This is a genomic window from Corallibacter sp. (assembly GCF_048381695.1).
GTDB lineage: Bacteria > Bacteroidota > Bacteroidia > Flavobacteriales > Flavobacteriaceae > Corallibacter > Corallibacter vietnamensis.
Window position 1 is genome coordinate 57,672 of the sequence record NZ_JBLXHI010000005.1, and the last position, 115,343, is coordinate 173,014.

The following is a 115,343-nucleotide window of genomic DNA, read 5'->3' on the forward strand; positions in this document are numbered from 1 at the left end:
TTGGCTTTTTTGCTTGAGAAAAGGCTAAAGTTGTTAAAAAAAGTAGTAATAAAGTGATTTGTTTTTTCATTATTGTAATATTTTAAAATCCAGAAGTTAAAGACCTAACTAAACCTTCTTTTTCAAGACGTTTTCTTAATAAATCAGTTTGTACGGTAACAATGATACCTATTTTATATTCTCTTCGACTTACCTTTAGGCGGTCGCCAGGAGCAATACTACCATCAGTAGCAGATGTTACATATTTTAAATATTCTCCACCATCTGCGAAAAAGGCATCAAAAAAGGCTTCGTGCTCTTGGGCTTTTTCATAATCTGAAACTAGAGGATTTAATGTTGTACAACCTTGTCCGCCGCCAGAAATTCCTTTAAAAACAATTCCATGAACAGCGTTTTTCATACCTCTAGAAATGGCATGTTTTGGGTTTTTTGAGTAAGACCAAACTTTGATTAGTTTAGCTCCTTTTTTTGCAATGCCTTGACATTCTATATCATATCTCCAAATTTTGGTGTCTTCATTAGCTTTGTTTTTTTTCCATTGAGCTTGTGTGTTTAAACTAAAAGCTAAAAAGCCTATTAGATAAATACAGTGTTTTAATTTTTGTTTCATAGTTTATTTATTTTAGTTTATTTGTCTAATTAGCATGCCTTGAAAGTACTTATTTTTTGGGCCTTTAAATGTTGTGTATTCAAATTCAGATGGGTTTTGATTTTCTTCAGATGCCATAAATCTATTATCCCAAATATGTTTTTTTTCAACTTTAATTATGCCCATTCTTTTATATTCAGTCTTTCCTTCTTTGTTTATAACTTGTTCTAGAACTTCATATTTATCACCTTTTTCAATGCCTTCTTTTAATCCTATTTTTGCAGCTAAAGGATCTCCACTTAAAAGAGGTGTTTTTGTTCTAAATACTTCATAGGATCTTTGAAGCTTTGCTATGACAGCATCAGAAGCTTTTACTGTAGCAACAGATATTAAATCATCATCAGATTTAGTTGTATATTTTGTACTTTGAAGATCAGCCCAAGCCGTTTCTTTACCTATGTATTCTAATTCAAAAGCATCAGACTCATCAAAAGCTTTAACTTTTTCTAAATCAATATTTGAGTCTTCTGTCCAGAAATTGTTATAGAAAATAGAAGCAACTTCATCATTCCAAACAAGTCTATATAGGTAAGAGTCTGTTTTTATAACATATCCTTTTCCAAGAACATCAACACCTTCGGCTGCAACATCAGCTACAAGGCTAACATCTCCGTATCCTGTAGCAGATGCTAAACTAGATACCGCAGTTAATAATCCATTAGCTTTTTTAGCAACTTCTTCTTTGTTTGTATATTTAAAGTTATTTATAACAACAAAAGTGTTTTTTATTAATTCTTCACCAGCGTCAGCAAGCAGTGCAGTTCCTCTTTCAGAATTTCTTGCTATATGAACATCTAAATCTGTAGCATTATAATTGCCGCGTTCGGATATTAAGTTCATATCAAACCCTCCTTTTTCTGACCTGTTAAACCATTTTGAAATTATTAGTTTAGCAACATAATTAGTGTTTAATGAGTCTGTTATAGCTGTTTGAATTTGTTCTTTAAACTCTTTTCTGCTTAATGAATCTTTTTCAATTTTTAAGATTGTTCTTTTTTCTAAATTGTGATTGTTAAACTTGTCTGGGATAGGATAATTGATAAATGCATTTTGAATAGTTGCTCCATGTGATTGACTAATGTCAGACATCATAAGAGTGTATAGAGAGCTTCTTCTATAAATCAAATCTTCGGTGTCAGTGTCGTCAGTTTGAGAAAAACAAATAAAGGATGAGCAAATAGCAAATGCTAGTAACATAAATTGTTTCATAAGATAATAATAGTTTTAGTTGGTTTTATTTAAACAATGATTTTCAATCTCTGTGTAAATATTATCCTTGTGGTATAAGGCTAATCTTATGCTAAAAATTTATGTAGGGAATTCCCAAATGTAAAAAAAATATGTAAATATTTATAAATTAATTACTGTTTCACTCTAAAACTGCCAGTTTTCTCATCAAAAGCGATCATGTCTTTTGGAAACAATTCATTAAAAACACCTTTTGAAATTAAGTTACAAGGCGTGTCAGAAATTACTTGTGAATGTGTCATTACAATCATTTTGTCACACAGTTGAATGGCTAAATCAATTTCGTGAGAAGAAAACAAAATGGTTTTGTTGGTGTCTTTTGCCAAGGTTTTTAAAAGCTTTAAAATGTAGGCTTTGTGGTACATGTCTAGATGGGTTGTAGGTTCATCTAGAATAATTAAATGTGTGTCTTGAGCTAATGCTCGTGCAATCATGACTTTTTGTAGTTGGCCATCACTTAACTCAAAGCACTTTTTGTCTTTTAATTGTTGAATATTGGTTTGTAATAACGCTTTTTCAATAATAGAGATATCGTTTTCTGAAAGATTACCAACCCAATTGGTGTAAGGTTGCCTGCCTAAAGCAACAAGTTCAAAAACGGTTAAGTTTTTTGATGCAGGTTGTTCGGTGAGTACCACGCTCAAGCTTTTGGAAAGCTCTAAATGTGAGGAATTTTCAAGTAATTTATCAATAATAAAAACAGAGCCATCAATTGGTGGTTGTACTTTAGTAAGTGTTCGTAACAATGTAGATTTTCCAATGCCATTAGCACCAACCAAACCGACCAATTCACCTTGTTGTAGCGCAATGTTTACATCATCAGCAACAACGGTTTGACGTTTTTTCTGCGTGTAACCTATTGTTAGACTTTCTGTTTTTAGTATAGTATGTGATTCTGTTTTTGGCACAAATATTTTGTTTTGTCATTCTGCGCTACGACGCAGAATCTTTTTTTTTTGGATTCCGCATCAATTACGGAATGATAGTCTTGGTTCTTTTATCTTGATTCTTACTTCTCATTTAAAACAACATTTTACGTTTGCGTACCAATAACCAAATCACTACAGGCGCACCAATTAATGAAGTTATGGCATTAATAGGTAAAGTGTAATCGCTTGTAGGCAATTGCGCAATACTATCACAAATAAGCATGACTATGGCACCAAACAAAAACACAGCAGGTAATAACACTTTGTGGTTGGCTGTTGTAAAAACTTGACGAACCATATGCGGAATTGCTAATCCTATAAAAGCAATTGGTCCAGCAAAAGCCGTAATAGTTCCAGCTAATAAACTTGTTGCAATTATAATGATAAACCGACTTTGATTAATGTTCAACCCAAGGCTTTTAGCGTAATTTTCGCCCAATAAAAGTGTATTTAAAGCTTTGATTGAGATGATACTCATAAATAATCCTAGGAGATAAATGCAGAAGAAAATAAACAACTCGTTCCAAGATAGGTTTCCTAAACTACCAAATCCCCAAAAAATGTATTGCTGTAGTTGTTCGGCAGAACTAAAGTAGGAGAGTACACTGACAACCGCAGAAGTAATGCTACCAAACATTAACCCAATGATTAAAATAGCCATAGTATCTCTCACTTTTAAAGACACAGCCAAAACAGACAGTAACACTAAAAAACTACCTAAACTAGCCGCAATAACTACGCTCCATTTTGAAAGTAAAAGTGTAGCAAGACTGCCACCAAAAATTCCTGCACCAAGAATTATAATAGCGACTCCTAAACTAGCTCCAGAGCTAATACCTAACACAAATGGACCAGCCAATGGGTTTCTAAACAAGGTTTGCATTAATAATCCGGAAATGCCCAATCCAGAACCTACTAAAACCGCTGTAAATGCTTTTGGTAATCTGAAGTTGTGAATAATGTAATGCCAAGAATCGTTGTCTATGGATGTAAATAAACTTTTAAATACGGATGTTACAGGAATAGATACCGAACCTAGGCTGATATTGCCTAAAAAGCATACCAATAACGTTACAATTAGAATTGTAAACAGCATTTTGTATTTAGGTTGATTAGGCAATTATTTCAAAGGTTTAAAAAAATGAGTTTCGTATTCTGGTAATAATTCTGGGTGACACACTTTTATAATGTCTTTTAAAACCAAGTCAGGTCTTGCAGTGCCTTCTTCATAATAGGTAACGCCACCAGTTGCTCCTGTAACATTTACAAATGAATATACTGTTTTGTTTTTAAAAGCATCAAATTCGGTGTAGTGTTCGTTAGCGTTTTTTAAAGCTTCTAATGAATTATAATACGACGGACTTAACCAAATATCTGCCGATTTCCCTTTGGTAAAAACAGCTTCAAAACTTAATGCTAAACTGCCTTCACCAGCAACGTCTTGCCAAAGGTAATTTACGTTAGCGTCTTTTAAAAGTTGTGCTTCAGGACTTGTACCACTAGGTAAATACCAAACATCTTTATGAAGCGCACCACTTAAAACAGTTGGTGTGTTTTTAACCTTTGAAGCCAATGTTTTTGCATTATTATACGCTTTTTCAATACTGTTGAAAATAGAATCAGCTTCAGCAGTTTTGTTGTAAAGAGCTCCAAAAAATTTAATCCATTCGGCTTTTGCAAGTGGTGATTTTTCAACCCAATCGCCATTGTACATGACTGGAATACCAGATTTTTTAATGGTTTCAAAGGTTTTATTATTGCCATCAATACCAAAACCTACAACAACTTCAGGTTGTAACTCTAGCAAAACTTCGGTGTTGATACCTTCATTCTTTCCTAATTCTCTAATGCTTTCAGCATTTATTAAAGCTCTGGTTTTTTCAGATGAAATATAATCGGTTCCAGGAAAACCAACCAAGGTTTCTTCTACACCCAACAATTCTAAAGCAGGAATATGTGTTGTAGATGTCACGACTATTTTTTCAACAGGAGTTGCAATAATACCATCGTATTCATCACTATTTAAAGTAATTGTAGCAAGATTTTCTCTTGGAATTAAAGCATATTTAAACGATTTTTCAGCTTTTGGCCAAGGATTGTTTATGGTTAAAATTTTAAAATTTTCGTTATGTGTTATAGAAAAACCATTGGCATAACTAAATTCTGATTTTACAACGTCTTGTTTAACTTCAGTAGGTAGTTTTTTTTCGTTTTTACAAGCTATAAAACTTATAAGTAAAGCAAGTGTAAGTAGTTTTCTCACGGTGGTTAAATTTTTCATTCAAAAGTAATATTATTTAATCTTATTGATAAAACATTAAACAATAATGTTTAGTTTTGCATCGAATTTTGGTTCGAGATTGTTTTTCGATTTCGATTAAAAGGGAATCTGGTGCGAGTCTTATTTTTCAAGTCCAGAACTGTTCCCGCAACTGTAAGCATATGACCCAGCTAGAATGGGTTACTCTTAAAAAAAGAAGAGTTGCTGTGTACTTCAAACCACTGGTGTAAACTGGGAAGGTAAAACAGCAAAATGTAAGTCAGGAGACCTGCCAATTTTCTTAATTAAACAGTAAAGCTTTCGGGAAAAAGGCTTTTAGGTTATGAGGCAATTTGCATTTTATATTTTAGTTTTAATCAGTAGCTCAATTTGGTCACAAACAAAGCTAGATTCTTTGCAGCAGCTTGAAGAAGTTGTGGTAAAAGCAGATGTGTATTTAAAAACATTTTCTAATACACAAACGGTTAGTGTACTTAAAGATAGTGTTATATCAAGAAGCACATCATCTTTAACTAATTTGCTCAACTACAATTCAGGTGTTTATTTTAAAGAAAATGGTTTAGGAATGGTGTCTTCGCCGTCGTTTCGAGGAACAACAGCACAACAAACGGCAGTAACTTGGAATGGTGTAAATATCAATTCACAGTTTAATGGACAAACAGATTTTAATACGATTAATATTAGAAATTTTGATGATGTAACCGTGCGTAGTGGCGGCGGTAGTGCACTTTATGGAAGTGGAGCTATAGGTGGTTCAATACATCTTAATAATCAGCTTAAATTTAATACAGGCTTTAAAAATACAATCTACTCAAATTATGGTAGTTTTAATTCTTGGGATGTAGGATATAAGTCTCGTTTTTCAACAAATAGGTTTAGTGTAGACATTGCATTAAGTAGAGCACAATCTGATAACGATTATGAGTATGTAGATAGTGAAAAAGAAAACCTAAATGGAGCGTTTTATAACCAAAGTTTATCTGCCATTTTTGCTTATAAATTGAATTCAAAAAACATATTGAAACTATATAGTTACTTATATGATGGCGAACGTCATTTTTCACTAATATTTTCAACAGAAACACCAACCAAATATCAAGATGTAAACTCAAGAACTATGTTAGAGTGGTTAGGAAACTACGGTAGATTTACATCAACTTTAAAAATAGCTTACTTAACAGAAACATATAAGTACTTTCCTAACATAAAAAAAGACTTACATACGTTTGGAGAAGCCAAAACTTTATTAGGTAAGTATAGTTTAGATTATAAATTATTCAATAATGCTTCTCTACAAAGTGTTATTGATGTGACTCACACAACAGGAGAAGGTTCAAGTATTGGAAAAACAAATAGAACCATATCAGGATTTAGTTTGTTATTTAAGCAACAATTAAAAAATTTCCTATATGAAGCTACGTTAAGACAAGAGGTTACAAATAATTACGAAAGTCCGTTGTTGTATAGTTTAGGACTTAAATACAACCTAGGTAAACATTATTCAATATCAATAAATGGTTCTAAAAACTTCAGAATACCTACGTATAATGATTTGTATTGGGAAGGCAGCGGAAACACTGATTTAAAACCAGAAACGTCTTATCAAGTAGAATTAGGTCAAGAGCTGTCGTTTAAAAACATCAGTTTAAAAGCAACAGGTTTTTACAACGATATTACAGATATGATTCGCTGGTTACCATCGGGAAACTTATGGCAACCTATAAACACAGACCATGTAGTAACATACGGGTTGGAATCACAGCTTGATATTAATGTTAGGCTTCAGTCTCATAAACTATCATTGGGAGGTAATTATACCTATACAATATCTAAAAACCAAGATACCGATAAACAACTTATTTATGTTCCTGAACATAAGGCTTCTACGATGTTTAATTATCAATATAAACGTGTTTCACTTTATTATCAAGCGTTATTTGTTGGTGACGTTTTTACATTGTCAGATAATAATCCTAAATATATCATTGACGCATACACGGTTTCTAATGTTGGATTTGAGTATGCTTTTAGAAAAGAACAGCAGTATGTTTTAGGAGTTCAAGCCAAAAATATTTTTAACGAAGACTACCAAAGCGTAGCCAATAGGTTTATGCCAGGTATTCATTATAATTTTTATTTAAACTTTAATTTTTAGACTATGAAAAACCTATTAAAATTTTTAACTTTTAGCTTGTTACTAGCTTTATTAACAACGTCTTGTAGCAGTGATGATGATTTAGTTATCCCACCTGTATCATTGGGCGATTATGCAAATGGAATAATTGTAAGTGCAGAAGGAGGTCCTGCTTCAATATCATATATTTCTAATGATTTTTCTGTTATCGAAAACAATGTTTATGAAAATGTTAACGGTGAAGCGCCTGGAGTTTATTTACAGTCTATAGGTTTTAACAATAATGAGGCATACATTGTTTCAGATAATGTTAATGTTATTAATGTTGTTAATCGTTACACGTTTGAAAACGAAGGTGTTATTACAACGGGTTTACAAACTCCAAGATATATAGATTTTGTAAACGGTAAAGGCTATGTGAGTAATTGGGGAGATGGTAGTGATAATAGTGATGATTTTATTGCTGTGATAGATTTAGCAACAAATACAGTTGAAACAACCATTCCAATAGGAGAAGGACCAGAGCGTGTTTTGGTGCATGACGGAAATGTTTATGTATCTCACAAAGGTGGTTGGGGAAATAATAATATAGTTTCTGTTATAGATGTTTCTACCAATGCCGTTACAACAATTACTGTAGGTGATGTGCCTGATGAGTTGTTCATTAATAGTGAAGGAGAACTTGTTGTGTTAAGTGAAGGAAAAGCTGCATGGACTGGAGATGAAACTCAAGCATCAATAACTAAAATTGATTTAGCAACAAATACAGTTTCAGAAACCTTAACTTTTGCTAGCGGTTCACACCCAAGTCAAATGGTTTTTGATAATGGGAATATTTATTACATATTAAACAATGAAGTTTTTGAAATGTCAGAAACAACAACTACGTTGCCAACAGCCGCAATAATAGACCTAGGAAGCGCAAATGCGTATGGTTTAGCTGTGAATAATGGTAATGTATATGTAACAGATGCCAAAGACTTTGCATCAGCAGGAGATTTATTGATTTACGATTTAAGTACTGAAGATTTAATAAATACTTTTGAAGTAGGTGTTAATGCTTCAAAAGTTTATTTTAACTAATCATACTTCTTATTGATTTATATATTACAAAAACCACTCTAAATCCAGAGTGGTTTTTTTGCGCTATATTTTAAGTAAGTGTTAAATTTTAAGAAATATTTTAAAGCATGTGTTATTTTTCAACGATTTTATTTGTTGTTCAACGATTACTATGTTTGTTTTATAACAAAAAATTAAGAATTATAATATATTGATGGCTTCAATTAGCTAATTGAAAAAAATACTATTATCAATTTAAACTATTAATCAATGAAAAAAATTACTTTATTACTTGTAATGTTTATTGCTATTACAATGACTGGTTTTGCCCAGTTAGTGGTAGACGATACATGTTCAACTTCTTTTGAAGATATTAGTGCTACTGGGACAGATTTAAGTCTATCAGATGATGGAGAAGCAAATATTACAATCCCTTTTACTTTTAAATTAGATGGCGTGTCATCATCTGACTTAAGAGTAGGTAATAATGGGGGAGTATTGTTTAATGCTACTTCGGGAGATGTAGGTGTGGGTTCAACACCAACGTTACCAGGTTTTTATCCTCTTTCAGATGATATTGATTCTGATTACGGAGGAGTATTTTGGGAAGTTTTAGGAACAGCACCTAATAGAAGACTTGTAGTGTTGTGGAATGACAGACCTCATTATAGTAACTCTGAATCAGGAGCTACTTTTGAATTAATTCTTTACGAGACAACCAATGTAGTTACATTTTTATATCAAGATTTGGATTTTGGTTCAGGAAACATTAATAACGATGGTGTTTCAGCTGGAGTTAGAGTAGTTGGTGCTAATGCAATATATAATTATTCAACTGATACATCTTTAGCAGGTATATCTTGTATTAATTTTACTCCTCCACCTTGTACTTCAGCAGTAATAGATAGTGAAACTATAGTGCCAAATTGTGGCAGTTCAGAATATAGTATTGATTTAGTGGTTTCAGATGCAGGAGATGCAGGTACTGTAATAAATGATGGTACTACAGATTTTCCAGTTGTAGCAGGAACTGTAACAGTAGGTCCTTATGCCGTAGGAACATCGGTAACATTAAATGTAGTTCACACGGATAGTGCATGTGACTACTCTTTAGGAGATTTTGAATATACAGAGTGTCCAACATTAGTAAATTGCGGTACTCCAGTTAATACAACATATTGCTATACAGCAAGTGATAACACAGAGTTTACTTACCAAAGTTCAGATGGTTCTTCATTATATGTTGAGTTTAACGCAGGTGAGGTAGAAAACACCTGGGATGAGTTAATAGTTTTAGATTCTGATGGAACTACAGAACTTTATAATGGTTATGGAGCTTCAGGAGATTTAACAGGTTTAACTTTCACATCTTCAGGAGATACTATTACAGTAAAAATACAAGCAGATGGTTCTGGTCAATGCGATACAAGTGGTTACACATCATGGGATTTTGATGTAACGTGTCTTAACTGTGCACCAGCAGTTGCTTCAGCTGTTACAGTTGAAGATTGTGTGAATTCAGAGTTTTCTATTAATGTAACGGTAAGTGATTTAGGTGATGCGACAACCATAACAGATGGTACAACACCACAAGCTGTAGAAGCAACAATGACTTTTGGCCCATATGCTTTTGGGACAGAAGTTACATTAGATGTCGTGCATACAGATGTTGTTTGTGATTTTGAATTAGGCACTTACAATGTAGGTGGTTGCCCTCCAATTAATGATATTCCAAATGGAGCTATTACATTAACACTTGATGAAGGGACTGATTGTGGAGCTAATGCTATTACAGGCGTATCAAATGCGTTTACTACAGATTCTGGTGAAGCTGCTCCAGCATGTGGTAGTTATGGTACAGCTTCAGATAGAGGTGATTTATGGTACGCTTTTGTAGCTCAAAACGCAACGGTTACTTTAAATACTGATAACTATAGTGTAGTAACTTCTGTAGCAGGAGCTTATTATTCTGGTACTGTTGGTGCATTAGTAGAAGAAGGATGTACAGAGTTTGCTTCAGGTTGGCCTTGGGAATTATCTGGTTTAACAGTAGGAGAGACATATTACTTAAGAGTTTGGGATTACGGTAATGATCAAACAGGTACTTTTGATTTATGCGGATATTATTTAAGTTGCACGCAAGCAGAAGCAACGGCATCAGTTACTGATGACTGTGGGGCTTATACATTTACTATAGATGTTGATGTGACAAGTGCTGGTGATATAGTATCTGTAAATGATGGTACTACATCTCATGCTGTAGTAGCAGGCGTTAATACATTGCCTGTAACTTATAATTTTGGTGATACAATCACATTAACTGCTGAACATTCAGATTCAACTTGTGATTTTGAAATAGGATCTTATAGTAGTTCTTGCCCACCGCCACCACCAGCTTGTGGAGATAATTTCTATGATTCAGGAGCAATTAGTTCAGATTACTCTGATGATGAGAATATTACGACAACAATCTGTCCTGATGTACCAGGAGATGCTGTTAATGTTACGTTTACATTTTTTAGTACAGAAAATAGTGGTAGTTCAGGTTGTTATGATGGCTTAACTATTTATAATGGTGCTGATACGTCTGCTCCTACAATAAACCCTACTACAGGTACTATTTGGTGTTGGGATAGAGATGATACTACGCCTTCAGGTACTGGTGACTTACAAGGTATGACTATATCATCTACAGATGCATCTGGTTGTTTAACGTTTGTTTTCACTTCTGACAGTGGTGTTACTAGAGAAGGTTGGGAAGCAACTGTAGGTTGTTCTCCATTAAGCCTTGATGATTTTGGTCTAACAGGGTTTACTTATTTCCCAAATCCAGTAAATAACACACTATCTTTAAGAGGTGTTAAAGAGATACAAAATGTGGCTGTTTATAACATGTTAGGTCAGGAAGTATTACGTACTGCTCCTAATGCTATTGATCATGATTTAGATATGTCTGGATTGCAAACTGGTGCTTACTTTGTAAAAGTATCTATTGGTAATTCAACTAAAACTGTTCGAATAATTAAGAACTAGTATTAGAATTATATATTAAATTAAAAGCCGCTCAAGTATGAGCGGCTTTTTTTATTAGTATTAAAAATGTTTTTATTTATTTATATGCATGTCTTTAGAAAAAGGAGTAAGGTCGTTGCTGTCTCCTACAAAATTAAGAGGTTCTATATTTGATGCATTGTTAGTAGATCTGCTAGAGTCTTCAATGTGTTGTAATGCTGTGGCTAATAGTGGTTCGTTAATATCTCCTAATACGCCAAGGTTATTGTAATTTTCGGCTTGTAAAATATCTGGGGTTAAACCTTGACTATAGTCTGTAACACCTAATGAGTTTAAAGATTTTAATACCAAAGGTTGCATTGCGTAGCTATGCGTTTGTTTTGCGTTTTGTTTTCTAAAATCAGGAGCGTCATAAAGCGTAATTGATGCTTGAAATTTGCCAGTTGTTGTTGTGCCAATTTGAACCACATCCAAGTAAGGTCTTAAACAATTTATGACAAGCTCACTTGCAGAAGCTGAACCTCTTGTAGTTAAAACATAAACCCTGTTTAAGTTTAAAATGTTTAAAGGGATACCATCATCATTGTTTGTAAACCTATTGATTAATGATTCAGGCTCTAATAAAGCTTGTATATCGCTATTCCATTCTTCTGTACTAAATATTTCACCAGTATTATTAGCAATCATGCTTGATAGTAGAATTGCAGAGTTTACAGAACCTCCAGGATTATATCTAAAGTCTAAAACTAGTTCTTGTACATTGTTTGCTAAAAAATTACCAAATACACTATTAAGTTGTGTGTCATAAGGCGCTGTAAACCCATTATACATTAGGTATCCTACATTTTTTCCTGCGACTTCAAAAATATCTGTTTTAAAAATAGGGTTTTCAGTATAAGGAGCCTTTGTAAGTGCTATAGATTGATTTGTTGGTAATACAGTGTCATCATTTGTTTCAGGTGTATTATTGTCATTGTAGGTAGCCAAATTTATGGAGTAACTATTTGCTGATAGCAACAAACTCCAGTTGTTTACAGTTAATTGAGAACCATTTATAGCATTAAAAATATCTCCACGTTGTATGCCATTTGCTTCAGCGCTAGTTCCGGGTAATACATATCTTACATAGCCATAAACATTGGTGTCAGTATCATTAAACCTAAACAAACCAAACTCCATACCATTATTAAGTGTTGTGCCGTTTAACTGTTGTTCTAGTGTATTGTAATTACTGGTAATCCAACTAAATCTATCTATGCTTTGTGGTTGATAAATTAAACTTTCAAACAGGTTTTCTGGAGAATAAAAACCATTCAAATACAGGTTGTATTCAACATCAGAATTAAACCTATTGTTTGCTAGATCAGGCACTTCATCTTTATATAAGTAGTAAGCGTTTAAGCCACGCCAAACAAAATCATTTAACTCTATTGAAGAAGCAGGATTGTCATCCATATCTTCAAAACAGCTAGTAAACGTTAATAATAGAGTTGAAGTAAGTACTAATAATTTAATTGTTTTCATAGTGATAATTAATTCATTTTCAGAATAAAAATAGTTACTTTATCTTATAATAAAAATTTTGTGTAACAAAATATATAGTTATTCGTCGTAATAGTAAATAGCCTTAAAAGGGCTTTTATAAACCAAACCAAAAGTATGAATCAGGCAGAATTTTTAAATATTGTGATGCCTTTTAAAGATAAAGTTTTCCGTTTAGCAAAACGCTTATTAGTATCTAGAGAAGAAGCTGAAGATGCTACTCAAGAGATTTTACTAAAGCTTTGGAATAACAAAACAAAAATAGAAAGTTATAAAAATGTAGAAGCTTTTTCTATGACCATGACCAAAAATTTTTGTTTAGATAAATTAAAATCAAAACAGGCTCAAAACCTAAAAATTGTTCATAATAACTATACAGATTCTAATGTATCGTTACAAAAGCAAGTTGAGTTAAACGATAGTGTTAATTGGGTTGCAAAAATAATTGAAGACTTGCCAGAACAACAAAAAATGGTTATTCAGTTACGAGATATTGAGCAGTATGATTATGATGAAATAGGAAAAATGCTTGATATGAACCAGACAGCGGTAAGAGTCGCATTATCAAGAGCAAGAAAAGCAATAAGAGAAAAATTAACTAATACACATAATTATGGTATTAAATAATATAGAAAAATTACTAGAAAAATACGAAAATGGTGAAACCACCTTAAAAGAAGAGCAGCAGTTAAAAAACTATTTTTCGCAAGAGACTGTAGCGCCACATTTAGAGATGTACAAGCCTATGTTTGCTTATTTTTTAGTAAATGAAAAAGAGCAGTTTACCAAAGACGTACCATTAAAAAAGTCATTAAAATTTAATTATAAATGGATTTCTGTCGCAGCTGTAGTTGTTCTTTTATTTGGGTTTTATTTTAACTCATCATTATTTCAAGATGATGATTTAGGAACTTATGATGACCCAATGTTAGCCTATAACGAAGTGGTGAAATCTTTAGAGTTAATTTCATCAAACTTTAATAAAGGCGCAAACAAAATCAATTATTTAGAAGAAGTTCAAAAAGGTGTGTCTAATGTTGAATACCTTAATGAAATGAACAAAAAAGCTAGTTTAATTTTTAAAACAGAGTAACTATGAAAACTTTAATAAATTTAAAACCAAATACAATGAAAAAGAATGTATTATTATTTTTAATGGCAATAGTATTATTTCCATTAAGCTCACAAGCACAGGATATTTTTTCTAAATACAGTGAAAACCCTGAAGTAACCTACGTATCTATTAAGCCAAAAATGTTCCAGATGTTAGCAAAAATGGATATCAATACCGATGATCCAGAGACACAAGAATATATAAAAATGGTAAATAGTATTACAAGTTTTAAGGTAGTATCTACAGGAAATAAAGCAATCTCTGAAGACGTTTCTAATTGGGTAAAAGGTAAAAAAAGCTCTTTAGAAGAACTTATGGAAGTTAAAGACGATGGAGTTAATATGACTTTTTATGTAAAGGAAGGACGCGATTCTGATCATGTAAGTGAATTGTTAATGTTTGTTGATGGTCTTGGTGCATTAACTAAAGACGCTGACATTAATGTTAACGGAAAAAAGCGTGAGTTTGAAACGGTTGTAGTATCTTTAACAGGAGATATAGATTTAAATCAAATCTCAAAGCTTACACAAAAAATGAATATTCCAGGAGGAGAGCACCTAGAAGATAAAAAGAAAAAATAAACACACAACACATGAGTACATTCATGAAATATATTGCTTGTATACTAATTATGGCTGTATTATTTAGCTGTAATAGTAAAGAAACACTACAAACATACTTTGTAGATCATCAAGAAACACCAAACTTTACAACGGTAGATATACCAACAACTTTTGTGAATTTTGATGACGTAAACTTAACACCAGAACAAGAAGAAGCATACAAATCTGTAGAACGTTTAAACTTTTTAGGATATAAAATCTCTGAAAACAATTTAGATACTTATAACCAAGAAAAACAAAAGGTAAAAAATATTCTAAATGATGAAAAGTATGTCGAATTGATGGAGTTTAGTTTAAACGGAGGAAGTGTTTCTATCAAGTCTTTAGGCGAAGAAAATGTTGATGAGTTTGTCGTTTTTGGTAGCTCTACACAGCAAGGTTTTGGAGTTGTAAGAGTTTTGGGTAATGATATGAGCCCAGAAAAAATGATGGCACTATTTCAAGCTATTCAATCAGCGAATATTGATGACGAGCAATTAAAAAGTGTGTTAGATTTTTTTAAATAATTAAAAGTCTATAAATAACTATAAAAAAACGCTTACTAATCAGTAAGCGTTTTTTTATTTATTACAAGTTATTTTTGTCTTTACGTTTTTTTGAGTGATTTAAAATAACCTCTCTAACGACATTAAAAATTATAATAAGGAATAACGTAAGTAAAGCAATCAGAATTGCATAGTTATCTAATAAGCCTGTAATCCCTGTTATTATAAAGCCTAATATAACAATGGCACATAATATTAAAGATTGCTTATCTGTAAACATAACGTATTAAATTCCTGTGTAATTTTCTGGTGTAATGGCTTTTAATTCATTTTTAATATCATCAGAAACCTCTAATGTATCAATAAAATTTGAAATAGACGTCTGTGTAATACGCTCATTTGTTCTAGTTAAACCTTTTAAAGCTTCATAAGGATTTGGGTAAGCTTCTCTACGGAGTATTGTTTGTATCGCTTCTGCTACAACAGCCCAGTTATTTTCCAAATCATCAGCAAATTTTTGTTGATTTAAAAGTAGCTTGTTTAATCCTTTTAATGTGCTTTTAAAACCTATGATTGTATGAGCAAAAGGAACGCCTACATTACGTAAAACAGTACTGTCTGTTAAATCACGTTGTAAACGAGAAATAGGAAGCTTTGCAGCAAGGTGTTCAAATATAGCGTTAGCAATACCTAAATTTCCTTCAGAGTTTTCAAAATCTATAGGGTTTACTTTGTGTGGCATAGCGCTACTACCAACTTCACCAGCTTTTATTTTTTGTTTGAAATAATCCATTGAAACATACGTCCAAATATCTCGATCTAAATCTATGATGATGGTATTTATGCGTTTTAAAGCATCAAATAAAGCCGCCATGTGGTCGTAATGCTCAATTTGAGTTGTCGGAAACGAGTGCTGTAAACCTAGTTTTTCTTGTACAAACTTGGTTCCAAAAGTTTTCCAATCTATAGCGGGATAAGCCACTTTGTGAGCATTGTAATTTCCTGTTGCACCACCAAATTTTGCTGCGCTTGGTATATCATTTAGTAAGTTAAATTGCTCTTCAAGACGAACAACAAATACCTCTATTTCTTTTCCTAATCTTGTAGGAGATGCTGGTTGTCCGTGAGTTCTTGCCAGCATTGATACGTCTTTCCATTCTATAGCTAAACTTTTTAACTCATTAAGTACTTTAAAATATTCAGGAACATAAACATCATTCATAGCTTCCTTAATACTTAAAGGAATGGCAGTATTGTTAATGTCTTGTGAGGTTAATCCAAAATGAATAAACTCCTTATATTTTGAAATATCTAAAGCATCAAATTGCTCTTTTATAAAGTATTCAACAGCTTTAACATCATGGTTTGTAACACTTTCAATAGTCTTTATTTTAAGAGCATCTTCTGATGAGAAATCTCTGTAAATAGCTCTTAAGTTATCAAATAAGTTGGTGTTAAAATCAGCCAGTTGTGGTAACGGAATTTCACAAAGGGCAATAAAATATTCAATTTCAACTTGAACACGATATTTTATTAAGGCTTCTTCAGAGAAGAAAGGCGCTAGTGATTCTACTTTATTTCGGTATCTACCATCAATTGGAGATATAGCGTTTAGTGGTGATAATGACATGTTTGTGTTGTTTTTTAAGAAGTGGCAAAGATACTCTTTTTCACTGTAAGAGAGAAAAAATGGTAGTTGAAGTTTTGGTTATAAGTTGCTAGTGCTTTTTTATTTTGTGTAAAATTTGTTTTGCTCGTGCTTTAAAGCCCGAACTTTGCATTTGAAAATCACGTTCTAGTATTAAAACCAATTCTGGATGAATCCAATCATAATCTTGCCCAAGTAAATACAATGAATTCATTGAGTAGGCTTTTGGAGCAATTTTCTCATCATTAATCATATAATCAAAACAAACCTCAATAATACGTTCTTTATGTGTTGGTGTTAATGCTTGTTGAATGTCGTTTTCCGTTTTAGAATAGTAAGCTTTAGTAATATATTCACAAACCTTGGCAACAGGACGTACTGCAGGATCAAGATGTACTTTATGCATGTGTTCAGTAAAATAATCTAAATGAGGAATTATAGCTTCTAGGTTTTCACCACACATAAACTCAAATACCCAAGCAGCTCTACAAGAGATTTTGTCATCTACTTGAAATAAAATATGAAGCAATTTAGGGACTAAATCTGGATTATTTAAGACTAAATTTGCATAATATAAACGCTTTTCACGCGAATGATTTACATAATTTAATTCTTCGTAAAGTTGTTCTGTAGTCAAGGATTTTTATATTTTTAGGTACTAAATTTAATCAAAAATGAAGGTTGTAAAAAAAATATTGTTAGGATTATTGTTGGTGTTTCTTGTGGCACAATTTTTTAGACCTGAAAAAAATCAAGGAGATATAACGTCTATTGATGAGTTTCTGGCTGATACAAATCCGCCAGAGCATGTAAAAGTAATTTTGAAAGAGAGTTGTTTTGATTGTCATAGTAATGTAACACGTTACCCTTGGTACAGTCAAATAACACCAGTAAATTATTGGATGGCAGACCATGTAAACCATGGTAAAAGAGAGTTTAATGTGGCAAATTGGGATGGAAACTCTGTAAAACGAAAAGACCATAAGTTTGAAGAATTAATTGAAGAGGTTAAGAATAGAAAAATGCCTTTAGAGTCTTACACTTGGGCGCATGCTAGCGCAAAACTTTCTGATAAACAAATAAAAGCTATTGTAGATTGGGCAGAGCAAGTACGTTTTAAATATAGCTTAATGCCCAAACCAGAATAATTTTTATGCAAAAAAGACTACTTATTATTGGGTTTGTATGGCCTGAACCTAAAAGTTCTGCAGCTGGAAGTCGTATGATGCAATTGATAGCGTTATTTCTATCACAACATTATAAGATTACTTTTGCTACAGCCACGTCAAAAACTGATAACGCTTATGACTTAAAATCTTTAGGAATAAACGAAGTAACTATACAACTTAACAGTTCTAGTTTTGATGATTTTATAAGCGAATTACAGCCAGATATTGTTTTGTTTGATAGGTTTTTAGCTGAAGAACAGTTTGGTTGGCGTGTTTCAGAAATTTGCCCTAAAGCATTACGAATACTAGATACAGAAGATTTACACGGTCTACGAAAGGGCAGAGGGCAAGCCTTAAAAGCTCAAGACACTTTTGATAAAACTTATTTGTTTAATGACACCTCAAAACGTGAAATTGCTAGCATATACCGATGTGATATAAGCTTGATAATTTCTGAAGCAGAAATGCAAATCCTAAAAAAAGACTTTAAAGTTGATGAGCGTTTGTTGCATTACTTGCCTTTTATGTTGAATGAAGTAACGTTAACAGCTGCTAAAAAGCTTCCTTTATTTGAAAAACGACAACATTTTATAACTATTGGTAATTTTTTGCATGAGCCCAACTACAAAGCGGTTTTATATCTAAAACAAACCGTTTGGCCATTAATAAAAAAGCAATTACCTAAAGCCCAATTGCATATTTATGGTGCTTATGCTAGTCAAAAAGTGAATCAATTACATAATGAAAAAGAAGGTTTTTTAATACAAGGATTTGCTGATGATGTAAACCAAGTTATGCAAATGTCTAAAATATGTTTGGCACCATTACAATTTGGTGCGGGATTAAAAGGAAAACTTGTAGATGCTATGCAAAATGGAACGCCTTGTATGATGAGTACTATTGCTGCCGAAGGTATGTTTGGTGAATTAAAACCTAACGGCTTTATAGCAGATGATCCTCAAGAATTTGCTAGTAAATCAGTGCAGTTATATCAGGATGAAACATTGTGGGTAGAAAAACAACAACAAGGCTTTAAAATAATAAACAAACGTTTTGATAAAGAACTTCATGAAAAAGCATTTGTTGAAGTTGTAGAGAAATTGATACAAACATTAGATACGCATAGAATGAATAATTTCACCGGACAAATGTTACAGCATCAAACCATGCAGAGTACGAAGTATATGAGTAAATGGATAGAAGCGAAGAATAAGTAGTTTACATTCGTTTATAAGCCGCATCAAAAACAAACATATCATCTATTTGATGTAAATGATGTATACGTTCTAAACCTTTTCTAAAGTTAGGTTCTACTGTAATTATTGTTTCCTCTTTGTAATCGTTTATTGTGAGTGTTTTTATCTCGTTAATATTTAATGCTCTACCATAAATACCGTGCGTGTTACTTTGTGATGGTCTGTAAACTTTACCGTTGTTTGTATATGTAGTTCCAGCATTTCTAGCAACACGTGCATCAATAATTACAGGATTTAATCTGTGACTTTCTATTTTGTTTAATTCAGGAGAATCAACTTTGTAAATATAAAGTTCAGAATCGGCTTCACTTTCTGGAGCAGTTTGCTTGTTTAAAAACAACCACATTTGACTTGAAGTATCAGTGTGAAAGAAAGCATCTACAATGCGTTCGCCTTCAAAAGCAGTTTTGTGTAATTCCCATTTGTGAGGAAATTCAATGCATTTAAAAATCTCTAAACGTTTATTTTCGCTTGTTTCAGGCATCATAAATAATTGATTATTATACTCAAAAACATAAGGGAACGATAAGTGATAATCTAAATCTAAAACATCAACAACATTGGTAATGACTTTGTTTTCTACTTTTCCACACGATATTTTACCCAATTTGGTTTTGTATGAATAGTTTTCAAAAAACACATAGGTTGTATCGTTTTGTTTATGGAAAAATGGATCTGCCCAAAATTCTCCTTTAGGCAATTTTGCTGGTTTTATTCTAAAAAGCGTGCTGTGCATAAATTGACCTTTGCCAATAAATAAAGTCCAACAGCAAATACGTTTGCCAAATTTTTCAGACACTTTTTGTAAAACTTTTTTCAAAAACGTACTGTAAAAATGCCAAATATATTTTAGAGCAATTAGTGGTTTGGGAGCAACATATAGCTCATTGTAATACACCAATGATTTCGTAGGATTATATGTACCTTGTTTAAGAAGCCTCAAGTTTTTAAGAAGTAAATTAACCGAGTTTTCGGTAAGCATCATATTGGTTTTTGCAAAAGCCCAATGTTTGCTGTAATATGCTTTATCAATAACAAGACCGCCATCAAGTTCAGGCGTTAGTTGCTGAAGCGTAACACCAACCACAGGCTGTTTTAATGCGATTTCCCAAAATCCAGCAGGACCGCCTCTGTTTATAGCATTATCACCATGATGAAATGACCAAATGCCATAAGTTGCCGCATTTAGAATATCTCCTCTTATAATATTAAATTCAAATCGGAGTATGACATCTAGGTTATAAGCTTTTACTTTAGAAGCTTCGTCGTCGCTAAAAATATCTAGAAAGCCCTTTCTTTTTGGAAATAAATCTATTGTTTCAATTTGCTCTAAATAGGAAGTTATTTCAGGTTTGTTGACAGATGTTGGTCTCTTGTAGAAAAAAGTCTGTTCAATGTTCATCTGCGTATAAAATAAAAATTTACCAAAAAGGTTTTTACGTTTTAGCAAATTTGAAATTTTAGAAATTTTAGACTCCGAAACATCTTGCTGATGCCTTCCATCTTTCATTAATAAAACAATCTCAAAATCTGGGTTGTTTTTAAGATGTTCAATAATTCGTAATTCCCAGTTAAAAAGGCTGTTAGTGTCTCTGGTTAAAATTCCTATACGCATTGTCTGTTTTTTAGAAACGATACTAAAATATTCATTTAAAAGGTAACATGGTTTAAGAATAAGTTGAACGGTCGTTTTTTTAGGTGTTATTACAAATCAGATTCTCAATTTGATTAATAGGAAATAAACCATCAAATATGTACCTTTAAAAAGATTCGATTTAACTGTAAATTATCTGTATGAAAATCAATGTTTATAAACTCGTTTACGCTACTTTTTTCATAAGTCTATTATCTTATTCCTCTTTTGCACAAGTTAGTTCTCAACAAGTAGATTCTATTGTAAACTATGCAATGAGTAAATTTAATGTTGCTGGTTGTGCAGTTGCAGTAGTAAAAGATGGTAAAATTTTACATGAAAAAGGTTATGGTGTAAAATCTATTGTTACAAAAGAGCCTGTAAATGAACATACCAATTTTGCAATAGCATCAAACAGTAAGGCTTTTACAACAGCTGCTTTAGCTATGCTGGTAGAAGAAGGAAAATTATCTTGGGAAGATAAAGTGAAAACTCATATTCCAGAGTTCACAATGTATGATGATTACGTAGAAGAAAATTTCAACATAGTAGATTTAGTAACACATAGAAGTGGTTTAGGTTTAGGCGCTGGAGATCTAATGTTTTTTCCGCAAGGTTCAGATTTTACAATAGATGATTTACTGTCTAGTTTTCAGCATTTAAAGCAAACATCAGCATTTCGAACAAAATGGGATTATGATAACTTACTTTATTTAGTGGCAGGCGAACTCATAGCGCGTTTAAGTGGTATGACATGGGAAGCTTATGTTGAATCTAAAATATTTAAACCATTAGGTATGGAGCATTCTTTTGGTTCTTTTTCTAGAATAAAAGATATGGATAATTTATCAGCTTCTCACTCTAACGAAACAGGCGAAATAAAAGTGATTCCAACATTTGAAGAAATGATTAATGGTGCCGCAGGTGGTATTTTTTCTAGCGTAAATGATATGAGTACTTGGATGCTTTTACAGCTTAACCAAGGAAAATATGGCGATGGCTTAAAAAAAGAACTTTTTACAAAAGTAAATCACAATAAAATGTGGACTATTCAAACCGTTATGCCAACAACCAATAATCCGCGTTATAACACACATTTTTCTGGATATGGTTTAGGTTGGTTTTTGTCTGATATAAAAGGAAACATGCTTGTTGAGCATACAGGCGGCTTGCCAGGAATGCTTTCAAGAGTATTAATGATTCCTGATTTAGATTTAGGTATTGTTGTACTTACTAATACTAGTAATGATGGCGCAGGATTGTTTTCTTCTGTAACTCAAACCATCATGGATATGTATTTAGAATTAGAAGATTTTAAATGGATAGATAAATATGCGGCCTATTTGGCTTCACAACAAAGTGGGGCAGATGCCGTTGTAGACAAAGTTTGGGAAACCGTAGTAAATAATAATCAAGATGCGGTAAAGAAAGATAAATATTTAGGCGTTTATGAAGATGTTTGGTTTGGAAAAATAGAAGTGTTTATGAAAGGCAAACAACTTTGGATAAAATCACATAGATCGCCGCTCCTTAACGGACCTTTACAATATTATAAAGATGAAACATTTGCTATAAAATGGGAATATCAAGATATGAATGCCGATGCTTTTGCAATGTTTACATTAGGTGAAAATGGAAAAGCTAATGGTTTTACTATGAAAGGTATTTCGCCAAATATTGATTTTAGTTTAGACTTTCAAGATTTAAATCTAAAACGCGTAGATTAATTATAAAAACGTATCAACAACCTTTTTAACACCAATAGTAGCTGTTTCAGGAACAACAACAATGTTTTTATTACTGCTCATAGCTGGTTTAGGATCTATAAAATATGTCGGTGTGTTTTCTGGCACATAATGCATTAAGCTAGCTGCAGGATATACTTGCATACTAGTTCCTATAATCATTAAAATATCAGCGGTTTCACAAATATCTATGGCCTTTTCTATCATAGGAACAGCTTCACCAAACCAAACGATGTGCGGGCGCATTTGGTAGCCTTGTTTGCAAACATCACCAAGAACTAAATCTGTTTTCCAGTCCGTAATATCGTGTTCGTTGTATGTGCTTCTGGCTTTTAATAATTCGCCATGTAAATGTACAATGTTAGTGCTTCCTGCACGCTCATGTAAATCATCAACATTTTGGGTTATAATAGTAACTTTGTATTGTTGTTCAAGTTTTGCTAAATCTATATGAGCTTGGTTAGGTGTTACCTCAAAAAGTTGTCTGCGGCGTTGATTATAAAAATTTAAAACCAATTCAGGATTTTTAGAAAACCCTTGTGGTGATGCTACTTCCATAACATCATGACCTTCCCATAAACCATCCGCATCACGAAATGTCTTAATGCCGCTTTCAGCACTCATTCCTGCGCCTGTTAATACAACTATATGCTTCATAGTACGAAATTACTATTTTTAAATTTATATTTGAAGCATGATAGATTTGAAACTTTTAGAACATTTAGAAACCTACCTTACAGATAATAGAAGAACACGCTTTAATAAGGTTCTGTCTCAACGTACAAAACATTTTACTGTTGCTACTGAAGATGTGTATCAATTGCATAATACAAGCGCTGTAATACGCAGTTGTGATGTTTTTGGAATTCAAGAAGTAAATATTGTTGAGGAGCAAAACACAAAAAAGATTGACCGCGAAATAGCAATGGGAGCTCAAAAATGGGTTGATTTAAACAGATATCATTCTGTAAAGGATTGCATACATGATTTAAAACAAAAAGGTTATCAAATTGTAGCCACTACGCCGCATACTAATGATTGTGTATTGCATGAATTTGATGTTACTAAAAAATCATGTTTTTTCTTTGGAAGAGAGACAGAAGGTTTATCTCAAGAAGTTTTAGATGCAGCTGACTGTTATTTAAAAATTCCGATGTCGGGATTTACTGAAAGTTTAAATATATCAGTGTCTGCGGCTATTATTTTACAGCATGTAACTACAAAATTAAAACAAACAACTATTGATTGGCAATTAACAGAAGAAGAACGTTTAGCTAAACAACTAGATTGGATAAAGAATACAATAAAAAGCTACGATGAAATTGTTGATAGATTTTACAAAACAAAATAAGTATAAAACTAAAAAAAGCGAAAGATAAACTTTCGCTTTTTTTATTATAATCTTCCTGAACGTCTACTTCGGCTTAATACTTTATACTCTTCATAGCATTCACTTATAGCATCAAGTATCTGTAAATCGTTAGCGGTTTTTATAAATCCTTTAGAGTAGTTACATTGCCTAACTATTTCGTCTAAATCTACACGTTCTACTTGTAATAAAGCTGTAAGCATTTCTCTATCAAAACGATTAGCTAAAATATTTCTAATTTCATCATCTTGCTTCATTTTCTTGAGCTTACGCATTTCGTTAGGCTGTTTTCCAAACATACTATGTAAAAAATCTGCTGGGTTAAAAACAGCACCTAACACTTTTGTAATAGCGTTTGATGATTTTCCAGCTTCATAGCCTGTAGAAGGTAATCCCGAAATGCTGTAACGATAATTATTGTTGATAGGCACTTGTTTGATGTCTACTTCAAGATATCCTGTAAGTTTAAACTCATTAACAACAACTTCTTCTAGAGCTAATGCCAACTCTGTTAATTCTATAGTAGATTCTCCGTACTTTATCCAGTCATTAGTAACTCTTACTCTTATAGATTTAAATCCTAAATAAGAGAAATGTAACGTATCATTTACTTTAGCAGATAGCTCAAACTTTCCTCTAGAATTTGTTGCGGTTCCTTTTACTTGGTTTAGATTTACAATATTAACGCTTTCCATAGGAACGCCGCCAGATGCATTTACAACAACACCTTGAACAGTTGTGTCGTCATCTTGGCCATAAGTTACTACGGTTGCAAAAATAAAAGTAAAAAGGAGCAATAATTTTTTCATCAAGCTTAAGGATTGAAAAGTAAAAGTAGTAAACAAACTACCAACTCTTTAATCTATTAAAGAATTTGACTTAAAATTAACAAAAAAAATTATCTTCTAGAGCGTCTTGGTCTTGAAGCACCAAAATTACTTCCTGATGATTCAGAGCGTTTAGGCTTTGATGAACTATCAGAACGTCTTTTGTTGCCTTTACTAGAGCGTCTGTCATTTCTTGGTTTGTCGTTACGTTTGCGGTTTCCACCACCACCATCACGACGTCTTTTACGGCGACTTGTTCCACGACCTTTGTCTTCGGAAATTTCAACGTTTACAAATCGACCATTGTGCTTAAAGTCTGTGAAAAAAGCCAATACTTTTTCTTGTAAACCTTTCTCGGTATTAAAAAACGAGAAACTATCTTTTACATCAACTTTAAAAACATCATCACGACCTAATTCTAAAATCTCTTTTAAGAAATCTTTTAAGCTCATCCAGTCGTAACCATCTTTTTTACCAACGTTTATAAAATAACGTGTTGAGTTACCATCATTACTGCTATCGCGTTCACTGCTTTTTTGAGCTGAAATATTAAGATCACTTGCTTTTTGATAATAGTTAAAGAATCGAGTAAACTCTACCGAAAAGAATTTTTTAATCAATTCGTCTTTTGTAGTATCTTCAAATAATTCATTAATATTATCTAAATACTTATCAATCTCGTGATTAATTTCAGTGTTGTGAACTTTATTGGCAAGTGACATAAGTTGCACTTCACATATTTCCATACCACTAGGTATGTCTTTTTTCTCAAAGTTCTTTTTTATAATACGCTCAATGCTTTTTATTTTACGTAATTCACTTTTAGAAACAATAACCATAGAAACTCCTGTTTTACCAGCACGTCCTGTACGTCCGCTTCGGTGTGTGTAAGTTTCTGTTTCGTCAGGTAATTGGTAGTTTATAACGTGAGTAATATCATCAACATCAATACCACGTGCAGCAACATCAGTAGCTACAAGCATTTGTATTTGCTTGTTTCTAAATGATTTCATAACTAAATCACGTTGGTTTTGGCTTAAATCACCATGTAAAGCACCAGCGCTATAACCATCTTCAATAAGTTTTTCAGCGACTTTTTGAGTATCACGTTTGGTTCTACAAAAAACAACAGAGAAAATATCTGGATTGGTATCTGCAAGGCGTTTTAGTGCTTGGTAACGGTCTCTAGAATTTACTAAATAATACTCATGAGAAACTTGGTCACTACCTACGTTTTTACTTCCTACTGTTATTTCAATAGGATTGTGCATGAATTTTTTTGCAATGGTTGCTACTTCTTTAGGCATAGTAGCAGAAAAAAGCCAAGTGCTTTTATCTTGTGGTGTATGTGATAATATGTCTGTGATATCCTCATAAAATCCCATGTTTAGCATTTCATCAGCTTCATCTAAAACAGAATACTCAATTTTTGAAATGTCAACCATGTTACGGCTTATCATATCTTTCATACGACCAGGCGTTGCTACAATAATTTGCGCGCCTTTTTTAACCTCTCTTGCTTGTTCTGAAATACTTGCGCCACCATAAATAGCAACAACATTTAATCCTTTACAGTATTTACCATAAAGTTTTAATTCGTTAGCTATTTGTAAGCAAAGTTCTCGGGTAGGAGAAAGGATTAGACCTTGAGTTGTTCTGCTATCTACATTAATTTTTTGTAACATAGGAAAACCAAAAGCAGCTGTTTTACCAGTTCCTGTTTGCGCTAGAGCAACTAAATCGTCTTCTTGTTGTAATAAAATAGGGATTGCTTGTGCTTGTACATCACTTGGGGTTTCAAATCCCATGTCGTTAATAGCATGCAATAGGTCGTCATTAAGACCTAAATCTTGAAATGTGTTCATTCGTTTTATGTAAGTATTCGATTATATTATGTAGTGTTACATAAGAAGCGAATCGACATACTTAACCTGAAACTTCTTGGTAACACATCCTCACCTTGAGGAATTTACAACGCACTATTTTGCGTTTCAAGCTGCAAAGATACACTTTTATTTGGGAAGTGATTTTTTTTGCTTAAAAAAGCTAATAAGTTGATTTTTTTTTAATAAAAATTCTACTGATGATAAGCTGCATTATGAGCTAATGCGTTACCACAGCTACTGCAATTTCCAGCGCTGCCAGATCCGCCACTACAGCCGTTGTTACATATATAATGCCAAAGCCCAGCAGCGTTTTGTCCTGATGATGTGTTTGCTGGCTCAGCAAAAGGACTTGATGGTGTATTTGCTGGTGTTGCATTTTGATTGTTGTGATACGCTTGGTTATGCATTAAGATACTTCCGCAAACAGAACACATTCCTGCTGCATCAGATCCGCCATTACATCCATTGTTGCAGGTGTAATGATATACAATGTTTTTGTTTTTTGTGCTATTAGCCGGTTTTGCCTTGTTTGTCGTTGTTGGCACTGTTGTTTTTGTGTTCTCTTCTTGCGGAGAAGCCGTTTTAGCGTCGTCCTTGCATGAATAAAAACTTGTTAAACAAAGGCATAATATTATAAGAATTTTAAAATTTTTCATGATGCTAATTTTTGTGAGCAGAAATATAACACTTATTTTTTCAACTTACGTTTTTAAAAGATGATTAGTAATTATTTAAAAAATCAACCAATTTAGAAACTGCTTTTCCGCGATGTCCAATACGGTTTTTTTCTTCTAAAGTGATTTCAGCAAAAGTTTGTATGTAGTCTTCTGCTTTGAAAATAGGATCATAACCAAAACCTTGACTGCCTGATTTGGTTTGTGTGATAGATCCTTTACAAATGCCAGTAAAAGTTTCTAGTTTGCCATTAAGGTGTAGCGCAATAACAGTTTTAAATTGTGCGCTTCTATCATTTTTGTTTTCTAAATGGTGAAGTAGTTTATCCATGTTGTCATTTGCGTCACGTTGAGGTCCAGCATAGCGAGCTGAAAACACGCCAGGTTCTCCATTTAAAGCGTTTACTTCAAGACCTGTGTCGTCAGCAAAACAATCATAACCATAATTAGTTTTTACATACTCGGCTTTTTGTATGGCATTACCTTCAATAGTATTTTGAGTTTCAGGGATATCTTCATTACAACCTATGTCTTTAAGGCTTAAAAGGGTGATTGTTTCAGGAATTAACTTTTGAACTTCTTTAAGTTTGTTGAGGTTGTTAGTAGCGAAAACTAGTTGCATTTTGTTGTAATTAATGTATTTTTAGCGTTTAACAAAATTAGTTTAAATGATATTTAAAACGGGCAGATGTTCTATAAAAGTTATTAAAAGTCGTTGGGTTTTATTGGTGTTTCTTTTTTTAGTAGTTCATGCTCAAAGCCAAACACTAGAGTCTAGAGATTCTTTAAGTCTTCTTCAAAAAATTGACAGAACGTTTATAGATCGTGATTTGTCAAATTACTCACTGCGTGTTTTTACAAATTATAAAGCCAAGGTTTTTAAAATAAAAGATGATAATTCTAAATCTAGATATGTGCCAAATAATAGATATGGTATAGGTTTAGGGTTTGCTAATAGTAAAATGTTAATTGATTTAGCTTTTAACATTAAAAGCAAAAAAAACAATGCAACTAGGCGTTTTGACTTGCAAGGAACCACCATATTAGGAAAACATAATTATGTTAATTTTTACATTCAGTCTTATAAAGGTTTTTTAGTGAAAAATGATTTTGGAGCGCCAACAGTTTTTAGTCCTGATGTAAAATCATTAACAATAGGTTTTAATTACTTATATACCTTATCAGAAATAGAGTTTTCTTATGCGCTATTAAAAGCGGGGTTAGCCAAAAAAAATAAAACGGTATATTTTACTGGAGGTTTAGGTACATTTGCAGTGTTTGATTACTTTTCATCTGATGGTAATGTCATACCAGAAAGTAATTATGGGTTTTACAACAGTCAAGCTCAAATAAAACGTTACAATAGTGCTGCTATAGGTGTTTTAGGAGGGCTTTTGGGTGTGTTTATTTTGCCTAAAAACATTGTGCTTTCTTGTAATGTAATGCCAGGTATTGCTTTAATGAACAAAAAAGTGGAGCTACAGCACGATAGTTATAGACCGTCAAATCCTATGTTATATAAGTTTGATTTTTCATTGGCAGTTAATTATAATATAGATAGGTTTTATGTAAATGTATCTTACGGAAACGGTGTTTACTCTACAGATTTAGACTTTGATAACCGCTACCTTTTTAATTTGTCTAATGCAAAACTAGCAGTTGGTTATAGACTGAAAGTGAAAAAATAGTGTGAGTCTTACCAATATTTTTTTTGTTAATTGATGATTAAAATCAGCTTTTAAATACCCTTTTTTCGTTATCTTTATAAGACAAGATTATAGAACTTAAAACTTTAATGTTATGACAGTAAAAATAAGATACGTAAATATGGATTCTAGTGATGCTTTATCACAATATACCAATGATAAATTAGAGAAACTAGCTGATAAGTATGAGTGGTTGATAAACTGTGATGTAGCATTCAAAATAGACAATAACCAAAAAGAACAGGGAAAAATTTGTAATATGGAATTGAGTTTGCCAGGCCCTAGAATTTTTGCGACTTCAAATGAGAAAAATTTTGAAATGGCTGTTAAAGAAACAATCAGTGATTTAGACAAACAGCTTAAAAAACGAAAGCATACTTTTTCAGTAAAATAATATCATCTATGATGATAAGGCTCATTGCGTAAAATAGTAAAACCTCTATATAGTTGTTCTATTATAAATAAGCGAATCATCTGATGAGAAAATGTCATTTTAGATAGTGATATTTTTCCTTGAGACTTATTGTAAACATCCTCTGAAAACCCATAAGGACCGCCAATAACAAACACTAATTGTTTAATGCCGGAATTCATGTGTTTTTGGAGGTGGTTTGCAAAAGCAACAGAGTCATATTGCTTGCCATTTTCATCAAGTAAAATAAGTGTGTCAGTAGCGTTTAGTTTGCTTAAAATAAGCTCGCCTTCTTTTTGTTTTTGTTGAGCTTCGCTTAAGTTTTTAGAATTTTTAATATCAGGGATAATTTCAAATTCAAACTTTATATAAAAACCCAATCGCTTTTGGTAATCATCAATTAATGATTGCAATTGTTTATTATCGGTTTTACCTATGGCAAGTAGTTTTATAGTCATGCTTCAAATGTACAATTTACTTTTAATTTTTTGAGAGGCATTCTATATTCAAAAATCTATTCCTATTTTTACATTAAATATTTATGTTATGATAAGTCAAGAACAATTTGATACCGAAATAGAATTAATAATTACGAACGCTATTAGGGAAGATGTAGGAGATGGTGATCACAGTTCACTAGCTTGTATCCCTGCTGACGCTATAGGTAAAGCTAAACTTTTAGTAAAAGATAATGGAATAATAGCGGGTGTTGAGTTTGCAAAAAAAGTGTTTAAATATGTTGACAAGCAACTTAAAATAAAAACCTTTATAAATGATGGGCATAGTGTAAAGAACGGTGACATTGTATTTTATGTTGAAGGACCATCACAATCTATTTTAAAAGCAGAGCGACTGGTACTTAATGCTATGCAACGTATGAGTGCAATTGCAACAAAAACACGCAAGTTTGTAGATCTTTTAGAAGGTACAGATACTAAAATTTTAGATACAAGAAAAACAACACCAGGTATTCGTGCTTTAGAAAAATGGGCTGTGAAAATTGGTGGAGGCGAAAATCACAGATTTGCATTGTATGATATGATTATGTTAAAAGATAATCATATAGATTTTGCAGGAGGCGTAACAAAAGCAATAGAGAAAACAAAGCAATATTTACAAGACACAAACCGAGACCTAAAAATTATTGTTGAAGCAAGAAACCTTGATGAAATTCAAGAAATATTAAATACAGATGGTGTTTACCGTATTTTAATAGACAATTTTAATTTTGAAGATACTAGAAAAGCGGTAAAGCTGATAGGTGATAAATGTCTAACAGAATCTTCAGGAGGTATTAATGAAAAAACAATTAGACAATATGCAGAATGCGGCGTAGATTTTATTTCTTCAGGAGCATTAACACACTCTGTTTATAATATGGATTTAAGCTTAAAAGCAGTTTAAATATGTCTAAACCCATAGAAGATAAACTTGATAAAATTCCTGTAATAAACCTGTTGGTTAAGTTTTTAAAAAAAATTAAACTTCCAGCATTAGAGGGTTTATCATTATATGATCTTCTTGAGCTTTATATAACAGGCGTTATTAAAGGTGCGTTAACTACTAGGGCAAGTGCTATTGCTTTTAGTTTTTTTACAGCTATTTTTCCTTTTTTGTTGTTTGTTCTTATTGTTATTCCGTATATCCCAATAGATGATTTTAAAATTAAATTTTTAGAATTTCTAAATTCATTTTTACCACCAAGTACTTCCGAGTTTTTCTTTACTAATATTTTTGAAAATATTGATAACACACAACGTGGTGGTTTATTATCGTCAGTTTTAATAGTATCTATTGCATTAATGGCTAATGGAATAAGTGCTATTTTTTCAGGATTTGAGAATTCTTATCACGAGCAGCTTACACGCAGTATTGTGCGTCAGTATTTATATGCTTTGGGCGTTGCACTAATTTTAGCATTCTTATCAATATTAACGGTTTTGGTTTTTGGGTATTTTCAAATTTATGTTATTGATAACTTACAAACTCATGGCTATGTTAATGAAACAAGTTCACAAACGTGGGTTATGTTAGCTAAATATGGTTTTTTTGTGCTCATGGTATATCTGGCAACAGCAACCTTGTATTACTTTGGCACAAAAGAAGGTAGAGAGTCAAAATTCTTTTCTGTAGGTGCTTTATTTACCACCTTGTTAATAATTTTAACTTCATATTTATTTGGTATTTATATAGAAAATTTCTCAAAATATAATGAGCTTTATGGCTCTATTGGCGCTTTATTAATCTTGCTTTTCTATCTTTGGCTTAACTCAAACATTCTGCTTTTAGGTTATGAGTTAAATGCGTCATTAAATCGTTTAAAGAAAAGCTTTTAAAGTATGTCACACTTTATAGATGTTATTTTACCAATTCCTCTGGAAAAGCTTTTTACGTATCGTATTTCTAAAGCTGAATCAGAATTTCTTAAAGCAGGAATGCGCGTCTCTGTACCTTTCGGAAAGAGTAAAATTTACACAGCAATAGTATGTCGTATTCATGAGCAAGAGCCTGTTATTTATGAAGCAAAAGATATTCACCAAATTTTAGATGATACGCCTTTAGTAACGAAACATCAGCTAACACATTGGCAATGGATTTCTAAATATTATATGTGTACAGTAGGCGAAGTAATGCGTGCTGCATTGCCAAGTGCTTTTATTTTAGAGAGTGAAACTATAATTAGTAAAAACACGTCTACAGTTATAAGTGATGAAGATTTAAAAGATGATGAATTTTTGGTTTATGAAGCATTGCATCATCAATCATCATTAAAAATACACGACATAGCCAGTATTTTAGATAAAAAAAATGTGCTACCTGTAATAAAACGGCTTTTAGAAAAAGAAGCAATTTCTATTCAGGAAGAAGTATATGAAAAATACAAGCCTAAACTAGTACGTTATGTAAAGCTGCATGCAAATCATGCATCTCAAGAAAACCTTCAGGTGTTGTTGGATGAATTGCGTAGAGCACATAAACAACGAGAAGTCGTAATGACGCTATTTTCTATGTCAGCAAAAACCAAAAAACCTGTAAAGGTTTCGGAGTTAACAGAAGAAAGCCAAGCATCATCAGCAATTGTAAAAACACTTATTGATAAAGGTATTTTAGAAGCGTATTATATTCAGCATGATCGTGTTGAGTATTCAGGAGGAGATGATAAAGTGTCAAAAGCATTAAGTAAACCTCAAGATGTAGCCTTAAGTGAGATAAAAGAATCATTCAAAGCACATGATGTTACATTACTTCATGGTGTTACTTCATCTGGCAAAACCGAAATTTATGTAAAACTAATAGAGGATGTGTTAGCAAGCGGAAAGCAAGTACTGTATTTAGTACCAGAAATAGCCTTAACAACCCAATTAGTTAACAGACTACAAGATTACTTTAGTGAAAAAGTAGCGGTGTTTCATTCTAAATACTCAACGCATGAGCGTGTTGAGGTTTGGCATAATATTTTTCAGAATACTACAAAAGCCCAAGTGGTTTTAGGCGCAAGATCATCTATTTTATTGCCTTTTCAAGATTTAGGATTGGTTATTATAGATGAAGAACATGAAACATCATATAAGCAATTTGATCCAGCACCACGTTATCATGCACGCGATGCCGCTATTATTTTAGCTAATATATTTAAAGTCAAAACCCTTTTAGGGTCTGCAACACCAAGTTTAGAAAGCTATTACAATGCAAAACAAGGAAAGTATGGCTTGGTAGAACTAGCAACACGCTATAATAATGTAATGATGCCAGATATAGAGCTAGTTGATATTAAGGATAAGCATAAACGTAAGCGAATGAAAGGTCATTTTAGTGACCGATTAATAGCAGAGATGACAGAAACATTAGAAGAAGGTCAGCAAATTATTTTATTTCAAAATAGACGTGGGTTTTCTCCTATTATAGAATGTCACACATGTGGTCACTCACCACAATGTCCCAATTGTGATGTTAGTTTAACTTACCATCAATACCGTGATCAATTACGATGTCATTATTGTGGCTACAATACAGTAATGCTTAAAAAATGTGATGCCTGTGGAGGCAACGATTTAGATACTAAAGGTTTTGGTACCGAGCAAGTAGAGAAGGAGGTGAGCGCTTTGTTTCCGGAACATAAAGTTGCTAGAATGGATTTAGATACTACACGAGGCAAATATGGATACGAAAAAATTATAACCGCATTTGAGCAGCAAGAAATAGACATTTTGGTAGGAACTCAAATGTTAACCAAAGGATTAGATTTTAGGCATGTAAAGTTAGTAGGGATTATGAATGCTGATAATATGCTTAATTTTCCTGACTTTAGAGCGCATGAGCGTAGTTTTCAATTAATGATGCAGGTATCTGGACGTGCAGGTAGAACAGATACTAGAGGAAAAGTTTTAATACAAACATACAATCCGCATCACCAAATTTTACAGCAAGTGTCTACTAATAATTTTGCTGAAATGTTTAAAGAACAAATGGATGAGCGTCATAATTTTAAATATCCGCCTGTTTATAGGTTGATTAAAATTACCATAAAGCATAAGGATTATAACCGTGTAAATGTGGGAGCTGCATGGTTTGCTAAATCATTAAGGCAAGTATTTGATGATTTAGTTTTAGGTCCAGAATTTCCTCCTGTAGCACGAATTCGAAATCAGTACCATAAGCACATATTAGTAAAAATGAAACCAAAGCAATCTATAGTAAAAACAAAAGAAGCTATTGATAAAATAAACAATAGCTTCTCTAGTATAAAAGATTTTCGTGCGTTACGCGTAATTATAAATGTAGATAATTATTAAATGTTATTTAAAGCATCTACAAGTTGTGTCTTTTTATTTCTACTTAAAGGAATTTCGTAAGAACCAACTTCTACGTTTTTACTGTTAAATCTGTCAATTTTATCTAGATTAACAATATAAGATTTGTGAATTCTTAAAAACTTACCTTCAGGTAATTCGGCTTCAAAAGCTTTCATAGTAGATAATACAACAAGGCTTGTTTCTTCAGTAACAAGTTTTACATAATCACCAAGAGCTTCAATCCACTTAATGTCCTTAATATATACTTTACGTTTTTTAAGATTACTTTTTACAAAAATGTGTTCACCTTCAGTTTCGTTAAAGTCTAATTTAAGTTTGTGTTGTTCTACGGCTTTGTCAACAGCTGTATTAAAACGTTCTTTTGTAATAGGCTTGTGCAAATAATCAGTAGCATCATAGTTAAATGCTTTAAAGGCGTATTCAGTTTTTCCGGTTACAAAAATAATTTGAGGCTTGTTGTTTAAAACATCTAACAATTCAAATCCATTAAGAACAGGCATTTCAATATCTAAAAAGATTAAATCTACTTTATGAGTATTTAAGCCATTTTTAGTCTCTAATGCACTGTTATACTCAGCTATTAAGTTAAGAGAAGGATGGTTTTCAATTAACTTGACAATTGAAAGACGTTGTATCGCTGAGTCGTCTACTACTACACAGTTTAATGTCATAACATTTCATTATTTCGGTTAAGATATCGACAATAGTACGAAATTTTCGGATAAAAACCAAAAAACATCGGCAAAACGTTGTTTTTAACATTTCTTTAACAGTATTTATCTTTAAAAGAAGAATGTTGTAATATAGTTGTGAAATATAAATAAAATAATTATTTTTGCAGCCATTTTTAACAATAAAAAAGATTTTTTATGAATCATTATGAAACTGTTTTCATCTTAAATCCCGTTTTATCTGAAACACAGATAAAGGAAACAGTAAAGAAATACGAAGATTTTCTTGTTTCTAAAGGAGCGAAGATGATAGCCAAAGAAGATTGGGGCTTAAAAAAATTAGCTTACCCAATTCAAAACAAGAAAAGTGGTTTCTATCACTTATTTGAGTACACTGTAGATGGAGAAGTAATTACTCCTCTAGAAGTAGAGTTTAGACGTGACGAGCGTTTTATGCGTTACTTGACTGTAAAGCTTGACAAGCATGCAATTGCTTGGGCAGAGAAAAGAAGAGAAAGAAACAAACAAAAAGCGTAATTATGTCATCTATAGAACAACAAGCAAAAGGAAAGAAAGACGGAGAAATTAGATATTTAACTCCGCTTAATATTGAAACAAACAAGACAAAAAAGTATTGTCGTTTCAAGAAATCTGGAATCAAGTATGTTGATTATAAAGATCCAGACTTCTTATTAAAGTTTGTAAACGAGCAAGGTAAAATTTTACCACGTCGTTTAACAGGAACTTCTTTAAAATACCAAAGAAAAGTATCTGTAGCTGTAAAAAGAGCACGTCATTTAGCATTAATGCCTTACGTAGCAGATTTATTAAAATAACATAATACTATAACAATGGAACTTATATTAAAACAAGACGTTGAGAATTTAGGATTTAAAGACGATATTGTAACAGTTAAGAACGGTTATGGTAGAAACTTTTTAATTCCTCAAGGACAAGCGATTTTAGCAACTGTTTCAGCAAAGAAAGTTTTAGCTGAAAACTTAAAGCAACGCGCTTTTAAAGAAAAGAAAGTAATTGACGAAGCAAACAAAACTGCTGAAGCAATTAAAGCTTTAGATATTAAAATTCAAGCAAAAGCAACTGAAGGTGCATCTGCAGGAGATAAATTATTTGGTTCTGTAACTAAATTAGATCTTGTAGAAGCTTTTGAAAAAGAAGGTCACACTATTGACAAGAAATTCATAAACATCACTGGTGGTAACATTAAGCGTTTAGGACAGTACAATGCTGTTATACGTTTACACAGAGAAGTAACTTTTGAATTACCATTCGAGGTTATTGCTCAAGCTTAAGCAATTTACATTATACTAAAAGCCTCAACCTTGTTGAGGCTTTTTTTTTAACGTAATTTCTATAATCATAGTAAATAAATTTTCATGAAGTATTCAAGACTTACCAAAGAACAATTTGAAGAGTTACATAAAGAATTTATAAACTTTCTAGCAACACAATCTATAACAGCCGACGAATGGGAAGATATTAAAACCAATAAACCAGAGGTTGCAGAGCAAGAACTAGACGTTTTTAGTGATTTGGTTTGGGAAGGCGTATTAAGTAAAGTAACTTATATAGAGCATATTTCACCACAACAAATGCATTTGTTTAACTTGAATGACTCTCACATGCACGTTATTGCCGTAAAACTTAATACACCAATAGACTTAACAACAAGAGAAGGTTTTGATTGGTTACGAGAAAATTTAATGGATGAAAATGTAGAGTTTTTACAAGCAAAAAAAGACTACTCTGAAGACAAACATGCCGACAAGTTTAAGCTTATTCAGCAAGGTGGAGTCATTACAAAAGGCGACTTATACGAGTATCTTAACAAGCTTATAAACTAATAAACTTATTCCTGAATAGGCAAACGCCTATTTTCAAATTAAAACCATTATTTTTGTTTTATCATATCAAGAAACATCAAAGTTGGTATGTATATTTAATAATATAAAAAGAGATTTTCACTTACGTGAAAAATTACTATGGCACAAAAACCAAGCATCCCTAAAGGTACTAGAGATTTTAATCCAGAACAAGTAGCAAAACGAAACTATATTTTTAATACCATTCAAACACAATTTGAACGTTTTGGATTTCAACCCATTGAGACACCAAGTTTTGAAAATTCTGACACCTTAATGGGAAAATATGGTGATGAAGGTGATCGTTTGATTTTCAAAATATTGAATTCAGGAGATTTTTTAAATAAAGTAAATGATACGCTTTATGCAGAAAAAGATTCTGGAAAAATAACACCTAAAATATCTGAAAAAGCACTTCGTTATGACTTAACCGTACCTTTTGCAAGATATGTGGTACAGCATCAAAACGAGATAGAGTTTCCGTTTAAACGCTATCAAATGCAACCTGTTTGGCGTGCCGACAGACCACAAAAAGGACGTTTCAGAGAGTTTTATCAATGTGATGCAGATGTTGTAGGTTCTACGTCGTTGTGGCAAGAAGTTGAGTTTGTACAGTTGTATGATGCCGTATTTACTGCTTTAAAGCTAGATGGAGTTACTATTAAAATTAACAACAGAAAAATTCTTTCAGGTATTGCTGAAGTTATTGGAGCAAGTGATAAGCTTATAGATTTTACTGTAGCGCTTGATAAGCTTGATAAGATAGGTGAGGAAAAAGTAAAAGAAGAAATGTTGAGCAAAGGTATTCCGCAAACAGGAATAGATGCATTACAACCTTTATTTTCGTTAAGTGGTGATTTTGCAACACAAATTAATCAGCTTAAAACTATATTAAGTACATCTGATGAAGGAAAAAAAGGTATTGAAGAATTAGAATTTATTGATGCTGCAATTTCTGAATTAGGATTAAGTACAGCCAAACTACAGTTAGATGTTACATTAGCACGCGGACTGAATTATTATACAGGAGCAATTTTTGAAGTATCAGCACCTGAAGGAGTAGCCATGGGATCTATTGGTGGTGGTGGTCGTTATGACGATTTAACAGGTATATTTGGTTTAAAGAATGTAAGTGGTGTTGGTATTAGTTTTGGTCTAGACAGAATATATTTAGTTCTAGAAGAATTAAATTTATTTCCAGAAACTGTTACTAAAAATATCGATGTACTCTTTATTAATTTTGGAGATAAAGAAGCTTTATTTAGCATGAAAGCTATTAAAGAGTTGCGAGCAAATAACATAAACGCAGAACTTTATCCTGATGCAGCAAAAATGAAAAAACAGATGAATCACGCTAATAAGCGTAATATTCTTTATGTTGTTATAGTAGGAGAGAAGGAGATAGAAAGCAATACGTATACATTAAAGCACATGGTTTCTGGTGAACAATCATCAGTAACGCTCACACAATTAGTATCTCAATTATCATAAAAAAGCAAAAAAGCCTGAAAGTAAGTTTCAGGCTTTTTTAATATAAATACTTTAGTCAGGATTATTTTACCAATACTTTTTTAGTGATTGTCGTATTATCATCATTTGTTTTAAGATGTAAAATGTATGTTCCTGTACTAATTTGATTTGTTTTAAGTTCTAAATGATTTGCTGTTTCTAAATCATCAAAAGTATAGATAGATTGTCCTAAAATATTGAATACTTCAACAGATTTTAAATCTACTAATTTAGGGTTTTGAATAACAATACTTTCTTTACTGTTTGCATAGAAAACTTGTAGTGTATCTGCAATTTCATTTTCATCAACACTTAATAGATTGTCATCATGAAATGTAATCTCAAAACGATCTAAATATTCTCCAGCTAAAAGGAAAATTTCATAGTTGCTTTCTCTTAAATCGTGATAAATATTTAACTCTTTATCGTGTGCATAAATATTTAAATCATTAGGAACGTTTTCTAAAATATCAATTGTGATATTGTTCATTCCGTCAGTACTAGTATGTATTTCCAGAGGAAGAATTGTTGCTTGGTTTATTTCATTGATACCTTGTACGGTGTATTTTTTATCTTCAATTAGCCAAGCCATATCGTCTATTTGATACTCTTTATCATCAGTTATTTCTGCATCAAATCCCCAGTCTTCACCAGCAGTGGCTCTATCATCAACTGTAACCAATAACTGTCTGTGAATGGTGTTTACAGAGTTGAAACCAATGCGCAGTTTCATTCTTTCATCAACAATTTCTGTACTGTTCTCTGTGGTAGATGCTGAATTGCTGTTTCTCATAAATACAGAGGCAGCAGTTCCTTCTTTTTGAAATACACGTTGACCGTTATTGAAGTTTATGGTTCCAGAGTTATCACTTGTTACAAAGAACCCTTGTCCAACTGGGATATAACGTCCAGGTGTTTTTGTTCCGGTTCCTACTTGTGCTACATCAGGATCTGGTGTGCCATAAGCTGCGGCAGGTACGCCACCAGAGAAATTGTAAGTTCCGTAACCGCCTTGATATTCAGCAGTAACATGAGAACCGCCGCCCCAATGTTCCCAGAAATATAATGTTCCGCTTATAGATGGGTCTATTTCAGGATAAGTTCCTGAACCTGATGGGTCTGTATAATCTAACCTAGCACCATTATCAATTATAAATTGTTCGGCATCTATGGCAGAAGCATAAGGGTTTCCAACAAGGTAATCGTTACCAGCGTTTATTGTTAGGTTAACATCTCCGTTGTTAGGTTTTCCGTCAAACACGTAGTTTTGCTCTAATGACACTGTTCCGCCAGTATCAGCAACACCTTTCATAGTAAATCCTTCTCCTGCTAAAATAGTACCAGTATTTCTAACGTGTTGCCAAGAAGAATAGTCACCACTTGGTAAATTTCCAAACTTCCAAATCCAATAATGAGCAATACTCAAGCTTGGTGATGTGGCACCATTATAACCACTAACAAACGTGATGTTTGAAGGTGTAGCAGGTGTTGTTCCGTCTTTTAATATATTGTTATTTAGTGAGTAACTGTAGTTGTTTGACGCAGATGTTCCTGTACCAACAGGAGAAGACCAATAGTTGTAAGTATAAAAATCTTGTGTTCCTTGTTGGTCTTTTTCTAGGCTACCAGAAGTTCCTACGACTAAATCACTATCTAAAGTTTGAATAAGTTGAGATTCTCCTTCTAAATCTATTTTACCATCTAGATTAAGGTAATGAGAAATTGTAACACCATAACCGTTTTCGGTTGCATTGTCTCCATCTACTGTTAGTTCATTACTGTCAACAAATAAAGCTAGTAGGTTTCTGTTTCCAGCATTTCCTGTAGCAAGCCCGCTATTATCCATAGTAATATTATGGTTGGTTTCAACAATATTCCAGTCTACTGTTATTGTGTTGTCTACAATAGAGTTTGCACCTGGTTTAGTTTGCATGTTTCCATTTTCCCAAGTAGCATCTGCATCCCATGAACCACCACTAGCGGCAGAAATATAAGGTAATGGCGCAGTTTGTTTATCAACAGTTTTTAAGTTTCTTAAAGCACCTTGATGACCGTTACCTGATTCATCTTTTGTGTTTGTGTAGGTATAGATAGACATAGGATAATATCCTGCTAAATCACTCCAAGGTAAAGTTGCAATGTCATTTTTGGTAGGTGTGATACTCCTAGTTTCAAAGTAGGAACCGCTAACAAAACTTGAATTTTCTTCAATTTCTTGATTCATGATATAATGAAGTTGATCTAATGTTAAAGCAGTATTCCATACACGAACCTCATCAATATTTCCGTGGAAAAATGCTTGAGGTGTGTTTTTATCAGCAGCAGCTATATAAAAAGATTGGTTTGTGTCTTCAGGAGCAGATAAGTTAGCCTCGTTGTCTAATATTCCATCAATATACAAGAAAGCTCGCGTACCGTTATAAATAACAGCTAATTGATGCCATTGATTTTTTGGAATTGTTGTATTAGAAGTTATTGATTGCATGCTTCCAGAAGCTCTTTTCCAAGATACTTGGAATTTTCCGGTACTTGTTATTTTAAAGTCGTATCCTTCTGTATATGCTGCATTTCTTTTAGAAAGAATAGAGGTGTTGTTTGAATTAGTGTTTGCGTTTACCCATGCCGAAATTGTAAATCCTGTAGGGTTTAAGTCTAATGCATCTTCCATGTCTACGTAATCTGTAGAGCCATTGAAGTAAATAGATCTTATAAACTCACGTTCAGGAGCCCAGCCAAATGTAATATATTCAGTGCCATCAAAATCATAGTCTGCATATAAATAGCCTCCAGATTCTGTCATTACTCTATAATCTGCAGAAGGATCAAAAATTCCATTTTGAGATATAAACATTAAATATTTACCATCAGGAGGGTTAGCTGTTCTTACTGCACTCACAGGAATGGAAACCTCAACTTTTGGGATATCGCCACCATGTTCTTTTACTTTCCAAATACGTGGAATAGCAGTAAAGGTAACAATTGTTTGTAATGAAGGATCTCCTATATTGGCACTCATATCAACATTAACAACAGTTGGTTCACCGTTAATGTCAGCATTATTATTTCCCCACATTAAAAACTCTCTGTCATTTAATGTTGTTGTATTTGCTATATTTTCTTTGTTTGTATTGTATGTGTCGGTGAGTGCCATGGTTAAGAATCCGCTTGTTGGTCCTAATCCATCAGCTTCGTCATTTTGACTTCTAGATTGTCGTTGATCTAATAAGGAGGCATCATCACGTCCTATACCAGCAACATCATAGTTGTGGCCTACATTATCACTTGTATCCCAAATTATAGATCCTTGAGAATCAATATAGTCTACGTCATTTAATCTGTGGTCTGCTAATCCGCTTGATGCATCTTGAAGTGTAACTCCGTATTTTACAGCTAAATAGCTTTGTATTTTTTGTTGGTTAATAGCAGAGTTTGGCGATGTATATGAAATGATTTCGGTTATCATTCCATTCATTTGAGATGTTGTTCTTCCTGTAATACCACTTCGTCCTGTACCTATAAGAAATTGTAAATTATTAAATTCATTAAAGTTTAGGTTAGTGCCGTTACCAGCTTGACCAGTAGTGTTATCAATACGTTTACCGTTTTTATAAATTTCTGACAAAGTACCTGAAGCGTTGGTTTTAACATTAACTATTATAGGGTGATTTCTATAAGTAGTACTTGTTGAAGTAAAAGCTCTACCATAAGACGTGTCATTAGGTCCTGCATTTGAAGCATTAGGGAAAGAACTTATGTTATGCGCTAATACTTCATTGCTGTAACGAGCTGTAGAACTTCCCATTGCTAAACCAGTTGCATCTTCGTGATAAGCTTCGTCAGAGAATCTTCCACCAATTACAAATTCTCTACCAGGAGAATAGCTTCCGGTATTGGTGTCTACTTCATCATCACTTCTAAATACAGCAAAATAATCTTGAGCAAAGTATCCGCCTTTACCATTCATGTATTCTATATTATCATGGTCAAAGTCTGCTACAGGATTATAATTCATGTTTCTATTTATGTTATCCCTGTATGTTGGTGCTAGTGTGTTTGAAGCGTAAGCATCTTCTTTATCTAATGATGTATCGTAAGCTTGATCTTCCCAATTAGTTAATTTGCTACCATCTGTAACAGAAATACCCGTATTGGTTTTTAGCCATAACCTTAAGTTTCCTGTCAGGTTAGCAGGAGCAACTGTTGCACCTGATAATGCTGTGATAGGATTAGCTTCAATTAATACGTTATCAAAGGCAACACCATCTTGATTTGTGCTATTGTCAGATCTAAATTGCACTCTAAACCTTACATTAGATACATTAGAAAATGTTCCGTTAGGTAGTGTTATAGAAGATCTTTCAAATTGGCTATGAGGATTAAAGGCAGGATCTGCTGAATGTCCGTCTCCGCTCCATCCATCAGAACTTAATGCACTAACATTACCACCATACCATTTTGTTCCGCTACCACTTGAGCCTAAAAGAACAAAAGGGTTACCATTAACAGAATACAATATTCGCATTCCGTCTGTATTACTTTGCGTATTATATTTAATGTCAATACTTAATTTAAGATCTTTTAATCCTGTAAAATTTAATACGGGACTTTGAACAACAATATTAGTATTGTTACTATAGTTATTGTAGTTTGTATTTCTCCAGAAAGAACCTTCTCCCATTTCATTTGCTGTTCCAAAGCCATTAGTCCATACCCATGAATCATTGGTACTTGTTGTGTTTGTCCAGCCTCCATTATTAGAATCAAAATTTTCATAGTATGCCGTATACATAGGTGGTAAAGGATTGGCATTACCTTGTACTGTAAATGTATATGGGTTTTCGTTACTATCATTATTTGCAATTTGTATTACAGATGTTACTGTACCAGAGGTGCTAGGAGCATATTGTACAGAAAAGTTAGAGGAAGCTCCACTTGCAATTGTAGCTGATGGTGTAGATGTTATAATAAAATTACTATTACTACTTGTAATTGTGCCAATATTTAAGGTTGAACTTCCTAAATTTTGAATTGTAAATGTATGGGTTCTTGTAGCGCCTTCATTTATAGTTCCAAAATCAGTGTCATCTGTTGTTGTTGGTGTCGTGTCACTATTGTTTATAGTGTTACCATTTCCAACCAAATTAATTTCAGGTTGTGGTGAACCTCCAGAAATATTAATGGTATAATCTTCAACTTCACCGAAACTAAAAGAACCACAAGAAGAATCTGGCTCTGTGCTGTATCTCATACTAACCCTCATTCTTGTATTTCCGGTGATAGCAGTTCCAGGCACTGTAAATGTTCCTGATACAGATGTGTTATTTGTGGCTGCTCTGGAATAAACTTCTTCTCCTGCATCAGCAAAATCACCATCATTATTATAATCAATCCAAACTCGGTATCCTTCATCAAAAACAGTTCCAGTCCAGAAAGGAGTTATAGTAATGGTGTAATTATTACCTCGAGTTAATGTGGTTGATATAGCAGTGAAGTTAGAGTATCCTGTACTAGTCGTACCTGCTCCAGAACTATTATTAATAGTATTGAGCTGAACTCTACCTATATACTCATCGCTTGTATTATCGCCGTTTGATGCGCAATATTGTGAAAATGTATAATTTGAAATAAAAAGCACAAAAAGTACGATTATGCGCTTACATACTGAAATTGTAATATTTTTCATAAGCAGATTAATTTAGTTTTGGGACTAATTAATTGATTAATAATTAGACAAATATAAATAAAAACATCTGTGAAATGCAAAAAAAATCGATGAAATGTAATATAACTTTTAAATTGTTGTTTTTTAGGTGTTTAAAGGCTGAAAAACTGCTTTTTCAGCCTTATTTGTTTACAACTCTTATTTTTTTATAATTCTCTTTATAATATGAGATTGTGTAGTATTCTCGGTCACTTTTATAAAATAAGTGCCGCTAGATAATGAGCTTAAATTTGTTACCAAAATCTCATTGTTTATAGGCGATTGATTTTCTAAACTTAATACAGACCGGCCGCTAATGTCATATACATTTATTCCAACACTTGTATTTATGTTATTTAATTTTACTTGTATCGTATTATTAAAAGGATTTGGATATACTGAAATATCACTTTCACTAAAAGTACTTGTGTTTAATGTAGAATCTATAATATCTACAGTGTAATCTTCAACTTCACCATAATTAAATGTTTCGCAAGGATCATCTGCTGTGTTTCCTGTACCTCCAAAATATTTCATTATTACACGCATTCTAGTTGTTCCAGTGCTAGCTGTAGGTATATTTGGTACATTAAATGTCGAACTTACAGGGTTGTTTTGGGAAGCTCCGCTTTCAAATATTTTTTCTGAATTTTCAAACGTGCCATTTTGATTAAAATCGATCCAAACTGACACTGCTTCGTTATATAAGTCTCCTGTCCAATATTTTGATACACTAATTGTATTTCCTGTAGAATTTAAATCTAATGTAAAAACAGTACTTGTTAAATCAGAATACCCTGAACTTGTTGATGATTCTGTATTGCTAGTGGTTCCGTTTATGGTTACAGCACTAATATACTCTTCACCTATGTCATCTCCTTCAGCATCACAATAGTTCACTGCGGTTGTGGCAAATTGTTCTGAACTAGAATATGAAGAAAAACTACTGCTACAATGTGTACGTACTTGGTATTCATAAATTGTTTCAGGTGATAAGTTTATTAGGTCGTTATCAGGGCTGCTTAAGTTTGTAACTTCTGTCCAAGTTGATGTACCTGCAACTCTATATCGTAATGTATAGGTTGCTGAAGGAACATTATCCCAGCTTACTGTAGCAGAATTTGCAGTAATACTTGTAGCCATTAATCCTGTAGGAACTGTTGTTTCACAAGGAATTTGAATGCCTATTATTTTAAATTCATCAAAAGTAAACCCTTCAAAATTCATGTTTGCATAACGGTCTTGTCTGTTGCTGCCGTCTGTTCTAAACTCAAATCTTAAGTAAACAGTGTTTTCTTCAAAAAGAAAGCTGTTGTTTGATGCATCAATAACATATTCTTCCATATTCCATCTGCCTTGAGTGTCACCATCATAAAGAGGCTCTCCGTCTGGTTGAAAATCATTATTAGTTGATGATTTTCCTGAATATGTGTTATTAGCGTCTGGAGCTCCTGGCTTTGTAAGCTTACCACAAAGTGGCGTCCAGTTTGTGCCATCTGTAGATCCTTCTAGTTGTACATAATCAAAACTACGCTCTAAATCCCATTTAGCATAAAATTGAATAACAGAACTAGGTAGTCCGCTTAAGTCTACAGAACCATTCATTTGAATTCTTTTTGTTGAACTGTTGCTGTAAGAACCTCCATTTGTTGATGTTATAGCAGTGCCAGAATAAGCGTTTGAAGTGCTATACCATGTTCCTGTGGTTTGACTCCAGTTAGACAATGCGTCTCCATTAAATAAAACGGTTGGTGTGTAATGTTTTACAATATTAGCTTCGTATAAAACATTGTCAGAAGCATAGTCATTTGTTAGTACAACTTTAAATTCTATTTTATCATTTGTTTGAATACTAGGGCTTAATGTGTAGTTAATGGCCACATCATTTTGTTGTAATACAGTCATACCAGAAAGCACAACAGGAGCTCCTACAGACTGTATGTTTGAAGAAACAGGCGTAACGGTAACAGTGAAATTACTTGCTGTTTGTCCTAAATTTTCAACAGCAAATTTTAAATCACCTGATAGGTTAGCAATATTACTTTGGTTAAAGTCATGAAGCTTGGCATATTTACCACTAAAGTATGCAGCCATAAAATTCATGCGCATTGCATTTTTAGCGATATGAACATATTGTGATGGCTGTGGCCAAAAGCCGCCATAGGTTCCACCTATTCCTTGAGAAGATAATCCGTTTTCAGGAGTCCATGATAATGTGTTTTTACCAGATCCTGTTCCGCTAGGCGTGCCATTTGCACTTGTACCAGCAGGACCACCTTGCATCCAGTCGTTCATATTACCACTATTTAGGTAGCTAATATAGGTACTTGGTCCATGAGCAAATCTATTATAATAAGTCATATCATAATTGTACTTTGAGTATTCATCTGCTCTAGCATTAGCTTGATCTATTCCGGCATAGGCATGTAACGCAGCATTTTTATATGAATGATGATTTAATGCAAGTTTAAAATCATGTTCTAAAAAGAAATCACGCATAATTTGTGTTTCATTTTCAGAGAAAGGTCCAGTTCCCATATATGTATCGCTACAAGAATTTGTAGAGGATCCTCCGTTACCCCAATAATATGCTGAATTTCTATTTAAATCTATACCTTCTAAATATGTAGAACAAGATCCTGAAGCAGAAGAGTTTCTGTTTTTACGTTGTCCGCCACCACCATTAGGAGAGGCATTTTGGTTATGTACAAATCCATCAGGATTAAAAACAGGGATGAAATATAAAGCTTGATTGTTTACCAAATTTCTAATTGCAGGATCAGAATCATAATTCTCTAATAAATACCACATAAAGAATAACTGATTCATTACAGTTGCAGCTTCACGTGAGTGAATTAGTGATTGATATAAGGTTTCAGGCTCTCCTGGTTCATCAATTTCAGGGTTATCAGAAATACGAACCATCCAAACGGTTCTGTTTTCATAGGTTTTTTGGTTTGATGGAGAGGCATTAGCTCTAGTTGATATTAAATTAGGATACTGGGTTTTCATAGCATCTAATTCATCTAAAATCATATCATAGGTTAAGCAACCTCCAAAATGATTACTCTCTGATGGGTAGTTTATAGCATCATTAATACTCCAGTTGTTTGGAATATTCCAGTCTATTTCATCACAACCATCATGTTGACCAACGTTATTTAATATTTCGTCTACACTATACGAACGCAACATGGTTTGCTGTTCTTGTTTCATTTGTTGCAATTCTAAACTAGCTTGCGGAAGATTGGCTATAGCGCGTTGGCTATAAAATTGTTCCATATTCTCTATAAGGATATTATAGCTAATATCATTTTCATCTAGTTTTATTAATTGATGTTCGTTAAGTTCTATTTCTAATGAGTTGTTTTTAAAAACAGCTCCACATGTTAAGTCTATACCTTCAATATCTAAAATATGAATTACAGAAGGGTTTGTGTTTGAGATGCTTACTTTTTTGTAAACTTCTTGAGAAAAAGACATTTGTAGTGCTAGCAATGTTATTACAAAAAGAAGAGTATTTTTTTTCATCATGTTTTGTTTTAATGAATTTGAATGGTGCTAATATAGAATAAAATTTTTTAAAAAATCCATAAAGTGTAAAAAAAATCCGATGAAATGCAATTTTGTACGATTTTACTACATTTTATCGGACTTTTCAGTTGTAAAAAAATTATGATTATGGCCTAATAATTACCTTGCTTGAGCTTTTATTTTGATTATGAATACTCACAATTAGGTAAGTTTCTGATATATTGTAAAGTGGAATTTTTATTTCTTGAGTAGGAGACACTGGTATAGTTTTTATTTTCTGTCCATTAATGTTATTCAGTGTTATTGAATTAAAATTCTCTTTTGTTTTAATATAAAGTTGCTTTGAGTTTAAGATGTAATTTATTGAAGCGTCACTAAATGTGTTTTCATTTATAGATAAAGCAGCACCATTTTGATTTGTTTTATCTTCAAAGGCAATATAAAATTGATCAAGATATGTCCCTGATGACAGAAGCGCTTCAAAATTTGTGTCTTGAAGACGTGTTGATGTATTATTTACTGAATCATATATATAAACATCTATTTCTGATTGAAAATTCTCAAGACTGTTTAAAGAGATTTGTATTTCACCAGAGTTGGTTAAAAACATGCCTAAAGGATATTGCTTTGTTTCATTAAAGGCACCAACACCTTGTATAACAAAACGCTCATCTTCAATCATCCAATTTAAGTCATCTGGAAAGTCATCAATATTACGCCCATCATAGCCATAGTCAAATCCATCTGTGGCCGAACCATCTTGAGTAAATGCTAATAGCAAATGTCTTACATACCCATTTGGCATTGTAAAATCAATACGTACACGTTGAATTGCGTTATTGGTAATGGTTTCTTGAGTATTTGCCGCTAGAGTAGGTTGTGTAAATGGCAAAATTAAAGCTAATGCCATGATCCATAAGTAGGTAGTTTTATTCATTTTGATTTGGGTTTAAATGAATGTTTTGTTTGTTTGGGTGTGGCAATATAAAAAAAATGTTTAAAAAAATCTACGAAATGCAAAAAAAATCGCTGAAATGCATTTTTTGAAATTGTTTTAAAACAAAAAAGCTCCCAATTTTATTGAGAGCTTTAATACTATGATTTTTAATAAAGATTAATATTTAACAATAATTTTCTTGTTTATTGTAGCCTGATTATTGGTTTGCACTTTAATAATATAATTCCCTTCTGATATGTACTCAACAGGAAGTTTACATTCATTAGAAATAGGTGCATTACTTGCATTCCATGATTTAACAGTCTGTCCTAAAATATTAATTAAATATACCTGTTTTACAGTCATTGTATTTGGTACCTTAATGTATATTTCATTAGAGCTATTTAAGTAATTTACAATAGTATTGGTAATACTAGTTTCTGTTACATGCAATGTTTGATCTTCTTCAAACGTGATAAAATACCTGTTTTCGTAATTTCCAGCATCAAGGTTTATGCTGTAATCTATAGTGTTTAATAAGGTATAAGTTCCTAGAAGAGCATCATGTAAATACACGGTAATGGTTTCATCAAAGTTTTCAAGGTCAACCAGCGATACCTCAATGTTTCCATTATTAGCTAAATCAATAGCTAGCGGATATCTTTTTTCAGAATCAAAACTGCCAACACCTTGGGTTACGTATTTTTTGTTTTCTATGACAAAAGACATATCGTTTGGAACAAAATCTGCGTTTTCGGCATCATATCCATAATCAAAATCATCAGATGCAGCATTATCAGGTGTAAATGCTAATAGAAGCGGTCTTGTAGCGCCTTCAGGAGTTTTAAATTGCAAACGTACACGCTGAATATCATCAGTAATTTCATCGGTCTCATTTCTTTGTTGTATTACAGGAGCGTTTTTAAAGAACTCTGAATTTCCAGAAGTTTCTTTCACAAAAGCACGTTGAGTATTTTTAAACCTAACTGTGTTAGTGACTTGGTCTCCTAAATTGGCAGAGGTTACAAAGAAACCTTGTGCTACAGGAACAAAGCGTTTTGGCGTGGTAGCACTGGCATCACCAACACCATTTATCTCCGGAGGAGAAACAGCAGGATTTCCTCCTGATAGGTTGTATGTTGCATAACCACCTTGATAGTCTACTGTAAGATGCGTATTATTTGTTGATGATTGTTTCCAGAAATATAAAGTTCCGTCAATACTGCCAGTTGTTCCAGCATTTCCTCCTGGAATATTATCTCTAATAAATGTCTGGGCATCAATAGCTGAAGGATATGGGTTTCCAACCAGTGTTTGGTGGTTTAGAGTTGCCGAGGCAGATACACTAGTTTCAATATCAGCATTGTTAGGAAGTCCTCTAAAGGTGTAGTTTTGAGTTGCTGTTGCAGTACCACTACCTTTCATAGTAAACCCTAAAGCGGCATCAAAAGATCCGTTTTGTCCTTTATAAATCCAATCAGAATAAGCATTTTCAGCGCCTTCCGCAAATGCGTAAATCCATCGGTTACTTATTGTTAAAGGAGATGAAGACCCATTATAACCACCTGTCCATAATGCTTGTGTATTACTGTCGTATAGTATGTCTCCAACTGTATACGTGCGTGCGCCACTTATACCAGCAGAGCTCACAGGACTTCCCCAGTAATTATAGTTAAATACATTGTTAGTACCTTGTTGATCACGCTCTATATATCCGGTAGCAGAATAATCAACCATACTACCGTTTGGTTGTAGTAATTGTGATTCGTCAACTAAATCTAAAACACCATCAATTTTAAGATATTTAGTAACATCCAAGCGTTGATTATTAGTAATTGAATAACGATTTGTATCTACTAATAATCCTAAAACAGTTGTCGCTCTGTTACCAGAAGTAACATCGTGCTGAACTCGCACAATGTTCCAGTTTATTGGGTTTCCATTGATACCATTTGAATTTGGTATTGACTGTACATTGCCATTTAACCATGTATTAGCATTGTTCCATATACCATTTTGGTTTGATATATATGGTAACGGTGCTGTTTCATCTTGTAACGTTGTCATATTAACTAAATTACCTAATGTTGACGTAGCACTGTTATCTGCTAAATTTCCAGCAGTAATGTCAATACCTTGATTCATTTGGTAGTAAGCTGTTAAATTAGTCCATGCTAATCCTGAAATATCTAATCCTAAAACAGTACCTCTTACAGAAGTTCCGTTTGCTTCTATCTCCTGATTCATCATTTCTCTAATTTGAGCTGTTGTTAGTGCAATATTCCAAACTCGAATTTCATCTAGCCAACCATTAAAGTGATTTGTTGGTATATCATTAATTTGATGCATAGCGCCTAATAACATAGCGTATGAGTTTGATGTTGGATTTGGTCCAAGTCTTGTATTCATATCGATACCATCAACATAAAGTTTGTAGTTACTACCGTCAAATGTTACAGCGATATGATGCCATCTGTTTGATGTTATACCATTTGCGGAAATGGATGTACCATTTGCATGAAATGATATGGTATTGTTTACTAATCTTAAATCGTATCCAGTTGATAAATTATTGGCATCTCTTTTAGAGAAAATAGTTTGTATTTGCCCGTTTATTGAATGAGGTTTAATCCAAGATTCAAAACTAAAAGATCCAGATACGTCATGGTTATTTCCAAAGCTAACATAGTCATCAACTCCATCAAAATCTATATAATTACCACAATTTGGAAAAGATACAGAAAAAGAATCGCTATTATCGGCACATGGTGAAGCGTTGTCTATAGTCCAAGTAATGGTGTAATCAATACCACTTTCACCTGTAAACGTAGCATTAGGATCATTTGGGTTAGAGAAAGTATATGTGCTACCAGCAGGTATAGAAATAGCTGTCCATTGTCCAGAACCATTAGCCTGTAGTTGGATAGTTGTATCACTACATGTATTTATAGCTGTTAAGTTGTTTGCGTTTGCAGTAACATATGGTGTGATATTGATGTTTACTGAATCAGAAGCACTTGAGCAAGGTCCAGAATTATCAGGGTCTACTGTTGTAAATGATAATGTAACAGTTCCTGAAGTTTCTCCAGTACCAAGAGTATAAGTTGTAGTAGGAGAAGAGCTATCTGCAAATATTCCTGTACCACCAGACCAATTACCACTAGTATTTGTTGTGGCGTTAAGTGTTACAGTATTCATATTGGCACAGGTACTTATATCATTACCAGCATTAACACTTGCAGCCTCGTTAATGGTTATCACGATACTATCAGAAACAGCATTACAAATTCCCACAGGGTTGTTTGTTGTATACGTAAGTGTAACACTTCCATTTGCTATATCTGCTGCGCTTGGTGTATATAATCCGCTACTGAAAACTCCAGAACCACTAGAAGCCCATGTGGCTGTTGTTGCGCTACCGCCAAAGTTAGCAGTTGATAAATCTACAGTATCTTCAGAGCAAATAATACTGTCAATACCAGCATAAACTGTAGCTGCTTGGTTTACTGTTATAACCACTGTATCAATGTCTGGGCCACAAGGACCAGCAGGATCATTAGATGTTAATGTTAGTGTAATTGTTCCGTTTGAAATTGCTGGTGTGTACGTTGCGTTTAAGTCATTGATGTTTGAGAAAACACCACTAGGAGCGCTCCATGTCACAGCAGATGTGCTACCGCCAATCGTTCCGTTTAAAATAATACTACCATCACTACAAATAGTTTGATTTACACCTGCATTAACTACAGGGAGTTGATTAATGGTTACTACCATTGAATCACTTACAGTTGGACAAATACCATCACTAGGTGTATTTGTATAGGTTAATGTCACAGAGCCGTTAAAAATATCGGCCGCACTTGGAGTATATATACCACTTCCAAAAGTTCCAGTTCCAGAAGAACTCCAGCTACCTACGTGATTGGTGCCATTTATATTAGCTGAAGATAAATCAACAGTGTCACCTTCGCATATAGTAATATCATTTGGTGCAGTTACTGTTGGAGGTTCATTAACAGTAATGGTTACGGATTCGTTAAGATATACATCACAGTTGTTTCCGTTGCCAGGGAAAGCACCATTGGTGTAGCGTACCCTATTTAATGTATAAGTTGTAGTTGTAGTAGGTGATACTGCTAAAGAATAATTACCACTTGCATTTAAGTTGACATTTGTATTTCCAGAACCGTCGTTATATCTTATTCTAGCACCTGGTGTTCCAGAAAATATAATGGTTGTTGATTCCCCTTCACATAGTGTAACATCAGATGAAATAATTTCTGCTTCAGGCTCTTCTAAAATATGAATGCGCATTGTGCTTTCAAGCGGATCACACCAAAACCAGTTATCTGCAATAAGTGAAATGGTTATGATGTCACCTGGTTGTGCTGTTGCAGGAATGGTATAGGTGCTTGTTTCTGTGTAGTCGTAAATATCATTATATACATAGCACCAACAGCCCCAACTCCAGTTTCTAGTTTGACCAAGATAATGGGTCGAGAAGCTACCTCCAGCACCATTATCGTCCCAAGTCCATTCATCATAGTCTAACCCACCATCGTCACCATTCATTTGCACTGATGTTGTACCGGCACAGATATAAATATCGTTTCCTGCATCAATGTCACTTGCAGTGAAGTTGAAAAATATAGAGTCAGTAGTAGTTGATGAAGTACCGCAGGCATTACTGGCTGATACACTGATGGTTTCGTTAATAGCTAGTCCGTTTACTGACACTACAATTTCATTTGTTCCTTGTCCAGATTGAATAGATAGACCAGCTGATACAGTCCAGTTATAATTTTCTACATTAGGATCTGGAACTACAGAATATACAGCTTGATTAACTGGGCAGAAAAAAGATGAAGGCCCATCGATTGATCCAGGTGCTGCAGGTATGCCGTTATAAATAGTAATGATTCCTGAAATTGATTCTCCGGACCCACATCCTGTTGTGGTAATGGTATAGTTATAAATACCATCTTGATTAGTGGTACCAGAAATAGTGTAAATACCAGAAGCTGAATCAAATGCTCCTGTAATACCAGCAGGCAAGGCAGGTGAACTGGATAAAGTTGCGCCACTAGCACCAGAATTCAATTGAAATTGAAGATTTAAGTTGTCAGAATTATTATTACAAATACTTGAGTTTTCAGAAGAAGAAAGCAAATTAATTGTTGCATCAGGACCTACAGAAATAATTCCTGTGGCAATGGCACTACCGCAGCCTTCAGGTATTACAGTATAATTAAAAACACCTGTTTGTGTTGGTGTACCAGAAATAGTAAATACTCCAGATGTATAATTTCCAGTAATACCTGTAGGAATACCAGTAATAGTCGCATTTGTAGCGTTACCAATAGTATAAATTATGTTTGACATTGCGGTGCCGTTACAAACCGTTTGATTATCATTTCCAGAGTTTAAATTTATTGTTGCATCCGGTGTGACAGTCATCGTAATACTTTCTCTAGCTGGCACTGGATTTGCACAGGCTAAAGAAGAGGAAACATCAACTGAAATAATATCGCCGTCTGCTATACTGCTAGATACGTATGAATTGGTATTGCCACCAACAGGAGTTCCATTTACATACCATTGGTAAGTTGGTGTGGCTCCACCATTTGTTAAACCGGTTACAAAAAACGTTGTGTTTTCACCAGAGCAAATAGGATTGTTTGAAGCGTTTAATGTATATGAAACAGGTAAAAGTGGATTTACAGTCATGACAATACTGTTACTAGCAGTGACAGTGTTACAAGGTCCAGAAGTGATTTCAACATACACATCATCACCATTATTTAATCCTGATGTTGTAAAAGTAGGACTGTTATTTCCTTCAGAAACACCTCCAACAAACCATTCATATTGTGGGTTCGCTCCTAAATTTGAATTTGAAGATGTAAAGGTAACGGGTGTGCCTTGACAGATTGTTGTTGATGTTGAAGCTGTTATTGTTGAAGTGGCACTTTGCACATAGTCTAGAATAGTAACTGTAGTACTGCAAGTTGCAGCGTTTCCGTTATTGTCTATAGCTGTAAGCGTTACTGTATTGTTTCCAATATTTGAGCAATCAAAGTTAGTTTGATCAATAGAAAGTGAAGAAATTCCACAAGTATCAGATGAACCATTATCTATATCAGTAGCTGTAATTGATGCATTTCCTGTTGCATCTAATGTGATAGTTAATGGTTGACAAATCATAGTAGGCGCTTCTTGATCTTCAACAGTAACATTAAAATTACAAGTTGTCGTTTGACCATTTCCATCATTTGCAATAACGTTTACAGTTGTTGTTCCTACGGGAAAATTAAACGGAAAGTTAATAGGATTACCGTCTACTTCATAAGTAAGTATTGGTGCTCCGTTACAATTATCTGAAGCTGTTGCAGTAAATGAAAGAGCGCTATAACATTGGCCTGCATCAGTTAGGTATAATGCATTAGGAGTTGGGCATGTAAGAGTAGGTGGTGTTGCATCAATAACTGTTACTGTTTGTGTACAAGTACTAGTTAATCCAGAGTTGTCTGTTGCTGTCCATGTTACTGTTGTATTTCCCAATGGAAATATACTAGGCGCATTATTGGTTACAGAAGCTATGCCACAATTATCTGAAGTACTAGGCGGACTTAAAACAACTGTTGTTGATTCACAATTATTATCAGCGTTGACAACCAATGTTGAAGGACAAGTTATGGTTGGAGCCTCGTTATCGTTAACAGTTACGTTAAAAGAGCATGTTGTTATGTTTCCACCAGTGTCTACAATTTCAAATGTATTTATTGTTGTACCAACAGGGAAAGCACTACCAGAAGGTAAACCAGCGATTTGATTAATTGTAAAAATGCCACAATTATCCGAACCAGTAGGTGCTATATAGGTTACTACAGCTGTACATAATCCAATTTCATTTGTAGTTAAAATATCGCTTGGACAAGATATTGTAGGTGCTGTTACATCATCAATCACGATGTTTTGGGTTTGTGTAGCTGTATTTCCGTTGCCATCATCATAGGTCCAAGTAACAATAGTTGTACCTTGTGTTGAAATTGGCAATGTAGCATCGTTTGTTACAGTAACAGTTCCGCCACAATTATCAGTAGCTGTTGGAGCCGTTAACGCGGTTACTTCACATTCAGTAGTGATATCCGCAAGTGTTGCAGTATCAGGAGTTGGCGCAGTCACATCATCAATCACCACGTTTTGCGTTTGTGTTGTCGTATTTCCGTTGCCGTCATCATAGGTCCAAGTAACAACAGTCGTACCTTGTGTTGAAATTGGCAATGTAGCATCGTTTGTTACAGTAACAGTTCCGCCACAATTATCAGTAGCTGTTGGAGCCGTTAACGCGGTTACTTCACATTCAGTAGTGATATCCGCAAGTGTTGCAGTATCAGGAGTTGGCGCAGTCACATCATCAATCACCACGTTTTGCGTTTGTGTTGTCGTATTTCCGTTGCCGTCATCATAGGTCCAAGTAACAACAGTCGTACCTTGTGTTGAAATTGGCAATGTAGCATCGTTTGTTACAGTAACAGTTCCGCCACAATTATCAGTAGCTGTTGGAGCCGTTAACGCGGTTACTTCACATTCAGTAGTGATATCCGCAAGTGTTGCAGTATCAGGAGTTGGCGCAGTCACATCATCAATCACCACGTTTTGCGTTTGTGTTGTCGTATTTCCGTTGCCGTCATCATAGGTCCAAGTAACAACAGTCGTACCTTGTGTTGAAATTGGCAATGTAGCATCGTTTGTTACAGTAACAGTTCCGCCACAATTATCAGTAGCTGTTGGAGCCGTTAACGCGGTTACTTCACATTCAGTAGTGATATCCGCAAGTGTTGCAGTATCAGGAGTTGGCGCAGTCACATCATCAATCACCACGTTTTGCGTTTGTGTTGTCGTATTTCCGTTGCCGTCATCATAGGTCCAAGTAACAACAGTCGTACCTTGTGTTGAAATTGGCAATGTAGCATCGTTTGTTACAGTAACAGTTCCGCCACAATTATCAGTAGCTGTTGGAGCCGTTAACGCGGTTACTTCACATTCAGTAGTGATATCCGCAAGTGTTGCAGTATCAGGAGTTGGCGCAGTCACATCATCAATCACCACGTTTTGCGTTTGTGTTGTCGTATTTCCGTTGCCGTCATCATAGGTCCAAGTAACAACAGTCGTACCTTGTGTTGAAATTGGCAATGTAGCATCGTTTGTTACAGTAACAGTTCCGCCACAATTATCAGTAGCTGTTGGAGCCGTTAACGCGGTTACTTCACATTCAGTAGTGATATCCGCAAGTGTTGCAGTATCAGGAGTTGGCGCAGTCACATCATCAATCACCACGTTTTGCGTTTGTGTTGTCGTATTTCCGTTGCCGTCATCATAGGTCCAAGTAACAACAGTCGTACCTTGTGTTGAAATTGGCAATGTAGCATCGTTTGTTACAGTCACTGTTCCACCACAGTTGTCTGTAGCCGTTGGAGCCGTCAATGTTGTTACTTCACATTCAGTAGTTACATCTGCAAGTGTTGCATTGTCAGGTGTTGGCGCAGTTATATCATCAATCTCTATGTTTTGTGTTTGTATTGATGTGTTTCCGTTGCCGTCGTCGTAAGTCCACGTTACAACAGTTGTTCCTTGCGTAGAAATTGGCAACGTTGCGTCGTTCGTTACAGTAACTGTTCCACCACAATTATCAGTAGCTGTTGGAGCAGTTAAAGCAGTTACTTCACATTCAGCAGTAACATCTGCAAGTGTTGCAGTATCAGGCGTTGGAGCTGTTACATCATCAATCACGATGTTTTGGGTTTGTGTTGTCGTATTTCCGTTACCATCATCATAGGTCCAAGTAACAATAGTTGTTCCTTGTGTTGAAATTGGCAATGTAGCATCGTTTGTTACAGTAACTGTTCCGCCACAGTTATCAGTAGCTGTTGGAGCCGTTAAAGCAGTTACTTCACATTCGGCAGTTACATCAGCAAGAGTTGTAGTATCAGGCGTTGGTGCTGCGTTATCTATCACGGTTACTTGTTGTGGGCAGATAGTTGTGTTGTTTTCAGAATCTCTGACAACCCATGTCACATTGGTCGTTCCAATAGGGAAAGTTGTGGGAGCATCATTATATACTAAATCTACAGTACAGTTATCGTTGGTGGTTGGTGTTCCCAAAGTCACACCAGATGCTGTACATAATCCGGAGTCTACGTTTACGGTGACATCTGCTGGGCAAGTAATTGTTGGAGGAATACCATCAATAATTCGTATGGTTGCTGTACAGCTATCAGTCTGTCCTAAAGAATCTTCAACAGTTAGTGTTATTGTGTTGTTACCTATATCATTACAATCAAAAGTGCTTGTGTCAATACTTAATATAGGTGTGTCAAAATCATCAATAGAGCCATTATTTATGTCGTTTGCTGTAATACTAGCAGTTCCAGAAGCATCCAAATGTACATTAATAGGTATTGAAATACAGTTTGCAATAGGAGCTGTATCTACACGAAATGTCGCAATGTAATTAGCGCCAAAATTACTTATGTAGTGTGTGCTATCTATGACATTATCATTATTTGAATCGTAATCAGCATGTGTATAAACTTCTAGTATATAATCGCCAGATGTTAACCCGTTTAAAAGGTTAATATTTGCAGTCGTTGTTTGCCATGTTTGATCGATACTTGCACCAGAACAATGCGAGTTACCATCATTAGAAGCCCAAGGCATTTCAGATGAAATAAAAGCAGGTGCAGTATCTCCGCTTCTGTAAATTCTGTAGTTTACATAACTATTAAAAATATTATCTATACCACATTTGTATGTTTTGTTTTGACCACCGTTTAAAATTAGAGTATTACTACTAGTGAACGTCCCTAAATTTTGCCCAGAAAAATTAGGATTTCCTCCTGTATCATAATTAAGGTCATAATAGGTGTTTCCAGCTCCATTAACATCAAGAATTATATAGCTCTCATATATGCCAGATTGTGCATGAAGTTTTCCTAAAAAAACAAATAAAAGTATGTAAATACAAGCAGTAAGTCGCGGGTAAATTAATTTCATAGTTAATATTTTTATACATTTTATGCATGCTTTTTTTGATTAATCATCAATAAATGCTGCTGTTTTTTTTGATAAGATTGCTATTAACCATATGTAAGGGAGTGCTAAAATTAGCTTGTGAAGTAGCTTGGAGCCGAATATTATCGATAAAATGCATAGATACTCTTTGATTAGGTTTTAGGTGTAAAAATCATAGTTAAAGTGTATTAAGATTTTTTCAAGCGTTTAAAGCGGGAGCGTTAGGTATTTCCAATTAAACTAAATCAGGGTTTTAACATAAAGGTATTTGATATTTTTTTAAGTTTATAAAAACTTGAAAATCTTATATGAAACAATTTTTACTTAATTTTTTAATGATATTTGGTATTGTGAGTATGATTTCAGCACAAGATTTCACAACTCCAGATACAGGAACTACCTATACGCTAAATGATTTAGTAACTGCCAGTCCTACTACAATTTCAGTTAGTGGCGATGTTTATACTTTGGTAGGAAATCTTACTATTTCTTCAACAGATGCCTTGCTTATAGATTCTGAAGCAACACTTCAGATTGATGCTGATGTTTTAATTACTGTTTTTGGTGCTTTTACGGTTTCTGCAAATAACTTTTTGTTTACTGCAACAAATCAAACTGCACCTTATGACGGATTTCGTTTTGAAGAATTTTCAATGGTAAATATTCAAAATGCGACCATAGAGTATGGTGGTGGCTTACGTGTGCTTACAGAAGATTTTACAATAAATAACTGCACAATAATGAATAATGTTTCTGGTGTTGCTACAGGTGGTGTAATAGCATTGTCAAGAGGGCAAGCTCAAATTACCAATAATACCATCAGTTTTAATGACACACCTGCTATAAGCTCTGGTGCAAATAGTGCTGTGTCTCCTTACATTTTCAATAATTATATTGAAGGTAATAACAAGGTGAATTCAAACAGGCCTCAAATAAATATAGGTACAACCATGGCTACACAGCCTTTACAAATTATTCAAAATACCATTATAGGCGACCGTAGTTTAAATCAAGTTGGAGGTATTGCTGTTTCAAATTTTACCGGTGGTGCTATTAATGCTATTATAGATGACAACGTTATTAGAGATAACCGTTACGGACTTACTATTTTAGGTGGTAATACGTTTGCTTATGTTAGAAACAATGTTATTGAAAATAATGATACGCAAGGTAGCCCTAATCTTGGCGGAAGCGGTATTTCATTAAATAGTTCTTCACCTGATTATGAAGTTATAGCAAGCGGTAACAGTATTAGCGGAAATCTTTGGGGAATTACTGTTATTGGAGAATCATCTATCAATCTTGGAGATGGTTCTACAAATGTTGGACAAAATTCATTTGCAAATAATGGCAATGGTGGTATTACATACGCGTTGTACAACAATACAGCAAATGCTATTACTGCTATGAATAATTGTTGGGATACTACAAACCCATCAAATACATTAGCATCAGCTGAAGCTGTTATTGTACATCAAAATGATAATGCATCTTTAGGTATAGTAACTTTTGATCCTGTAAACTGTGATTTCTTAAGTGTAGAGGAGGCTTCTTTAAACCAAATTACGCTTTACCCAAACCCAACACAAGGTAAGGTTACCATATCAAATAATACACAATTTACAAGTGTTACTGTTTTCAGTATAACAGGAAAACGTTTGTTGTCGTATCCTTTACAACAAGGTGATACAACTTTATCATTAGATTTACAGTCGGGCATCTATTTATTAAAATTTGATGGAGATAACCAACAAGCTGTAAAGAAATTGGTTGTACGTTAAGATATCTATAAATGTTAAAATTATAGTTAGTATTTTTGAGGAATGAAATCAACTTTTTTTTCATTCCTCTTTTTTATTATAGCCTTTCATATCAAGGCTTTTTCTGTAAATATTCCTGCGGTTTCAGATAGTTTAAATTACTATATCCAAATTGTTGACCAACCTCAAAACGCAGATGAATTAATAAAAGCATATAAGTTTTTTGTAAGAAAAAAAGAGTTTGCTGAAAGCATTAACTATATTAATAGTGTCGTTTATACTAATATTCAGTTATCACGCATTGAGCTGAAAACAGGTTTGCCCTACGAAAGTGAGATTCTAGCCGTAAAAGCGTTAGAACAAATTAATGCACACCCAGATTCTATATATCTTAACACTTTAAAAAACTCTGTTTATAATCATTTAGGTATTCTTTACAGGAGTCAGAAAAATATAAGTAAGTCTATCGAGTTATACCACAAAGTCTTATCTCAAGCAAATAGTATACAACAATCGGCAATTTGCATACACCTACAGAAATTAGTTGCTCTAATTTTGCTTCATCATTAAAAAACGAAACACATGAGCAACATAGCATTAATAACAGGAGCGTCTTCAGGAATGGGGAAATCAACAGCCAAAATATTACAAAACCAAGGCTATAAAGTTTACGGAGCAGCAAGACGATTAGAACAAATGCAAGATTTAAAAGATCTAGGTATTGCTGTAATTTCATTAGATTTAACCAAAGACGAATCTATTGTAAATTGCGTAAATACCATAATAGCAAAAGAAGACCGTATAGATATTCTTATTAATAATGCTGGTTATGGGGCTTATGGCGCTGTAGAAGATGTGCCAATTGCTGAAGCCAAACGACAATTTGAAGTAAATATGTTCGGTCTTGCACGTATTACGCAGCTAGTGTTACCAAGTATGAGAGAAAATAACTTTGGTCGTATAGTAAATATTTCTTCAGTAGGCGGAAAAATTTATACACCATTAGGAGCTTGGTATCACGCTACAAAACATGCTGTTGAAGGTTGGAGCGATTGTTTACGACTAGAAGTAAAGCCTTTTGGTATTGACGTGGTTGTTGTAGAACCAGGTGGTATAAAAACACCTTGGGGAACAATTGCTGCAGATAATTTAAAAAAAACATCTGGTAACGGAGCTTATGCTACTTTTGCAAATAAAATTGCAAATGGCATGCAAAAAATGTACAGTAACAATAGCTTGACCAATGTTGACGTTCTAGGGACTGTTATTGCTCAAGCAGCAACCCATAAAAAACCAAAAACCAGATACGTAAAAGGGTATATGGCAAAACCTGCCATAGCTATTCGTAAATGGTTTGGAGACCGAGTTTTTGAGAACATGATAATGCGTGAGTTTAAATAATATGATAAAAAGAATTATAAAAAGAACAATGATTACATTAGTATCTATTATTGCCCTTTTGGTAATAACCTACCTTTTGTTTACTAGCTTCTACCCAAGTTTTGGAGGCGCAATTTCAAAAGAACAAAAATTGATTTACCAAAACTCAAAACAATATAACGACGGTAAATTCCGAAATACGAATCCTGTACCTAAAGACTTAAGTTTTTCAGAAACCATGTCGTTAGCCTATAAGTTTTTTACAACCAAAGTTCCTAATGCAAGACCAAAATCTGATTTAATAGCAACCAAATTAGATAGTACCGGCATTGCCAACTATAAAGGAGAAGCGCGTATGTTTTGGTTTGGTCACTCTTCATTTTTACTGCAAATAGATGGAAAAACAATTTTGCTAGACCCTATGTTTGGTAAGGTTGCAGCGCCACATCCATTGTTGGGAGCTAACCGATTTAATAAAGAATTTCCTTTACAAATAGAACAACTACCTAAAATTGATGCGGTTGTATACTCGCATGATCATTACGATCATTTAGATTATGAAACGGTTTTAAAAATTAAAGCAAAAACCAAGCATTTCTATACACCACTTGGTGTAGGAGAACATCTTAAAGCTTGGGGAGTTTCAAACGAAAATATTACAGAGCTAGATTGGTGGGAAACAACCAAAATAGACCACCTTAATTTGGTCTGCACACCAGCGCAACATTTTTCAGGAAGAAAATTAAACACCAATCAAAGTACATTATGGTCTTCTTGGGTTATACAATCTGATACCGAAAACATCTACTTTAGTGGTGATAGTGGCTATGCAGAGCATTTTAAGGAAATAGGTAAAAAATACGGACCTTTTGATTTGGCTTTGTTAGAATGCGGACAATATAACGAAATGTGGTCTGATATACATATGATGCCTGAAGAAACCGCTCAAGCTGGACTAGACGTCAATGCAAAAAGAATAATGCCTATTCATTGGGGAGGCTTTAAACTAGCTTTACATTCATGGACAGATCCTATAGATCGTGTACAAGCCAAAGCTAGAATTTTGGGCGTAGATATCATAACACCACAGCTAGGACAAGAGATTTTAATTAAGCACGATACGTTAAGCAACTACACCAATTGGTGGCAAAAAGAAGCGTATAACTAGCAAGCCATGAAAGATATTATTAAAATAGGAAGCATTGCTGAAGTTCATCAGTTTTTGGGATTAGCAAAGCCAAAGCATCCATTAATTTCAGTAATACGCGTTGCAGATATTATAAAAGATCTAGACGTTGATAATTTAAGGTATTCATTAGGTTTGTATCAAATAAGCTTAAAAGATAATTGCCCTTTTACCATTGTAAATTACGGCAGAAACTCCTACGATTATCAAGAAGGTACTATGGTTTTTACGGCACCCAATCAGGTATTAGAGTTTAAGAAAAATCAAATTGCAGAAGAAGACAAAGGTTGGTCGTTAGCATTTCATCCTGATTTAATCCGAAAATCTGAATTAGGCAAAACCATTGATAATTATTCCTTTTTTTCCTATGCATCAAACGAAGCGCTTCACCTGTCTGATGAAGAGCGAAAAACAGTCACTGAAATTGTTGAAAAAATAGAGAAGGAGTTCAGTACAAATATTGATGCGCATAGTCAAACCCTGATTATTTCAAATTTAGAATTATTGCTGAATTATTGTGTTAGGTTTTACGATAGGCAGTTTTATACCAGAACCAATCTCAACCAGGATTTAGCAAGTCAGTTTGAGCAACTCTTAAAAGATTATTACCAGCAAGATAAACAACTAGAGTTTGGAATTCCAACAGTACAATACTGCGGTGAAGCCATGAATATGTCACCAAAATATTTAAGTGACTTACTACGAAAAGAAACCGGACAAAGCACACAAGACCACATACATCAATACATCATTGAAAAAGCAAAAAATAGGCTATTAAACTCTACCGAAAGTGCAAGCGAAATAGCGTATGCGTTAGGGTTTGAATATCCGCAATACTTCAGTAAAATTTTTAAAAAGAAAACAACAATGAGTCCCAATGAGTTTAGGCAAAGCCTGAATTAAAAAAAAAACAGATAAATGGTTGATAATGTGAGGAATGAAACAATCTTATTCATTCCTCTTTCTGTTTTATAAGCTAGCGACTTTAAACACTATAGCTCTAACAAACATTCAGAACTAATTTTTAAATATTATGGTAAGCCGTAAGTATCTGTTTTTTAAGAATGATATTTTTGAAACGAATTTTTTAATTCAAACTATTTAATTAGTTCTTAGGGAGATAAAGCGTGTTATTTAATTATAACAAGCTTTTTGAAAAGATTAACTATTATGCGACCTTGTTAGTAGGAGCAAGATTAGTTTGATGATTTAATAAATCTCTTTTTATTAAAAAGTAACCTCTGGATAATCAAAAGATATAATTGCTTAAAACAGAAAAAAGCATTCCTTAATTTTTTATCAAAGTAATTTTCATTACCAAAATACGAGAAAATAGCGCATAAAAAAAAGCCTAATACCTTAATATTAGACTTTTACTGTTGTAGCGAGATCGAGATTTGAACTCGAGACCTCCGGGTTATGAATCCGACGCTCTAACCAACTGAGCTACCTCGCCGTATTTGAGGGTGCAAATATAAAAACAAATTTAAAGTACACAAACATTAAATTAACTAAAAATTATTTTTATCAAATATTTTTAAAACTTATCAATTAATGTATATATTGTCCAAAATATAATTACGACTTATGGAAGATAAAATTAAATTTGAAATGGAGTTTCCAATTCATGCTTCGCCTCAATTGCTTTATCAATATATATCAACGCCTTCAGGACTTTCAGAGTGGTTTGCCGAGAATGTAAACTCTCGTGGTGAATTATTCAAATTTATTTGGGATGGTGCTGAAGAGCAAGCCAAGTTAGTAAGTAAAAAAAGTGGTGAACGTGTCAAATTTAGATGGCTTGATGATGAAGATACTAGTTATTATTTTGAAATGCGTATTCAAGTAGATGAAATTACTAAAGATGTATCTGTGATGATTACTGATTTTGCTGAAGAAGATGAAGTTGATGAAGCTAAAATGTTATGGGATAACCAAATAACAGATTTAAAACAAGTATTAGGATCAGCATAAGCCTTTAAATACTTTATAAACCCTATATTTGTCCCGAATTTTCATTCGGGATTTTTTTATGATAAATATAAATGGAACGCTTTCAGATAACTCAAAGTTAATTACTATCAATAACCGAGGTTTTTCCTATGGAGATGCGCTTTTTGAAACAGTAAAAGCATCTCATGGAAAACTACTATTTTGGGAAGACCACTATTTTAGATTAATGGCTTCTATGCGTATTTTACGTATGGATATTCCTATGTCTTTTACTATGGAATTTTTAGAGAATGAAATACAAAAAACACTAGAAGCAAATAGTTTAATTAAAGAAACTACCCGTGTTAAATTACAAGTATATAGACAAGAAGGTGGTTTGTATGCTCCAAAAAATAACCAAGTAGATTACGTAATAAGCTGTAAACCTTTAGATACTGATTTTTACGTGCTTCAGGAAGGTGCTTATGAAGTAGATTTATTCAAGGATTATTATGTCTCTCCAGATTTATTATCAACATTAAAAACGAATAATAAGGCATTAAATGTTGTAGGTAGTATTTATGCTCAAGAGAATGGCTTGCAAAATTGTTTATTAATAAATACATCAAAACAAGTCGTTGAAGCTTTAAATGGAAATTTATTTCTTGTAAAAGGGAAGACAATTAAAACACCTCCATTAAGCGATGGTTGCTTAAAAGGCGTTATGAGAAAACAGTTAATAGATCTTGTAAAATCACTACCTGATTTTGAGCTAGAAAAAGCTTCTATATCTCCTTTTGAATTACAAAAAGCTGATGAGTTATTTATTACAAATGTAATCACCGGTATACAGCCAATAACAAAATACCGTAAAAAGATTTTTAATAGTGATGTAGCAAAGTTATTACTACAAAAACTGCAAGTAAAAATACGTTTATCTAGTTAAAACTCGGGTTTTCTGGAGCATTAGACCAGATGCTGTATTCGCCACCGAATTCCAGCATTTTTTCTTTCCAAAAAGACTCGTAGCTTTTCTCTATAATTGATTTTTTGTAGACATTTTCTGTAACAATCCAAGAATTAGATTTTAACTCGTTGTTAAGCTGGTTTGCGTCCCATCCGGAATATCCTAAAAAAAACCTGATGTTTTTTTCGCTTATTTTATTGTCAGCAATAAGTTCTGCAACTTTATTAAAATCGCCACCCCAATATATGCCTAAAGAGATTTCTACACTTCCAGGAATTAACTCTGGAATTTTGTGTATAAAATAAAGGTTGTCCTGCTCAACTGGGCCACCATTATATATTTTAAACGAGGCTTTTATTTCAGGAATTAGGTCTTGAATTGTATAATCTAGAGGCTTGTTCAATATAAATCCAATAGAGCCTTCATCATTATGATCGGCTAATAAAACTATAGAGCGGTTAAAGGACATATCGCCTATAATGGATGGTTCTGCTATTAACAAAGTCCCTTTTTTTGGTGTTGTTGTTACCATATCTGTAAGGATTTATATATTAAAGCTAATAAAATTTTGTTAAAAATCAAATTACTATTTAAATGGTATAAAAAAAAGCCTTCAATTCTGACTTATCAGAAGAAGGCTTTTTAAAACATAAAATGTTTAAAATTAGTTTACTGCATTTGATAAATCAGATCCAGCTTTAAATTTTACTACATTTTTTGCTTTGATTTTTATAGTTTTTCCAGTTTGAGGGTTTCTTCCTTCTCTAGCAGCTCTTCTAGAAACTGACCAAGAACCAAATCCTACTAAAGAAACTCTGTTACCTTTTTGTAAAGCTCCTTCAATTTCAATTAACGCACATTCTAAAGCTTTTTTTGCAGCAGCTTTAGTAATTCCTGCGTGTTCTGCCATAGCATCGATTAAATCTGTTTTGTTCATAATTTAAAATTTAATTATTAATAAATTGTTGGTTAAACATTTTTTTTGTTAAATCCTATACAAATTTATACGGATTATCAAACCACGCAAGTAATAGCAAGGGAAATAGCGATATTTGTTAATAACTTTGCATATTTGTTAATAAAGATAGTCTTTTTATCGAGGTTTTTTAGAATATGAGCAATATCAAGGGTTTACAACACTTTTGCATCATTATTAAATTGATAACCGTTTAATAAGGATTTTGTGTCCATTAAGCGCTTTCCTGGAAGTTTTATTTTTTTAATTATTATAAACCCTTCTTTTACAGCTATTTTTATATTTTGCTTGTCAGCTATTAAAAAACCAGTATCAAAATTATGGTTTTCTAATGCTATTTCTGCTTCGTAAATTTTAATATCCAAGGTGGTATTGTTGTTTTCTAGGTAACACCAAGCGGCTGGATATGGGCTTAAACCACGTATTTTGTTGTTTATATTGTATATAGTGTCGTTCCAGTCTATCTTACAATTCTCTTTGTTTAGTTTGTAGGCTGTTTTTATTTCAGCATTTTCTGGTTGTGGCGTTGTTTTTACATCACCTTGCGCTATAAGCTTAACTGTTTCTAAAACTAAATGACTACCAACTGTCATTAATTTATCATGAAGACTCCCTGCGTTATCAGATTTGTTTATGGCAACGTCTTTTTGAAGTATCATAGCACCGGTATCTATTTTTTCATCAATAAAAAAAGTGGAAACGCCTGTTTGGGTTTCACCATTAATAATAGCCCAATTTATTGGAGCTGCTCCTCTATAATTAGGCAGTAGTGATGCATGTAGGTTAAAGGTACCTAATTCAGGCATACGCCATACGACCTCTGGAAGCATTCTAAAAGCTACGACAATTTGTAGGTTGGCATCAAGTGCTTTTAGTTCTGATAAGAATGTTTCATCTTTTAAATTTGTTGGTTGCATAACATGTAGTCCTTCAGATTTTGCGTATTGTTTTACTGCGCTTTCTTGAAGTTTTCTACCACGTCCAGCAGGTTTGTCAGGAGCTGTAATTACACCAACTATGTTATAGTGATTATCTACAAGTGTTTTTAATGTGGTTACTGCAAAATCTGGGGTTCCCATAAATACAATTCTTAAATCCGTCTTCATATATGTGCTAGTTTATAGGTGTTTGTTTTTGTAATTGTTATAATTTGATACTCTAATAGTGTTTGTAATGTTAGTGTAATATCCTTTTCAGAATAGGATAGCGATGCGGCAATATCTCTTGATGATAAATCTCGGTGCTCTAAAAGCTGAATAATCTCGTTTTTGATGATTTTAAAATCAACTTTAATGTCGTCCTTGTTTTGAGTTATGCATACAGAACAAATACCACAGTTTGTGGGGTTTTCTTCACCAAAATAGGAGAGTAGTTGCTTGCTTTTGCAATCATTATCATTGTTTATGTAATCTAAAACAGCCTGCACTTGTTTCTCTTTTAACATGCTTTGCTGTTTAATGATTTTTGAAATTCTATTTATGGTTTTATCGTCTTCTCTAGGTTGAATAAATGTTACTTGAGCATCAGTAGTAGATGCTTGTAGTGTTATAATTTGATCTCTTTCTAATTGCTGTAAAACTTTAAATAAATAAGTTTCGCTTACCGAAGCTTTATCTGCAACACGCAATGTGTTTATAGCAGTTTCATTTTCAAAAACACCACCATAAGTCCTTAAAATTGTTTTTACAACAATATTGAGAGACTCATGCGTGTCTAAATAGTTAAACAACGATTTATTACTTATTATAAACTGAATAAGTGTGCGTCTCTTGAATTGCTTAGACAAACTTATAATGCTGTTTCTGTCTAATAATTGTAACGTGTTATATGTTAATAATGCGTTTGTATTATAAGTTTTGCAAAAATGATTAAAATTAAAATCGTGTGTTGAAAATGCGCCTTCACCATAAGATATCTGAAAGTAATTACATAACTTTCTGTATATGTGTTTGGAGAATTTTACAGTGGGTAAAATTTTTAAAAACTGATTGACAACTAAATCTTCATCATTTTTATTTTTTAAAGTTACAGCAAAAGCTTTGTCTCCGTTTCTACCAGCGCGACCAGCTTCTTGAAAATAACTTTCCAAGCTATCGGGCAAGTTTATGTGAATAACTGTTTTTACATCTGGTTTATCAATACCCATACCAAAAGCGTTGGTGGCAACCATAACTTGTTTTTGGTCATTAAGCCATGCGTTGAGGTGATTGTCCTTATCAGAGTTAGGTAAACCACCATGATAAAACGTTGAGGTAATACCTTTAGATTCTAAAAACGAACTAATATCTATTGTGGCCTTTCTGCTTCTTACATAAACAATAGAGGGTTCTTTATACTTTTTTAAAATACGCTCTAGTTTATAGAATTTGTCCTCTTCATGATACGTCATATAGGCCAAGTTTTCTCTATAGAATGACTGTTTAAATATTTTTGGTTTTATAAAGTCTAACTCTTTGATAATATCATCAATGACCAATGGTGTAGCAGATGCGGTTAAAGCTATGCAATTTGCAGAAGGTTGTAATTCTCGTAACTTGTAAATGTTTTTATAGGCTGGTCTAAAATCATTGCCCCATTGAGAAATACAATGCGCTTCATCTACAGCGATTAAATTAACATTCATTTGTCTTATTCTATCTTGAACAAGCTCTTGCTCTAAACGTTCAGGCGATAAATAAAGAAATTTATAATTACCATAAATACAGTTGTCTAGTAAGGTGTCAATATCACTGTGAGAAATACCACTTGTTAAAGCCAGTGCTTTAATACCCATATTGTTTAAGGTCTTTACTTGATGCTTCATAAGAGCAATTAGCGGCGAAATAACAATACAAATACCTTCTTTAGCAAGCGCAGGGATTTGAAAACATAAAGATTTGCCACCACCAGTAGGCATTAATACAAATGTATCTTCTCCATCAATTACAGCATTTATAGCGTCTTCTTGTTGTGGTCTAAATGCTGTAAAATTCCAGTAGCGTTCTAATATGTTTATTGGGTGTTGCATTATAATGATTGAATGACATCCAAAATGTAATCGGCACGTTTCTCTACACTATCAAAAGGTACATCTTTTAACTCGTACTCATAATGAGCATAGGTTTGTAATAAATGATCGTGAATTTTTTTAGCCTGCTCAAAATTTTCATAACGTTCACTGTCACTAGTGAAAATTTCTTCCCATGGCGCTAAAACAAAAACACAATCGTATATATTGTTTTTACAGGCATCAACAAAATCTTGTGGGTAAGTATCGCCAATATAGTCCATATATGCCAAAACGTCGGGAATTCCTCTATCTAAAAAAATGATGTCAGCATCATGGTTTTTTGCGTCTATAAATTGCTGTTTTCTACCTTTTAGTAATAGTTCGCTAAATAATAAAGGGTTGGTTAAAAACAACTGTTCTATACCGTCTTTTCTAGCATCTAGAATAACTTGTCTAGATACTTCTTCAAAACAGGTGTATCCACGTTTTATTAACTCGTTTATAATTGATGTTTTTCCTGTTCCTGGACCTCCAGTAATAACTATTTTTTTTGAATTCAATTTGGCAGGGTTTTGGATGTAAAAATCGGAATAAAAAAATAGAAAGTAAAGCGTATCTTTGCTTTTTTAGAAAAAATGATATGAATACAGAGAAGAAATCGGAAGCGTTTTATAAAAAATTAAGAGAGCAGCTATATGACACGTCTTTATGGCCGTCAGAATATTTATATAAATTTATTGTAACATCAACTGCTGGTAAGGTAGAAGAAGTAGAGAGTTTATTTGACAATTTAGGCGCTGTTATTACAACCAAAGAGTCTAAAAACGGAAAATATACAAGTGTTTCTATACACGTAAAAATGGCTAATCCTGATGCCGTTATTGCAAAATATAAAGAAGTTGCAGAAAACGTAGAAGGCGTTATTAGTCTTTAGATTTTTTTTGTATTTTGCGGTTGCATAAATACTACGTGCAAAATATTTAATCTCTACACATTTAATTTTGATAGAACATTTAGAATACAATTCAGAACGTGAGCATTTAATTATTCCTGAATACGGAAGACATCTGCAAAAGATGATAAATTATGCTAAAACACGAGATACTAAAGAAGAGCGTAATAAAGTAGCAAAAGCAATCATCTCTATAATGGGTAATTTACAACCGCATTTAAGAGATGTTCCTGACTTTCAACATAAGTTATGGGATCAGTTATTTATCATGTCTAATTTTGAATTAGATGCTGATTCTCCTTACGACAAACCTTCAAAAGAGATGTTTCAAGTAAGACCAGAACCATTAAACTATCCTCAAAATCATCCAAAATATCGTTTTTATGGTAATAACATAAAAACAATGATAGATGTTGCTTGTACTTGGGAAGATGGTGATATGAAAGAAGCACTTGTACTTACTATTGCAAACCACATGAAAAAATGTTTCTTAAATTGGAATAAAGATACGGTAGAAGATGATGTGATTTTTGAACATTTAAGAGAGTTATCAGATGGTAAAATAAACTTGCTAAATGCAGATGAAGATTTATCTGATGCTTCAAGCTTAATGCGAAACAAAAAGAAATATTCTTCAAACAAAAAATCGCATCACAAAAAAAATAATAACAGAAACAGAAAACGCTACTAATACTTCATGGGAACATTTAAAATTGAAGGTGGTCATCAATTAAAAGGAAAAATCCAACCTCAAGGAGCAAAAAACGAGGCATTACAAATACTATGTGCCGTTCTTTTAACGCCAGAGTTAGTAACCATTAATAATATCCCTGATATTGTTGATGTAAACAAGCTTATATCGCTATTAAAAAAACTTGGTGTAAAAATCAATAAAATAGGTTCAGGCTCATATACATTTCAAGCTGACGATGTAAACTTAAAATATTTAGAGTCGGCCGAATTTAAAGAAGATGGTCGTGGTTTACGAGGTTCTATAATGATTGTTGGTCCTTTATTAGCACGTTTCGGAAAGGGATATATTCCAAAACCAGGCGGTGATAAAATAGGACGTCGTAGATTAGATACACACTTTGAAGGTTTTATTAATCTTGGAGCAAAATTTAGATACAACCGTGAAGATTATTTTTATGGCGTAGAAGCTGATAAGCTAAAAGGGACTTATATGTTACTTGATGAAGCTTCGGTTACAGGAACAGCAAATATAGTTATGGCTGCTGTATTAGCAGAAGGAACAACAACTATTTATAATGCAGCCTGCGAACCTTACTTACAGCAACTTTGTAAAATGCTTAACCGCATGGGAGCAAAAATAAGTGGAGTTGGTTCAAATATGCTTATTATAGAAGGTGTTGATAGTCTTGGTGGTACAGAACACAGAATGCTGCCAGATATGATTGAGATAGGTAGCTGGATAGGACTTGCTGCAATGACAAAAAGTGAGCTAACCATTACCAATGTAAGTTGGGACGATTTAGGACAAATCCCGAATGTATTCAGAAAATTAGGAATTACAGTAGAAAAGCAAGGAGATGATATTCACATACCAGCGCATACTGATGGTTATGAAATACAAAATTATATTGATGGTTCAATATTAACTGTAGCTGATGCACCATGGCCAGGATTTACACCAGATTTGTTAAGTATTATTTTGGTAGTAGCAACTCAAGCTAGAGGAAGTGTTTTAGTGCATCAAAAAATGTTTGAAAGTCGCTTGTTCTTTGTTGATAAGCTTATAGATATGGGAGCTAAAATCATACTTTGTGATCCGCATCGCGCCACTGTAATAGGTCATGATTTTAAATCACAACTTAAAGCTACAACTATGACATCGCCAGATATACGTGCAGGAGTATCTTTATTAATAGCTGCGCTTTCAGCAAAAGGAACGTCTACAATTCATAATATTGAACAAATAGATAGAGGTTACGAAAATATTGATGAGCGCTTACGTGCTATAGGAGCTAAAATAGAACGTATAGAAGGAAATTAAATTAAGATGTAATTATATAATAAAAAAAGCCTTGAGATTTATCAAGGCTTTTTTTTTATTTAATCTAATGCTGCTTTATAAACTTTTAAACAGCGTTCTCTGGCTTCTTTATGGTCAACCATTGGAGATGAATAGGTTAGTTCTTGGTGTTCAGGAACCCATTTTTTAATATACTTCAAATCAGAATCAAACTTCTTAATTTGCGTGGTAGGATTAAAAATTCTAAAGTAAGGAGCAGCATCAACACCACAACCAGCAACCCATTGCCAGTTTCCAATGTTGCTAGCCATTTCATAATCGTGTAGTTTTTCAGCAAAGTAGGCTTCGCCCCAACGCCAATCTATAAGTAAATGCTTGCATAAAAAGCTTCCTACTAGCATACGTACTCTATTATGCATAAACCCGGTTTTGTTGAGCTGTCTCATTCCGGCATCAACCAGCGGATATCCTGTTTTTCCTTCGCACCACAGTTTAAATTCTTTTTCATTATTTCGCCATTCAATACGATCATATTTAGGTTTAAAACTTTGCGTTACTGTTTCTGGAAAATGCCATAATATTTGCATAAAGAATTCTCTCCAAATGAGTTCTTGCCAAAACACTTCATTTTTTTCAGCAATAGCTTTTTTAACTATCTGTCTTACGCTTACGGTTCCAAAACGTAAATGCGTACCTAGCTTTGAAGTTGCATCTATGGCAGGGAAATTACGCTTGTCTTCATAGTCTTGTATTAATTTTGAAGTTACTTGATACGGCGCTATTTTTTGTGATGATTTTTCAAAGCCTAAATCTTTAAGGCTTAATTGAGGCGATGATGTGCTTTTTACAGTATTATTTAATAATGTTTCAGATTGAAATGTTTCAAGCGAAATACTTTTGAATTTTTGTTTCCATGATTTCATGTATGGCGTGTAAACTAAATAAGGTTTGCCATCGCTTTTTGTGACATCGCTTTTTTCAAAAACAACCTGATCTTTATATGTTTTGAAATCGATATTATTATCCTTTAAAAAGGAAGCAATGTTTGTATCTCTTTTTTTTGCATAAGGTTCATAGTCGTGATTGGTATAAACTGTTTTAACGTTGTAGTTTTTTACAATATGTTTAAAAGCGCTTATAGGTGTATCATGATATATTGCTATGTGGCTTTTGTAAGTGTTTTGTAGCGTATTGTTTAAATCCTGAAGCGTATCATATATAAAATTTACACGCGCATCATTTTTAGGTAATGATTCTAAAATTGTTTTATCAAAAATAAAAATTGGTAAAACAGGATTTTCGCTTTGTAATGCTTGGAAAAGTGCGTGATTGTCGTCTAATCTTAAATCGCGTCTAAACCAAAAAATATTTATAGGGTTTGCCATACTATTTGTATTCACCAAAAAGTTCTATGAGTTTGTTTTGTCTGTAATTAAAAATTTCTTCTAGTTTAGGTTTTACAATAACCGGATGAACGAGTTGCCCTAAAACGCCAAAAGGAAGTTTGTAGTGAATGATATCTTCCATTTCAATACCATTTTCAATAGGTTTTATAAAATGTTTATGATGCCATAAATTATAAGGTCCAAAGCGTTGCTCATCTACAAAATAAGCATTGTCTTTAACATGCGTTATTTCTGTAACCCATTTTGTTTTTATACCTAAAACAGGTGTCACAATATATTCTATAATTTGTCCAGGGTACATAGATTTGTCGTCGCCAGATAAAATGTCAAACCTCATATAGTCTGGCGTAATGACTTTTAAGTTTTTTGGATCAGATAAAAAACTCCAAGCTTCATCTATGGATATAGGAATTTTTTGAGTTTTATGTAACTTGTATAATTTCATTAGTTTTTAATGAGAATGTAAGCGTTTAATGATGTTGCAATACAAAGCCAAATGATATAAGGAAGTAGTAAATACCTTATCTTTTTTAAATTATAAACTTGATATTTTACAAACAAGAAAATAATAACAAAAGTGAGTGCTATAATTATTACAAGACCTAACAAAACTAATTGTTTGTTGAAAAAAACATAATTCCATATAACATTAAGTACTACTTGTAAAGCGTAAGTAAACCTAACAGAAACAGTATTGTAGTCTTTAAATAAAAAAGCCAAATACACTGAAAAGCAAACCATAATTGTACTCCATGCGACTCCAAATAACCATCCTGGCGGAGTCCATGGTGCTTTGTTTAAGTTTAGATACCAATCAGAGGTTGGGCCATTATTCATAAGCCAACTTCCTAAAGCTAAACTTCCAAAGTTTATGATTAAGAATATTATTAATAGTTTGCTAAACTTCATTAGTTTAAATGGTTTGTTATTTTGCTGCTTAATGGTTTTGTTATTGAGTAATAGTAGTCAACTAAATGACCATTTTCATCAACTAAATATTTTTGAAAATTCCATTTTACATTAGAACTTTTGTGTCCGTTTAAATCTTTTTCTGTAAGCCATTTGTAAAGCTCATGCTGATTGTCGCCTTTAACATCAATTTTTTCAGTCATTAAAAAAGTAACGCCATAATTAGCTTGACAAAATGATTGAATATCTTTTGCTGTACCTGGTTCTTGTCCTCCAAACTGATTACAAGGAGATCCAATAACAACTAATTTATCTTTATAAGTGTCAGATAACTCTTGTAAGTCTTTGTATTGTGGAGTAAAACCACATTCTGAAGCAGTATTTACAAAAAGTATCTTTTTCCCTTTGTAATCGGCTAGATTAATTTTTTCCCCAGAAAGACTATTTATTGAAATATCATAAATAGATGTTGTAGGTTCTTGGGCATTTGCGAAAATTGAAAACATAAAAATGAGTAATGATGTTAGCTTAATGTTCATAGTTCTTTTTTTTTTAAAGATAATAACCATTTATCAGTTTTTATAATACTTAGATATATCTTAACAGGTTAGTTATACGTTTTACTAGCTATGTTTTTGTATGATTAATTTAAGCTTTTGTTAACATAAGTAAAACATACTAATCTTTAATTTTATAACTTATAATACAACAATGTAAAATAATAAAAAACTATGAAAAAACTTATACTTTTCACATTAGCTACAGTTGCCTCTTTTACTATAAACGCGCAAGTAGCAACGCCACAGGCTAGTCCTGCAAGTAAATTAGAGCAAAAGGTAGGACTTACTGATGTAACTTTAGAATATTCACGCCCTAGTGTAAAAGGACGTCAAATTTTTGGAGGCCTTGAATCTTATGATAAAATTTGGAGAACAGGAGCAAATAAAAATACAATGATCACTTTTAGTGATGATGTCACTGTTGCTGGAACCGATATTAAAGCAGGTACTTATGCAATTTTTACAAAACCAGGAAAGAAAACTTGGGATGTATATTTTTACACTGATACAGAAAACTGGGGAGCTCCAAAAGAATGGGATGCTAGTAAAGTAGCAGCAAAAGCTACTGTTGAAGCTTTTGAAGTGCCATTTAATGTAGAGACTTTTACAATTGATATTAATCAAATAACAAACTCTAGCGCAGCTATTGAAATTATTTGGGAAAAAACATACATAGCGATTCCATTTGAGGTGCCTACAGATAAAAAAGTATTAGCATCAATCAATGACGCTTTAAGTGGTACACCAACAGCACAAGATTATTATAAGTCTGCAGAGTATTACTTAGAGGAAGAAAAAGATATCAAGCAAGCAAAAGAATGGATTGATAAGTCGATTTCAATGACAGAAAAGCCAGCTTTCTGGCAATTAAGAAAGCAATCTTTAATTTATGCTAAAGCAGGTGATAAAAAAGGCGCTATAGAATTAGCAAAGAAATCTATGGCAGCAGCTAAAGAAGCAGGTAACGCACAATATGTTAAGTTTAATGAAGACTCTCTAAAAGAATGGGGAGCAATGTAATTACCATATAGTTACAAGCAAAAAAGCGCCACTAAACAGTGGCGCTTTTTTTGTTTAATAGCTTAACCCAATTTTGTGTCTTACCGTATCTAATGTTTGAATTAGTGTTTTACTAAAATTAAAAGACATTATATCGCTTTCAGTTTTATTATCACGAATTAATTGGTTAAAGTGTACTGTTTCAAAATTATATCCAATAGTCGTGTAGTTAAAATCTATAGTTTCTTCTTTACCGCTGTTTGGAGTAAGTGTAACTGTTGTGGGTTCATGAAACCTAGAGTTTAAAGTAATGGTTCCGTGTTCACAATAAAAAATAGCTTGAGTAGCAGTTTCCTCAAGTAGCGTACTTTTTAAATACGCCTTAATGTTATTGTTATATGTAAAAGTAATATCACAAGAGGCATCAGCTCCATTGTCAAAAAATGTGGCATTTGCATCTATGTTTTCAGGGTTTCCTAATGTTGATAAAGCAGCAAAAATAGGGTAGATGCCAATATCTAAAAGACTTCCTCCTCCAAGATCTTTTTTTAGTACGCGCGATGACATATCCATTTTTGGTTTAAAGCCAAAATCAGCTTCAACTTTTAAGATGTCACCATATAATTTATCTTTTAAAGCTTTTAAAACATAATGATAATGAGGTAAAAAATAGGTCCATAACGCTTCCATGAGTAAGGTGTTGTTGTCTATTGCAGTCGCAATCATTTCATCAACCTCTTGACTATTCATGGCAAATGGCTTTTCACACAAAACAGCTTTTTTGTTATTTAAACATAAAATGGTGTGTGCTTTGTGAAAACTATGAGGTGTTGCTATATATACAGCATCAATTTTAGGGTCTTTAGCTAAATCTTCATAACACGTATAGGCAACTTTGGCATTATATTTTTTAGAGAATGTGTTGGCTTTTTCTTCACTTCTAGAGACAACAGCATGTAATTCACAGTTAGGAACAGCTTGTAAATCTGTAGCAAATTTATTAGCTATTTTTCCAAGTCCGATAATTCCCCAGTGTATTGTTTTAGGTTGTTGAGACATTGTTTCTTTGTGTTGTTTGAATTATTAATGCAATAGCTATTACCAAGGCACACCCAAATAAATTTAGCCATAGGTATGGCATCCAATCATACCACCAACCTATAATAACAATTAATTGTGTGATTAAAGCAGCTATAAATACTGCATTAGCTTTTACAAATTTGAAGAAAAACGCAAGTAGAAATATACCTAATACGTTTCCATAAAAAATGGAGCCTATGATATTAACTAGCTGAATTAAATTATCGGCTAAATAAGCAACACATGCTATTATTATTGCTAATATTCCCCAACCAAACGTAAACCATTTGGTCGCCTTTACGTAGTGCTCATCACTTTTATCTGGAGCGTAGTTTCGTTTATACAAGTCTAACGAGGTTGTAGAAGCTAGCGCATTTAGCTCACTTGCCGTACTAGACATTGCTGCGCTTAAAATTACAGCAAGAAGCAAACCAATTAAACCTCTTGGTAAATTGTTTAAAATAAAATGAATAAACACATAATCTTTATCATTGGTTTCTACACTAACCAATTTTTCTTGCGCGGCTTTTTGTATTAAAACTTTAGCCTCTTCGCGTATTTCTGTATCAGCTTCATTGGCTAATTGAATATACTTTTCATAGGTGTCATCATTAGACAATACATAGGTGTTTATAATTTGTTGTTTGTCTTTAAAAACAGTTGTTTGTTCTGTTTTTAGTTTTTCATAATCATTAGTATATGATGAGTTTTCTATAGCTTTTTCTGCAGCAGGATTAAAGTTGATAGGTGATGCATTAAATTGATAAAACACAAAAACCATAACACCAACTAACAGTATAAAAAACTGCATAGGTACTTTTAAAAGACCGTTAAATATAAGTCCCATTTGCATTTCTTTGACTGATTTTCCAGAAAGATAGCGTTGCACCTGACTTTGATCGGTTCCAAAATAGGAAAGCGCTAAAAATGTTCCGCCAATTAATCCGCTCCAAAGCGTGTAGCGATTTTCTAAATCGAATGAAAAATTAAGAATATCCATTTTGCCACTTGCTCCGGCAATATCTAATGCTTTAGAAAATGTGATATTTTCAGGTAGGTAACTTATTATTAAGAAGAAAGCCACAAACATTCCAGTAAAAATAACAGCCATTTGGTGTTTTTGTGTCATGCTAACGGCTTTAGTTCCACCGGAAACGGTATAAATAATAACCAAAATTCCAATAATGATATTCAAGTAAGTTAAATTCCAACCTAATACAGCCGATAAAATAATAGCCGGTGCATAAATAGTTATTCCGGCAGCAAGTCCTCGTTGAATAAGAAACAAAATAGCTGTTAGGCTTCGTGTTTTTAAATCAAACCTGTTTTCAAGAAATTCATAAGCTGTATATACTTTTAGTCGGTGATAGAGCGGAATAAATACCATACAGATAATTATCATTGCCAAAGGCACACCAAAGTAAAATTGAACAAATCCCATTCCTGAATGAAACGCTTGGCCTGGTGTTGATAAAAATGTAATAGCACTTGCTTGAGTAGCCATTACAGACAAACCAATGGTCCACCATTTTGAAGAATTACCACCACGAACATAATCTTGCACATTTTTACTTCCTCGAGTTTTCCATGTGCCGTAACCAACGATGGTTAAAAGTGTTCCTGCTAATACCAGCCAGTCTAATGTTTGCATGACTTAAAACGATTTCATGATTAAATAAAATAAAGCGATATAAACCAAATTAGCTATCAATACAAGTGAATATAATTTTAGCCAAGGTTGTTTAGAAGATTTATTGTCAGACATATTAATCGTTTAAAGGTTGTGTTGTTTTTCCTATAGAAAGCATGTTTGCGAATAGACGATATGCACCTGAAACACCTGCAGGAAATTCTCTAAAGAAACTTAACCCTGTGTAAATGTAATATCCGTTTCCATATTGAGCGACTAATAAACTCCCTTTTTTAGCAGATTCACCTTTGTCATGCATAGATAGAATAGGAGTAAAGGCTTTGTCCCATTTATGAGGAAAATAAAGACCGCGCTCTTGTGTCCAACCTTCAAAATCTGTTTCTGTTATTTTATTAGGATAGTTTAAAACAGGATGTTTAGGGTTTAAAAATTTCACATCAGCAAACTCATCTGTAACACGATCTCGAGAAAGTTCTAAATCGTAAGGAGCTAATTGTTCGGTTTTTAAACGGTGACTCGTGTTGTATTGTACAACCATTGTACCACCATTTTTTATATAATCAAATAAAATTTGTTGTTTAAATTTTAATGTTTCAACAGTATTGTAAGCTCTAATACCAACAACAATCGCATCAAAATGGCTTAATGTTTCAGGTGAAATATTTTCTGGCGCAATGGTAGTTACATTGTAGCCAATTTGCTGTAAACTTTCAGGAACAACATCTCCAGCACCTTCTATGTAACCAATGTTTTGTCCCATTTTTTTTATGTCTAGTCTTACTATTTTGCTTTCGCTTGGTAAAAGCACTGTTTGAAACGGAATATGATCATAATCTATATCAATAAGCTCTTTTGTGTAAGATTTTCCATTAACCGTTACAATTGGACTGATAAGGCCTTCGTTCTGGTTTTTTGGAGGTGTTACTGTAAATATTACAGTTTGAGTTTCTCCTTTATTAGTAATATGAATGTCTTGATTTTTAGGAGAAATTTTCCATTCGTTAGGATAAGCTAATGTAACAGTTCCTTGTAAGTTATCGCGTCCAGCTTTTACAACAACAGGAATGTCTTTTGAATTGTTGTTTTCAAAAATGATAACTTTCTCGGTAATTTTTGCTGATGCTTCAGGAATAATTTCAAATGGTTTGTAAACTTCGCCTTTTACAGGATCATTGGTTTTGTAAACAATGGGCTTTGTAAAGCTTACAGGTGTATTTTCTATAATTAAATCAAAAGTGACATTAAAAATTCTTGGAGTTTCAGGTTTTCCAATTAACGCAGGGTTTTCTACACGATACATGCCTAATGACCCTTTTTCGGTGAGCCAATAAGGTGTGGTAACGTTTTGTGAGTTACTTATTTTTAAGGTTTCTTGAAATGCTAAATTGATATTGTTACCTAACGTCATATTTTTTGAAACTGCTACAATACCAGTGTTGTATTGTTTTAAAGTCATAGCAATTGGACTTCTATTTATAGCTTCAATATTCAGATTGATGGTTTCTCCAGGTGTGGCATGATTTGTTTCAGCAACAGCTTCTAGGTAAAGTCCGGAGCAAGCGGCTATAATATTTTTTATTTCTTCAGATTTTAAAGTCTTCCAGTGATTGTCTTCTAGACTTTGTATAAGCTTATAGGCTTTCATCAATTCAGGAATTGACGCAGAAGGATTTGTGAAATCAAAACTTTCTTCTACTTGATATAAAATATCACCAATAGCTTGTCCGCCTTTTACACGGCTCCAAGTTGTGTTTATGCCATCAAAAATATTTGTTTTATCAGCAGGCATATCTCCTTTTAGTAATTCTACATATTCTTGTTGTGTGCCACGAGTTCCTGTGTTACCAAAACCTTGAGATTTATGCTGACTTCTACTTAATGAAGCAATTTCTGTGTTGCTTAAACCTATAGTAGGGTAGTAAGTGCCTATATCAACAGCTAGTAAATTACTTTTATCAGCTTTATCAAATTTTTCTTGACTACCGTAAAACCACCATGACGTATTAAAAAATAGACGTTTTGGTTGCCAAACAGAAGTTGTTTGTAATTGTTCTGGAAATTTTGATGAGTCATTTGTGATATCAAAAGCCTCAACGCTCAACATGGCAGATGTTGTGTGATGTCCATGTGTTGTTCCTGGGCTTCTATGATCAAAACGGTTTATGATAATGTCTGGCTTAAACTGACGAATGGCTAAAACAACATCACTTAAAACTTGGTCTTTGTTCCATATGGCAAGCGTTTCGTCAGGATGTTTTGAATATCCAAAATCGTTAGCGCGTGTAAAACGTTGTTCGCCACCATCTATTGCTCTAGCTGTTAGTAATTCTTGGGTTCTGATAACCCCCAAAAGTTCACGAATTTCAGGGCCAATTAAATTTTGACCACCATCTCCACGTGTTAAAGAAAGATAGGCTGTTCTTGCATGAACATGATTGGCCATATACGAAATAAGGCGTGTGTTTTCATCATCAGGATGTGCCGCTAGATATAAAACTGAACCTAAAAAGTTAAGTTTTTTTATGTTTTGATGAATTTCTGATGCTGTTGGTTTTTGAGGTTGTTGGGCGTTTATAAAATGTAAAGAAAAACTAGTAAAGAATAGAGCTAGTAATAGTTTATGCATGGCTGTTTTTTTTGAAGCAATAAATATAAAAAGAAAACCAGCGAAAGGGCTGGTTTTAATGTTTCTTTAACTTTAGGTTTATAACCACTTTTTCTTTCTAAAGTAGTATAGCATTCCTAGGAAAATCAAAATCATAATACCCCAAACAATGTAGTAGGCATTTTTGAAATGCAGTTCAGGCATGTGGTCAAAATTCATTCCATAAATACCAGCAATAAATGTAAGCGGTATAAATATAGTAGCGATTATGGTTAATACTTTCATAACTTCATTCATACGATTACTTATGGTAGTCATATACATATCCATTAAACTCCAAATCATTTCTCGGTATATATCTATGGAGTCAGATAATTGAATGATGTGATCATATACATCTCTATAAAACTGAATGTTTTTTTTATGAATAAGGTTATGTTCGCTTTTTTCTATGCGATTTATTATTTCACGTAAAGGAAAAATAGCGCGTCTTACTTTTAATAGCTCTTTCTTTAATCGTAATACTTGATGACTTATTGATTCATCTACTTGACCACTGAATAGAATGTCTTCAAGGTCTTCAATTTTATTACCTAAAGTTTCACCAACAATATAGTAATGATCTACAATAGCATCTATTAATGCGTATAGTAAGTAATCTGATCCAGAGGTTCTAATACGACCTTTTCCTTCTCTTATGCGCTCTCTGACATTTTCAAAAACATCACCTTCAGCTTCTTGAAATGAAAGAACAGAGTTTTCACATAATACAAAGCTTACTTGTTCTATAATGACGTTTTCATCAGTGTCATAATGTAACATTTTTAGCGAAAGAAAAATGTAATCATCATATTCGTCAATTTTAGGACGCTGCGAAGTGTTTACAATATCCTCAAGAATTAAAGGGTGCAAATCATAGTGAGTTCCTATTTTTTCAATGTCATCAATATGGTTTAAACCATTAAGATTAATCCATGTTATAGTATCGGAAGACTTAAATTTAAACGCTTCTTCTACATCTTTTAGCTCTAGTTCGTTATAACTATCAGGATTAAAATCAAAAGATTCAATGAATAGTTTTTGAGATGTTTTTTCTCCTGTGTAAACCAGTGTTCCAGGAGCTTTTCCTATATGCTTTTTGTACTTTGCTGTTCTTTTTTTTGCCATGAATTGTAACGAATAGTCTTATAAAGATAAGTAATATTTATATAGCATCATGGCCATCATCTATAGCATCTTTTTCAATAAGGGTTACAGGTTTTTGTAGAATAAGGTTGTTAGGGTAAGTTACTAAATCGCCGTTATCTAGACGTAAGTGTAATTGAAATGCTCTAATATCTTCAATAATAGCTTCAACTGGGAAATCTTTATCATGAATTTGTACTTTGTCACCCACTTTATAAGGGAAGCTAAAAAACATAATAATCCCCGAAGTAATATTGCTTAATATAGACCATATAGCGAATAACCCTATTCCTATTACAGCAAAAACTGAAGAGAATACTAGAGTGAGATCTTTCATTTCGGTTCCAAAAATAACCGCAACAACCAAAAGACCAATGAGTATAAGTGTTACGCTTGCATAACGAATTATAAGGTGAATTCTAGCATCATTAATGCCACTTTTTCGTCCTATTTTTTTTATGGCCAATGCTGCTATAAACCTTATAATATAGAGTATAGCAAACAGTATGATAGATTGAATAAGTTCTGTTTTATAAGTTTCTACAAGCATGGGAAAAATCTCATTAATGTCTTACAAAGATACTATAGAAAATGAAAGAAAAATACTATTCCACAAAACTATTTAGCGTACCATAAACAAGATGGGTTGGTAGGCCAACAACATTAAAATAGGAGCCTTCAATTTTTGTTATTCCTATTTGACCTATCCATTCTTGAATGCCGTAAGCACCAGCTTTATCAAAAGGTTTACAGGTGTTTATGTAATAGTTTATTTCGCTGTCAGTAAGTGTTTTAAATGTGACTTTAGTAATAGCGTTAACAGTTTTTTGAAGTGTTTTAGTAGTAAAACAAACCGATGTTATGACTTCGTGTGTTTTATTGCTCATAGATTTTATCATCTCAAAAGCATCTGTTTGGTCTTTAGGTTTTCCTAAAGCTTTGTTGTCATGCCATACTATGGTATCACTTGTAATTAAAATATCACTGTCTGTCAGCTCTTCTTTAAAAGGTAAAGCTTTAAGTTGTGCTAAATAGTCGCTTATCTCAAAATGATGTAATCTATCAGGATATTCCTCTTTTGTGTTTTTTAAACGAATTTCAAAATCCAGTCCTAAATCCTTAAAAAATTGTTGCCTTCTAGGAGAACCAGAGGCAAGTATTAGGTTGTGATTCTGTAATTTGTCGTTTAGCATTAGCTTAAAAGTACGTATTTATATAATAATAAAGAAAGCATTCCTAATAACATTACTATTTTAAGAATGTTACTAATATGGTGAAAGTCTTTTTTATTTTTTGCAGTAAATAACTTGATTGTAACATACAGTAATGGAGCAATAACAAACATTAAAAAATAAGCCACAACCAATTGTTGTTTATATAAAAAAGTAACCACATAATAAGAAACAGCTACCAATGGTATTAAGGATAATATTGCCGCTATTTTTGATGCTCTATCTCTGCCCATAGCAATAGGAAGAGTATTCATTCCAGCTTTATGATCACCATCAATATCTTCAATATCTTTTACAATTTCACGAAGTAAATTTATTATGAATGCAAAAATGGCATAATCTAAAAGTATTTTAAAAAATGTAAGTTGCGTGTTTTGGTTTGCGCTAGACAATACAGGTAATAGCTCAAATAAACCAACAATAAGAATACTTACAGCGACTAATGCTGAAATTACAACATTGCCAACAAGTAACATTTGTTTTAAATAAGACGCATAGATATATAGCAATGCCGAAATAATAACAAATATTGCAAAAAAGCCATTTTTACCGACTAGGTTTGACAAGTAAAAACCAAGTACGACTCCTATAACATTAAAGGCTATAAATAGGTTGTAAGCAGTTTTCTCTGAAATAGATTTACCTACAATAACACTTTTAGGTTTGTTTACCATATCAGTTTCAACATCATAAATATCATTGATAATATTACCTGCTGCTGCAATACAGATGGTTGCAATTACTAATAATGAAAAACCAAAAAGGTTTAATGTAATGGTGACTCCAAATGGTTCAAAAAGGGCGTATTTAATTAAAAATTGCACCAATGCAATCATTAAGAGATTTTTCCAGCGAATAAGGTTAAGAAAATTCAACGGTTGTAGTTTGTTAGTTGTTGTATAAGTTTATTTAATCGTATTTAGCACTAAAATTTCCATCCCATTTGCCTTGTACTTTGAGTACTTGCTCTATAACGTCTCTAACAGCGCCTTTTCCACCATTTTTATGAGAAACATATTTAGAAATACCTTTTATTTCAGGAACAGCATCTTGTGGGCAACAAGGTAATCCTACCAACTTCATAACAGGGAAATCAGGAATATCATCACCCATGTATAAAACGTTTTCTAATTTTATATTGTTGTTTTTTAAATAGTCGTTAAGTTGGTCTATTTTATTATGTGCGCCAAGATAAACGTCTTTAACTCCAAGACCTTCAAGTCTAGCGCGAACACCTTCATTAGATCCGCCAGAAATTATGCACATATTAAACCCTGTATTAAGAGCTGTTTTCATAGCAAATCCATCTTTGGTATGCATGGTTCTGTACATTTCTCCAGATGTTGTAAGTTGAATTGTGCCGTCTGTTAAAACACCATCAACATCAAAAATGAAGGTTGTAATATGTTCTAAATATTCTTTGTAGCTTTTATCTTCCATGTGTTTTTTTTATTGATTCGGTTAGCAGTTTATAAATGGCTTTATGTTGTTCGTTTTCTAACGACTTTAAATGTTTTTTTATGGTTTTCTTGTCATTACGCATCGCAGGACCTGTTTGTGCCATGTATGGCGACATGTGCTGAACTTTGTTTGCAGTTTCAAGAATTAATGGTTTTAGAATATCAAAATTAATATTTTGTATGTCACTAATTTCGTGAGCAATTCGGTATAGTTGATTTGTGAAATTATTTACAAATACAGCCGATAGATGTAATGTTTGCCTTTGCTCAGTGCTAATTTTATACCATTGACTCCCTATTGAATCTGCAAGATTTTTTAATAACTCTAAATCTTGTTTATCAATTGTTTCAATGCAAAAAGGCACATTAGAAAAATCAACAGAAGCCGTTTTAGAAAACGTTTGTAACGGGTAAAAAACACCACGACGCAATGTTTTATCTAAATCATAAACACTCACACTACCAGAAGTATGAACAACAAGTTGATTTTTGTTTGTGAGAGATTGAGACAATTTTGATATAGCATCATCACTTACAGCAATTATATAGATATCTGCTTCTTCTAGTTGCGAAATATTATCTATGGTAGAAACCTCATTTTTGTAGGTTGATATTTTTGAAATATCTCTGTTATACCATTGGTTTACAGAAATGTGTTCTGATTTTTGAAACGCTTTAAAAAGGTGAGTGGCTACATTACCAGCGCCAAGAATATTTACTGAAATCATAGCGCTAAAATAAGTAAGTATTGCATGATATAAAAGCAACAAGGCTTATCTTTGTAAACATGATGACTAAAACCGATATAGATACTAGGGCAGATGTTCATAAATTAGTTTCAACTTTTTATAAAAAAGTTAGAAAAGATGATGTTTTAGGTCCTTTTTTTAATCGCGTAATTACAGATTGGGATTCGCACATAGAACATTTAACAACTTTTTGGGAAACAAGCTTGTTTATGACTCGAAAACTAGAAAAAAAGTATAAAGGTAATCCGCTAGAAGTGCATGTTAAGGTTGATAAAGAAAATAATAATACCATAAGCGAGTTGCATTTTGGTATATGGCTCAATTTGTGGTTACAAACTATAGATGAGCTTTTTGTTGGTGATGTTGCTGAAAATGCTAAACGTCGCGCCAGAAAAATGGGAACGTTTTTGTATTTAAATATTTTTCAAGCTAGGCAAACAACACCAAAAAGTTAAGTACATTTTAACATACGGAAGTGAACTAAATACCTTAAATTTGCACGACCCAATTTTAGAGTCTCATCATTATGCAAAATAAACTCGCCAAAATTCTATTTTCAACTCGATTAACAGCTGTTTTATTTATTGTCTTTGCCGCAGCTATGGCAACAGGAACATTCCTAGATGCCGGAGAAAACACATCACCAACACCACTTACTAGAACGCTTATATATAATGCTTGGTGGTTTGAGGCAATTATGGTTTTGTTTGTCATAAATTTTATAGGAAATATTTTTAGATACCGCTTACATAAATTTGAAAAGTGGCCGTCGCTAATTCTGCATTTAGCATTTATACTAATACTATTAGGAGCAGGAATTACAAGGTATATAGGTTTTGAAGGTATGATGGCAATTCGTGAAGGCGAAACTGAAAGTGCTATGCTATCTCATAAAACATACATAACAACGTATATTGATGGTGATTATGAAATTGACGGAGTTCCGCAAAGATTACCTTTAGAATGGGAAGTAGATTTTTCTCCAAGATTAAACAATAGTTTTAGTAAAACTGTTACTTACAATAATCAGCCAGTAACTATTGAGCTTGAGAAGTTTATTGCAGGAGCAGAAAAAGATGTTGTTCCTGATGAAACCGGAGAAGAATACCTTAAACTGGTTGAAGCAGGAAATACAGGAGCTCACAATCACTTTTTAAAAGTAGGTCAGGTGCAAAGTATTCATAACGTTTTGTTTTCATTAAACAAACAAGTTGATGGCGCGATAAATATTACTTACAAAGATGATGAGTTAACAATAGACTCTCCGTTTGAAGGCGAATACATGACTATGGCAACTGGTCAAACAGGTCAATTACTAAAAGATAGCATTCAGCCGTTAAAACTTCGATCTCGATATATTATAGGAAATATGCAGGTTGTATTTCCAAAACCTGTGGTGAAAGGTGTTTTTGATATTGTGAAAAAACCACAGATTTTAAAGGGAGATGAAATGGGAGCGGTTTTTAAAGTCACTACAGGCGGCGAAACAAAACGTATAAAAGTTTTAGGTGGTCAAGGTTATGGAAACCCTTTTGAACAAGAGCATATAGGCGGATTAGATATTGCAATGAAATATGGTTCTAAAGTTATAGAACTACCTTTTAGTATTAAGCTAAATGATTTTATAGCAGATAAATATCCAGGAACAGAAAGCAGTTATTCTTCATTTGAAAGTAAAGTAACTGTGCTAGATGCTCAAGAAGGAGATTTTGATTATCATATTTACATGAATCATATTTTAGACCATAGAGGTTATCGTTTTTTTCAATCAGGTTTTGATCCAGATGAAAAAGGAACAAAACTTTCTGTAAATCATGATTTTTGGGGAACTTGGATTACTTATATAGGTTACTTTTTACTTTACGCCGGCATGTTAGCTATTTTATTTGTTAAAGGCTCTCGCTTTGGAAACTTAAGACGTATGCTTGATAAAGTAAAGGCAAAGAAAGCCAAGATGACAACAATAATACTTTTATGTATTGGGTTGCAAGGGTTCTCTCAAGGACATGCTCCAAACGATGGGCATGATCATAGCGTTAAACCTTCAAAAGCTCAAATAGACTCTATTTTAGCAGCCAATATAACTCCAAAGGCGCATGCAGATAAGTTTGGACGTTTAGTTATACAAGATATTGGGGGTCGTATGATGCCTGTAAATACCTTTGCTTCTGAAATGCTTAGGAAGTTAACCAAGCATGATACTTATGAAGATTTTGATGCCAATCAAGTGTTTTTATCAATACAGGAAAGTCCTTTGTTATGGTATAACGCTCCAATCATTTACTTAAAGTATAAAAAAGATGATTCTATTAGAAGTATAATAGGTGTTCCAAAAGAACAAGATTATGCGTCTTTAGTTGACTTTTTTACCGAGCGTGGTGATTATAAATTAGCACCTTATCTAGAAGATGCTTATAAAGCACAAGTACCTAATGCATTTCAAAAGGAATTTAAGGAAACTGACCAGCGTGTTAACTTGCTTTATAACACTATTGAAGGTTATGCATTACGTATTTTTCCAGTTCCAGATAATGATAATAATAAATGGATAGCTCCTATTGAATACAAAAGGGAAAACTACAAAGAACAGATTAATGATTCGTTGTATGGAAACTTTGTAAGTAACGGATTTAGTGCTTATTTATTTACATTAAATCAAGCAAAAAAATCAGGAGATTTTTCTAAAGCTGATGAGCTTTTAGAGTCATTCAGAAAAACACAGCATAAGTATGGCAGTAGTGTTATGCTATCTGATAAAAAAGTTGATACTGAAATTTTATATAACAAATATGATATTTTCAAGAAGCTATTTAGTTGGTACATGTATGCTTCATCATTGCTTTTTATTCTACTGATTATTCAGATATTTAAAGATAAGAGCAAGCCTATCAACATTACAGTAAACGCTTTTAAAATTATTATAGTAATTCTTTTTGTGTTGCACACATTAGGGCTTATAGCACGTTGGTATATTTCAGGTCATGCACCATGGAGTGATGCTTATGAGTCTATGATTTATGTGGCTTGGGCTACTATGTTTTTCGGATTGATATTTGGTAGAAAAAGTGATTTAACACTTGCAGCCACAGCCTTTGTAACATCTATGCTATTAATGGTTGCGCACTGGAGTTGGATGGATCCTGCTATTGCAAACCTTCAGCCAGTATTAGATAGTTACTGGTTAATGATTCATGTTGCTGTAATTGTAGCTAGTTATGGACCTTTTACTTTAGGTATGGTTTTAGGTTTGACAGCTTTATTTTTAATGATTTTTACAAATAAAGACAACAAACAAAAAATGCTTGTTAATATTAACGAGTTAACCATAATTAATGAAATGGCTCTAACAGTAGGGTTGGTTATGCTTACCATAGGAAACTTTTTAGGAGGTATGTGGGCTAACGAAAGTTGGGGACGTTATTGGGGCTGGGATCCAAAAGAAACATGGGCTTTAATTAGTATTATGATTTATGCCTTTGTAATTCACATGAGATTAGTTCCTGGTTTAAGAGGTAAATTCGCGTATAATTTAGCATCTGTAATCGCTATAGCAAGTATTATTTTTACATATTTTGGAGTAAACTTTTATTTATCAGGATTACACTCATATCAATCAGGACAGCAAATAGCTAGTTTTAACATCATAGGTATTGCTGTAGCAATCATTACTATTATTGCATTTTTTGCATATAAAAAATACATTAAGTTTTATAAGAAGTAGTCCTACTTTTTTAGCTTGACATTTGTTTGTATGAAACTATTTAAAGAATTTAAAGAGTTTGCAGTAAAGGGTAACATGATGGATATGGCCATTGGTGTTATTATAGGCGCATCGTTTAATAAAGTTATTGATGTATTGGTAAAAAAAATACTATTACCGCCTTTATCATTAATGACCAATGGTATAAATTTTCAAGATAAACGTATTATTCTTAAAGATGCTGTTATTGAGTCTAAAACAGGAGAGATTATTACAGATGAAGTAGCAGTTGGATATGGTGCTTTTGCTGAAGCATTACTAGATTTTTTAATTATAGGCTTTACTATTTTTGTGGTTGTTAAGTTTTTAAACCGCCTTCGGGACAAGTCTCATGATACAAAAGATAAATCAGTGTCTACACCTAAAGACATAGAGTTATTAACCCAATTAACAGACTTAATTGAGGAGCAAAATAAAATTTTAAAAGATAAAGAGTAATATCTAGAGTTTTATAGGGCTTTTATCCATGTTTAAATCATCAAGCATGTCTTGCGTAAACTTGTAATGACCGCGACGCGTTATGATTTTAAACTTATGGTCTTTCATTCTTGTTAAAACATCTAAAAAACGCCATTTTGATTTTAATAGTTTAGGCTCTTCAGATTTTAAGCTAATCTCAAAGTAGTGTTTTCTGCCTGCTTTTTCAGCAACAATATCAGGAGTAATAGTAACATCACTACCTTTTTTCATATACGATTTTGGAGTTTCGTAACCATCTAAATCAGCTTTAATATTATCAAAGCCTAAATTTTCTAAATACGTTAAAGATTCTTTTAAAAAAACGCTATTCTCTATTTTGTCTTGTGCTATCATAACCTTAAATATACAAAAAAATATTGATTTTTCAAATTTTAAAATTGTAATGTGTTGTAATATAGCTTTTTGGGTTCTTTTGTCTTTTTTTTGATTTTCTAAAAAAAAGATTGATATTTGACCTATTATGATTGTATAATATTTTTTTTAAAAGACCAGCTGATACCTTTCAGCAATTATTATGTTGAACGAATATATCGTTTAGCTTTTCTATATATGTTAATACTACAGTTATGCAATCAAATAAAATATCTTTCAAACAATTTATTACCTATTTTAAAATAGCCGTTACTGGCAAAGAACAAGATTTTACTTCTGTAAGCATTCGTCGTGCTGTTTTTATGTTGTCTATACCTATGATTCTAGAGATGCTTATGGAATCAATTTTTGCTTTAGTAGACATTGTGTATGTATCAAAAGTCAGTGTGAATGCGGTAGCTACTATTGGACTAACAGAATCTGTAATTACTTTGGTTTATGCCGTAGCTATAGGTTTAAGTATGGCAGCGACAGCCATTGTAGCTAGACGCGTAGGCGAAAAAGATTTGAAAAACGCATCTCAGGCTGCTGTTCAAGTTATCATGTTAGGTGTTTTGGTAGCTGTTATTATAAGTATTGTTGGTTTGTTGTATCCAAAAGAGATTTTAGGACTTATGGGTGCTGAACCAGAGCTTATAGCAGAAGGTTATGGATACACACAGGTGTTGCTTGGTGGCAATGTAACCATTATGTTACTATTTCTCATTAATGCCATATTTAGAGGAGCAGGAAATGCATCTGTAGCTATGTGGACCTTGATACTCTCTAATGGTTTAAATATCATTCTGGATCCTATGTTTATTTTTGGTTTTGGGCCAATTCCAGAAATGGGTGTAAAAGGTGCTGCTATAGCCACAACAATTGGTAGAGGTACTGCGGTGTTATTCCAATTAGTTATTTTGTTTTATGGTTATAGTAAAATAAAAGTAGGTCTTAAAGATATTGTGCTAAAGGTGCACGTTATGCTCAATTTAATAAAGGTTTCTCTTGGTGGAATTGGACAATTTTTAATAGGAACATCTAGTTGGGTTTTCTTAATGCGTATTATGAGTGAGTTTGGTAGTGAAGTTTTAGCAGGTTACACAATAGCCATTCGAGTTATGATGTTTACGTTAATGCCTGCCTGGGGAATGAGTAATGCAGCAGCAACACTTGTTGGCCAAAATCTTGGAGCTCAAAAACCAGATAGGGCAGAGCAGTCTGTATGGAAAACAGGACGATATACAGCATATTTTATGGGGTTCGTGTCATTAATTTATTTAGTTTTTGCAACACAAATTATTATGCTCTTTAATACACAACCAGATGTTGTAAAGTATGGAAGTTTATGTTTGCGAATTCTAGCAGCGGGTTACATATTTTATGCCTACGGTATGGTGGTTATTCAGTCGTTTAATGGAGCTGGTGATACTAAAACACCTACATATATTAACTTTTTTTGTTTTTGGTTGTTTCAATTGCCATTTGCATATTTAACAGCGATAGCATTAGATTTCGGACCTATTGGCGTGTTTTCATCCATAACTATTGCCGAAATTTTAATAGCTATTATTGGAATTATTTGGTTTAAAAAAGGTAAATGGAAACAGGTTAAAGTCTGATAGATTATTTGTAATTTTAGGCATCACAAACTTTTATTGTATGTCAGAAGAAAAATTAGGCTTAAATACCATTTGCACACATATAGGAGAAATTAAAGATGAGCAATTTAAAGGTGCTGTGTCTCCAATATATATGTCTACTTCTTATGCTTTTGAAAATGTTGATGTAAAGCGTTATCCTCGCTATTTTAATACACCAAATCAAGCTTATTTATCAAAAAAAATAGCAGCTTTAGAACATGCCGAAGCAGCGATGATTTTTGCATCAGGAATGGCAGCTATTAGCACGGTATTTTTTGCTTTATTAAAAGCAGGAGATCATATAGTGGTTCAAAATACACTATATGGCGGAACAGTAAATTTTATTAGAGAAGAATTCCCAAAGCATGGTATTGAGTTTACGTTCACAAATGGTTATAACGTGTCTGATTTTAGTGCGGCTATTAGGCCTAATACTAAAGTGATACATGTTGAGACGCCTTCTAATCCGTTATTAACAATAACAGATATTAAAGCGGTTGCTAATTTGGCTAAATCTAACAATATTATATCTACTATAGATAACACGTTTGCAAGCCCTGTAAATCAAAATCCTATAGACTTAGGGATTGATATTGTAATGCATTCTGCAACCAAATATTTAGGCGGTCATAGTGATATTTTAGCAGGAGCAGTTGCTAGTTCTAATCAGCATATGGAAACTATATGGAATGTAGGAAAAAATTTAGGAGGTAGCTTGAGTGACTTTACTGTTTGGATGCTAGAACGTAGTATAAAAACTTTAGGATTACGTGTTAAAGCACAAAACAGGAATGCAAAAAAGTTAGCAAAGTTTCTTCAAGATCATGATGCTGTAAAAAAAGTATACTATCCTGGGTTAAAAAATCATCCGCAACATGTATTAGCCAAATCTCAAATGAAAGGTTTTGGAGGAATGCTTTCTTTTGAATTAATAGATAGTTTGAATGCTAATGAGTTTTTAAGTGCATTAAAGCTTATAAAACCCTCTATGAGTTTAGCTGGTGTTGAAAGTACAATGCTGCTGCCTTACAGTACTTCACATGCCTTATTAACGCAAGAGCAAAGAGATGCTTTAGGAATAACAAACAATTTGATTCGTTTTTCTGTTGGTATCGAGTCAAAACGCGATTTAATGCTAGATATAGAACAAGCTATACAGTCTATTAATAGTTAGCAAATGCTTTCAAAAGATTAAATAGAAATTTAAAAAAATAACTTTCATCGATTCTAAATTGAATAGTAAACGTTCGTCTCAATACGATTTCAAGGAGCTTTGTCAGGCTTTTCCTGATTTAGAGCCTTTTGTTTTTGATAATAAACAAAATCATTTAACTATTGATTTTGCTAACCCAAAAGCCGTAAAAGCACTCAATAGAGCGCTACTATTATCAAATTTTAATATTAAATATTGGGATTTTCCTGATACAAATTTATGCCCGCCAATACCAGGACGTTTGATGTATATTGATGCTATTTCAGATTTATTGCTTGATTCTAATATAAAGAAGAATATACACGTTTTAGATATAGGAACAGGTGCTACCTGCATTTATCCATTATTAGGGTATTCAAAATATCAATGGAATTTTACAGCCACAGATGTAGATAAAACGTCATTAAAGAATGCCCAAATTATCATTGATAAAAATAAACTTAACTCATGCATTTCATTACGCTTTCAAAAAGACGCGTCTCATGTTTTTAATGGTATAATACAGCCAGAAGATTTATTTTCAGTTTCAATGTGCAATCCTCCATTTTATAAATCTGAAAATGAAGCCAATCAAGCAACAAAAAGAAAGTTGAAAGGATTAGGGAAATTAGAAAAGGAAGTGACAAGAAACTTTAGTGGTAACTCGAATGAATTGTGGTATCCAGGAGGCGAAAAGGCATTTTTACATAACTATTTATACCAAAGTTCGCTTTATAAAAACAATTGTTTCTGGTTTACAACTTTGGTGTCACAGAAAGAACATATAAAATCAATGAAAACATCATTGAAAAAACTAAATGCCAATAAAATTAAAGTTTTAGATATATCACTAGGAAATAAAATAGCAAGAGTAGTTGCTTGGACATTTTTAACCCGAGCAGAGCAAAACAGTTGGAGCGGATAACAGAATACGTGATATTTTGTAATTTGCCATAGAATAAAACAATTAAGAAAGAGAAAAATAATCACATGAAATTAGATATACTAGCAATAGGAGCGCACCCAGATGATGTAGAATTAGGCTGTGGAGCAACTATTGCAAAAGAAATAGCCAATGGAAAAAAAGTTGGTATTATAGACCTTACAAGAGGAGAATTAGGAACTAGAGGAACAGCAGAGACTAGAAAGGAAGAAGCAGAAAACGCAGCAAAAATTTTAGGAGTATCTGTACGAGAGAATTTAGGGTTTGCTGACGGGTTTTTTGTTAATGATAAAGAGCATCAGCTTGCTATAATAAAAATGATAAGAAAATATCAACCAGAAATAGTGCTTTGTAATGCTATTGATGATAGGCATATAGATCATGGAAAAGGCAGTAAACTTGTAAGTAATGCTTGTTTTTTAAGTGGGCTTATAAAAATAGAAACAAGTGAAGACAAAAAACTTCAAGAGCCATGGAGACCAAAGCATGTTTATCATTATATACAATGGAAACATATAGAACCAGATTTTGTGGTAGATATTTCAGAATTTATTGATGTAAAAATGAAGGCTGTAATGGCTTATAAAACACAGTTTTACAATCCTGATGAGAAAGGACCACAAACACCAATATCTAGCAAAAACTTTACTGATAGTATTAATTACAGAGCTAGAGATTTAGGTAGGTTAGTAGGTGTTGAGTATGCAGAAGGGTTTACCGTAGAGCGCTATGTGTCAGTGAATAGCTTATTTGATATAAAATAAATTGAAAAAAGGTTTTGTAGAAAAAAGGAAATGATTTACATTTGCAGTCCTAATTAAAATGGTGGTTGTAGCTCAGTTGGTTAGAGCGCCTGATTGTGGTTCAGGAGGTCGTCGGTTCGAGACCGATCTTCCACCCAAAAGACAAAGCTTCACAGAAATGTGGAGCTTTTTTTGTGTTTAAAATTTAAGAGGTTATTAGTTTATGTTTTGTTTTTTTAAAACGTAAAAAACTTGAGAATTCATCAATCCATAAAGAAACTTAAAAGGTGAGTATTCTTTTTTTATAACTTTTAATCCAGCATCATCAAATAAGGCTTCTAAATTTTTATGATTAAAGCCTATATGAGTGCCAATGTATCCTTCTTCTTGTCGAGGAATTTTTAATCCCAAAAAAGATTTAAAAATATTCTTTAAGGTTGCACCTTCTTTATTTTGACCAATACAAAATCGGATTATATTTTTTGTTAATCCAGAAAAACCTATTTCTAGTGGAACAGATATAACAATCTTTCCAGAGTCTTTAGTTCGTTTTTTAAGCTCCTGTAGATGTTTTTTCTGATTTTTGATAGAGAAGTGTTCTAATACTTCTTGGCAGCTTACTATGTCAAACTCTAGAGAGTTCAACGTAGATAAGTTTGATGTTATAGAGATGTTTTTGAGGCTATTCTCTTTAATGGTTGTTTTTAATTCTTCAAACATAAAATCTAAAGGATCATAACCATACAGTTTTACATTTTTATGAGCATCGTTAAGACATTTTAATAAATAGCCGTCACCTGTTCCAAAATCTAATAAAGATTGATTTGCTTTTAAATCTATAAGCTTAATAGCGACATCAAATCGTTTTTGATGAGAAAATCTTTTTATTAGAGATTTGTTGTTTCTAGTATATTCAGCGTACGCCATAATTGCTAATAATAAGGTGTAAACTTAATAAAATAAAAAAGCTTTCCATTGTAAGGAAAGCTTTTTTATATAATGTAAATCAAAAAGTTTATTCAGGCTTTTTGTCAACTGTAATTTTATTGCTTCTATTAGCAAGTTCCCAAGCTGTGTAAAAAATAAGACGCGTTCTATTTTCTAACAAATCGTATTCTATTTTATCAGGAGTGTCAGATGGTTTGTGGTAATCTGCATGAGTACCATTAAAATAGAATATTACAGGAATATTGTTTTTTGCAAAATTATAATGATCAGATCTGTAATAAAAACGGTTTGGATCATTATCATCATTATAGGTGTAGTCAAAATTAATTTTAGTGTACTTGTTGTTTACTTCTTCAGAAATATTGTGAAGTTCTGTACTTAATTTATCACTTCCTATTAAGTAAAGGTAGTTTCTGTCATCCTCATGTTTAGGATCAACTCTACCAATCATGTCTATATTTAAATCAGCAATAGTGTTTTCTAGAGGAAAAATAGGGTCTGTATCTGTGTAATATTTAGAACCTAATAGTCCTTTTTCTTCACCGGTAACATGTAAGAATAAAATAGAGCGTTTTGGCGCATAACCATCTTTCATAGCTGTTTTAAATGCTTCAGCAATTTCTAAAACAGCAACAGTTCCAGAACCATCATCATCAGCACCATTGTATATTTCACCATTTTTTATACCCTCGTGATCTAAATGAGCAGATATAACAATAATTTCATCTGGTTTTTCGCTACCTTTTATAAAAGCAGCAACGTTTTCTGAAGTAAACTCTTTAGCTACTTTTTTATAGGCAATGCTTATAGGTTTCTTTATTGTCGTAGCTTTTTCGTTGGTTTCTATATCGCTTAAAATCGATGAGGCTAATTTTTTGTCTATTAAAAAGTATAACATGTTTTCAGCATCATCATTTAGAGACATTCTAGATCTTGAAGCACCAAAACGTAATTTAGCCATTGAATAAATTTCTGGGTAATAGAAAAGTACGGCAGCAGCTCCTTTTTCTATAGCAACATCTCTTTTTGAAGCAAAAGCTTGTCTGAAATTAGACCATTTAGATGTTTCGCTAGTACCGCTTATAACATAAGTACCATCAGGGTTTTTTGGTTCGCCAGCTTTGATTAAAACAACTTTTCCTTTTACGTCAATATCTTTGTAGCTAGAGTATTTATCGTCTTCAATCCCGAAGTCTGCAAATATAACTTCATTAGCATTAATGCTTACATCATTACTTGTAGATACTGATAAGAAATCGTCTGTAATATTAAAAGCTTCTCCATTAAAAGAGAGTGCTACATTAGGTATATCTAATACTTCTAATGGTACTTCTTGAAAATAGTTGTTGTCTGGAAGCGCAGAAGGAATATTTAATGCTACATACTGATCTTTAAGATAGTTTACAGCCATTTTTTGCCCTGGTTCTCCTGTTTCTCTACCCGCAAATTCATCTGAAGCATATGTGTAGAGTAGGTCTTTTAATTCTGCAGATGTAATAGTGTTTGCATAAGTTGTTGGGTTTGCAGTAGCAGCATCTTTAGTTTTTGCTGGCTTTTCTTGAGTTGACCCACAACCAAACATTAATAACGCAGTACTTAATATAAGGTAAGTGTTTTTCATTGTTTGTAGTTGTTGAAAATTGAAATGTATTGTAAATTATATAAAAAGGGTTGAAAATAGCCTATTTATTTTGCGATATTACAAAAAAAAGAAAGATTTATTAGTTTAATGTAAGGTTGTTTTAACAAACTTTAACACACATCTAAATAAAAAAAGATAGCTTGTATAAAGGCTATCTTTTTAATAATTTGTTGTTGTTATGTTTATTCTATATCAATGTCTTCTAAATCTAAATCTTCAAGTTCTTCAATAGCTTCTTCTTCTGAAGCTTTTTCTTTTTCCTGAAGCTCTTCAGTATTACCAACTTTTGTTTCAGTAAAAACAGCTTTGTAACTAGCAAATGATAAAGCTATGATAGTAAGTAAAAAGATTAAAACAACTGTTTTTTTTGAGGCACCAGATTTATTTGACATTACAAAAGCAATAAGTCCACAAATAAAAGCTATTGCAGCAGGTATAAATGCTAAATTAGAAAGTGGTAATAAAGCTAATAAAACAGCTAAAACAGCAGAAACAATTCCTAAAATTATAAATAGTTTTCTCATAAGTTTAATTTTTTAAGCCTGTTGCAGATTTAATTTTTAATTCACCATTTCCAACAGGGATTTTGAATTTAGCATAAACAGGAATTTTGTTTGAATCTGCAGTAAGCCATATCAAATTGTCGTTAGATCCTTTTAAAACGTCATTATTACTTAATGAAATAGCAAGTTTGTAGCAGTTTTTTTCACCAATTGAAGTGTTAATGGTTTCGGTTCCAAGGTATCTAAAGTTTACCGTGTTTTCTTCATTATCAAAAATAACAGTAAAAGATTTTGTTGTTCCTGTAGCGTAGCTTGAAAAATCAAGTGTTCTTAATTTGTACAGCGTGCTAACTAAATCTCTAGTAGTGCTACCAACTTTAATTGTTTTATTTTCTTCCCAGAATTTACCGTCTTTTCTTTTTTTACGTTTTAAGCTTTTTACAGTACCTGTTTTATGACTGTATTTGTATTGCATAAATTTGTAATAACCACCTTCGTTAATATCTCTTTTGTAAAGATAAGGCGTTAGTGTTTTTGGGCTAACATAACTTTCGTATAAATCACGAATTTTAAAAAAACTATCCCATTTACTGTAAGTTGTAGCTGTACATTTTAGTCTAAGCAGTGTTGCGCTAGATGTTTTTACTTCACTGGTTTGCATAGTAACTTCAGCTAAATCAGTCAAGATACCTGACATATTATAAGATGCAGTATATGTAAGTTTTTCTGAATTACCAACAGCAGAGTTTTGTGCTTGTGTAAATACAGTAACAAATAACAACATTAAGGTAGTGATAAGACGCATATTTTTTTCATTTAGAAATAATAACGAAATAGTTATCATTTATTGTGCCGAAAATACAATTGTAAAGATTAGTATACTAATTTTTTAAAATGAAATATCTAAAATATATTTTATTAACTTTATTATCTATAAACAAACTTATTACTTTAAAAAAACTAAACTATGATTAAAAAAGTATTTGCCTTATTGGTGTTTATTGTGTGTTATAGTAACAACACTTTTTCTCAACAAACAGAAACAATAACTTATTTAGGAAAAACCCTTAACGTCCCTGAGCCACTAAAAACAAATGAAAGGTTTTTTAAGTTTGAATATAATATGGCAGAAGCAAGAAAAGCGTTTTTAGCAAAAGATTATGAACGAACAGTTTATTACGTTAAAACAGCTGAAAGAGACGGAATTCATAGTAGCGCTTTTTGGTTTTATTTAGCAATTTCTAAACTAAATTTAGGAGATGAAGGCGCTGGGAAAAAATACCTGAAAATAGGTTTTGTAGAGCAAGGTTGCTGGGAGTGTGGAGAAGCTTTTGAAAAAATCTTTGGTGAAAAATTAAAATATTAATAAAAATAAAAAACCCGTAATGTTTAAATTACGGGTTTTTGCGGAGAAAGAGGGATTCGAACCCCCGGAGGTGTGACCCTCAACAGTTTTCAAGACTGCCGCATTCGACCACTCTGCCATTTCTCCTTGAGTGCCTCATTAGGTATTCCCTAAATGCGGGTGCAAATATAGAAACTTTTTTTAATAAATAAACTAAATTTTACGAATTATTTGAAAGTTATTATCTTTTTAAACTATAAATAATTGTAAATAAGAAAACTAACAATTTAAAATTATTGAAGCATTTTTTTCAGTAAGCATAGAACCTTTCGATTTTAGGTTATTATGCCAGCTAAAGGCTTCTGTTAAGATATGAGGTGTATGTCCGCCAGCTAATAAAGCTTTAGCGTAATATTCCTTGATCTGTTGTTTATAAATTGGGTGCACACAGTTTTCTATGATTACATCTGCTCTTTCTTTAGGAGATAAGCCTCTTAAGTCTGCTAAACCTTGTTCTGTTACTAAAATATCTACATCATGTTCTGTATGATCTGTATGTGACACCATTGGAACAACATGAGATATGGTGTCCCTTTTAGAAATAGAAGGACAGACAAAGAAGCTTAAATATGCGTTTCTAGCAAAATCTCCAGAACCGCCTATGCCATTCATCATTTTTGTGCCTAAAATATGTGTAGAGTTTACATTGCCATAAATATCAAATTCTATTGCAGTATTTATTGCAATAATCCCTAAACGTCTAATTACTTCGGCAGCATTACTAATATTTTGAGGTCTTAATACAAGTTTCTTTTTATAGGAATCAAAATTTTTAATCATATGGTCATAACAGGAGTTTGAGACCGTTATAGATGAAGCTGAAGCAAAATTTAGCTTTCCAGAATCAAATAGCTCAAAAGTGCTGTCCTGTAGTACTTCAGAGTACATGGTTAAATTTTCAAAAGAACTGTTTTTAAAACCAGAAAGTACAGCGTTGGCTATTTTACCAATTCCTGCTTGCAATGGTAAAAGACTTTTTGTAAGTCTACCATTACTAACTTCTTCTTCAAGAAAATTTAAAATGTGATTAGCTATACTGGTTGTGATTTCATCTGGTTCTGAAATTCTAGCTTCGCTATCTGGTTTTTCTGTAAAAACAATAGCTTTAACTTTATTTTGATCTACTTTGATATATGGTGATCCTATTCGATCATTTGGTTTACAAATATGTATAGGTTTTCGGTTAGGATACTTTTCATGTGTGTAGATATCATGAATATCTTTAAAAGAAGTTGGTAAGGCTGTGTTTATTTCTACTATTACGGTTTTTGCTAATGCGATAAATGTAGCAGAGTTACCTACGGATGTTGTTGGAATAATATATCCTTCTTTGGTAAAGCCTATAGCCTCAACAATGGCTACATCAATATTACCTAGTTGATTATTTTCAAATTGTTCTGCTGTTTCACTTAAATGTTGATCTATATATAGTACTTCTCCATTATTTATGGCTTTTCGTAATGTTGGATCCGCTTGAAAAGGCATTCTTTTGTGTAAAGCTTTATTTTTAGCTAAATCGGCGTCTGTGGTGTAGCCCAAAGACGCACCTGTAATTAGTGTGATTTTTAAATCTTCAGTTTCGGCTCTCTTTGCTACAGCAGGCAATACAGCTTTGCTATCTCCTGCTTTTGTAAAACCACTTACACCAACAACCGCATTTTTTTTAATTAATTGAGAAGCTTCTTCTGCTGTAAATATTTTTTTTAAGTAATTATCATATTGTATTCTTTCTACATTTTCTCTGCTTGTCATTTTGATATTTTTTTAAGTTTTTTATTGCTAATTTTTAGGATATATCATTCAAAATTGAAGATATATTAATATTGGTTGCAATTTATATATTTGCTATATTGTCAAAATATTACAAAAAGACATTTATTTATTCATTTTGGACAAGTATATTAATTTAGCAAATAAGTCATCAAAATATTACCTCACAGAAGTTGATAAAAGAGAGAAAGATATTTATTGTCATCATGATTTAATGGGAGAACATTTTATTGAAACCCATAAGCATGATAAAGCACAGTTTTTGTATACAGAAGGTGGTTTGGTCTATGTAAAAACTAGTACGCAAACTTATTTCTTACCAGCAAGACATTACATGTGGATACCTGCCGATATAACACATAGTATTTATCCTAGTTCTCCAGAAGTTAAAATGAGAAACCTATACTTTCCTGTAAAAAAAGATGAAAATATTTTTTATTCGCAAGAAGGAATTTACCCTGTAAATAACTTATTGTTACAATTGTTGTTATTTACTAAACAATGGAATGGAAATATTAAAAAGTCACAAAAAGATAAATACCCAATAGTTTTAGCTTTAAAAGTCTTATTACCTCAATTATCTAAACAACCATTATTACTTAATCTTCCTCAACCAAAAGATGAACGCTTGATTAAAATTTCTGAATATCTTTTAGAAAATTTACACAAGGAATTAAAAAGTACTACCATTGCAACTATTTTTAATATGAGTAGTAAAACTCTCTACAGGTTATTTAAAAAGGACGTTCAGATTTCTTTTATACAGTATTACACTTTTTTAAGAATGTTTAAAGCTTTAGAGTTTTTGTTAACACAACAATTTACAATAGCAGAAGTTGCTCTAAAAGTTGGTTATAATAGTGTGCCTACATTTAGTAATACATTTACTAAAATAATAGGAAAAAGACCATCAGCTTATATCACTATCAACGAAATATATTGATGTTAAAACCTCTTTAGGTATTTAATGATTATTTTTGGCCTCAAAATAATATAGAGGATATATGAATACAACGTCATTATTAAAATGGAGATATGCAACTAAACAATTTGATCCATCTAAAATAATAACTCCCGATAAATTACAGATAATAAAAGAAGCCTTTAATCTAACAGCAACAAGTTATGGCTTGCAGCCTATCAAATTATTGATTGTTAGAACAAAAGAGATTAAAGAACAATTAAAGGCAGCAGCGTTTAATCAATCTCAAGTTACTGATGCTTCAGATGTTTTAGTGTTTTGTATTGATACTGCAATAGACGCTTTGTATGTAGAAGATTACTTTAAATTAGTGAAAGAAAAACGAAGCACGCCAGATGAAATTTTAAAACCATATCAAGAGTTTTTGACTAATCACTTTAGCACTATTACACAAGACGAAAAGCTTAATTGGGCAACAAAACAAGCTTATTTAGCAATGGGAAATCTGTTGACAGTTTGCGCAATAGAGCAGATTGACGCCTGTCCGATGGAAGGATTTAGTCCAGAAAAAACCGATGAAATTTTAGAATTAGATAAGCAAAATCTTAAAAGTGTCTTGCTAATGCCTATCGGTTATCGATCTGATGATGATTTTATGGCAAGCTTAAAAAAGGTAAGAAAACCTTTAGAAGATATGGTGCTTACTAGATAAAAGACTTAAATAACTTTTTTAAAACAAATTTTTAAAAGCGTCATGACTTTATGTTATGACGCTTTTTTTTTCTTCTTATTAGTAGTAAATTTGAAACTAACTAAATAAAAATTATGCCAGGATTTGAAAGCTTTGGTGATGCAGAGCGAAAAGAAGTACAAGACGTTTTAGATAACGGAATATTAATGCGTTACGGTTTTGATGGTATGAGAAATGGCCATTGGAAAGCTAAAGAATTGGAGCAAGCTTTACAAGAGAAACTAGAGGTTAAGCATGCACAATTAGTATCTAGCGGTACAGCGGCAGTATCTATAGCATTAGCATCGGCTGGAATAGGAGCAGGAGATGAAGTTATTATGCCTACGTTTACCTTTGTGGCAAGTTTTGAAGCTATTATGATGCTTGGTGCAGTACCAGTTTTAGTTGATATTGACGACACATTAACGCTAGATCCCAAAGCCGTAGAAGCGGCTGTTACTCCAAAAACAAAGGCAATCATGCCTGTGCATATGTGTGGTAGCATGGCAAACTTAAGCGCTTTAAAAACTATTTGTGATGCACATAATCTAATTCTTATAGAAGATTCTTCTCAAGCTACAGGAGCAACCTATCAAGGCAAACCGCTAGGTAGTATTGGAGATTTAGGGTGTCTTTCGTTAGATTTTGTGAAAATTATTACTTGCGGAGAAGGTGGCGCTGTTTTAACAAATAATGAAAAATATGCTCTACATGCAGATCATTTTTCAGATCATGGACACGACCATAAAGGCAATGACCGTGGTGCAGAAACACATCCGTTTTTAGGATATAATTTTAGAATATCAGAATTAAATGCTGCCGTTGGTTTAGCACAATTACGTCGTTTAGATGATTTTGTAAGTATCCAAAAGAAAAACTATAACATAATAAGAGAAATGATATCTCAAGTTCCAGAAATAACATTTAGAAGTGTTCCAGAAGGAGGCGAAGAGAGTTATTCGTTTTTGAGCTTTTTCTTACCTGATTTAGAAATAGCAAGAAAAGCTTCTGCAGCTTTAAAAGAAGCTGGAGTAGATGGATGTTTTCATTATTACGACAATAATTGGCATTTTATTAGAAAATGGGAGCATTTGAGAGATTTAAAAACGTTGTATCCAATTTCTTCAGAAGTAAAAGAAGGTTTAAAATATCTTAAAACAAAAACTTTTGAGCAATCTGATAATTATATAGGAAGAAACATTTCATGCTTAATTAAATTATCATGGACAGAAGATGAAGTAAAACAGCGTGCAGAAAGCATGGTAAAAGCAATAACATCTGTTTTAAAATAAAAAGAATTTATTAGGGGCAATTTTTTATTGCCTTTAATAATATTATTCCACTATATACAGCTAATCATAGATTTATTAAAGTAAGGAGAATTTTAATGTTAACCTCTTAATGTTTTTATCATTAAAGAGAAAACATAAATTTTAAAATCCTTATTATGAAATCTATTATCATTACCGCATTACTCTTTATTTGTTCTATAAATATAAGTCAAGCTCAATTTTTAGAAAGACTAGCAGATAAAGCTACTAAAGCTGCAGAACGAACAGTAGAAAGAAAAGTAGAACAAAAATCACAAAAGGAGACTGAAAAAGCTTTTGACTCTACGTTTAATAAAAAAAGGAAGTCAAAAAAAAGTAAAAAACAAGTTTCTAAATCAAACAAATCGCCTAACGATGTTTATGCATTTACTCATAAGTATGTGATGCAAATGGAAAGCGATTCTTACAATACAACCTTAACATATTATTTGGCAAAAAACGAAAACTATTTTGGCAGTACAATACAATCAGTAAGTACAATGGTGAATGTTATGGATCTGGATAAAGAAACGCTTTTTATGTTTTCTGAAGCAGGCGGAACCAAAATGCTTATGGCAACATCTTTAAATATTAATGATTTAGCTGATGAAAACGATGACACCAATAATACTAAAATAGAAAAGACGGGCAAAACCAAACAAATATTAGGGTATTCATGTCAAGAATACTTAATTACGTCTGATGATGTAAAGGCTAACGTTTGGGTTACGCAAAATGCAGGTGTTAGTTTTCCTAATGGTTTTTATCAGGTTGGTAACAAGCAAAATGCTAATCAGCAATGGATGTCTGATGTAAACGGCTTGGTGTTAGAAATGTATATTACAGATACGTCAAAAAGAAAACCTGAAACAATGAAAATGCGTTGCGTGTCTTTAGATAAAGAACATTTTAAAATAAACTCTAGCGATTATAAAAAGTTTATGTAAAAAAAAAATATCAGCGATTAGCTGATATTTTTTTTGATTTTATATTATAACTAGGTTTAGTAGTTTACGTATTCTACAATTTCAAGGCCATAACCAATCATACCAACACGTTTAGTTTGTTCGCTATTTGAGATTAAACGTAGTTTATGAATATTTAAATCATGTAAAATTTGTGCGCCTATACCAAAGTCTTTACTGTCCATTTCTATACGAGGTGCTTTTACAACTTCACCTTCAATTTGAGATTCTTTAAGAGCGCTTAAGCGTTTAAGTAAATTCATAGATTGCGATTGCTGGTTGATAAACACAATTGCACCTTTTCCTTCATCATTTACAACTTTAAACATATCGTCAAGTTTCTCGTCAGCATTATTTGTTAGCGTACCTAATATGTCATTATTTACAAGCGTAGCATTAATTCGAGTTAAAACGGGCTCATTAGGGCTCCAAGTACCTTTTGTTAATGCAATATGTATTTGGTCATTTGTTGTTTGGTGGTAAGCTCTTAATCTAAATTTACCAAAGCGAGTTTCTATGTTGAAATCTTCTTTCTTTTCAATTAAAGAATCATGCTCCATACGGTATGCAACTAAATCTTCAATAGAAATTATTTTTAAATCGAATTTTTTGGCAACTTCAACAAGTTGAGGCAATCTAGCCATTGTGCCATCTTCATTAAGAATTTCAACTAATATACCTGCGGGATTTAATCCTGCTAAACGCGATAAATCAACAGCGGCTTCAGTGTGTCCTGTTCGTCTTAAAACACCACCGTTTTTAGCTTTTAAAGGAAAAATATGTCCTGGACGACCTAAATCATGAGGTTTTGTGTCTTTGTTTACAAGAGCTTGTATGGTTTTAGATCTGTCATGAACAGAGATTCCTGTAGTGCAGCCATGTCCTATTAAATCAACAGATACTGTAAACTGAGTGTGGTGTAATACAGTGTTGTTCTGTACCATCATGCTTAAATCTAATTCTTGACATCTGTCTTCAGTTAGAGGAGCACAAATTAAACCACGACCATTAGTAGCCATAAAGTTTATCATTTCAGGAGTAACCTTTTCAGCAGCAGCAATAAAATCACCTTCGTTTTCTCTATTTTCATCATCAACTACTATGATAACTTTTCCTAATCTGATATCATTAATAGCGTCTTCAATTGTATTGAGTTGTATTTTAGCTGTTTGATTTGCTGTTTTAAGCGTAGACATAATCTTGTTTTAAAAATGTACGCAAAGATATGGCTTATTTTGAACTATTTGAAAGGTCTGCTGTTAATTTATTCCTATTTATTATATGTGCTAAAGGGTATAATGCAGCGCCTAATATTAGCCATATAGGATTTTTAGAAACTCCTTTTTGAGGTAGAATTTTATAAATCTTTATTGTTTGTAAAAAAGAGACAATATAATACACAAGCATAAGCGAAAATGCTATAATGCTTAATTGTAAACAAACTACAGCAATTTCGGGTAACTTGTTGTTTTTTAAAATGAAATATAAAGGAAGTAATATAGCTCCAGCTATGTAGAAAATAAGTGTAAATCTAGCATATTCGTTGTAGTCCTTTAATATTTCTTTTGATTCTGTTGTTTGTTGTTCGTCTAAAACGTTTTTCTCTGTAAAATGATTTTTTTGTTTTAATACGTTTACAACAGATTCAGGAAGATCTTCTTTAGATATTCTGTCGTCTTCAGAATTAGCTTTTTTATTGAATAGCTTTTTTAATGGCTCTGTTATATGATCAAATTCAAACAAACCTCTATCAGCTGTAGCTCTTCGTGTTAAAAAGATACCTAATGGTAACATAATTAGGGTAGAGAACCAAGCGGCAAGTGCAGGATTTATACTGCCGTCACTAGCACTGTTTTTAGCAAAAATACCAATAAAGTGATAGGTTAAGAATAGTAATATGGCTATTACCATAGGTAAACCTATACCACCTTTTCTAATTAATGCTCCTAATGGCGCTCCTACAAAGAATAGAATAATACATGCAAACCCTAAAGCAAGCTTTTCATGTAATGCAATAATATGCTTGTTTAGTGAAACGCTTTTAAATTTTAAGAAAACACCTTTTGAGTTTATTATTTGTTTTGAGCTTTTTACCGAGTTTATAGCGAGGTTAATGATTTGTACTTTTTTTGATGTTGCAAACAAATCTAGAACAGCGCCATTGTAGTCTTTATCTTGACTTAATGAATCAGTTTTCTTTTTGTTAGTATCTTTTTTTGTTGTGTTAACACCATGATTAAGAACCGGTAGGTTGGTACGGTTATATAGGTTTGTTGTAAGTTGATTATAATCGTTTTTTAAATCAACTTTAAGCGAATCTATACTGTAATTCAAATCAGATATATTAAGCATGTTATACTTATCTGAAATGTTTTTTTCTTCAAGATCGTTTACATTGTATTCTGATAAATCTATATTGATTACATATTTATCAAAGGCGCTTTTTTTCATAGGGCGCTTTTCTCGATCTTTAAAATCTTTTGGAGGTGTATCATCATAAAAATAACCGTTGTATAATATCAACTTTAGTACGTCTGATGATTCTTCTCCTATTAATTCTCCTGTTTTAGATATAATTACAGTGTGGTTACCTTGAGTGCTACCGCTTTTTTCATGAATAATAACATCTTCTAAAAACTGACCTCTATCGCCACTTTTTTTGGCAACCTTGATATTGTATTTATTGCCTATTTCATTAAACTGCCCTTCAGCAATAACCATTGCTGGTTTAAGTTTAGCAATGTTTTTACGAAGGTTGTAGGAGTTGTATTCTGCCCAAGGAATGACATTATTACTAAAGAAAAAGGTAACAATAGCCAAGCCTAGAATAAAAATGCTTAAACCAGTCATTGCTCGCTGAAGAGAAATCCCGGTTGATTTCATTGCTGCAAATTCATAATTTTCAGCAAAGCTCCCAAACACCATAATAGATGCAAGTAGTATAGTAAGCGGTAATACTAACGGAATTAGTTTTGGTGAGAAATACAGTAAAAATTTTGCAACTACTAATATGTCTAAATCTTTACCAGCTAACTCTTTAATGTATAGCCAAATGGTTTGTAATACAAAAATCAGCATAAGAATAACAAATACGCTGATAAAAGTTTTTAAGTAAGAGGTTAGTATGTAGCGGTCTAAAATTTTCAAAAGAATCCCTAGTCTAGTTTATTTATATAGTAATTTTTGTATTTGCTTTTATCAAAAGTAAATAAGGTTTTTGATAAGGGTTCGTTTGTTTTAAAAGAATTAACAGTTAATGTTGTTTTTACACCGTTTTTCCCTATTTGAATTAGGTTGTATATATGCTTTGTTTGAGCATCAATTCCTAATAATACATTTTTTATTTCAGAATCAGAGTCAATAGGTGTTAGTTTTACATATTGAATATTGCGACCTCTTACATTTTGAACAATATCCATTTTGTAAGTATAGCCATCTTCGTAAAATGAAAGCATTTTACTTGGTGTTATGCTATTTTCGTCATCACCATTTTCTTGAGAAACTGTTACTTCTTCATCATCAGGGCTGATGCTGTATAGTGTTTTTCCGTCAAAAATACGTGTAGACCCTAATATGTTTAAACGGTATTTGTCTCCTTGCATAGCAACATCACCACGTGTTTCTTGTTTGATGTTTTCTGATAAGTTTTCTAGTGCATATTTAAAGTCTATTGATATGTTTTCATAGCTTTTTACTTTTGCAGATACTTCATCAAGTAATGATTTAGCTTTGTTTTGGGCAAATGTTGTAGTGCATATTGTAAGCGCTAATAATGCAATAATCTTTTTCATTTTATTAAATTTCATTTTCTAAAAGTTGGTCTAATGCTGTTAAATCAGGAACAAGAACTTGTCTAGCTTTACTGCCTTCAAAACCACCTACAATTCCGGCAGCTTCTAATTGATCTATTATTCTTCCGGCTCTGTTGTATCCTAGTTTAAGCTTACGCTGTAATAAAGATGCAGAACCTTGTTGTGCTGTAACAATAATTTCAGCAGCTTCTCTAAAAAGTTTGTCTCTGTCAGCTATATCTATATCAATACTTGTGCCACTTTCCTCACCAACATACTCTGGCAGCATATATGCATCAGGATAAGCTTTTTGCGATCCGATGAACTCTGTTATTTTTTCTACTTCAGGCGTGTCAACAAAAGCACATTGTATACGAATCATATCGTTTCCTTGTGTGTAAAGCATATCTCCACGACCTATAAGCTGATCTGCTCCAGAACCATCTAGAATTGTACGAGAGTCTATTTTTGATGTTACTCTAAAAGCTATTCTAGCAGGGAAGTTTGCTTTAATAATACCTGTAATAACATTTACCGATGGACGTTGTGTTGCAATAATTAAGTGAATACCAATGGCACGTGCTAATTGAGCTAAACGCGCTATAGGTGTTTCTACTTCTTTTCCTGCGGTCATTATTAAATCGGCAAACTCATCAACCACAAGTACGATGTATGGTAAAAACTGATGCCCGTCATTAGGGTTTAATTTTCTAGCTTTAAATTTAGCATTGTACTCTGCAATATTTCTACAAAGCGCATTTTTAAGCAACTCGTAGCGGTTGTCCATTTCAATACATAAAGAATTTAATGTATTGATAACCTTTGTGTTGTCTGTTATGATAGCATCTTCACTATCAGGTAGTTTTGCTAGGTAGTGACGTTCTATTTTATTGAAAAGCGTAAGTTCTACTTTTTTAGGATCAACTAATACAAATTTTACTTCAGCAGGATGCTTCTTATAAAGTAGTGATGTAAGCACAGCGTTTAACCCAACAGATTTACCTTGTCCTGTGGCACCTGCCATAAGTAAGTGAGGCATTTTTGCCAAATCAACGACAAAGGTTTCGTTACTAATTGTCTTTCCTAATGCAATAGGTAGTTGCATTTCGGCTTTTTGAAACTTTTGCGAAGCAATTACTGATCGCATAGAAACGATAGTTGAGTTTTTATTAGGAACTTCAATACCAATAGTACCTTTTCCAGGAATAGGGGCTATGATTCGAATTCCTAAAGCTGAAAGCGATAGGGCAATATCATCTTCTAAATTTTTAATTTTAGATATTCTAATACCTGCTTCAGGAACAATTTCGTAAAGAGTTACAGTTGGTCCAATTGTAGCTTTAATACTAGCAATACCTATCTTGTAGTTGTTTAAAGTTTCTACAATACGATTTTTGTTTTCTTCAAGTTCTTCTTGGTTAATGGTGATGCCTTCGGTTTCATATTTTTTAAGAAGCTCTAATGAAGGGAATTGGTAGTTGCTTAATTCTAGAGTAGGGTCAAATTGACCAAAATCTTCAACTAACTTGTTAGCAAGATTATCAGTTTCTGATAGCTCTTCTTCAACATCTTCAACCTCAATTTTCATTTTAGGCTCTTCATCTTTGTTGTTTTCTTGAACTGTCTCTAGTTTTAATTCCGGTTTTTCAGTTTCTTTAGCTGTTGTAATTGATGGTTCTTCTTCCTCTTTTTTGTTGCTCTCTATTTGAAGATCAAAGGCAGATTTAATATCTTCTGCTTCAGCGGTTAAATCGTTGTCTATTGGAGTAACAGTTTCATCTTCTGAAATGTCGTCAAGGTTGTTTTTAAGTTCGTTTTTGGCAGATTTGAAAAACGTTTTAAAACTATCAGCAGTTACTTTAAAACGAATGGCTAAATAAGTAATAAGACCGAAAACAAGTAATAAAACGGTTCCTATTTTACCTAGATAATCTTGTAAAAAAGTGTTTATTTCATAACCTATCGTTCCGCCAAGAATGTCTAGTTTATTTGTAAAGAAGCCAAAAGTAATTGAAAACCAAATAACGATTAAGGTTCCCCAAAACCAATGTCTTCGAAGTTTGTTTTTGTTGATATTGGTTATAACATAAACGCCAGATAAGAATATTAAACCAGAAAAGATAAAAGACGCAATACCAAAGCCTCTTTTAATGAAAAAATCACTTAACCAAGCCCCAGATTTACTTAACCAATTTTCAGTTTTTACCTCTCTTGATGTAAATTCAGATAGTGCACTTTGATCTGCATTACCTGTAAAAAAGTAAGATACAAAAGCAATAAACAGTAAAAGTCCTAGTAGAATAAGAAAGCTACCAAATACCAGTTTTTGTTGGTTAGATAGATTAAAGCTAGGAACTTTAAAATTGAGTTTACGTGTTTTTTTTTGTTTGGTCTTCTTCTTTGCCATTCAAGCATTATTAGGTTAGCAAAAATACAAATAACTAACGTTTATCCTAAAGGTATGTTATATTAAAATAACTTGGGTAAATAAATAATAGCACCTATTATTATTGCAATAATAGCAAATAAAAAAACAGCACCCGCAGCTAGGTCTTTTATTAGGCCTATTTTAGGGTGATGTTCTGGGTGAATAAAATTGGCAACTTCTTCAATAGCAGTATTTAACCCTTCAATTGCAATGATAATTCCAATAGTTAGTGTTTGTGCAATCCATTCGGTTGGAGATAGGCCTACAACGTATCCAATTCCAGTCATAACAAGTCCAATGCAAACTTGAACTTGTATGCTGGATTCAGTTTTTATTAAGAATAAAGCGCCTTTAAAGGCGTAGCCAATGCTTTTTAATCTATTTATAAAAAAAGACTCTTTTTTAGTCATTCATTAAGGCGTCTAAAGCAGCTTTGTAATTAGGTTCATCTACAATTTCAGAAACTTGTTCTGTGTAGCTAACAGTGCCATTTTCGTCTACAACTACAATACATCTAGAGTGTAAAGCTTCTAAAGGTCCGTTTGTAAAATCTAAACCATAAGCTTTGCCAAAACTTCCGTCTTTATAATCAGAAAGAGAGATAACATTATCTAGCCCTTCAGCGCCACAAAAGCGTCCCATAGCAAATGGTAAATCACGAGAAATACATAAAACCTTTGTGTTTTCAAGTTGGCTAGCTTCTTTGTTAAAGGTTCTAACAGAAGTTGCGCAAGTGCCAGTATCAACACTAGGAAAAATATTAAGAATTACTTTACTTCCGCTAAAATCAGAAAGAGACTTTGTTTCTAAATCTGTGTTTGTAAGTTTAAAATTAGGAGCTTTAGATCCTACTTTAGGTAATGTTCCTGATGTTTCTATTTTGTTTCCTTTTAAGGTTACTGTAGCCATAATTGTTTCTTTTTAAAATTTTACTAAAAATAATAATTTAATAAGTCTATAAAAGAAAATTACCATAGGTTTTTGCTAAAAATTTTTGATGCATGATACAGTTTGTGTAGCTAAAGTTATCTGAACCTGTTAAAAAGTTGTTAGTGTTTTGTTAAACAGTGCTATGCAAACATCCAGCATTTGATGATGGGCGTAAATGATTAAAACAAATCTATAAACATAAATTTTTTACCTATGAAATTATCAAAAAAATTATTTGCAGCATTATTATTTATGGGCTTTTTAGGGCTTTCTCAAACAACTTTTGCTCAAAGTGCAGAAACTAAAACCGAAGAAAAAACTGAAAAAGAATCAACTGTAGAAAAAACAGAAACTAAAGAAGCTACCACTGCTACATCAAAAAAAGAGCATGAAGCAAAAGCAACAGAAGAGAAGCAGGTTGATAAAAATGCAACAAAAGAAGACGAAGAGCAATAAAATATAATTGTAAAACCTCTTTTTTATTAAAGCCTTATAATGCAAAGTTATAAGGCTTTTTTTTATTGTTTAATTAGTTGCTTTATAAGTTATATCTATACTGTTATAATTTTAAATATATTACTTCTATAAGGTATTCTCCTTTGTAATAACTAACTTTAAGAAGTTATAATTCTTAAAATCAAAAATATATGAAAGATAATCAATCAACTGGAGGTAAATGCCCATTCATGCATGGGGGAAATACAGCTACAGATAAAACAGTAACTGAATGGTGGCCAAATGCATTAAATTTAAATATTTTACATCAGCACGATACCAAAACCAATCCTATGGGAGAAGGCTTTAGTTATCAAGAAGCGCTAAAAAAATTAGATGTGGCTTCATTAAAAAAAGATTTACATAATTTAATGACAGATAGTCAAGATTGGTGGCCTGCAGATTGGGGTCATTATGGCGGATTAATGATACGTATGGCTTGGCATGCAGCTGGAACATATAGAGTTTCAGATGGTCGTGGTGGTGGTGGTACTGGGAATCAGCGTTTTGCGCCGCTTAACTCTTGGCCTGATAATGTAAGTTTAGACAAGGCAAGACGTTTATTATGGCCTATTAAGAAAAAATACGGAAACAAAGTAAGTTGGGCAGATCTAATAATTCTGGCAGGAACAATAGCGTACGAAAGTATGGGATTGAAAACTTTTGGTTTTGCTTTTGGTAGAGAAGATATTTGGCATCCAGAACAAGATATTTATTGGGGAGCCGAAAAAGAGTGGTTAGCACCTAGTGACGAACGCTATGATGATGTAAATAGCCCAGATACAATGGAAAACCCTTTAGCAGCTGTACAAATGGGATTGATTTACGTTAATCCAGAAGGAGTAAATGGTAAGCAGGATCCAATGAAAACCGCTGCGCAAGTAAGAGAGACTTTTAAAAGGATGGCTATGAATGATGAAGAAACCGTAGCATTAACTGCTGGTGGTCACACTGTTGGTAAAATGCATGGTAATGGCGATGCTAGTATACTTGGGCCAGATCCTGAAGGAGGAGCTATAGAAGAGCAAGGTTTAGGTTGGTCTAATCCCACTAGAAAAGGTAAAGGAGCAGATGCAGTTACTAGCGGATTAGAAGGAGCCTGGACAACACATCCTACAAAATGGGATAATGGTTTTTTTGAAATGCTATTTAATCATGAATGGGAACCTAAAAAAAGTCCGGCAGGAGCTTGGCAATGGGAGCCAGTTAGTATTAAAGAAGAAGACAAACCGGTTGATGTAGAAAATCCTTCAATACGTCATAATCCAGCAATGACAGATGCAGATATGGCAATGAAAGTAGATCCGGTATATAGAGAAATTTCATTAAACTTTAAAAAAGATTTCAATGCGTTTTCTGATGCTTTTGCTCGTGCTTGGTTTAAATTAACACATCGTGATATGGGGCCTAAATCAAGATATTTTGGACCAGACATCCCGCAAGAAGATTTAATTTGGCAAGACCCAATTCCAGAAGGAAAAAGCGATTATAATGTTGAAGCTGTAAAACAAAAAATAGCAAATACAGGTTTAATCGCATCTGAAATGATTACTACAGCATGGGATAGTGCTAGAACCTTTAGAGGATCTGATTTTAGAGGAGGAGCAAACGGTGCTAGAATACGCTTGGCTCCACAAAAAAGTTGGGAAGGCAATGAGCCAGAAAGATTGTCTAAAGTTTTATCAGTATTACAGCCAATTGCAGACGAATTTGATATAAGTATAGCAGATACCATTGTGTTGGCAGGAAATGTAGGGTTAGAGCAAGCTATAAAAAAAGCTGGTTTTGATGTTGCGGTTCCATTTTTACCTGGAAGAGGAGATGCAACTGAAGAAATGACCGATATAGAATCTTTTGAGTCTTTAGAACCTTTGGCTGATGGTTTTAGAAATTG

97 protein-coding genes, 3 tRNA genes and 1 riboswitch (2 of these 101 cut by a window edge) are annotated in these 115,343 nt (G+C 33.0%); of the genes, 47 read left to right on the forward strand and 53 right to left on the reverse strand.

From position 1 onward, the window contains the following. The 6 genes from ACN5J3_RS08715 to ACN5J3_RS08740 form a co-directional block, all read right to left on the reverse strand. Positions 1–70, reverse strand: partial view of a DUF6175 family protein gene (locus tag ACN5J3_RS08715; RefSeq protein WP_417290082.1) — the beginning only. Its footprint begins 881 nt before the window's first position; only the first 70 of its 951 coding nucleotides appear in the window; the start codon lies at positions 68–70; its stop codon lies beyond the left edge, outside the window. Positions 71–82: 12 nt separating this feature from the next. Then, positions 83–610, reverse strand: a complete 528-nt coding sequence (locus ACN5J3_RS08720; protein WP_417290083.1) for a hypothetical protein — start codon at positions 608–610, stop codon at positions 83–85. Between the two features lie 12 nt (positions 611–622). Then, the gene (locus ACN5J3_RS08725) at positions 623–1,858 is read right to left on the reverse strand and encodes a hypothetical protein (RefSeq protein ID WP_418511482.1); all 1,236 of its coding nucleotides are present in this window, start codon (positions 1,856–1,858) and stop codon (positions 623–625) included. 152 nt (positions 1,859–2,010) lie between these two features. Then, positions 2,011–2,805: an ABC transporter ATP-binding protein gene (locus ACN5J3_RS08730; RefSeq protein WP_418511483.1), complete on the reverse strand. Its 795-nt coding sequence runs from the start codon at positions 2,803–2,805 to the stop codon at positions 2,011–2,013. 112 nt (positions 2,806–2,917) lie between these two features. Beyond that, on the reverse strand, positions 2,918–3,922 hold the full coding sequence (locus ACN5J3_RS08735) for a FecCD family ABC transporter permease (protein WP_418511484.1): 1,005 nt from the start codon (positions 3,920–3,922) through the stop codon (positions 2,918–2,920). 24 nt (positions 3,923–3,946) lie between these two features. Beyond that, entirely contained in the window at positions 3,947–5,107 is a 1,161-nt protein-coding gene (locus ACN5J3_RS08740; RefSeq protein ID WP_418511485.1) for an ABC transporter substrate-binding protein, read from the reverse strand. 52 nt (positions 5,108–5,159) lie between these two features. Then, a riboswitch (cobalamin riboswitch) is annotated at positions 5,160–5,398 on the forward strand. Positions 5,399–5,429: 31 nt separating this feature from the next. On the opposite strand from ACN5J3_RS08740, the gene ACN5J3_RS08745 reads away from it, so the two are divergent. The 3 genes from ACN5J3_RS08745 to ACN5J3_RS08755 all read left to right on the forward strand — a co-directional run bounded on the left by ACN5J3_RS08745 (position 5,430) and on the right by ACN5J3_RS08755 (position 11,336). Beyond that, a complete protein-coding gene (locus ACN5J3_RS08745) occupies positions 5,430–7,262 on the forward strand; it encodes a TonB-dependent receptor plug domain-containing protein (RefSeq protein WP_418511486.1) in 1,833 nt (610 codons plus the stop codon). Positions 7,263–7,265: 3 nt separating this feature from the next. Further along, entirely contained in the window at positions 7,266–8,324 is a 1,059-nt protein-coding gene (locus ACN5J3_RS08750) for a YncE family protein (protein WP_418511487.1), read from the forward strand. Positions 8,325–8,573: 249 nt separating this feature from the next. After that, entirely contained in the window at positions 8,574–11,336 is a 2,763-nt protein-coding gene (locus tag ACN5J3_RS08755) for a T9SS type A sorting domain-containing protein (protein WP_418511489.1), read from the forward strand. A gap of 72 nt (positions 11,337–11,408) precedes the next feature. Here ACN5J3_RS08755 and ACN5J3_RS08760 read toward each other — a convergent pair whose 3' ends face one another. After that, the gene (locus tag ACN5J3_RS08760) at positions 11,409–12,839 is read right to left on the reverse strand and encodes a S41 family peptidase (RefSeq protein WP_418511490.1); all 1,431 of its coding nucleotides are present in this window, start codon (positions 12,837–12,839) and stop codon (positions 11,409–11,411) included. A 135-nt stretch (positions 12,840–12,974) separates the two neighbouring features. Between ACN5J3_RS08760 and ACN5J3_RS08765 the strand changes: the two genes are divergently transcribed. From ACN5J3_RS08765 to ACN5J3_RS08780, 4 genes are read left to right on the forward strand one after another with little or no spacing between them, the layout of a single operon-like run. Then, positions 12,975–13,484 carry an RNA polymerase sigma factor gene (locus tag ACN5J3_RS08765; RefSeq protein ID WP_344729922.1) on the forward strand — a complete coding sequence of 170 codons (510 nt, stop codon included), beginning with the start codon at positions 12,975–12,977 and terminating at the stop codon, positions 13,482–13,484. Beyond that, the gene (locus ACN5J3_RS08770; protein ID WP_418511491.1) at positions 13,471–13,950 is read left to right on the forward strand and encodes a hypothetical protein; all 480 of its coding nucleotides are present in this window, start codon (positions 13,471–13,473) and stop codon (positions 13,948–13,950) included. Before ACN5J3_RS08765 ends, ACN5J3_RS08770 begins: the two co-directional genes overlap by 14 nt. A 2-nt stretch (positions 13,951–13,952) precedes the next feature. Then, positions 13,953–14,552 carry a DUF4252 domain-containing protein gene (locus ACN5J3_RS08775; protein WP_418511492.1) on the forward strand — a complete coding sequence of 200 codons (600 nt, stop codon included), beginning with the start codon at positions 13,953–13,955 and terminating at the stop codon, positions 14,550–14,552. Positions 14,553–14,563: 11 nt separating this feature from the next. Beyond that, entirely contained in the window at positions 14,564–15,100 is a 537-nt protein-coding gene (locus ACN5J3_RS08780; protein ID WP_418511493.1) for a DUF4252 domain-containing protein, read from the forward strand. 265 nt (positions 15,101–15,365) lie between these two features. Here the strand turns inward: ACN5J3_RS08780 and purB are convergent, their stop codons facing one another. Both purB and ACN5J3_RS08790 read right to left on the reverse strand, forming a co-directional pair. Further along, positions 15,366–16,709: an adenylosuccinate lyase gene (gene purB / locus ACN5J3_RS08785; protein ID WP_418511494.1), complete on the reverse strand. Its 1,344-nt coding sequence runs from the start codon at positions 16,707–16,709 to the stop codon at positions 15,366–15,368. An 88-nt stretch (positions 16,710–16,797) separates the two neighbouring features. Further along, entirely contained in the window at positions 16,798–17,364 is a 567-nt protein-coding gene (locus ACN5J3_RS08790) for an adenylosuccinate lyase (RefSeq protein ID WP_418511495.1), read from the reverse strand. Between the two features lie 37 nt (positions 17,365–17,401). Here ACN5J3_RS08790 and ACN5J3_RS08795 point away from each other — a divergent pair, with 37 nt between their 5' ends. After that, positions 17,402–17,875: a heme-binding domain-containing protein gene (locus ACN5J3_RS08795; RefSeq protein WP_418511496.1), complete on the forward strand. Its 474-nt coding sequence runs from the start codon at positions 17,402–17,404 to the stop codon at positions 17,873–17,875. A gap of 5 nt (positions 17,876–17,880) precedes the next feature. Beyond that, a complete protein-coding gene (locus ACN5J3_RS08800; RefSeq protein WP_418511498.1) occupies positions 17,881–19,113 on the forward strand; it encodes a glycosyltransferase family 4 protein in 1,233 nt (410 codons plus the stop codon). 1 nt (position 19,114) lies between these two features. Here ACN5J3_RS08800 and ACN5J3_RS08805 read toward each other — a convergent pair whose 3' ends face one another. After that, positions 19,115–20,767 carry a hypothetical protein gene (locus ACN5J3_RS08805; protein ID WP_418511499.1) on the reverse strand — a complete coding sequence of 551 codons (1,653 nt, stop codon included), beginning with the start codon at positions 20,765–20,767 and terminating at the stop codon, positions 19,115–19,117. A gap of 179 nt (positions 20,768–20,946) precedes the next feature. Between ACN5J3_RS08805 and ACN5J3_RS08810 the strand changes: the two genes are divergently transcribed. Then, entirely contained in the window at positions 20,947–22,512 is a 1,566-nt protein-coding gene (locus ACN5J3_RS08810; RefSeq protein ID WP_418511500.1) for a serine hydrolase, read from the forward strand. On the opposite strand, the gene ACN5J3_RS08815 is transcribed toward ACN5J3_RS08810, so the two are convergent. After that, positions 22,513–23,187, reverse strand: coding sequence for an SIR2 family NAD-dependent protein deacylase (locus tag ACN5J3_RS08815; protein WP_418511501.1), 675 nt, complete (start codon positions 23,185–23,187; stop codon positions 22,513–22,515). A gap of 37 nt (positions 23,188–23,224) precedes the next feature. Between ACN5J3_RS08815 and ACN5J3_RS08820 the strand changes: the two genes are divergently transcribed. Further along, positions 23,225–23,881: a TrmH family RNA methyltransferase gene (locus tag ACN5J3_RS08820; RefSeq protein ID WP_417290103.1), complete on the forward strand. Its 657-nt coding sequence runs from the start codon at positions 23,225–23,227 to the stop codon at positions 23,879–23,881. Positions 23,882–23,925: 44 nt separating this feature from the next. Here the strand turns inward: ACN5J3_RS08820 and ACN5J3_RS08825 are convergent, their stop codons facing one another. The 4 genes from ACN5J3_RS08825 to ACN5J3_RS08840 all read right to left on the reverse strand — a co-directional run bounded on the left by ACN5J3_RS08825 (position 23,926) and on the right by ACN5J3_RS08840 (position 27,908). Next, positions 23,926–24,708 carry a carboxypeptidase-like regulatory domain-containing protein gene (locus tag ACN5J3_RS08825; RefSeq protein ID WP_417290104.1) on the reverse strand — a complete coding sequence of 261 codons (783 nt, stop codon included), beginning with the start codon at positions 24,706–24,708 and terminating at the stop codon, positions 23,926–23,928. A gap of 89 nt (positions 24,709–24,797) precedes the next feature. Next, positions 24,798–26,591, reverse strand: a complete 1,794-nt coding sequence (locus tag ACN5J3_RS08830; protein ID WP_417290105.1) for a DEAD/DEAH box helicase — start codon at positions 26,589–26,591, stop codon at positions 24,798–24,800. A 212-nt stretch (positions 26,592–26,803) separates the two neighbouring features. Further along, positions 26,804–27,268: a hypothetical protein gene (locus ACN5J3_RS08835; protein WP_418511502.1), complete on the reverse strand. Its 465-nt coding sequence runs from the start codon at positions 27,266–27,268 to the stop codon at positions 26,804–26,806. 64 nt (positions 27,269–27,332) lie between these two features. Further along, positions 27,333–27,908 carry a non-canonical purine NTP diphosphatase gene (locus ACN5J3_RS08840; protein ID WP_418511503.1) on the reverse strand — a complete coding sequence of 192 codons (576 nt, stop codon included), beginning with the start codon at positions 27,906–27,908 and terminating at the stop codon, positions 27,333–27,335. Between the two features lie 46 nt (positions 27,909–27,954). Here ACN5J3_RS08840 and ACN5J3_RS08845 point away from each other — a divergent pair, with 46 nt between their 5' ends. Both ACN5J3_RS08845 and hpf read left to right on the forward strand, forming a co-directional pair. After that, positions 27,955–28,974 (forward strand): DUF4421 family protein, encoded by a 1,020-nt coding sequence (locus ACN5J3_RS08845; RefSeq protein WP_418511504.1) that lies wholly within the window; start codon positions 27,955–27,957, stop codon positions 28,972–28,974. A gap of 112 nt (positions 28,975–29,086) precedes the next feature. Further along, the gene (hpf, locus tag ACN5J3_RS08850; protein ID WP_417290109.1) at positions 29,087–29,386 is read left to right on the forward strand and encodes a ribosome hibernation-promoting factor, HPF/YfiA family; all 300 of its coding nucleotides are present in this window, start codon (positions 29,087–29,089) and stop codon (positions 29,384–29,386) included. Between the two features lie 2 nt (positions 29,387–29,388). Here hpf and rlmH read toward each other — a convergent pair whose 3' ends face one another. After that, a complete protein-coding gene (gene rlmH / locus ACN5J3_RS08855; protein ID WP_418511505.1) occupies positions 29,389–29,862 on the reverse strand; it encodes a 23S rRNA (pseudouridine(1915)-N(3))-methyltransferase RlmH in 474 nt (157 codons plus the stop codon). 88 nt (positions 29,863–29,950) lie between these two features. Here rlmH and nadC point away from each other — a divergent pair, with 88 nt between their 5' ends. The 3 genes from nadC to priA are packed head-to-tail and all read left to right on the forward strand — an operon-like array spanning position 29,951 to position 34,197. Next, positions 29,951–30,808, forward strand: coding sequence for a carboxylating nicotinate-nucleotide diphosphorylase (gene nadC, locus ACN5J3_RS08860; protein ID WP_344729960.1), 858 nt, complete (start codon positions 29,951–29,953; stop codon positions 30,806–30,808). A 2-nt stretch (positions 30,809–30,810) separates the two neighbouring features. After that, on the forward strand, positions 30,811–31,740 hold the full coding sequence (locus ACN5J3_RS08865; RefSeq protein ID WP_344729962.1) for a YihY/virulence factor BrkB family protein: 930 nt from the start codon (positions 30,811–30,813) through the stop codon (positions 31,738–31,740). A 3-nt stretch (positions 31,741–31,743) separates the two neighbouring features. After that, positions 31,744–34,197, forward strand: coding sequence for a replication restart helicase PriA (priA, locus tag ACN5J3_RS08870; protein WP_418511506.1), 2,454 nt, complete (start codon positions 31,744–31,746; stop codon positions 34,195–34,197). Here the strand turns inward: priA and ACN5J3_RS08875 are convergent. Next, positions 34,194–34,889 (reverse strand): LytTR family DNA-binding domain-containing protein, encoded by a 696-nt coding sequence (locus ACN5J3_RS08875; RefSeq protein WP_344729966.1) that lies wholly within the window; start codon positions 34,887–34,889, stop codon positions 34,194–34,196. The two genes, priA and ACN5J3_RS08875, sit on opposite strands and share 4 nt — an antisense overlap. A 198-nt stretch (positions 34,890–35,087) precedes the next feature. Here ACN5J3_RS08875 and rpsF point away from each other — a divergent pair, with 198 nt between their 5' ends. The 5 genes from rpsF (at position 35,088) to hisS (ending at position 38,263) form a co-directional block, all read left to right on the forward strand. Beyond that, positions 35,088–35,426, forward strand: coding sequence for a 30S ribosomal protein S6 (rpsF, locus tag ACN5J3_RS08880; protein WP_344729969.1), 339 nt, complete (start codon positions 35,088–35,090; stop codon positions 35,424–35,426). 2 nt (positions 35,427–35,428) lie between these two features. Then, the gene (gene rpsR, locus ACN5J3_RS08885) at positions 35,429–35,725 is read left to right on the forward strand and encodes a 30S ribosomal protein S18 (protein ID WP_344729971.1); all 297 of its coding nucleotides are present in this window, start codon (positions 35,429–35,431) and stop codon (positions 35,723–35,725) included. Positions 35,726–35,740: 15 nt separating this feature from the next. Beyond that, entirely contained in the window at positions 35,741–36,202 is a 462-nt protein-coding gene (gene rplI, locus ACN5J3_RS08890) for a 50S ribosomal protein L9 (RefSeq protein WP_418511507.1), read from the forward strand. 84 nt (positions 36,203–36,286) lie between these two features. Then, positions 36,287–36,754 (forward strand): DUF6495 family protein, encoded by a 468-nt coding sequence (locus tag ACN5J3_RS08895; protein WP_417290112.1) that lies wholly within the window; start codon positions 36,287–36,289, stop codon positions 36,752–36,754. A 138-nt stretch (positions 36,755–36,892) separates the two neighbouring features. Beyond that, entirely contained in the window at positions 36,893–38,263 is a 1,371-nt protein-coding gene (gene hisS, locus ACN5J3_RS08900) for a histidine--tRNA ligase (RefSeq protein ID WP_418511508.1), read from the forward strand. Between the two features lie 61 nt (positions 38,264–38,324). Here the strand turns inward: hisS and ACN5J3_RS08905 are convergent, their stop codons facing one another. From ACN5J3_RS08905 to ACN5J3_RS08920, 4 genes are all read right to left on the reverse strand, one after another. After that, on the reverse strand, positions 38,325–43,964 hold the full coding sequence (locus tag ACN5J3_RS08905) for a LamG-like jellyroll fold domain-containing protein (RefSeq protein WP_418511509.1): 5,640 nt from the start codon (positions 43,962–43,964) through the stop codon (positions 38,325–38,327). A 177-nt stretch (positions 43,965–44,141) separates the two neighbouring features. Next, positions 44,142–47,513, reverse strand: coding sequence for a M14 family zinc carboxypeptidase (locus ACN5J3_RS08910; RefSeq protein ID WP_418511510.1), 3,372 nt, complete (start codon positions 47,511–47,513; stop codon positions 44,142–44,144). A gap of 148 nt (positions 47,514–47,661) precedes the next feature. Then, entirely contained in the window at positions 47,662–48,453 is a 792-nt protein-coding gene (locus tag ACN5J3_RS08915; protein WP_417197621.1) for a hypothetical protein, read from the reverse strand. Positions 48,454–48,630: 177 nt separating this feature from the next. Then, positions 48,631–58,509 (reverse strand): HYR domain-containing protein, encoded by a 9,879-nt coding sequence (locus tag ACN5J3_RS08920; protein ID WP_418511511.1) that lies wholly within the window; start codon positions 58,507–58,509, stop codon positions 48,631–48,633. A 326-nt stretch (positions 58,510–58,835) separates the two neighbouring features. On the opposite strand from ACN5J3_RS08920, the gene ACN5J3_RS08925 reads away from it, so the two are divergent. From ACN5J3_RS08925 to ACN5J3_RS08945, 5 genes are read left to right on the forward strand one after another with little or no spacing between them, the layout of a single operon-like run. Continuing rightward, entirely contained in the window at positions 58,836–60,308 is a 1,473-nt protein-coding gene (locus ACN5J3_RS08925; protein ID WP_418511512.1) for a T9SS type A sorting domain-containing protein, read from the forward strand. Positions 60,309–60,350: 42 nt separating this feature from the next. Then, on the forward strand, positions 60,351–60,857 hold the full coding sequence (locus ACN5J3_RS08930; RefSeq protein WP_418511513.1) for a hypothetical protein: 507 nt from the start codon (positions 60,351–60,353) through the stop codon (positions 60,855–60,857). 12 nt (positions 60,858–60,869) lie between these two features. Continuing rightward, on the forward strand, positions 60,870–61,688 hold the full coding sequence (locus ACN5J3_RS08935) for an oxidoreductase (RefSeq protein ID WP_418511514.1): 819 nt from the start codon (positions 60,870–60,872) through the stop codon (positions 61,686–61,688). Between the two features lie 28 nt (positions 61,689–61,716). Next, positions 61,717–62,835, forward strand: coding sequence for an MBL fold metallo-hydrolase (locus tag ACN5J3_RS08940; RefSeq protein WP_418511515.1), 1,119 nt, complete (start codon positions 61,717–61,719; stop codon positions 62,833–62,835). Between the two features lie 6 nt (positions 62,836–62,841). Next, positions 62,842–63,756 carry a helix-turn-helix domain-containing protein gene (locus ACN5J3_RS08945; RefSeq protein WP_418511516.1) on the forward strand — a complete coding sequence of 305 codons (915 nt, stop codon included), beginning with the start codon at positions 62,842–62,844 and terminating at the stop codon, positions 63,754–63,756. Between the two features lie 479 nt (positions 63,757–64,235). Here the strand turns inward: ACN5J3_RS08945 and ACN5J3_RS08950 are convergent. Next, positions 64,236–64,309, reverse strand: a tRNA-Met gene (locus ACN5J3_RS08950). Between the two features lie 131 nt (positions 64,310–64,440). On the opposite strand from ACN5J3_RS08950, the gene ACN5J3_RS08955 reads away from it, so the two are divergent. Together ACN5J3_RS08955 and ACN5J3_RS08960 are read left to right on the forward strand one after the other, a co-directional pair. Further along, positions 64,441–64,827 carry an START-like domain-containing protein gene (locus ACN5J3_RS08955; RefSeq protein ID WP_417290120.1) on the forward strand — a complete coding sequence of 129 codons (387 nt, stop codon included), beginning with the start codon at positions 64,441–64,443 and terminating at the stop codon, positions 64,825–64,827. A gap of 58 nt (positions 64,828–64,885) precedes the next feature. Beyond that, positions 64,886–65,731, forward strand: a complete 846-nt coding sequence (locus ACN5J3_RS08960; RefSeq protein WP_418511517.1) for an aminotransferase class IV — start codon at positions 64,886–64,888, stop codon at positions 65,729–65,731. Here the strand turns inward: ACN5J3_RS08960 and ACN5J3_RS08965 are convergent. The 5 genes from ACN5J3_RS08965 to ACN5J3_RS08985 all read right to left on the reverse strand — a co-directional run bounded on the left by ACN5J3_RS08965 (position 65,724) and on the right by ACN5J3_RS08985 (position 70,277). Beyond that, the gene (locus ACN5J3_RS08965) at positions 65,724–66,284 is read right to left on the reverse strand and encodes a YqgE/AlgH family protein (protein ID WP_418509744.1); all 561 of its coding nucleotides are present in this window, start codon (positions 66,282–66,284) and stop codon (positions 65,724–65,726) included. The genes ACN5J3_RS08960 and ACN5J3_RS08965 overlap by 8 nt on opposite strands. Positions 66,285–66,416: 132 nt before the next feature. Next, complete coding sequence (locus ACN5J3_RS08970) at positions 66,417–66,689, reverse strand: HU family DNA-binding protein (RefSeq protein WP_344730010.1); 273 nt, start codon at positions 66,687–66,689, stop codon at positions 66,417–66,419. A 194-nt stretch (positions 66,690–66,883) separates the two neighbouring features. Next, positions 66,884–67,834: a methionyl-tRNA formyltransferase gene (fmt, locus tag ACN5J3_RS08975; RefSeq protein ID WP_418511519.1), complete on the reverse strand. Its 951-nt coding sequence runs from the start codon at positions 67,832–67,834 to the stop codon at positions 66,884–66,886. Next, positions 67,831–69,735 carry a RecQ family ATP-dependent DNA helicase gene (locus tag ACN5J3_RS08980; RefSeq protein WP_418511520.1) on the reverse strand — a complete coding sequence of 635 codons (1,905 nt, stop codon included), beginning with the start codon at positions 69,733–69,735 and terminating at the stop codon, positions 67,831–67,833. The genes fmt and ACN5J3_RS08980 overlap by 4 nt, the downstream gene beginning before the upstream one ends. Then, on the reverse strand, positions 69,735–70,277 hold the full coding sequence (locus tag ACN5J3_RS08985) for an AAA family ATPase (RefSeq protein WP_417290125.1): 543 nt from the start codon (positions 70,275–70,277) through the stop codon (positions 69,735–69,737). Before ACN5J3_RS08985 ends, ACN5J3_RS08980 begins: the two co-directional genes overlap by 1 nt. 80 nt (positions 70,278–70,357) lie before the next feature. Here ACN5J3_RS08985 and ACN5J3_RS08990 point away from each other — a divergent pair, with 80 nt between their 5' ends. The 3 genes from ACN5J3_RS08990 to murA all read left to right on the forward strand — a co-directional run bounded on the left by ACN5J3_RS08990 (position 70,358) and on the right by murA (position 72,683). Further along, on the forward strand, positions 70,358–70,651 hold the full coding sequence (locus tag ACN5J3_RS08990; protein WP_344730019.1) for a DUF493 family protein: 294 nt from the start codon (positions 70,358–70,360) through the stop codon (positions 70,649–70,651). Positions 70,652–70,718: 67 nt separating this feature from the next. Then, a complete protein-coding gene (locus ACN5J3_RS08995; RefSeq protein WP_344730021.1) occupies positions 70,719–71,360 on the forward strand; it encodes a DUF4290 domain-containing protein in 642 nt (213 codons plus the stop codon). 6 nt (positions 71,361–71,366) lie between these two features. Further along, positions 71,367–72,683: a UDP-N-acetylglucosamine 1-carboxyvinyltransferase gene (gene murA / locus ACN5J3_RS09000; protein ID WP_418511521.1), complete on the forward strand. Its 1,317-nt coding sequence runs from the start codon at positions 71,367–71,369 to the stop codon at positions 72,681–72,683. A 59-nt stretch (positions 72,684–72,742) separates the two neighbouring features. On the opposite strand, the gene ACN5J3_RS09005 is transcribed toward murA, so the two are convergent. The 4 genes from ACN5J3_RS09005 to ACN5J3_RS09020 are packed head-to-tail and all read right to left on the reverse strand — an operon-like array spanning position 72,743 to position 75,483. Next, positions 72,743–74,047, reverse strand: a complete 1,305-nt coding sequence (locus tag ACN5J3_RS09005) for a cryptochrome/photolyase family protein (protein WP_418511522.1) — start codon at positions 74,045–74,047, stop codon at positions 72,743–72,745. Between the two features lies 1 nt (position 74,048). Further along, positions 74,049–74,513: an SRPBCC family protein gene (locus ACN5J3_RS09010; protein ID WP_344730028.1), complete on the reverse strand. Its 465-nt coding sequence runs from the start codon at positions 74,511–74,513 to the stop codon at positions 74,049–74,051. After that, positions 74,513–74,977: a TspO/MBR family protein gene (locus tag ACN5J3_RS09015; protein ID WP_418509750.1), complete on the reverse strand. Its 465-nt coding sequence runs from the start codon at positions 74,975–74,977 to the stop codon at positions 74,513–74,515. The genes ACN5J3_RS09010 and ACN5J3_RS09015 overlap by 1 nt, the downstream gene beginning before the upstream one ends. Further along, the gene (locus tag ACN5J3_RS09020; RefSeq protein WP_417290183.1) at positions 74,977–75,483 is read right to left on the reverse strand and encodes a glutathione peroxidase; all 507 of its coding nucleotides are present in this window, start codon (positions 75,481–75,483) and stop codon (positions 74,977–74,979) included. Before ACN5J3_RS09020 ends, ACN5J3_RS09015 begins: the two co-directional genes overlap by 1 nt. A gap of 225 nt (positions 75,484–75,708) precedes the next feature. Between ACN5J3_RS09020 and ACN5J3_RS09025 the strand changes: the two genes are divergently transcribed. Then, positions 75,709–76,557 carry a DUF2911 domain-containing protein gene (locus ACN5J3_RS09025; protein ID WP_418511523.1) on the forward strand — a complete coding sequence of 283 codons (849 nt, stop codon included), beginning with the start codon at positions 75,709–75,711 and terminating at the stop codon, positions 76,555–76,557. A gap of 54 nt (positions 76,558–76,611) precedes the next feature. Here the strand turns inward: ACN5J3_RS09025 and ACN5J3_RS09030 are convergent, their stop codons facing one another. The 9 genes from ACN5J3_RS09030 to ACN5J3_RS09070 form a co-directional block, all read right to left on the reverse strand. Next, a complete protein-coding gene (locus ACN5J3_RS09030; protein ID WP_418511524.1) occupies positions 76,612–77,595 on the reverse strand; it encodes a Gfo/Idh/MocA family protein in 984 nt (327 codons plus the stop codon). Then, positions 77,579–79,267: a sodium:solute symporter gene (locus tag ACN5J3_RS09035; protein ID WP_418511525.1), complete on the reverse strand. Its 1,689-nt coding sequence runs from the start codon at positions 79,265–79,267 to the stop codon at positions 77,579–77,581. Before ACN5J3_RS09035 ends, ACN5J3_RS09030 begins: the two co-directional genes overlap by 17 nt. 115 nt (positions 79,268–79,382) lie before the next feature. After that, positions 79,383–81,893: a PIG-L family deacetylase gene (locus tag ACN5J3_RS09040; protein ID WP_418511526.1), complete on the reverse strand. Its 2,511-nt coding sequence runs from the start codon at positions 81,891–81,893 to the stop codon at positions 79,383–79,385. 78 nt (positions 81,894–81,971) lie between these two features. Then, complete coding sequence (gene corA, locus ACN5J3_RS09045) at positions 81,972–83,039, reverse strand: magnesium/cobalt transporter CorA (RefSeq protein ID WP_417290133.1); 1,068 nt, start codon at positions 83,037–83,039, stop codon at positions 81,972–81,974. A 37-nt stretch (positions 83,040–83,076) separates the two neighbouring features. Continuing rightward, entirely contained in the window at positions 83,077–83,607 is a 531-nt protein-coding gene (locus tag ACN5J3_RS09050; RefSeq protein WP_418511527.1) for a mechanosensitive ion channel domain-containing protein, read from the reverse strand. A 55-nt stretch (positions 83,608–83,662) separates the two neighbouring features. After that, the gene (locus ACN5J3_RS09055; protein ID WP_417290135.1) at positions 83,663–84,250 is read right to left on the reverse strand and encodes a Maf-like protein; all 588 of its coding nucleotides are present in this window, start codon (positions 84,248–84,250) and stop codon (positions 83,663–83,665) included. Next, on the reverse strand, positions 84,250–85,164 hold the full coding sequence (locus ACN5J3_RS09060) for a geranylgeranylglycerol-phosphate geranylgeranyltransferase (protein WP_418511528.1): 915 nt from the start codon (positions 85,162–85,164) through the stop codon (positions 84,250–84,252). The genes ACN5J3_RS09055 and ACN5J3_RS09060 overlap by 1 nt, the downstream gene beginning before the upstream one ends. A 34-nt stretch (positions 85,165–85,198) precedes the next feature. Continuing rightward, complete coding sequence (locus ACN5J3_RS09065) at positions 85,199–85,729, reverse strand: KdsC family phosphatase (protein WP_418509758.1); 531 nt, start codon at positions 85,727–85,729, stop codon at positions 85,199–85,201. After that, positions 85,719–86,477, reverse strand: coding sequence for a Rossmann-like and DUF2520 domain-containing protein (locus ACN5J3_RS09070; protein ID WP_417290137.1), 759 nt, complete (start codon positions 86,475–86,477; stop codon positions 85,719–85,721). Before ACN5J3_RS09070 ends, ACN5J3_RS09065 begins: the two co-directional genes overlap by 11 nt. Before the next feature lie 62 nt (positions 86,478–86,539). On the opposite strand from ACN5J3_RS09070, the gene ACN5J3_RS09075 reads away from it, so the two are divergent. The 3 genes from ACN5J3_RS09075 (at position 86,540) to mscL (ending at position 90,696) form a co-directional block, all read left to right on the forward strand. Then, on the forward strand, positions 86,540–86,953 hold the full coding sequence (locus ACN5J3_RS09075; RefSeq protein WP_418511559.1) for a group III truncated hemoglobin: 414 nt from the start codon (positions 86,540–86,542) through the stop codon (positions 86,951–86,953). A gap of 71 nt (positions 86,954–87,024) precedes the next feature. Further along, on the forward strand, positions 87,025–90,219 hold the full coding sequence (gene ccsA, locus ACN5J3_RS09080) for a cytochrome c biogenesis protein CcsA (protein WP_418511529.1): 3,195 nt from the start codon (positions 87,025–87,027) through the stop codon (positions 90,217–90,219). A gap of 30 nt (positions 90,220–90,249) precedes the next feature. Then, positions 90,250–90,696, forward strand: a complete 447-nt coding sequence (gene mscL / locus ACN5J3_RS09085) for a large conductance mechanosensitive channel protein MscL (protein ID WP_417290139.1) — start codon at positions 90,250–90,252, stop codon at positions 90,694–90,696. A 3-nt stretch (positions 90,697–90,699) separates the two neighbouring features. On the opposite strand, the gene ACN5J3_RS09090 is transcribed toward mscL, so the two are convergent. Beyond that, positions 90,700–91,071, reverse strand: coding sequence for a hypothetical protein (locus tag ACN5J3_RS09090; protein WP_344730059.1), 372 nt, complete (start codon positions 91,069–91,071; stop codon positions 90,700–90,702). 233 nt (positions 91,072–91,304) lie between these two features. Between ACN5J3_RS09090 and ACN5J3_RS09095 the strand changes: the two genes are divergently transcribed. The 5 genes from ACN5J3_RS09095 (at position 91,305) to ACN5J3_RS09115 (ending at position 95,767) form a co-directional block, all read left to right on the forward strand. Continuing rightward, positions 91,305–92,711, forward strand: coding sequence for an MATE family efflux transporter (locus ACN5J3_RS09095; protein WP_418511530.1), 1,407 nt, complete (start codon positions 91,305–91,307; stop codon positions 92,709–92,711). Positions 92,712–92,751: 40 nt separating this feature from the next. Further along, positions 92,752–93,906: a trans-sulfuration enzyme family protein gene (locus ACN5J3_RS09100; protein ID WP_418511531.1), complete on the forward strand. Its 1,155-nt coding sequence runs from the start codon at positions 92,752–92,754 to the stop codon at positions 93,904–93,906. 58 nt (positions 93,907–93,964) lie between these two features. Further along, positions 93,965–94,849, forward strand: coding sequence for a 23S rRNA (adenine(1618)-N(6))-methyltransferase RlmF (rlmF, locus tag ACN5J3_RS09105; protein WP_418511532.1), 885 nt, complete (start codon positions 93,965–93,967; stop codon positions 94,847–94,849). A 65-nt stretch (positions 94,850–94,914) separates the two neighbouring features. Then, positions 94,915–95,631, forward strand: a complete 717-nt coding sequence (gene bshB1, locus ACN5J3_RS09110; RefSeq protein ID WP_418511533.1) for a bacillithiol biosynthesis deacetylase BshB1 — start codon at positions 94,915–94,917, stop codon at positions 95,629–95,631. A 60-nt stretch (positions 95,632–95,691) separates the two neighbouring features. Then, positions 95,692–95,767, forward strand: a tRNA-His gene (locus tag ACN5J3_RS09115). Between the two features lie 59 nt (positions 95,768–95,826). On the opposite strand, the gene ACN5J3_RS09120 is transcribed toward ACN5J3_RS09115, so the two are convergent. From ACN5J3_RS09120 to ACN5J3_RS09135, 4 genes are all read right to left on the reverse strand, one after another. After that, on the reverse strand, positions 95,827–96,537 hold the full coding sequence (locus tag ACN5J3_RS09120; protein WP_418511534.1) for a class I SAM-dependent methyltransferase: 711 nt from the start codon (positions 96,535–96,537) through the stop codon (positions 95,827–95,829). Between the two features lie 88 nt (positions 96,538–96,625). Next, positions 96,626–98,179: a M28 family peptidase gene (locus ACN5J3_RS09125; RefSeq protein ID WP_418511535.1), complete on the reverse strand. Its 1,554-nt coding sequence runs from the start codon at positions 98,177–98,179 to the stop codon at positions 96,626–96,628. 203 nt (positions 98,180–98,382) lie between these two features. Continuing rightward, positions 98,383–98,724 (reverse strand): FUSC family protein, encoded by a 342-nt coding sequence (locus ACN5J3_RS09130; RefSeq protein ID WP_417290146.1) that lies wholly within the window; start codon positions 98,722–98,724, stop codon positions 98,383–98,385. A 4-nt stretch (positions 98,725–98,728) separates the two neighbouring features. Continuing rightward, positions 98,729–99,547, reverse strand: a complete 819-nt coding sequence (locus tag ACN5J3_RS09135; protein WP_418511536.1) for a DUF3108 domain-containing protein — start codon at positions 99,545–99,547, stop codon at positions 98,729–98,731. A gap of 123 nt (positions 99,548–99,670) precedes the next feature. Between ACN5J3_RS09135 and ACN5J3_RS09140 the strand changes: the two genes are divergently transcribed. Then, positions 99,671–100,069 (forward strand): hypothetical protein, encoded by a 399-nt coding sequence (locus ACN5J3_RS09140; RefSeq protein WP_417290147.1) that lies wholly within the window; start codon positions 99,671–99,673, stop codon positions 100,067–100,069. 41 nt (positions 100,070–100,110) lie between these two features. On the opposite strand, the gene ACN5J3_RS09145 is transcribed toward ACN5J3_RS09140, so the two are convergent. After that, positions 100,111–100,195: transfer RNA gene (locus tag ACN5J3_RS09145), tRNA-Ser, on the reverse strand. 132 nt (positions 100,196–100,327) lie between these two features. Further along, on the reverse strand, positions 100,328–101,860 hold the full coding sequence (locus ACN5J3_RS09150; protein ID WP_418511537.1) for a succinate CoA transferase: 1,533 nt from the start codon (positions 101,858–101,860) through the stop codon (positions 100,328–100,330). A gap of 136 nt (positions 101,861–101,996) precedes the next feature. Between ACN5J3_RS09150 and ACN5J3_RS09155 the strand changes: the two genes are divergently transcribed. From ACN5J3_RS09155 to ACN5J3_RS09170, 4 genes are all read left to right on the forward strand, one after another. Further along, positions 101,997–102,821: an AraC family transcriptional regulator gene (locus ACN5J3_RS09155; RefSeq protein ID WP_418511538.1), complete on the forward strand. Its 825-nt coding sequence runs from the start codon at positions 101,997–101,999 to the stop codon at positions 102,819–102,821. Positions 102,822–102,882: 61 nt separating this feature from the next. Continuing rightward, on the forward strand, positions 102,883–103,512 hold the full coding sequence (locus tag ACN5J3_RS09160) for an NAD(P)H-dependent oxidoreductase (RefSeq protein WP_418511539.1): 630 nt from the start codon (positions 102,883–102,885) through the stop codon (positions 103,510–103,512). A gap of 113 nt (positions 103,513–103,625) precedes the next feature. After that, on the forward strand, positions 103,626–104,822 hold the full coding sequence (locus ACN5J3_RS09165) for a DegT/DnrJ/EryC1/StrS family aminotransferase (protein WP_418511540.1): 1,197 nt from the start codon (positions 103,626–103,628) through the stop codon (positions 104,820–104,822). A 155-nt stretch (positions 104,823–104,977) separates the two neighbouring features. Then, positions 104,978–105,787: a DUF4412 domain-containing protein gene (locus ACN5J3_RS09170; protein ID WP_418511541.1), complete on the forward strand. Its 810-nt coding sequence runs from the start codon at positions 104,978–104,980 to the stop codon at positions 105,785–105,787. A gap of 56 nt (positions 105,788–105,843) precedes the next feature. Here ACN5J3_RS09170 and ribB read toward each other — a convergent pair whose 3' ends face one another. The 6 genes from ribB to tpx form a co-directional block, all read right to left on the reverse strand. Beyond that, on the reverse strand, positions 105,844–107,001 hold the full coding sequence (ribB, locus tag ACN5J3_RS09175; RefSeq protein WP_344730135.1) for a 3,4-dihydroxy-2-butanone-4-phosphate synthase: 1,158 nt from the start codon (positions 106,999–107,001) through the stop codon (positions 105,844–105,846). A 34-nt stretch (positions 107,002–107,035) separates the two neighbouring features. Beyond that, entirely contained in the window at positions 107,036–108,952 is a 1,917-nt protein-coding gene (locus tag ACN5J3_RS09180; RefSeq protein WP_417290152.1) for an LptF/LptG family permease, read from the reverse strand. A gap of 8 nt (positions 108,953–108,960) precedes the next feature. Further along, a complete protein-coding gene (locus ACN5J3_RS09185) occupies positions 108,961–109,596 on the reverse strand; it encodes a LolA family protein (protein ID WP_417290153.1) in 636 nt (211 codons plus the stop codon). A gap of 4 nt (positions 109,597–109,600) precedes the next feature. Continuing rightward, complete coding sequence (locus ACN5J3_RS09190) at positions 109,601–112,003, reverse strand: DNA translocase FtsK 4TM domain-containing protein (RefSeq protein WP_418511542.1); 2,403 nt, start codon at positions 112,001–112,003, stop codon at positions 109,601–109,603. A 62-nt stretch (positions 112,004–112,065) separates the two neighbouring features. Next, positions 112,066–112,434 (reverse strand): diacylglycerol kinase family protein, encoded by a 369-nt coding sequence (locus tag ACN5J3_RS09195; RefSeq protein ID WP_344730153.1) that lies wholly within the window; start codon positions 112,432–112,434, stop codon positions 112,066–112,068. After that, entirely contained in the window at positions 112,427–112,933 is a 507-nt protein-coding gene (gene tpx, locus ACN5J3_RS09200; RefSeq protein WP_418511543.1) for a thiol peroxidase, read from the reverse strand. Before tpx ends, ACN5J3_RS09195 begins: the two co-directional genes overlap by 8 nt. Positions 112,934–113,167: 234 nt before the next feature. Between tpx and ACN5J3_RS09205 the strand changes: the two genes are divergently transcribed. Together ACN5J3_RS09205 and katG are read left to right on the forward strand one after the other, a co-directional pair. Beyond that, entirely contained in the window at positions 113,168–113,410 is a 243-nt protein-coding gene (locus tag ACN5J3_RS09205) for a hypothetical protein (RefSeq protein ID WP_344730161.1), read from the forward strand. 191 nt (positions 113,411–113,601) lie between these two features. Then, positions 113,602–115,343, forward strand: partial view of a catalase/peroxidase HPI gene (gene katG / locus ACN5J3_RS09210; RefSeq protein WP_418511545.1) — the 5' portion only. It continues 421 nt past the right edge of the window; the window shows 1,742 of its 2,163 coding nt (coding positions 1–1,742); it begins with the start codon at positions 113,602–113,604; its stop codon lies beyond the right edge, outside the window.

What these genes read in the sequence shown, in the direction of transcription:
- ACN5J3_RS08720 (WP_417290083.1), bottom strand. Translation starts at nt 610, where the DNA reads ATGAAACAAAAATTAAAACACTGTATTTATCTAATAGGCTTTTTAGCT.
- ACN5J3_RS08725 (WP_418511482.1), bottom strand. Translation starts at nt 1,858, where the DNA reads ATGAAACAATTTATGTTACTAGCATTTGCTATTTGCTCATCCTTTATT.
- ACN5J3_RS08735 (WP_418511484.1), bottom strand. Translation starts at nt 3,922, where the DNA reads ATGCTGTTTACAATTCTAATTGTAACGTTATTGGTATGCTTTTTAGGC.
- ACN5J3_RS08740 (WP_418511485.1), bottom strand. Translation starts at nt 5,107, where the DNA reads ATGAAAAATTTAACCACCGTGAGAAAACTACTTACACTTGCTTTACTT.
- ACN5J3_RS08745 (WP_418511486.1), top strand. Translation starts at nt 5,430, where the DNA reads ATGAGGCAATTTGCATTTTATATTTTAGTTTTAATCAGTAGCTCAATT.
- ACN5J3_RS08750 (WP_418511487.1), top strand. Translation starts at nt 7,266, where the DNA reads ATGAAAAACCTATTAAAATTTTTAACTTTTAGCTTGTTACTAGCTTTA.
- ACN5J3_RS08755 (WP_418511489.1), top strand. Translation starts at nt 8,574, where the DNA reads ATGAAAAAAATTACTTTATTACTTGTAATGTTTATTGCTATTACAATG.
- ACN5J3_RS08760 (WP_418511490.1), bottom strand. Translation starts at nt 12,839, where the DNA reads ATGAAAACAATTAAATTATTAGTACTTACTTCAACTCTATTATTAACG.
- ACN5J3_RS08765 (WP_344729922.1), top strand. Translation starts at nt 12,975, where the DNA reads ATGAATCAGGCAGAATTTTTAAATATTGTGATGCCTTTTAAAGATAAA.
- ACN5J3_RS08770 (WP_418511491.1), top strand. Translation starts at nt 13,471, where the DNA reads ATGGTATTAAATAATATAGAAAAATTACTAGAAAAATACGAAAATGGT.
- ACN5J3_RS08775 (WP_418511492.1), top strand. Translation starts at nt 13,953, where the DNA reads ATGAAAACTTTAATAAATTTAAAACCAAATACAATGAAAAAGAATGTA.
- ACN5J3_RS08780 (WP_418511493.1), top strand. Translation starts at nt 14,564, where the DNA reads ATGAGTACATTCATGAAATATATTGCTTGTATACTAATTATGGCTGTA.
- purB (WP_418511494.1), bottom strand. Translation starts at nt 16,709, where the DNA reads ATGTCATTATCACCACTAAACGCTATATCTCCAATTGATGGTAGATAC.
- ACN5J3_RS08795 (WP_418511496.1), top strand. Translation starts at nt 17,402, where the DNA reads ATGAAGGTTGTAAAAAAAATATTGTTAGGATTATTGTTGGTGTTTCTT.
- ACN5J3_RS08800 (WP_418511498.1), top strand. Translation starts at nt 17,881, where the DNA reads ATGCAAAAAAGACTACTTATTATTGGGTTTGTATGGCCTGAACCTAAA.
- ACN5J3_RS08805 (WP_418511499.1), bottom strand. Translation starts at nt 20,767, where the DNA reads ATGCGTATAGGAATTTTAACCAGAGACACTAACAGCCTTTTTAACTGG.
- ACN5J3_RS08810 (WP_418511500.1), top strand. Translation starts at nt 20,947, where the DNA reads ATGAAAATCAATGTTTATAAACTCGTTTACGCTACTTTTTTCATAAGT.
- ACN5J3_RS08815 (WP_418511501.1), bottom strand. Translation starts at nt 23,187, where the DNA reads ATGAAGCATATAGTTGTATTAACAGGCGCAGGAATGAGTGCTGAAAGC.
- ACN5J3_RS08820 (WP_417290103.1), top strand. Translation starts at nt 23,225, where the DNA reads ATGATAGATTTGAAACTTTTAGAACATTTAGAAACCTACCTTACAGAT.
- ACN5J3_RS08825 (WP_417290104.1), bottom strand. Translation starts at nt 24,708, where the DNA reads ATGAAAAAATTATTGCTCCTTTTTACTTTTATTTTTGCAACCGTAGTA.
- ACN5J3_RS08830 (WP_417290105.1), bottom strand. Translation starts at nt 26,591, where the DNA reads ATGAACACATTTCAAGATTTAGGTCTTAATGACGACCTATTGCATGCT.
- ACN5J3_RS08835 (WP_418511502.1), bottom strand. Translation starts at nt 27,268, where the DNA reads ATGAAAAATTTTAAAATTCTTATAATATTATGCCTTTGTTTAACAAGT.
- ACN5J3_RS08840 (WP_418511503.1), bottom strand. Translation starts at nt 27,908, where the DNA reads ATGCAACTAGTTTTCGCTACTAACAACCTCAACAAACTTAAAGAAGTT.
- ACN5J3_RS08845 (WP_418511504.1), top strand. Translation starts at nt 27,955, where the DNA reads ATGATATTTAAAACGGGCAGATGTTCTATAAAAGTTATTAAAAGTCGT.
- hpf (WP_417290109.1), top strand. Translation starts at nt 29,087, where the DNA reads ATGACAGTAAAAATAAGATACGTAAATATGGATTCTAGTGATGCTTTA.
- rlmH (WP_418511505.1), bottom strand. Translation starts at nt 29,862, where the DNA reads ATGACTATAAAACTACTTGCCATAGGTAAAACCGATAATAAACAATTG.
- nadC (WP_344729960.1), top strand. Translation starts at nt 29,951, where the DNA reads ATGATAAGTCAAGAACAATTTGATACCGAAATAGAATTAATAATTACG.
- ACN5J3_RS08865 (WP_344729962.1), top strand. Translation starts at nt 30,811, where the DNA reads ATGTCTAAACCCATAGAAGATAAACTTGATAAAATTCCTGTAATAAAC.
- priA (WP_418511506.1), top strand. Translation starts at nt 31,744, where the DNA reads ATGTCACACTTTATAGATGTTATTTTACCAATTCCTCTGGAAAAGCTT.
- ACN5J3_RS08875 (WP_344729966.1), bottom strand. Translation starts at nt 34,889, where the DNA reads ATGACATTAAACTGTGTAGTAGTAGACGACTCAGCGATACAACGTCTT.
- rpsF (WP_344729969.1), top strand. Translation starts at nt 35,088, where the DNA reads ATGAATCATTATGAAACTGTTTTCATCTTAAATCCCGTTTTATCTGAA.
- rpsR (WP_344729971.1), top strand. Translation starts at nt 35,429, where the DNA reads ATGTCATCTATAGAACAACAAGCAAAAGGAAAGAAAGACGGAGAAATT.
- rplI (WP_418511507.1), top strand. Translation starts at nt 35,741, where the DNA reads ATGGAACTTATATTAAAACAAGACGTTGAGAATTTAGGATTTAAAGAC.
- ACN5J3_RS08895 (WP_417290112.1), top strand. Translation starts at nt 36,287, where the DNA reads ATGAAGTATTCAAGACTTACCAAAGAACAATTTGAAGAGTTACATAAA.
- hisS (WP_418511508.1), top strand. Translation starts at nt 36,893, where the DNA reads ATGGCACAAAAACCAAGCATCCCTAAAGGTACTAGAGATTTTAATCCA.
- ACN5J3_RS08905 (WP_418511509.1), bottom strand. Translation starts at nt 43,964, where the DNA reads ATGAAAAATATTACAATTTCAGTATGTAAGCGCATAATCGTACTTTTT.
- ACN5J3_RS08910 (WP_418511510.1), bottom strand. Translation starts at nt 47,513, where the DNA reads ATGAAAAAAAATACTCTTCTTTTTGTAATAACATTGCTAGCACTACAA.
- ACN5J3_RS08915 (WP_417197621.1), bottom strand. Translation starts at nt 48,453, where the DNA reads ATGAATAAAACTACCTACTTATGGATCATGGCATTAGCTTTAATTTTG.
- ACN5J3_RS08920 (WP_418511511.1), bottom strand. Translation starts at nt 58,509, where the DNA reads ATGAAATTAATTTACCCGCGACTTACTGCTTGTATTTACATACTTTTA.
- ACN5J3_RS08925 (WP_418511512.1), top strand. Translation starts at nt 58,836, where the DNA reads ATGAAACAATTTTTACTTAATTTTTTAATGATATTTGGTATTGTGAGT.
- ACN5J3_RS08930 (WP_418511513.1), top strand. Translation starts at nt 60,351, where the DNA reads ATGAAATCAACTTTTTTTTCATTCCTCTTTTTTATTATAGCCTTTCAT.
- ACN5J3_RS08935 (WP_418511514.1), top strand. Translation starts at nt 60,870, where the DNA reads ATGAGCAACATAGCATTAATAACAGGAGCGTCTTCAGGAATGGGGAAA.
- ACN5J3_RS08940 (WP_418511515.1), top strand. Translation starts at nt 61,717, where the DNA reads ATGATTACATTAGTATCTATTATTGCCCTTTTGGTAATAACCTACCTT.
- ACN5J3_RS08945 (WP_418511516.1), top strand. Translation starts at nt 62,842, where the DNA reads ATGAAAGATATTATTAAAATAGGAAGCATTGCTGAAGTTCATCAGTTT.
- ACN5J3_RS08955 (WP_417290120.1), top strand. Translation starts at nt 64,441, where the DNA reads ATGGAAGATAAAATTAAATTTGAAATGGAGTTTCCAATTCATGCTTCG.
- ACN5J3_RS08960 (WP_418511517.1), top strand. Translation starts at nt 64,886, where the DNA reads ATGATAAATATAAATGGAACGCTTTCAGATAACTCAAAGTTAATTACT.
- ACN5J3_RS08965 (WP_418509744.1), bottom strand. Translation starts at nt 66,284, where the DNA reads ATGGTAACAACAACACCAAAAAAAGGGACTTTGTTAATAGCAGAACCA.
- ACN5J3_RS08970 (WP_344730010.1), bottom strand. Translation starts at nt 66,689, where the DNA reads ATGAACAAAACAGATTTAATCGATGCTATGGCAGAACACGCAGGAATT.
- fmt (WP_418511519.1), bottom strand. Translation starts at nt 67,834, where the DNA reads ATGAAGACGGATTTAAGAATTGTATTTATGGGAACCCCAGATTTTGCA.
- ACN5J3_RS08980 (WP_418511520.1), bottom strand. Translation starts at nt 69,735, where the DNA reads ATGCAACACCCAATAAACATATTAGAACGCTACTGGAATTTTACAGCA.
- ACN5J3_RS08990 (WP_344730019.1), top strand. Translation starts at nt 70,358, where the DNA reads ATGAATACAGAGAAGAAATCGGAAGCGTTTTATAAAAAATTAAGAGAG.
- murA (WP_418511521.1), top strand. Translation starts at nt 71,367, where the DNA reads ATGGGAACATTTAAAATTGAAGGTGGTCATCAATTAAAAGGAAAAATC.
- ACN5J3_RS09005 (WP_418511522.1), bottom strand. Translation starts at nt 74,047, where the DNA reads ATGGCAAACCCTATAAATATTTTTTGGTTTAGACGCGATTTAAGATTA.
- ACN5J3_RS09010 (WP_344730028.1), bottom strand. Translation starts at nt 74,513, where the DNA reads ATGAAATTATACAAGTTACATAAAACTCAAAAAATTCCTATATCCATA.
- ACN5J3_RS09015 (WP_418509750.1), bottom strand. Translation starts at nt 74,977, where the DNA reads ATGAAGTTTAGCAAACTATTAATAATATTCTTAATCATAAACTTTGGA.
- ACN5J3_RS09020 (WP_417290183.1), bottom strand. Translation starts at nt 75,483, where the DNA reads ATGTTTTCAATTTTCGCAAATGCCCAAGAACCTACAACATCTATTTAT.
- ACN5J3_RS09025 (WP_418511523.1), top strand. Translation starts at nt 75,709, where the DNA reads ATGAAAAAACTTATACTTTTCACATTAGCTACAGTTGCCTCTTTTACT.
- ACN5J3_RS09030 (WP_418511524.1), bottom strand. Translation starts at nt 77,595, where the DNA reads ATGTCTCAACAACCTAAAACAATACACTGGGGAATTATCGGACTTGGA.
- ACN5J3_RS09035 (WP_418511525.1), bottom strand. Translation starts at nt 79,267, where the DNA reads ATGCAAACATTAGACTGGCTGGTATTAGCAGGAACACTTTTAACCATC.
- ACN5J3_RS09040 (WP_418511526.1), bottom strand. Translation starts at nt 81,893, where the DNA reads ATGCATAAACTATTACTAGCTCTATTCTTTACTAGTTTTTCTTTACAT.
- corA (WP_417290133.1), bottom strand. Translation starts at nt 83,039, where the DNA reads ATGGCAAAAAAAAGAACAGCAAAGTACAAAAAGCATATAGGAAAAGCT.
- ACN5J3_RS09050 (WP_418511527.1), bottom strand. Translation starts at nt 83,607, where the DNA reads ATGCTTGTAGAAACTTATAAAACAGAACTTATTCAATCTATCATACTG.
- ACN5J3_RS09055 (WP_417290135.1), bottom strand. Translation starts at nt 84,250, where the DNA reads ATGCTAAACGACAAATTACAGAATCACAACCTAATACTTGCCTCTGGT.
- ACN5J3_RS09065 (WP_418509758.1), bottom strand. Translation starts at nt 85,729, where the DNA reads ATGGAAGATAAAAGCTACAAAGAATATTTAGAACATATTACAACCTTC.
- ACN5J3_RS09070 (WP_417290137.1), bottom strand. Translation starts at nt 86,477, where the DNA reads ATGATTTCAGTAAATATTCTTGGCGCTGGTAATGTAGCCACTCACCTT.
- ACN5J3_RS09075 (WP_418511559.1), top strand. Translation starts at nt 86,540, where the DNA reads ATGACTAAAACCGATATAGATACTAGGGCAGATGTTCATAAATTAGTT.
- ccsA (WP_418511529.1), top strand. Translation starts at nt 87,025, where the DNA reads ATGCAAAATAAACTCGCCAAAATTCTATTTTCAACTCGATTAACAGCT.
- mscL (WP_417290139.1), top strand. Translation starts at nt 90,250, where the DNA reads ATGAAACTATTTAAAGAATTTAAAGAGTTTGCAGTAAAGGGTAACATG.
- ACN5J3_RS09090 (WP_344730059.1), bottom strand. Translation starts at nt 91,071, where the DNA reads ATGATAGCACAAGACAAAATAGAGAATAGCGTTTTTTTAAAAGAATCT.
- ACN5J3_RS09095 (WP_418511530.1), top strand. Translation starts at nt 91,305, where the DNA reads ATGCAATCAAATAAAATATCTTTCAAACAATTTATTACCTATTTTAAA.
- ACN5J3_RS09100 (WP_418511531.1), top strand. Translation starts at nt 92,752, where the DNA reads ATGTCAGAAGAAAAATTAGGCTTAAATACCATTTGCACACATATAGGA.
- bshB1 (WP_418511533.1), top strand. Translation starts at nt 94,915, where the DNA reads ATGAAATTAGATATACTAGCAATAGGAGCGCACCCAGATGATGTAGAA.
- ACN5J3_RS09120 (WP_418511534.1), bottom strand. Translation starts at nt 96,537, where the DNA reads ATGGCGTACGCTGAATATACTAGAAACAACAAATCTCTAATAAAAAGA.
- ACN5J3_RS09125 (WP_418511535.1), bottom strand. Translation starts at nt 98,179, where the DNA reads ATGAAAAACACTTACCTTATATTAAGTACTGCGTTATTAATGTTTGGT.
- ACN5J3_RS09130 (WP_417290146.1), bottom strand. Translation starts at nt 98,724, where the DNA reads ATGAGAAAACTATTTATAATTTTAGGAATTGTTTCTGCTGTTTTAGCT.
- ACN5J3_RS09135 (WP_418511536.1), bottom strand. Translation starts at nt 99,547, where the DNA reads ATGATAACTATTTCGTTATTATTTCTAAATGAAAAAAATATGCGTCTT.
- ACN5J3_RS09140 (WP_417290147.1), top strand. Translation starts at nt 99,671, where the DNA reads ATGATTAAAAAAGTATTTGCCTTATTGGTGTTTATTGTGTGTTATAGT.
- ACN5J3_RS09150 (WP_418511537.1), bottom strand. Translation starts at nt 101,860, where the DNA reads ATGACAAGCAGAGAAAATGTAGAAAGAATACAATATGATAATTACTTA.
- ACN5J3_RS09160 (WP_418511539.1), top strand. Translation starts at nt 102,883, where the DNA reads ATGAATACAACGTCATTATTAAAATGGAGATATGCAACTAAACAATTT.
- ACN5J3_RS09165 (WP_418511540.1), top strand. Translation starts at nt 103,626, where the DNA reads ATGCCAGGATTTGAAAGCTTTGGTGATGCAGAGCGAAAAGAAGTACAA.
- ACN5J3_RS09170 (WP_418511541.1), top strand. Translation starts at nt 104,978, where the DNA reads ATGAAATCTATTATCATTACCGCATTACTCTTTATTTGTTCTATAAAT.
- ribB (WP_344730135.1), bottom strand. Translation starts at nt 107,001, where the DNA reads ATGTCTACGCTTAAAACAGCAAATCAAACAGCTAAAATACAACTCAAT.
- ACN5J3_RS09185 (WP_417290153.1), bottom strand. Translation starts at nt 109,596, where the DNA reads ATGAAAAAGATTATTGCATTATTAGCGCTTACAATATGCACTACAACA.
- ACN5J3_RS09190 (WP_418511542.1), bottom strand. Translation starts at nt 112,003, where the DNA reads ATGGCAAAGAAGAAGACCAAACAAAAAAAAACACGTAAACTCAATTTT.
- ACN5J3_RS09195 (WP_344730153.1), bottom strand. Translation starts at nt 112,434, where the DNA reads ATGACTAAAAAAGAGTCTTTTTTTATAAATAGATTAAAAAGCATTGGC.
- tpx (WP_418511543.1), bottom strand. Translation starts at nt 112,933, where the DNA reads ATGGCTACAGTAACCTTAAAAGGAAACAAAATAGAAACATCAGGAACA.
- ACN5J3_RS09205 (WP_344730161.1), top strand. Translation starts at nt 113,168, where the DNA reads ATGAAATTATCAAAAAAATTATTTGCAGCATTATTATTTATGGGCTTT.